The organism is Mesorhizobium sp. WSM3224 (assembly GCF_000427725.1).
GTDB lineage: Bacteria > Pseudomonadota > Alphaproteobacteria > Rhizobiales > Rhizobiaceae > Mesorhizobium.
The window spans coordinates 1-113490 of sequence record NZ_ATYO01000012.1 but is presented as its reverse complement, the minus strand read 5'-3'; the positions used below and the strand labels follow the sequence as shown (position 1 = coordinate 113490).

Annotated in this window: 106 protein-coding genes and 1 tRNA gene (1 of these 107 only partly in view); 61 read left to right on the top strand and 46 right to left on the bottom strand. The window is 64.2% G+C overall.

Annotated elements, in window-relative coordinates:
- The 7 genes from hutH to YU3_RS0120610 form a co-directional block, all read left to right on the top strand.
- On the top strand, positions 1 to 1417 hold the 3' portion of the coding sequence (hutH, locus tag YU3_RS0120640) for a histidine ammonia-lyase (protein ID WP_027168031.1). Its footprint begins 125 nt before the window's first position; the window shows 1417 of its 1542 coding nt (coding positions 126-1542); its start codon lies beyond the left edge, outside the window; the stop codon is at positions 1415 to 1417.
- Entirely contained in the window at positions 1417 to 2235 is an 819-nt protein-coding gene (gene hutG / locus YU3_RS0120635) for an N-formylglutamate deformylase (RefSeq protein WP_036259080.1), read from the top strand. The genes hutH and hutG overlap by 1 nt, the downstream gene beginning before the upstream one ends.
- 25 nt (positions 2236 to 2260) lie before the next feature.
- Positions 2261 to 3934, top strand: coding sequence for a urocanate hydratase (gene hutU / locus YU3_RS0120630; protein ID WP_198021690.1), 1674 nt, complete (start codon positions 2261 to 2263; stop codon positions 3932 to 3934).
- A gap of 4 nt (positions 3935 to 3938) precedes the next feature.
- Positions 3939 to 4526 (top strand): HutD family protein, encoded by a 588-nt coding sequence (locus YU3_RS0120625; protein WP_027168028.1) that lies wholly within the window; start codon positions 3939 to 3941, stop codon positions 4524 to 4526.
- A gap of 270 nt (positions 4527 to 4796) precedes the next feature.
- Positions 4797 to 13379: a glucoamylase family protein gene (locus YU3_RS0120620; protein WP_027168027.1), complete on the top strand. Its 8583-nt coding sequence runs from the start codon at positions 4797 to 4799 to the stop codon at positions 13377 to 13379.
- A 375-nt stretch (positions 13380 to 13754) separates the two neighbouring features.
- Positions 13755 to 15524, top strand: a complete 1770-nt coding sequence (locus tag YU3_RS0120615) for a glucan ABC transporter ATP-binding protein/ permease (protein WP_027168026.1) — start codon at positions 13755 to 13757, stop codon at positions 15522 to 15524.
- A gap of 208 nt (positions 15525 to 15732) precedes the next feature.
- Entirely contained in the window at positions 15733 to 16491 is a 759-nt protein-coding gene (locus YU3_RS0120610; protein ID WP_027168025.1) for a heme ABC transporter permease, read from the top strand.
- A gap of 3 nt (positions 16492 to 16494) precedes the next feature.
- Here YU3_RS0120610 and YU3_RS0120605 read toward each other — a convergent pair whose 3' ends face one another.
- A complete protein-coding gene (locus YU3_RS0120605; RefSeq protein WP_027168024.1) occupies positions 16495 to 17553 on the bottom strand; it encodes a D-TA family PLP-dependent enzyme in 1059 nt (352 codons plus the stop codon).
- A gap of 155 nt (positions 17554 to 17708) precedes the next feature.
- Between YU3_RS0120605 and YU3_RS0120600 the strand changes: the two genes are divergently transcribed.
- A complete protein-coding gene (locus YU3_RS0120600) occupies positions 17709 to 18395 on the top strand; it encodes a D-lyxose/D-mannose family sugar isomerase (protein ID WP_027168023.1) in 687 nt (228 codons plus the stop codon).
- A gap of 9 nt (positions 18396 to 18404) precedes the next feature.
- On the opposite strand, the gene YU3_RS0120595 is transcribed toward YU3_RS0120600, so the two are convergent.
- From YU3_RS0120595 to YU3_RS0120565, 7 genes are read right to left on the bottom strand one after another with little or no spacing between them, the layout of a single operon-like run.
- Positions 18405 to 18758, bottom strand: a complete 354-nt coding sequence (locus YU3_RS0120595; RefSeq protein ID WP_027168022.1) for a hypothetical protein — start codon at positions 18756 to 18758, stop codon at positions 18405 to 18407.
- 15 nt (positions 18759 to 18773) lie between these two features.
- Complete coding sequence (locus YU3_RS0120590; RefSeq protein WP_027168021.1) at positions 18774 to 19655, bottom strand: RDD family protein; 882 nt, start codon at positions 19653 to 19655, stop codon at positions 18774 to 18776.
- A complete protein-coding gene (locus tag YU3_RS0120585) occupies positions 19642 to 20658 on the bottom strand; it encodes a stage II sporulation protein M (RefSeq protein ID WP_027168020.1) in 1017 nt (338 codons plus the stop codon). Before YU3_RS0120585 ends, YU3_RS0120590 begins: the two co-directional genes overlap by 14 nt.
- Entirely contained in the window at positions 20655 to 21959 is a 1305-nt protein-coding gene (locus tag YU3_RS0120580) for a DUF58 domain-containing protein (RefSeq protein WP_027168019.1), read from the bottom strand. Before YU3_RS0120580 ends, YU3_RS0120585 begins: the two co-directional genes overlap by 4 nt.
- Positions 21956 to 22912: a MoxR family ATPase gene (locus YU3_RS0120575; RefSeq protein ID WP_027168018.1), complete on the bottom strand. Its 957-nt coding sequence runs from the start codon at positions 22910 to 22912 to the stop codon at positions 21956 to 21958. The genes YU3_RS0120580 and YU3_RS0120575 overlap by 4 nt, the downstream gene beginning before the upstream one ends.
- Positions 22899 to 24113: a hypothetical protein gene (locus YU3_RS0120570; RefSeq protein WP_027168017.1), complete on the bottom strand. Its 1215-nt coding sequence runs from the start codon at positions 24111 to 24113 to the stop codon at positions 22899 to 22901. The genes YU3_RS0120575 and YU3_RS0120570 overlap by 14 nt, the downstream gene beginning before the upstream one ends.
- Positions 24110 to 24736 carry a DUF4129 domain-containing protein gene (locus YU3_RS0120565; RefSeq protein ID WP_027168016.1) on the bottom strand — a complete coding sequence of 209 codons (627 nt, stop codon included), beginning with the start codon at positions 24734 to 24736 and terminating at the stop codon, positions 24110 to 24112. The genes YU3_RS0120570 and YU3_RS0120565 overlap by 4 nt, the downstream gene beginning before the upstream one ends.
- 104 nt (positions 24737 to 24840) lie before the next feature.
- On the opposite strand from YU3_RS0120565, the gene YU3_RS0120560 reads away from it, so the two are divergent.
- Together YU3_RS0120560 and YU3_RS0120555 are read left to right on the top strand one after the other, a co-directional pair.
- On the top strand, positions 24841 to 25668 hold the full coding sequence (locus tag YU3_RS0120560) for a hypothetical protein (protein ID WP_245273575.1): 828 nt from the start codon (positions 24841 to 24843) through the stop codon (positions 25666 to 25668).
- Positions 25669 to 25691: 23 nt separating this feature from the next.
- Entirely contained in the window at positions 25692 to 26549 is an 858-nt protein-coding gene (locus tag YU3_RS0120555; RefSeq protein ID WP_156913540.1) for a hypothetical protein, read from the top strand.
- A 35-nt stretch (positions 26550 to 26584) separates the two neighbouring features.
- On the opposite strand, the gene YU3_RS0120550 is transcribed toward YU3_RS0120555, so the two are convergent.
- From YU3_RS0120550 to YU3_RS0120520, 7 genes are all read right to left on the bottom strand, one after another.
- The gene (locus YU3_RS0120550) at positions 26585 to 28270 is read right to left on the bottom strand and encodes a tetratricopeptide repeat protein (RefSeq protein ID WP_027168013.1); all 1686 of its coding nucleotides are present in this window, start codon (positions 28268 to 28270) and stop codon (positions 26585 to 26587) included.
- A 138-nt stretch (positions 28271 to 28408) separates the two neighbouring features.
- Entirely contained in the window at positions 28409 to 30049 is a 1641-nt protein-coding gene (locus YU3_RS0120545) for an ABC transporter substrate-binding protein (protein ID WP_027168012.1), read from the bottom strand.
- Between the two features lie 263 nt (positions 30050 to 30312).
- A complete protein-coding gene (locus YU3_RS36930) occupies positions 30313 to 31356 on the bottom strand; it encodes an alpha/beta hydrolase (RefSeq protein ID WP_084508172.1) in 1044 nt (347 codons plus the stop codon).
- A gap of 5 nt (positions 31357 to 31361) precedes the next feature.
- A complete protein-coding gene (locus YU3_RS0120535) occupies positions 31362 to 32039 on the bottom strand; it encodes an isochorismatase family protein (RefSeq protein ID WP_027168011.1) in 678 nt (225 codons plus the stop codon).
- A 269-nt stretch (positions 32040 to 32308) separates the two neighbouring features.
- Positions 32309 to 33613 (bottom strand): Xaa-Pro peptidase family protein, encoded by a 1305-nt coding sequence (locus YU3_RS0120530; protein ID WP_027168010.1) that lies wholly within the window; start codon positions 33611 to 33613, stop codon positions 32309 to 32311.
- 308 nt (positions 33614 to 33921) lie between these two features.
- Positions 33922 to 34896 (bottom strand): GlxA family transcriptional regulator, encoded by a 975-nt coding sequence (locus YU3_RS0120525; protein ID WP_027168009.1) that lies wholly within the window; start codon positions 34894 to 34896, stop codon positions 33922 to 33924.
- Positions 34893 to 35336 carry an NUDIX domain-containing protein gene (locus YU3_RS0120520; protein WP_245273574.1) on the bottom strand — a complete coding sequence of 148 codons (444 nt, stop codon included), beginning with the start codon at positions 35334 to 35336 and terminating at the stop codon, positions 34893 to 34895. The genes YU3_RS0120525 and YU3_RS0120520 overlap by 4 nt, the downstream gene beginning before the upstream one ends.
- A 90-nt stretch (positions 35337 to 35426) precedes the next feature.
- On the opposite strand from YU3_RS0120520, the gene YU3_RS0120515 reads away from it, so the two are divergent.
- A complete protein-coding gene (locus YU3_RS0120515; RefSeq protein ID WP_027168007.1) occupies positions 35427 to 35936 on the top strand; it encodes a GAF domain-containing protein in 510 nt (169 codons plus the stop codon).
- A gap of 40 nt (positions 35937 to 35976) precedes the next feature.
- On the opposite strand, the gene YU3_RS0120510 is transcribed toward YU3_RS0120515, so the two are convergent.
- Positions 35977 to 36939, bottom strand: a complete 963-nt coding sequence (locus YU3_RS0120510) for a YeiH family protein (RefSeq protein ID WP_027168006.1) — start codon at positions 36937 to 36939, stop codon at positions 35977 to 35979.
- Between the two features lie 320 nt (positions 36940 to 37259).
- Between YU3_RS0120510 and YU3_RS0120505 the strand changes: the two genes are divergently transcribed.
- Positions 37260 to 38693, top strand: a complete 1434-nt coding sequence (locus YU3_RS0120505) for an aldehyde dehydrogenase family protein (RefSeq protein ID WP_027168005.1) — start codon at positions 37260 to 37262, stop codon at positions 38691 to 38693.
- Positions 38694 to 39376: 683 nt separating this feature from the next.
- Here the strand turns inward: YU3_RS0120505 and YU3_RS40715 are convergent.
- From YU3_RS40715 to YU3_RS0120485, 5 genes are all read right to left on the bottom strand, one after another.
- Entirely contained in the window at positions 39377 to 39538 is a 162-nt protein-coding gene (locus YU3_RS40715) for a hypothetical protein (protein ID WP_156913539.1), read from the bottom strand.
- Positions 39507 to 40055 (bottom strand): hypothetical protein, encoded by a 549-nt coding sequence (locus YU3_RS0120500; protein WP_245273573.1) that lies wholly within the window; start codon positions 40053 to 40055, stop codon positions 39507 to 39509. The genes YU3_RS40715 and YU3_RS0120500 overlap by 32 nt, the downstream gene beginning before the upstream one ends.
- A 172-nt stretch (positions 40056 to 40227) precedes the next feature.
- A complete protein-coding gene (locus YU3_RS0120495) occupies positions 40228 to 40461 on the bottom strand; it encodes a hypothetical protein (protein ID WP_027168003.1) in 234 nt (77 codons plus the stop codon).
- A 197-nt stretch (positions 40462 to 40658) separates the two neighbouring features.
- Positions 40659 to 40732 (bottom strand) — tRNA-Gln (locus YU3_RS0120490).
- A gap of 201 nt (positions 40733 to 40933) precedes the next feature.
- Complete coding sequence (locus YU3_RS0120485; RefSeq protein ID WP_027168002.1) at positions 40934 to 41866, bottom strand: YbhN family protein; 933 nt, start codon at positions 41864 to 41866, stop codon at positions 40934 to 40936.
- Positions 41867 to 42132: 266 nt separating this feature from the next.
- Here YU3_RS0120485 and YU3_RS0120480 point away from each other — a divergent pair, with 266 nt between their 5' ends.
- Together YU3_RS0120480 and YU3_RS0120475 are read left to right on the top strand one after the other, a co-directional pair.
- Positions 42133 to 43452, top strand: a complete 1320-nt coding sequence (locus YU3_RS0120480) for a Ppx/GppA phosphatase family protein (protein WP_027168001.1) — start codon at positions 42133 to 42135, stop codon at positions 43450 to 43452.
- Positions 43449 to 44144, top strand: a complete 696-nt coding sequence (locus tag YU3_RS0120475) for an RlmE family RNA methyltransferase (protein ID WP_027168000.1) — start codon at positions 43449 to 43451, stop codon at positions 44142 to 44144. The genes YU3_RS0120480 and YU3_RS0120475 overlap by 4 nt, the downstream gene beginning before the upstream one ends.
- A gap of 196 nt (positions 44145 to 44340) precedes the next feature.
- Here the strand turns inward: YU3_RS0120475 and YU3_RS0120470 are convergent, their stop codons facing one another.
- Positions 44341 to 45759, bottom strand: a complete 1419-nt coding sequence (locus YU3_RS0120470) for an MFS transporter (protein ID WP_027167999.1) — start codon at positions 45757 to 45759, stop codon at positions 44341 to 44343.
- Between the two features lie 297 nt (positions 45760 to 46056).
- Between YU3_RS0120470 and guaB the strand changes: the two genes are divergently transcribed.
- From guaB to YU3_RS0120455, 3 genes are read left to right on the top strand one after another with little or no spacing between them, the layout of a single operon-like run.
- Entirely contained in the window at positions 46057 to 47559 is a 1503-nt protein-coding gene (gene guaB, locus YU3_RS0120465) for an IMP dehydrogenase (RefSeq protein WP_027167998.1), read from the top strand.
- Positions 47510 to 48151 (top strand): hypothetical protein, encoded by a 642-nt coding sequence (locus YU3_RS0120460; protein ID WP_245273572.1) that lies wholly within the window; start codon positions 47510 to 47512, stop codon positions 48149 to 48151. The genes guaB and YU3_RS0120460 overlap by 50 nt, the downstream gene beginning before the upstream one ends.
- A gap of 7 nt (positions 48152 to 48158) precedes the next feature.
- Positions 48159 to 48578 (top strand): MAPEG family protein, encoded by a 420-nt coding sequence (locus tag YU3_RS0120455; protein WP_027167996.1) that lies wholly within the window; start codon positions 48159 to 48161, stop codon positions 48576 to 48578.
- 60 nt (positions 48579 to 48638) lie between these two features.
- Here the strand turns inward: YU3_RS0120455 and rnd are convergent, their stop codons facing one another.
- Both rnd and YU3_RS36920 read right to left on the bottom strand, forming a co-directional pair.
- Positions 48639 to 49790, bottom strand: coding sequence for a ribonuclease D (gene rnd, locus YU3_RS0120450; protein ID WP_027167995.1), 1152 nt, complete (start codon positions 49788 to 49790; stop codon positions 48639 to 48641).
- Between the two features lie 128 nt (positions 49791 to 49918).
- Positions 49919 to 51130: an MFS transporter gene (locus YU3_RS36920; protein ID WP_245273571.1), complete on the bottom strand. Its 1212-nt coding sequence runs from the start codon at positions 51128 to 51130 to the stop codon at positions 49919 to 49921.
- Positions 51131 to 51244: 114 nt separating this feature from the next.
- Here YU3_RS36920 and YU3_RS0120440 point away from each other — a divergent pair, with 114 nt between their 5' ends.
- Positions 51245 to 52003 carry a DeoR/GlpR family DNA-binding transcription regulator gene (locus YU3_RS0120440; RefSeq protein ID WP_027167994.1) on the top strand — a complete coding sequence of 253 codons (759 nt, stop codon included), beginning with the start codon at positions 51245 to 51247 and terminating at the stop codon, positions 52001 to 52003.
- A 114-nt stretch (positions 52004 to 52117) separates the two neighbouring features.
- Positions 52118 to 53911, top strand: a complete 1794-nt coding sequence (aspS, locus tag YU3_RS0120435) for an aspartate--tRNA ligase (RefSeq protein ID WP_027167993.1) — start codon at positions 52118 to 52120, stop codon at positions 53909 to 53911.
- A 234-nt stretch (positions 53912 to 54145) separates the two neighbouring features.
- Here the strand turns inward: aspS and YU3_RS0120430 are convergent, their stop codons facing one another.
- Entirely contained in the window at positions 54146 to 55336 is a 1191-nt protein-coding gene (locus tag YU3_RS0120430) for a hypothetical protein (protein WP_027167992.1), read from the bottom strand.
- A gap of 119 nt (positions 55337 to 55455) precedes the next feature.
- Here YU3_RS0120430 and YU3_RS40710 point away from each other — a divergent pair, with 119 nt between their 5' ends.
- The 3 genes from YU3_RS40710 to YU3_RS0120415 all read left to right on the top strand — a co-directional run bounded on the left by YU3_RS40710 (position 55456) and on the right by YU3_RS0120415 (position 59441).
- Entirely contained in the window at positions 55456 to 55815 is a 360-nt protein-coding gene (locus tag YU3_RS40710; RefSeq protein ID WP_156913538.1) for a hypothetical protein, read from the top strand.
- Positions 55749 to 58004 (top strand): DNA topoisomerase IV subunit A, encoded by a 2256-nt coding sequence (gene parC, locus YU3_RS0120420; RefSeq protein ID WP_027167990.1) that lies wholly within the window; start codon positions 55749 to 55751, stop codon positions 58002 to 58004. Before YU3_RS40710 ends, parC begins: the two co-directional genes overlap by 67 nt.
- Positions 58005 to 58241: 237 nt before the next feature.
- Entirely contained in the window at positions 58242 to 59441 is a 1200-nt protein-coding gene (locus YU3_RS0120415; protein ID WP_027167989.1) for an AI-2E family transporter, read from the top strand.
- Here the strand turns inward: YU3_RS0120415 and YU3_RS0120410 are convergent.
- The 3 genes from YU3_RS0120410 to YU3_RS0120400 form a co-directional block, all read right to left on the bottom strand.
- Positions 59429 to 60325 carry a DMT family transporter gene (locus YU3_RS0120410; RefSeq protein ID WP_027167988.1) on the bottom strand — a complete coding sequence of 299 codons (897 nt, stop codon included), beginning with the start codon at positions 60323 to 60325 and terminating at the stop codon, positions 59429 to 59431. The genes YU3_RS0120415 and YU3_RS0120410 overlap by 13 nt on opposite strands.
- Positions 60326 to 60446: 121 nt before the next feature.
- On the bottom strand, positions 60447 to 61211 hold the full coding sequence (locus YU3_RS0120405; RefSeq protein ID WP_027167987.1) for an arginyltransferase: 765 nt from the start codon (positions 61209 to 61211) through the stop codon (positions 60447 to 60449).
- Positions 61212 to 61359: 148 nt separating this feature from the next.
- Positions 61360 to 61830, bottom strand: a complete 471-nt coding sequence (locus YU3_RS0120400; protein WP_027167986.1) for an RDD family protein — start codon at positions 61828 to 61830, stop codon at positions 61360 to 61362.
- Between the two features lie 304 nt (positions 61831 to 62134).
- Between YU3_RS0120400 and sthA the strand changes: the two genes are divergently transcribed.
- Complete coding sequence (gene sthA / locus YU3_RS0120390) at positions 62135 to 63523, top strand: Si-specific NAD(P)(+) transhydrogenase (protein ID WP_027167985.1); 1389 nt, start codon at positions 62135 to 62137, stop codon at positions 63521 to 63523.
- A gap of 139 nt (positions 63524 to 63662) precedes the next feature.
- Here the strand turns inward: sthA and YU3_RS0120385 are convergent, their stop codons facing one another.
- From YU3_RS0120385 to YU3_RS0120365, 5 genes are all read right to left on the bottom strand, one after another.
- On the bottom strand, positions 63663 to 64769 hold the full coding sequence (locus YU3_RS0120385; protein ID WP_027167984.1) for a hypothetical protein: 1107 nt from the start codon (positions 64767 to 64769) through the stop codon (positions 63663 to 63665).
- Entirely contained in the window at positions 64769 to 65386 is a 618-nt protein-coding gene (locus tag YU3_RS0120380; RefSeq protein WP_027167983.1) for a 5-bromo-4-chloroindolyl phosphate hydrolysis family protein, read from the bottom strand. The genes YU3_RS0120385 and YU3_RS0120380 overlap by 1 nt, the downstream gene beginning before the upstream one ends.
- A 7-nt stretch (positions 65387 to 65393) precedes the next feature.
- The gene (locus YU3_RS0120375; protein WP_027167982.1) at positions 65394 to 66965 is read right to left on the bottom strand and encodes a substrate-binding domain-containing protein; all 1572 of its coding nucleotides are present in this window, start codon (positions 66963 to 66965) and stop codon (positions 65394 to 65396) included.
- Between the two features lie 10 nt (positions 66966 to 66975).
- A complete protein-coding gene (locus tag YU3_RS0120370; RefSeq protein ID WP_027167981.1) occupies positions 66976 to 68055 on the bottom strand; it encodes a toxic anion resistance protein in 1080 nt (359 codons plus the stop codon).
- 213 nt (positions 68056 to 68268) lie between these two features.
- Positions 68269 to 68928: an alpha/beta hydrolase gene (locus YU3_RS0120365; RefSeq protein WP_027167980.1), complete on the bottom strand. Its 660-nt coding sequence runs from the start codon at positions 68926 to 68928 to the stop codon at positions 68269 to 68271.
- Between the two features lie 204 nt (positions 68929 to 69132).
- On the opposite strand from YU3_RS0120365, the gene opgC reads away from it, so the two are divergent.
- Positions 69133 to 70308, top strand: a complete 1176-nt coding sequence (gene opgC / locus YU3_RS36915; protein WP_084508169.1) for an OpgC domain-containing protein — start codon at positions 69133 to 69135, stop codon at positions 70306 to 70308.
- Between the two features lie 58 nt (positions 70309 to 70366).
- Here opgC and YU3_RS0120355 read toward each other — a convergent pair whose 3' ends face one another.
- Positions 70367 to 71446: a substrate-binding domain-containing protein gene (locus tag YU3_RS0120355; protein ID WP_027167979.1), complete on the bottom strand. Its 1080-nt coding sequence runs from the start codon at positions 71444 to 71446 to the stop codon at positions 70367 to 70369.
- A gap of 175 nt (positions 71447 to 71621) precedes the next feature.
- On the opposite strand from YU3_RS0120355, the gene YU3_RS41320 reads away from it, so the two are divergent.
- Both YU3_RS41320 and YU3_RS41315 read left to right on the top strand, forming a co-directional pair.
- Positions 71622 to 71765: a hypothetical protein gene (locus tag YU3_RS41320; protein WP_198021689.1), complete on the top strand. Its 144-nt coding sequence runs from the start codon at positions 71622 to 71624 to the stop codon at positions 71763 to 71765.
- 57 nt (positions 71766 to 71822) lie between these two features.
- Complete coding sequence (locus YU3_RS41315) at positions 71823 to 71960, top strand: hypothetical protein (RefSeq protein WP_198021688.1); 138 nt, start codon at positions 71823 to 71825, stop codon at positions 71958 to 71960.
- Position 71961: 1 nt separating this feature from the next.
- Here YU3_RS41315 and YU3_RS0120340 read toward each other — a convergent pair whose 3' ends face one another.
- Together YU3_RS0120340 and YU3_RS0120335 are read right to left on the bottom strand one after the other, a co-directional pair.
- Positions 71962 to 72336: a DUF423 domain-containing protein gene (locus YU3_RS0120340; RefSeq protein WP_027167978.1), complete on the bottom strand. Its 375-nt coding sequence runs from the start codon at positions 72334 to 72336 to the stop codon at positions 71962 to 71964.
- Positions 72337 to 72372: 36 nt separating this feature from the next.
- A complete protein-coding gene (locus YU3_RS0120335; protein WP_027167977.1) occupies positions 72373 to 73620 on the bottom strand; it encodes an MFS transporter in 1248 nt (415 codons plus the stop codon).
- 116 nt (positions 73621 to 73736) lie between these two features.
- On the opposite strand from YU3_RS0120335, the gene YU3_RS0120330 reads away from it, so the two are divergent.
- Entirely contained in the window at positions 73737 to 74402 is a 666-nt protein-coding gene (locus YU3_RS0120330) for a GntR family transcriptional regulator (RefSeq protein WP_027167976.1), read from the top strand.
- Positions 74403 to 74517: 115 nt separating this feature from the next.
- The gene (locus YU3_RS0120325; RefSeq protein ID WP_027167975.1) at positions 74518 to 75489 is read left to right on the top strand and encodes a glycosyl transferase family 90; all 972 of its coding nucleotides are present in this window, start codon (positions 74518 to 74520) and stop codon (positions 75487 to 75489) included.
- Here the strand turns inward: YU3_RS0120325 and YU3_RS0120320 are convergent.
- Entirely contained in the window at positions 75486 to 76529 is a 1044-nt protein-coding gene (locus YU3_RS0120320) for an aldo/keto reductase (RefSeq protein ID WP_027167974.1), read from the bottom strand. The genes YU3_RS0120325 and YU3_RS0120320 overlap by 4 nt on opposite strands.
- A 262-nt stretch (positions 76530 to 76791) precedes the next feature.
- Between YU3_RS0120320 and ppk2 the strand changes: the two genes are divergently transcribed.
- Positions 76792 to 77712 (top strand): polyphosphate kinase 2, encoded by a 921-nt coding sequence (gene ppk2 / locus YU3_RS0120315; protein WP_027167973.1) that lies wholly within the window; start codon positions 76792 to 76794, stop codon positions 77710 to 77712.
- A 168-nt stretch (positions 77713 to 77880) separates the two neighbouring features.
- Here ppk2 and YU3_RS0120310 read toward each other — a convergent pair whose 3' ends face one another.
- The 3 genes from YU3_RS0120310 to YU3_RS0120295 all read right to left on the bottom strand — a co-directional run bounded on the left by YU3_RS0120310 (position 77881) and on the right by YU3_RS0120295 (position 80854).
- Entirely contained in the window at positions 77881 to 78528 is a 648-nt protein-coding gene (locus YU3_RS0120310) for a dihydrofolate reductase family protein (protein WP_027167972.1), read from the bottom strand.
- A 352-nt stretch (positions 78529 to 78880) separates the two neighbouring features.
- The gene (hemB, locus tag YU3_RS0120300; RefSeq protein ID WP_027167971.1) at positions 78881 to 79912 is read right to left on the bottom strand and encodes a porphobilinogen synthase; all 1032 of its coding nucleotides are present in this window, start codon (positions 79910 to 79912) and stop codon (positions 78881 to 78883) included.
- 126 nt (positions 79913 to 80038) lie between these two features.
- Complete coding sequence (locus tag YU3_RS0120295; protein ID WP_027167970.1) at positions 80039 to 80854, bottom strand: DUF2066 domain-containing protein; 816 nt, start codon at positions 80852 to 80854, stop codon at positions 80039 to 80041.
- Positions 80855 to 81022: 168 nt separating this feature from the next.
- On the opposite strand from YU3_RS0120295, the gene YU3_RS0120290 reads away from it, so the two are divergent.
- From YU3_RS0120290 to YU3_RS0120205, 18 genes are all read left to right on the top strand, one after another.
- Positions 81023 to 82066: an enoyl-CoA hydratase/isomerase family protein gene (locus YU3_RS0120290; RefSeq protein ID WP_027167969.1), complete on the top strand. Its 1044-nt coding sequence runs from the start codon at positions 81023 to 81025 to the stop codon at positions 82064 to 82066.
- On the top strand, positions 82063 to 82485 hold the full coding sequence (locus YU3_RS0120285) for a DUF6163 family protein (RefSeq protein WP_027167968.1): 423 nt from the start codon (positions 82063 to 82065) through the stop codon (positions 82483 to 82485). The genes YU3_RS0120290 and YU3_RS0120285 overlap by 4 nt, the downstream gene beginning before the upstream one ends.
- Positions 82486 to 82723: 238 nt before the next feature.
- Complete coding sequence (locus YU3_RS0120280; RefSeq protein WP_013896002.1) at positions 82724 to 83239, top strand: winged helix DNA-binding protein; 516 nt, start codon at positions 82724 to 82726, stop codon at positions 83237 to 83239.
- A gap of 453 nt (positions 83240 to 83692) precedes the next feature.
- Complete coding sequence (locus YU3_RS0120275; protein ID WP_027167967.1) at positions 83693 to 84946, top strand: L,D-transpeptidase family protein; 1254 nt, start codon at positions 83693 to 83695, stop codon at positions 84944 to 84946.
- Positions 84947 to 85323: 377 nt separating this feature from the next.
- On the top strand, positions 85324 to 86637 hold the full coding sequence (glyA, locus tag YU3_RS0120270) for a serine hydroxymethyltransferase (RefSeq protein ID WP_027167966.1): 1314 nt from the start codon (positions 85324 to 85326) through the stop codon (positions 86635 to 86637).
- Between the two features lie 106 nt (positions 86638 to 86743).
- A complete protein-coding gene (locus YU3_RS0120265) occupies positions 86744 to 87337 on the top strand; it encodes a hypothetical protein (RefSeq protein ID WP_156913537.1) in 594 nt (197 codons plus the stop codon).
- A 136-nt stretch (positions 87338 to 87473) separates the two neighbouring features.
- Complete coding sequence (gene nrdR / locus YU3_RS0120260; protein WP_027167964.1) at positions 87474 to 87953, top strand: transcriptional regulator NrdR; 480 nt, start codon at positions 87474 to 87476, stop codon at positions 87951 to 87953.
- Positions 87954 to 87955: 2 nt separating this feature from the next.
- On the top strand, positions 87956 to 89089 hold the full coding sequence (gene ribD, locus YU3_RS0120255; RefSeq protein ID WP_027167963.1) for a bifunctional diaminohydroxyphosphoribosylaminopyrimidine deaminase/5-amino-6-(5-phosphoribosylamino)uracil reductase RibD: 1134 nt from the start codon (positions 87956 to 87958) through the stop codon (positions 89087 to 89089).
- Positions 89089 to 89706: a riboflavin synthase gene (locus YU3_RS0120250; RefSeq protein ID WP_027167962.1), complete on the top strand. Its 618-nt coding sequence runs from the start codon at positions 89089 to 89091 to the stop codon at positions 89704 to 89706. The genes ribD and YU3_RS0120250 overlap by 1 nt, the downstream gene beginning before the upstream one ends.
- Positions 89707 to 89776: 70 nt before the next feature.
- Positions 89777 to 90037: a ribbon-helix-helix domain-containing protein gene (locus YU3_RS39465; RefSeq protein WP_084508167.1), complete on the top strand. Its 261-nt coding sequence runs from the start codon at positions 89777 to 89779 to the stop codon at positions 90035 to 90037.
- Positions 90037 to 90312 carry a type II toxin-antitoxin system RelE/ParE family toxin gene (locus tag YU3_RS0120240; protein WP_027167960.1) on the top strand — a complete coding sequence of 92 codons (276 nt, stop codon included), beginning with the start codon at positions 90037 to 90039 and terminating at the stop codon, positions 90310 to 90312. Before YU3_RS39465 ends, YU3_RS0120240 begins: the two co-directional genes overlap by 1 nt.
- 79 nt (positions 90313 to 90391) lie before the next feature.
- Positions 90392 to 90886, top strand: a complete 495-nt coding sequence (gene ribH, locus YU3_RS0120235; protein ID WP_027167959.1) for a 6,7-dimethyl-8-ribityllumazine synthase — start codon at positions 90392 to 90394, stop codon at positions 90884 to 90886.
- Entirely contained in the window at positions 90883 to 91377 is a 495-nt protein-coding gene (gene nusB / locus YU3_RS0120230) for a transcription antitermination factor NusB (RefSeq protein ID WP_027167958.1), read from the top strand. Before ribH ends, nusB begins: the two co-directional genes overlap by 4 nt.
- On the top strand, positions 91374 to 92597 hold the full coding sequence (locus YU3_RS0120225; RefSeq protein ID WP_027167957.1) for an MFS transporter: 1224 nt from the start codon (positions 91374 to 91376) through the stop codon (positions 92595 to 92597). The genes nusB and YU3_RS0120225 overlap by 4 nt, the downstream gene beginning before the upstream one ends.
- 159 nt (positions 92598 to 92756) lie before the next feature.
- Entirely contained in the window at positions 92757 to 93668 is a 912-nt protein-coding gene (locus tag YU3_RS0120220) for an ABC transporter substrate-binding protein (protein ID WP_036259030.1), read from the top strand.
- 311 nt (positions 93669 to 93979) lie between these two features.
- Entirely contained in the window at positions 93980 to 95143 is a 1164-nt protein-coding gene (locus YU3_RS0120215; protein ID WP_027167955.1) for an ABC transporter permease, read from the top strand.
- On the top strand, positions 95140 to 96078 hold the full coding sequence (locus YU3_RS0120210) for an ABC transporter ATP-binding protein (protein WP_027167954.1): 939 nt from the start codon (positions 95140 to 95142) through the stop codon (positions 96076 to 96078). The genes YU3_RS0120215 and YU3_RS0120210 overlap by 4 nt, the downstream gene beginning before the upstream one ends.
- Positions 96075 to 96824 (top strand): ABC transporter permease, encoded by a 750-nt coding sequence (locus YU3_RS0120205; protein ID WP_027167953.1) that lies wholly within the window; start codon positions 96075 to 96077, stop codon positions 96822 to 96824. The genes YU3_RS0120210 and YU3_RS0120205 overlap by 4 nt, the downstream gene beginning before the upstream one ends.
- Before the next feature lie 36 nt (positions 96825 to 96860).
- Here the strand turns inward: YU3_RS0120205 and YU3_RS40705 are convergent, their stop codons facing one another.
- Positions 96861 to 97019 carry a hypothetical protein gene (locus YU3_RS40705; RefSeq protein WP_156913536.1) on the bottom strand — a complete coding sequence of 53 codons (159 nt, stop codon included), beginning with the start codon at positions 97017 to 97019 and terminating at the stop codon, positions 96861 to 96863.
- Between the two features lie 60 nt (positions 97020 to 97079).
- On the opposite strand from YU3_RS40705, the gene YU3_RS0120200 reads away from it, so the two are divergent.
- Positions 97080 to 99221 carry a sodium-translocating pyrophosphatase gene (locus YU3_RS0120200; protein WP_027167952.1) on the top strand — a complete coding sequence of 714 codons (2142 nt, stop codon included), beginning with the start codon at positions 97080 to 97082 and terminating at the stop codon, positions 99219 to 99221.
- 95 nt (positions 99222 to 99316) lie between these two features.
- Here YU3_RS0120200 and YU3_RS0120195 read toward each other — a convergent pair whose 3' ends face one another.
- The 3 genes from YU3_RS0120195 to YU3_RS0120185 form a co-directional block, all read right to left on the bottom strand.
- Complete coding sequence (locus YU3_RS0120195) at positions 99317 to 100306, bottom strand: glycosyltransferase family 2 protein (RefSeq protein ID WP_027167951.1); 990 nt, start codon at positions 100304 to 100306, stop codon at positions 99317 to 99319.
- A 1-nt stretch (position 100307) separates the two neighbouring features.
- Entirely contained in the window at positions 100308 to 100901 is a 594-nt protein-coding gene (locus tag YU3_RS0120190) for a dTDP-4-dehydrorhamnose 3,5-epimerase family protein (RefSeq protein ID WP_245273569.1), read from the bottom strand.
- Between the two features lie 88 nt (positions 100902 to 100989).
- Positions 100990 to 101511, bottom strand: a complete 522-nt coding sequence (locus YU3_RS0120185) for an outer membrane protein assembly factor BamE (RefSeq protein ID WP_027167949.1) — start codon at positions 101509 to 101511, stop codon at positions 100990 to 100992.
- 117 nt (positions 101512 to 101628) lie between these two features.
- Between YU3_RS0120185 and YU3_RS0120180 the strand changes: the two genes are divergently transcribed.
- The 7 genes from YU3_RS0120180 to YU3_RS0120150 all read left to right on the top strand — a co-directional run bounded on the left by YU3_RS0120180 (position 101629) and on the right by YU3_RS0120150 (position 106409).
- The gene (locus tag YU3_RS0120180) at positions 101629 to 102171 is read left to right on the top strand and encodes a ubiquinol-cytochrome C chaperone family protein (RefSeq protein ID WP_027167948.1); all 543 of its coding nucleotides are present in this window, start codon (positions 101629 to 101631) and stop codon (positions 102169 to 102171) included.
- Positions 102172 to 102182: 11 nt separating this feature from the next.
- Complete coding sequence (locus YU3_RS0120175) at positions 102183 to 102731, top strand: DUF177 domain-containing protein (protein WP_027167947.1); 549 nt, start codon at positions 102183 to 102185, stop codon at positions 102729 to 102731.
- A gap of 130 nt (positions 102732 to 102861) precedes the next feature.
- A complete protein-coding gene (gene plsX / locus YU3_RS0120170; RefSeq protein WP_027167946.1) occupies positions 102862 to 103932 on the top strand; it encodes a phosphate acyltransferase PlsX in 1071 nt (356 codons plus the stop codon).
- 9 nt (positions 103933 to 103941) lie between these two features.
- Positions 103942 to 104913 carry a beta-ketoacyl-ACP synthase III gene (locus YU3_RS0120165; RefSeq protein ID WP_027167945.1) on the top strand — a complete coding sequence of 324 codons (972 nt, stop codon included), beginning with the start codon at positions 103942 to 103944 and terminating at the stop codon, positions 104911 to 104913.
- A gap of 107 nt (positions 104914 to 105020) precedes the next feature.
- Positions 105021 to 105344 carry an integration host factor subunit alpha gene (locus tag YU3_RS0120160; protein WP_023815657.1) on the top strand — a complete coding sequence of 108 codons (324 nt, stop codon included), beginning with the start codon at positions 105021 to 105023 and terminating at the stop codon, positions 105342 to 105344.
- Positions 105345 to 105476: 132 nt separating this feature from the next.
- Positions 105477 to 106016 carry a MerR family transcriptional regulator gene (locus YU3_RS0120155; RefSeq protein ID WP_027167944.1) on the top strand — a complete coding sequence of 180 codons (540 nt, stop codon included), beginning with the start codon at positions 105477 to 105479 and terminating at the stop codon, positions 106014 to 106016.
- A gap of 90 nt (positions 106017 to 106106) precedes the next feature.
- Positions 106107 to 106409, top strand: a complete 303-nt coding sequence (locus YU3_RS0120150) for a DUF883 family protein (protein ID WP_027167943.1) — start codon at positions 106107 to 106109, stop codon at positions 106407 to 106409.
- A 327-nt stretch (positions 106410 to 106736) separates the two neighbouring features.
- On the opposite strand, the gene YU3_RS39460 is transcribed toward YU3_RS0120150, so the two are convergent.
- Both YU3_RS39460 and YU3_RS0120140 read right to left on the bottom strand, forming a co-directional pair.
- Entirely contained in the window at positions 106737 to 106925 is a 189-nt protein-coding gene (locus tag YU3_RS39460; RefSeq protein ID WP_084508165.1) for a hypothetical protein, read from the bottom strand.
- Positions 106926 to 107152: 227 nt separating this feature from the next.
- Complete coding sequence (locus tag YU3_RS0120140; RefSeq protein ID WP_027167941.1) at positions 107153 to 107761, bottom strand: hypothetical protein; 609 nt, start codon at positions 107759 to 107761, stop codon at positions 107153 to 107155.
- Positions 107762 to 108044: 283 nt separating this feature from the next.
- On the opposite strand from YU3_RS0120140, the gene YU3_RS0120130 reads away from it, so the two are divergent.
- The 6 genes from YU3_RS0120130 to YU3_RS0120105 all read left to right on the top strand — a co-directional run.
- The gene (locus YU3_RS0120130) at positions 108045 to 108311 is read left to right on the top strand and encodes a helix-turn-helix transcriptional regulator (RefSeq protein WP_027167940.1); all 267 of its coding nucleotides are present in this window, start codon (positions 108045 to 108047) and stop codon (positions 108309 to 108311) included.
- A gap of 151 nt (positions 108312 to 108462) precedes the next feature.
- Positions 108463 to 108921, top strand: coding sequence for a YbaK/EbsC family protein (locus YU3_RS0120125; protein WP_027167939.1), 459 nt, complete (start codon positions 108463 to 108465; stop codon positions 108919 to 108921).
- A 258-nt stretch (positions 108922 to 109179) separates the two neighbouring features.
- On the top strand, positions 109180 to 110508 hold the full coding sequence (locus YU3_RS0120120; protein WP_027167938.1) for an NAD(P)H-dependent oxidoreductase: 1329 nt from the start codon (positions 109180 to 109182) through the stop codon (positions 110506 to 110508).
- A 2-nt stretch (positions 110509 to 110510) separates the two neighbouring features.
- Positions 110511 to 111539 carry a thiamine pyrophosphate-dependent dehydrogenase E1 component subunit alpha gene (locus YU3_RS0120115; RefSeq protein ID WP_027167937.1) on the top strand — a complete coding sequence of 343 codons (1029 nt, stop codon included), beginning with the start codon at positions 110511 to 110513 and terminating at the stop codon, positions 111537 to 111539.
- Positions 111539 to 112537, top strand: a complete 999-nt coding sequence (locus tag YU3_RS0120110) for an alpha-ketoacid dehydrogenase subunit beta (protein WP_027167936.1) — start codon at positions 111539 to 111541, stop codon at positions 112535 to 112537. Before YU3_RS0120115 ends, YU3_RS0120110 begins: the two co-directional genes overlap by 1 nt.
- A gap of 3 nt (positions 112538 to 112540) precedes the next feature.
- On the top strand, positions 112541 to 113490 hold a 950-nt coding region (locus YU3_RS0120105; protein WP_027167935.1), incomplete at its 3' end, for a 2-oxo acid dehydrogenase subunit E2.

The following is a 113490-nucleotide window of genomic DNA, read 5'->3' as shown; positions in this document are numbered from 1 at the left end:
CGCCCGCATCGTCGCCAAGGGCGAGCCGGTCTATGGCATCAACACCGGCTTCGGTAAGCTGGCCAGCGTCCGTATCCCGGCTGACGATCTCGAAACGCTCCAGCGCAACATCGTGCTCTCGCATGCCGCCGGCGTTGGCGAGCCGATGCCGGTCGCGGTGGTGCGGCTGATGATGGCGTTGAAGCTCGCCAGCCTCGCCCAGGGCGCGTCCGGCGTGCGGTCTCAGACCATCGAATTGCTGGAAGCCATGCTCGCCAACGACGTCATCCCCGTCGTGCCGGCGCAAGGCTCGGTAGGCGCTTCCGGCGACCTCGCGCCGCTTTCGCATATGACGGCCGTCATGATCGGCGTCGGCGAGTGTTTCACGCCGCATGGCCGTTTCCCGGCCAAGGTGGCCTTCGTCTCGCACGGGCTTGAGCCGGTGACGCTCGGCGCCAAGGAAGGCTTGGCGCTGCTCAACGGCACGCAGTTCTCGACCGCATTCGCGCTCGCCGGCCTGTTCGAGGCCGAGGTTCTCTACCAGTCGGCGCTGGTCGCCGGCGCGCTGTCGACCGACGCCGCCAAGGGTTCCGACGCGCCCTTCGATCCGCGCATCCATCTCCTCAGAAAGCATCGCGGCCAGATCGAGACGGCGGACGCGCTGCGCAATCTGATGGCCGGCAGCGCCATCCGCGAATCGCACCGCGTCGGCGACGAGCGCGTGCAGGATCCCTATTGCCTGCGCTGCCAGCCGCAGGTGATGGGCGCGGCGCTCGACGTGCTGCGCAAGGCCGCCGATACGCTCGAGACCGAGGCCAACGGCGTCACCGACAATCCGCTGATCTTCGCCGAGGACGACTCAGCACTTTCGGGCGGCAATTTTCACGCCGAGCCGGTGGCCTTCGCCGCCGACATGATCGCGCTTGCCGTCTGCGAGATCGGCTCGCTGTCGGAGCGCCGCATCGCGATGCTGGTCGATCCGGCGCTGTCCGGCATGCCTGCCTTCCTGACGCCGAAGCCCGGCCTGAATTCCGGCTTCATGATCCCGCAGGTGACGGCGGCGGCGCTGGTTTCGGAAAACAAGCAGAAGGCCTATCCGGCGAGCGTCGATTCGATCCCGACCTCGGCCAACCAGGAAGACCATGTCTCGATGGCAGCCCACGGCGCGCGCCGGCTGCTCGGCATGATCGAGAATGCGACCGCCGTCATCGGCATCGAGTTGCTGGCCGCCGCGCAAGGCTGCGATTTCCACCAGCCGCTTGCGTCCAGCCAAGCGCTGGAAGCGGTGCGCAAGCTGGTTCGGGCCGAGGTGCCGCATCTCGACAATGACCGGTATTTCCATCCCGACATGGAAAAGGCGATCGCTATGGTGCGCAGCGGCGCCGCTGTGAAGGCGGCGAGTGTCGTCGCACTGCCGTCGATTGCGGGAGCGGCATGATGGTCAGGCCATCCTGGCTCACCGTCACTCGCGGCACCGCCCCCTTGCTGGTCTCGATCCCGCACACCGGCATCGACCTTGCCGGCCTCGACTCCCGGTTGGTCTCGACCTGGCTGGGGCGCCGCGACTGCGACTGGTGGATCGACAAGCTTTATGATTTCGCCGCCGGGCTCGGCGCGACCGTCGTGCACACCGCCATCTCGCGCACCGTTATCGACGTCAACCGCGATCCGTCCGGCGTCTCGCTTTATCCCGGTCAAACCACGACCGGTCTCTGCCCCACCGAGACCTTCGACGGCGATCCGCTCTACCGCATGGGCGAGGAGCCGGCGCCGTCCGAGATCGACCAGCGCCGCGAAACCTATTTCGTGCCCTACCATGCCGCCCTGCAGGCCGAGATCGACCGGCTGCGCGGCATGCACCAGAAGATCGTGCTCTATGACTGCCATTCGATCCGCTCTGTCCTGCCGCGCCTGTTCGAAGGCACGCTGCCGGTCTTCAACCTCGGCACCAATGACGGCAACAGCACCGATCCGGTGCTGCAGGAGAAGGTAGCCGCCATCCTCGGTGCGACCGGCGAGAGCTGGGTGGTCAACGGCCGCTTCAAGGGCGGCTGGATCACCCGCAGCTTCGGCCAGCCGCAAAACGGCGTCCATGCGCTGCAGATGGAGCTCTCCAACCGTGGCTACATGCGGGAGCCGGCTGGGAAGGGTACGCCCGAGAACTGGCCGGTGCCCTACGACGAGACCTATGCCGCGCCGATCCGCGCCACGCTCAAAACCATCCTCGAAACCGCCATTGAATGGGCCGGGCGCTGACGCGCCGCCTTATTCGAAAGGGACAATGATGAACGATCCCCGCTACAACATCCGCGAAGTGCGCAGCCCCCGCGGCGACAAGCTCAACGCCCGCTATTGGACGACCGAGGCGCCGCTGCGCATGCTGATGAACAACCTCGATCCCGAGGTCGCCGAGAACCCGAACGAGCTGGTCGTCTATGGCGGCATCGGCAGGGCGGCGCGCACCTGGAACGATTTCGACCGCATCGTCGCTTCGCTGAAGACGCTCGGCGAGGACGAAACGCTTCTGGTGCAGTCGGGCAAGCCGGTCGGCGTTTTCAAGACCCATTCCAACGCCCCGCGCGTGCTGATCGCCAACTCCAACATCGTGCCGCACTGGGCGACCTGGGAGAAGTTCAACGAGCTCGATCGGAAGGGCCTGATGATGTACGGCCAGATGACGGCCGGCTCCTGGATCTATATCGGCACCCAAGGCATCGTTCAGGGCACCTACGAGACGTTTGTGGAGGCCGGCCGCCAGCACTACAACGGTAACCTCAAAGGCAAGTGGATCCTGACCGCCGGCCTCGGCGGCATGGGCGGCGCCCAGCCTTTGGCCGCCGTCATGGCCGGCGCTTGCTGCCTCGCCATCGAATGCAACCCGGATTCGATAGATTTCCGCCTGCGCACCCGCTATCTCGACGAGAAGGCCGAGACGCTCGACGAGGCGATGGAAATGATCGAGCGCTGGACCAAGGCCGGCGAGGCGAAGTCGGTCGGCCTGCTCGGCAACGCGGCCGAGATCGTGCCTGAGATGTTCAGGCGCGGCATCCGCCCGGATATGGTCACCGACCAGACCTCGGCGCACGACCCCGTCAATGGCTATCTGCCCAAGGGCTGGACCATGGCCGAGTGGCGCGAGAAGCGCACCTCGGATCCGAAGGCCGTCGAAAAGGCTGCCCGCGCGTCGATGCGCGAGCACGTCGAGGCGATGGTGGCGTTCTGGAACGCCGGCGTGCCGACGCTCGACTACGGCAACAACATCCGCCAGGTCGCCAAGGACGAAGGCTTCGAGAACGCCTTTGCCTTTCCGGGTTTCGTGCCGGCCTATATCCGGCCGTTGTTCTGCCGCGGCATCGGCCCGTTCCGCTGGGCCGCTCTCTCGGGCGATCCGGAAGACATCTACAAGACCGACGCCAAGGTGCGCGAGCTCACCCCCGGCAACACCCATCTGCACAACTGGCTCGACATGGCGCGCGAGCGCATCTCGTTCCAGGGCCTGCCGGCGCGCATCTGCTGGGTCGGCCTCGGCGACCGCCATCGCCTGGGCCTCGCCTTCAACGAAATGGTGGCCAAGGGCGAGCTCAAGGCGCCGGTCGTCATCGGCCGCGACCATCTCGATTCCGGCTCGGTGGCCTCGCCGAACCGCGAGACAGAGGCGATGAAGGACGGTTCCGACGCCGTTTCCGACTGGCCGCTGCTCAACGCGCTGCTCAACACCGCGTCCGGCGCCACCTGGGTGTCGCTGCACCATGGCGGCGGCGTCGGCATGGGCTTCTCGCAGCATGCCGGCATGGTCATCGTCGCCGACGGCACGGCTGACGCGGCAAAGCGCCTGGAGCGCGTCTTGTGGAACGATCCGGCGACCGGCGTCATGCGCCATGCCGACGCCGGCTACGACATCGCGATTGACTGCGCGAAAGAGCACCAGCTCGACCTGCCGGGCATTCTGGGCTAAAACGATGCGCATCCTTCGTGCCGCCGGCTACCGCGTCATGCCGTGGAAGAATGGCGGCGGCACGACCACCGAGATCGCCGTCTCGCCCGACGGCGCCGGGCTCGACGATTTCGACTGGCGCGTCTCGATGGCCCGCGTCGAAACCAGCGGGCCGTTTTCCAGCTTCGCCGGCATCGACCGCACGCTGTCGGTGCTGGAAGGCGAGGGGATTGTCCTCGACATCGCCGGCCGGCCGCCGGCGCGGCTGACCGCGGCCTCAGTGCCGCTCGCCTTTCCGGGTGACGTGCCGACCGGTGCGGCGCTGATCGGCGGTCCGATCACCGATCTCAACGTCATGACCCGCCGTGGCCGCATGGCCCATAAGGTCGAGCGCAGGGTGTTCTCCGGCGAGTTTCGCCTTACGCCGCAGGCCGAGATCACGCTCGTTCTTGCCGTCGACGGCGATGTCACGCTGTCCACGGACGATGCGCCGAGCCTCGGACCGCTCGATACGCTGATCCTCGATCGGGGCGGCCAGGAATTGCGGCTTCAACCCAAGGGGCAGGGCCTGCTTTTCGTGATCGAGCTGCACCGCCTCGCCGCTAACCATTAACGGCTGTTGCCAAACATGATCGCTGCTCGGGCGAATTATCGCCCGGCCCCTTGCATGTATCACGAAAAAGCCCGAATCCTTGCCCTGATCCAACCGGGGGCGGAGAGCGAGGGGCGTTCGCCCACAAGCTGTCGAAAGGGCACGCCCCTGTCGTGGTGCGCAAGACAAACTTTCGGCCAACCAGTCATGCAACCAATTGCAATTGAGCCGGTTTTAGGGGCATTGCCGTGGCGGTGACGCCGCATTGCGCCCCGCCTTACGGAATTTTCAATGAACATTCAGACGAATCCCAACAAGATCGAACAGACGAGCGCCGGCTTCCCGATGGCGACGGACGCCCCGATACGCTCCAATTTCCTGCCTGAAGACCGCTTGCGCGCCTTGGGCGTCGCGTTGGCCAAGGGCGAGGTCAAGGAACTGTTCGGCCTCGCCCCGTTCGAGTTCCAGGCCCGCATCCGCGACAGCGCCAAGAAGATCCTCGAAGTCTATCGCTCGACCAATGCCGCCCAGGCCAAGGGCGAGACCATCACGCCGGCCGCGCAATGGCTGCTCGACAACAATTACCTGGTCGAGGAGACCATCTTCCAGGTCAAGCGCGACCTGCCGCGCCGATTCTATCGGCAGTTGCCGACGCTCACGCTCGGCGACGGCACGGTGCTGCCACGCGCCTTCGTCGTTGCCTGGAGCTATGTCGAGCATTCCGACAGCTCGGTCTCGGCCAACATGTTCAAGGCCATCGTCGAGGGCTTCCAGTCGATCGAGCCGATGAAGATCGGCGAGCTCTGGGCGCTGCCGTCGCTGCTGCGTTTCGTGCTGATCGAGAACCTGCGCCGCATCGCCGTACGCGTCGATCGCACCAGGCAGATGCGACACATCGCCAACGAGATCGCCGACCGCGTTCTGGCGACCGACGACAATGCCGACCGGACAAGAATCCTGTCGACCTACAGCGCGCATGCGCAGGACACCACTTTCGCCACCCAACTGCTCTACCGCCTGCGCGACGGGTCCCAGAATGCCGGCCGTGCGCTGGAATGGCTGGAAGGCGAGCTGGAAAAGACCGGCTCCGATGCCGAGGAGATCATCATCTCCGAGCATCAGACGCTTTCCAGTGGCAACGTCACAACCGGCAACATCATCCGCGGCCTGCGCCTCATCAACGACGTCGACTGGACGGTCTGGTTCGAAGGCGTCAGCCGCATCGACACGCTGCTGCGCGAGCGCACCGATTTCGCCGACCTCGATTTCTTCTCGCGCGACCAGTACCGCACGGCGATCGAGCAGCTGGCGCGCCGCTCCGACCTGTCCGAATACCGGGTGGCCGAGAAAGCCATCGAGCTTGCCGGCCACACGCCCGGCCTCACCGACGCGTCCGGCGTGCCCGAAACCGCCGACCCCGCCGTGCACACCGATGTCGGCTTCTTCCTGGTCGGTCCACGTCGGCAGGAACTGGAAAAGGCGATCGGCTACCGGCCGCCTTTCTATGTGACCTTCAAGCGGGGCTTCGCCAGCGCCGGCTGGCTGGGCATCGTCGTGCCGGTCTTCCTGTTGACGGCGCTGCTGCTGGTTCTGTCGGGAAGAGCGCTCGCCAATCTCGGCCTGTCGGTGGAATCGATCACGCTGATGCTGGCGCTGTTCGCGGTGCCGGCCAGCGAAGGCGCGCTGGCCTTCTTCAACACCGTGGTCGCGCTGTTCCTGAGACCGACCAGGCTTGTCGGCTACGACTACAACAAGCACGGCATTCCGGCCGAGGCGCGCACGCTGGTCGTGGTGCCCTCGCTGATCGGCTCGCGCGACGATGTCGAGGAAAATATCCGCAACATCGAGGTGCATCACCTCGCCAACACGGCGGCAGAGATCCGTTTCGCTCTATTGTCCGACTGGCCGGATTCAAAGACGGAGATCGACGCCGCCGACATCGAGATCCTGCAATATGCCCGCGACGAGATCGCCAGGCTCAATGCCCGCTATCCGTCGGAAGGCTCGCCACGCTTCTATCTGCTGCACCGGCGCCGGCTATACAACCAGGCGCAGGGCTGCTGGATGGGCTGGGAGCGCAAGCGCGGCAAGCTGCATGAGCTGAACCTTCTGCTCCGCGGCGACAGCGACACCACCTTCCTGCCTTTAGACGTGCCGCTGCCGGAAACGGTCGTCTACGTGATGACGCTCGACGCCGACACGCGCACCACGCGCGACGCTGTTTCGAGCCTTGTCGGCAAGCTCGCCCATCCGCTGAACCGTCCGCATTTCGATCCGGTCAAGCGCGTCGTCAGCGCCGGCTACACAATCCTGCAGCCGCGCATCACCGCTTCGCTCACCAGCGGCGACGATGCCTCCTTCTTCCAGCGCGTCTTCTCCGCCAATCGCGGCCTCGACCCGTATGTTTTCGCCGTCTCCGACGTCTATCAGGACGTCTTTGGCGACGGTTCCTTCACCGGCAAGGGCCTCTATCATGTCGATGCCTTCGAGGCGGCGCTGAAGGACCGCATCGACGAGAACACCATCCTCAGCCACGATCTGCTCGAAGGCGCGCTGGCGCGCGCGGCACTGGTCACCGATGTCGAGCTGGTCGAGGACTATCCGACCCGCTACTCGGTCGACGCCTCGCGCCACCACCGCTGGGCGCGCGGCGACTGGCAGTTGCTCGGCTATATCTTCGATCCGCGCTCCGGCGTTCCGGCGATGTCGCGCTGGAAGATGGTCGACAACCTGCGCCGCTCTGTCACCCCGATCTTCTGGGTCATGGCCTGCGTCGCTGGCTGGACGCTGCTGCCCTTTACCCAGGCCGCGCAATGGCAGGCGCTTTTGATCCTCAGCCTGTTCATGGCGCCGACCTTCGACATCGTGAACGGCATCCTGCCGAAGAGCGGCGACCAGACGCCGCGCGGCCATTTCTCCGCTTTGGCCCGCGACACCGTGTTCGGTACCGCCCTGGTGGCGCTCAAGGTGCTCCTGATGGCGCATCTCGCCTGGATGATGGGCGATGCCATCGTCCGCACCATCTACCGGCTCTTCGTCAGCCGGCAGAACATGCTCGAATGGCGAACCGCCTCGCAGGCACACAAGAGCGGCGGCAGCGATATCAGCGCCTACTACAGCATGATGTATGGCGCGGTGATCATCGGCGTCGTCGGCCTCGCAATTCCTGTGCTGGCCGATTCCACCGGCGCCTTCGTCGCCTTCTTCTTCGCCATCTTCTGGATCGCTTCGCCTGCCGTCGCCTGCTGGATCAGCCGCTCGGCCGAGACCGAGGACAGGCTGCGCATCTCGGCGGCCGACATCCATGCTCTGCGCACCTTCGCGCGCCGCACCTGGCATTATTTCGAGACCTTCGTCACGCCCGAGCACCATCATCTGCCGCCGGACAATTTCCAGGAAAGCCCGGCGCCGGTTGTGGCGCCGCGCACCTCGCCGACCAATATCGGCGTCTATCTGCTCTCGGTGGTGTCGGCGCGCGATTTCGGCTGGATCAGCCTATCGGACGCCATCACCCGCATCGACGCAACGATGACGACCATCGAGAACATGCCGCGCGACCGCGGCCATCTCTACAACTGGTACGACACGACGACGCTGAAGCCGCTTTACCCGCTCTATATCTCGGCGGTCGACAGCGGCAATCTCGCCGGCCATCTGGTCGCGGTGGCGGCGTCCTGCGCCGAATGGGCCGAAGCGCCGTCGGTCCATCTGCAGGGCGATTTCGAAGGCATCATCGACACCGTCAGCATTCTCGACGAGAGCCTGGACGAATTGCCTGACGACCGCAGGCAGCTGCGGCCGCTGCGCCAGCGCCTCGCCGATCGTCTCGACGGCATGCGCCGCGCGGTCGCGACCATCAAGGCACAGCCCGAGATGGCCTCGATCCGCACCATCAACCTTGCCGTGCTGGCGGGTGAGATCCGCAAGCTCGCCACCGCCATCCACACCGAGGCGGCCTCGCCGAAGAGCGATGTCATCGCCGACTGGGCGGAGCGGCTGGAAGCGACCTGCGAGGCGCATGTGCATGACTCGCATAATGACGAGAGCGCGGTCGCCGCATTGCGCGCCAAGCTGCTCGCTTTGCGCGAGCGCTGCCGCCGTTATGCCTTCGAGATGGATTTCTCCTTCATGATGCGGCAGGAGCGCAAGCTGCTGTCGATCGGCTTCCGGGTCGAGGACCGCCAGCTCGACGAGAGCTGCTACGACCTGCTCGCTTCCGAGGCGCGGCTCACCAGCCTGTTCGCCATCGCCAAGGGCGACCTGCCGACCGAGCACTGGTTCCGTCTCGGCCGGCCGATCGTCGAGATCGGCTTCCAGGGCGCGCTGATGTCCTGGTCGGGCTCGATGTTCGAGTACCTGATGCCGCCGCTGGTGATGAAGGAGCCCCAGGGCTCGATCCTCAACCAGACCAGCAAGCTCATCATCAAGCGCCAGATCCAGTATGCGCGTTCCAAGAACGTGCCCTGGGGCATTTCGGAAGCGGCTTACAACGCCCGCGACCGCGAGCTCACCTATCAGTATACCAATTTCGGCGTGCCCGGCCTCGGCTTGAAGCGCGGCCTTGGCCAGAACACCGTGATCGCGCCCTATGCGACGATCCTGGCGGCGCAGTTCAGCCCGCGCGAAGCGGTGCAGAACCTGCAGCGGCTGCGCTCGATCGGGGCGCTTGGCCGCCACGGCTTCTACGATGCGGTCGATTTCACGCCGCAGCGCGTGCCCGAAGGCACCGACCACGCAGTGGTGCAGAACTACATGGCGCACCATTCCGGCATGTCGATCGCCGCTGTCGCCGACGCCATTTTCGAGGGCCGGCTGCGCGAGCGTTTCCACAGCGACCCGGTGATCGAATCGGCCGAGCTTCTGTTGCAGGAGAAGGCACCGCGCGACATTCCGACCGCAACCGTCAGGACGGAAGCCGACGAGCGCTCCAAGGACGAGACCGAGACCGAGAGCCCCGACAGCCGCGTCGTCCTCGACCCGATCAAGGCGCTGCGGGCGACCAATGTCATGTCCAACGGCCGCTATTCGGTCATGGTCACCGCCACCGGCTCCGGCTACAGCCGCTTCGGCGAGCTTGCCGTCACCCGCTGGCAGCCGGATCCGAGCGAGGATCGCCTCGGCTCCTACATCTTCCTGCGCGACATCACGACGGGCGACTGGTGGTCGGCCACCGCCGAGCCGAAGCGCGCCGAGGGCGAACGCGTCCAGACGCTGTTTGCCGACGACAAGGCAAGCTTCACCAAGACGGTGGGCTCGCTGCGTTCCGAAGTCGAATGCATTGTGATCTCCGAAGGCAATGGCGAGGGCCGTCGCATCACGCTCTACAATGACGGCGCAACCGACCGGCATATCGAGGTGACTTCCTTCGCCGAGCTTGTGCTCGGCAACGAAGCCTCGGACAACGCGCATCCGGCGTTCTCCAAGATGTTCATCGAGACCGAGATCGCCCCGAACAACGGCGCGATCTTCGCCACAAGGCGCAAGCGCGACAACAACGATCCCGATCTCACCATGGTGCATTTCGTCACCGACCCCGCGGGTCCGTCGCGCGACGCCGAGGCCGAAACCGACCGGCGCGCCTTCATCGGCCGTGGCCGAACCATCGCCGATGCCGTCGCCTTCGACCCCGGCGTCAGGCTTTCCGGCAGCCAGGGCTTCACGCTCGATCCGGTGGCGGCGCTGCGCCGCCAGGTGCGCGTGCCGGCCAACAAGAAGATCTCGCTGACCTTCTGGACGGCCGTCGGCGCCAATCGCGGCGATCTCGACGAGGCGATCGCCCGCCTCGACCACCAGGAGAGCTTCGCTCGCCAGGCCATGCTTGCCTGGACGCGCAGCCAGGTGCAGACGCGTCATCTGGGCCTGAGCCTCACCGACGCCGCCAATGTGCAAAAGCTGGCGCGCTATCTGATCTATCCCGATCCGTTCCTGCGCCTGCCGGCGGAATCGATCGCCTCCGGCCTTGGCCGTCAGTCGAGCCTGTGGCCGACCAGCATCTCCGGCGATTACCCGATCTTCCTCGTGCGCATCGGCGACGTCGCCGATCTCGAGATCGTCGCCCAGGCGCTCCGCTTCCAGGAATATATGCGCGCCCGCGGCATGATGATCGACTTCGTCGTCGTCAACGAGCAGGCCTCGTCCTATGTTCAGGACCTGCAGCGCGCGGTGGAGACGCTGTGCGAGAACAGCCGCCTGCGCGGTCGCGAGCTAGGCCCCCGCCAGCACATCTTCGCGGTACGCCGCGACCTGATGGACGAGCCGACCTACAAGACCTTGCTGTCGGTGGCGCGCGTCGTGCTGCATACGCGCAATGGCACGATCTTCGACCAGCTCGAACGCGCCGAGACCGCGGCCCTCCAGGCCCGCGATGCGTTGCTTCAGGCGGAAGGCGGCACGCCGCGCGACCCCATTGCGCCGTTGCCCTTGCCGGTGCCTGCAAGCAAGGGCGGAGCCGACATCGCCGCCGACGGCAGTGGGCTGGGCCTGTGGAACGGTTTTGGCGGCTTTGACGGCGACGGCCGCCACTATGTGACGCGGCTGACCGGAAGGCGTTCGACGCCGCAGCCCTGGATCAACGTGATCTCCAACCCCTCCTTCGGCTTCCACGTCTCGGCGGAAGGTGCCGGTTTCACCTGGAGCCGCAACAGCCGCGACTACCAGCTGACGCCATGGTCGAACGACCCGGTGTCGAACCGGCCGGGCGAGGGCTTCTATGTCTTCGACCACGCCAGCGGCAAGGCGTTCTCGCCGATGGCTGCGACGGTTCGCGATCCGTCGATGACCTATGAGACCTGGCACGGCCAGGGCTTCTCGACCTTCCGCTCAAGGCGAGGTCCGCTGTCGATGGACCTGACGCAGGTGGTCGACCCCGCCGATCCGGTGAAGATCACCCGGTTGCGCATCCAGAACTCCGGCTCCATGCCGGCGCGGCTGCGCGTCTATGCCTATGCCGAATGGGTGCTGGGCGGCCACCGCTCGCGCACCGCGGCGACCATCGTGCCCACGCGGGATGAAGCGACAGGCGCGCTCTTGGCGCAGAACCCCTATGGCCTCGACTTCGGCGAACGAGTTGCTTTCCTGGCGGCCGCCCACACCGTCCATTCGGTGACGGCAGACCGCAGCGAGTTCATCGGCAGGCATGGCACGACCGAGTATCCGCAGGCCGTGCTTGGCGGGCTTGCGCTCTCCGGCCGCATCGAGGCGGGCGACGATCCCTGCGCGGTCGTCGCCAGCGACATCGACATTCCGGCCGGCGGCGACGTCACGCTGCTCTGGCTGCTCGGCGACGCGTCCACGCCCGCCGAGGCAAGCGCGCTGGTGCAGGCCCATCGCGGCAAGGATTTCGATCGGCGGCTGGCCGATAACGAAAAGGCCTGGCGCGGCTTCCTCGACACCATCCAGGTCGAGACGCCCGACGTGGCGATGAACGCCATGGTCAACCACTGGCTGCCTTACCAGAGCCTGGCCTGCCGCATCCGCGCCCGCTCTGCCTTCTATCAGGCGAGCGGCGCTTTCGGCTTCCGCGACCAGCTGCAGGACACACTCGCCCTTCTGGCGCATGACCCGAAGCTGGCGCGCGACCAGATCCTCAACGCCGCGCGACGGCAGTTCCCGGAAGGCGACGTGCAGCACTGGTGGCTGCCGCGCACCGATGCCGGGGTGCGCACCATGATCTCGGACGACGTTGTCTGGCTGGCGCATGCGACGGCCCGCTATATCGAGGTGACCGGCGACGCCGCGATCCTCAAGGAGCCATTGCCGTTCATCGACGGGCAGCAGCTCGGTGAGGGCGAGCATGACGCCTTCTTCACGCCGGAGATCACCAAGAACACCGCACCGCTCTATGACCATTGCGCGCGGGCGCTCGATCTCGCGATCAAGCGCAGCAGCCCTGCCGGCCTGCCGCTCATCCTCGGCGGCGACTGGAACGACGGCATGAACCGTGTCGGCGAGGGCGGCAAGGGCGAGAGCGTTTGGCTGGGATGGTTCCTGTTGAAGACGCTCACGGACTTCGCGCCTGTCGCCAAGGGACAAGGCGACACCAAGCGGGCACAGGCCTGGGTGAAGCATGCCGATGCGCTGAAGCGGGCGCTGGAAAGCACCGCCTGGGACGGCCAGTGGTACCGGCGCGGCAGCTTCGACGACGGCACGCCGCTCGGCTCCCACGATTCCGACGAGTGCAAGATCGATTCCATCGCCCAGTCCTGGAGCGTGCTGTCGGGCGAGGGCGATCCCGCGCGCTCGACGACGGCCATGCAGCAGGCGACCAAGATGCTGGTCGATGACGAGCTCAAGATCGTCAAGCTGTTCACGCCGCCCTTCTCCAAGAGCGAGAAGGACCCCGGCTACATAAGGAGCTACCCGCCGGGTGTGCGCGAGAATGGCGGCCAGTATACCCACGCCGCTACCTGGTTCGTGATCGCGCTGGCCGAAATGGGCCGCACCGACGAGGCGTATCGCTGCTTCTCGATGCTGAACCCGGTCAATCACGCTTCGGACGAAGCGGCGGCAGAGCACTACCGTGTCGAGCCTTATGTCGTTGCCGCCGATATCTATGCCGGCGAGGGCAAGGGCGGCCGCGGCGGCTGGACCTGGTACACGGGCTCGGCGGGCTGGCTTTACCGTGCCGCAGTCGAAGGCATCCTCGGCATCGAGCGGCGCGGCAAGGAGATCACGTTTAGGCCGAAGCTGCCCGGGCATTGGGACGGCTATGCAGCGACGCTCAAGATGTTCGACGGCGAGATCAAGGTTCGCGTCATCCGCGACAAAAAGACCAAGTCGATCTCGCTTGAAGTCGATGGTTCGAAGAAAAAATCGACCTCCTTTGAGCCGAAAGCGGGTGGCAAGACCGAGGTCGTCGTCAAGATACCTGCGTAAGATCAAGGACTTGGCTTGTTGGCTGCACACCCTTCTGGGTGCGCGGCCAAGCTTGGCCTTTTACTTGGCGCGGATGCCGCGCCAGGTCCCGTCCGCTCTTTAGGGCCCGCTAAGCAAGCAGCTTGTGATTAAAAATGTGGCAGCGCGGGACAGCTGCCATTATTTTGCCGCAAGGCTGACATTTCACCTTTTATCTCAAACCGTTAGGTGATCACGCCAGATTTCGCACCGTCGTCATCTTTTGTTCGCTAAATGGGAACGGAAGGGATAGACGGCGCATTGTTTCGCGACACATTAACCGATACGTGTCAGAAAATGGTGCGGTGCACAATGTCGGCATCGAGCACGGAACAAGAGTTTGGCGGAGTAGCTGAAGTGTCCCTTCTGCAGATCTACTTTAGAGCGCTGGGTTATCTGGCGTCGGACAAGAAGCGCGTCGCGCTGATCTGCGCCGCCAACATCGTGCTGGCGGCGATCGCAATCCTCGAGCCGATCCTGTTGGGTCGGGTGATCGGAGCCATTTCCGAAAAGGGCCCGGTGTTTTCGACGCTCGCTGTCTGGGCTGCCCTCGGTGCCTTCAACGTCATCGCCTTCGTCCTGGTGGCGCGCGGCGCCGATCGCTTTGCCCATGCCCGCCGCTCTGAAGTGCTGTGCCAGTCCTTCGAGCGCGTCATCACAATGCCGCTTGCCTGGCACCACCAGCGCGGCGCCTCCAATTCGCTGCACACGCTGCTGCGTGCTGTCGAGACCCTCTTCAGCCTGTGGCTCGAATTCATGCGTGTGCATCTCTCGACGGCCATCGCGCTGGTGCTGCTGGTGCCGACCGCGCTTGCCATGGACATCCGCATGTCCATTGTGCTGCTTGGCCTCGGCATCCTTTACGTTGGCATCGGCCGTATCGTCATGCGCCGGACCAAGTCAGGGCAGACCGCCGTGGAACGCCACTACCACACCGTGTTTGCCCATGTGACCGACAGCGTCAGCAATGTCGCCGTGCTGCAGAGCTACAACCGCATCGGCCATGAGACCGCGACGTTGAAGCGTTACGTCAAGGACCTGCTCGACGCGCAGAACCCGGTGCTCGACTGGTGGGCGATCGCCAATGCGCTGAACCGCCTGTCCTCGACCATCTCGATGATGATCGTGCTCTCGATCGGCGCCTATCTCGTCACCCGGGGTGAGCTGCGCGTCGGTGATGTCGTCGCCTTCATCGGCTTTGCAGGGATGTTGATCGCTCGCCTGGACCAGATGTCGGCCTTCACCACTCAGATTTCCGAGGCCCGCGCCAAGCTCGAGGACTTCTACCGCCTCGAGGACTCGGCTGCCGAAACCGCCGAGCCGGACGGCCTGCGCGAACTGACCAACGTCACCGGCCATGTCCGCTTCGAGAACGTCGGCTTCGAGTTCGCCAATTCCGGCCACGGCATCGAGGACGTTTCGTTCGAGGTCCAGGCCGGCCAGACGGTCGCCATCGTCGGCCCGACCGGCGCCGGCAAGACGACGCTCATCAATCTGTTGCAGCGCGTCTTCACGCCGTCCAGCGGCCGTATCCTGATCGATGGCGTCGACACCAAGACGGTGACCCGCAAGTCGCTGCGCCATTCGATCGCCACCGTCTTCCAGGACGCCGGCCTGCTCAACCGCTCGATCGAGGACAATATCCGCGTCGGCCGCGCCGATGCGAGCAATGACGAGATCCACGCCGCCGCCAATGCCGCTGCCGCGCAGGACTTCATCCTGGCCAAGAGCTCCGGCTACGACACGGTCGTCGGCGAGCGTGGCGGCCAGCTCTCGGGTGGCGAGCGCCAGCGTATCGCCATTGCCCGCGCCGTGCTGAAGGACGCGCCGATCCTGGTGCTCGACGAGGCGACCAGCGCGCTCGACGTCGAAACCGAGGACCGCGTCAAGGAAGCGATCGACGAGCTGCGCCGCGACCGCACGACCTTCATCATCGCCCACCGCCTGACCACGGTCCGCGACGCCGACCTCGTCGTCTTCATGGACAAGGGCAAGGTGGTCGAGATGGGCGGCTTCACTGAGCTGTCGCTGCGCAACGGCCGCTTCGCCAGCCTGCTGCGCGCCGGCGGCCTGCTCAACGACGAAGAAGTCCGCCGCCTCAGCCGTCCGGTCAACGAAGCGGCATAAGTTCTTCCCTTCTCCCCTTGTGGGAGAAGGTGTCGCCGAAGGCGACGGATGAGGGGTGTTCCAGGGAACACCAGCGTCTCACTCAGCTGGAACACCCCTCATCCGTCTCGGCGCTACGCGCCGATCCACCTTCTCCCACAAGGGGAGAAGGCAAAGTGCGACATCCGTCCGATTGCCCCTGACCGCTTGCCGGTCTATTTAGGTCGTCATGAGCGACACCACCTCACGCCTCGCCGGCTGGACCGATCTCGCCAACCCGACGCGCTTCGTCGGGCTGGCCGACAAGGTCGTTCCCTGGCTGGCGACGGTTGCGGCGATCCTGCTCGCCGTGGGACTGTATATGAGCTTCACCGCGCCGGGGGATTTCCAGCAGGGCATCACGGTGCGCATCATGTATATCCACGTGCCTTTCGCCTGGCTCGCCATGATGTGCTACACAATCATGGCGATCTCGGCGCTCGGTACGCTGGTCTGGCGCCATCCGCTGGCCGATGTCGCGCTGAAATCGGCGGCTCCGATCGGCGCTACCTTCACCGCGCTGGCGCTGATCACCGGCTCCATCTGGGGCAAGCCGATGTGGGGCACCTGGTGGGTGTGGGACGCCCGGCTGACCTCGGTCTTCGTGCTCTTCCTGATGTATCTCGGCATCATCGCGCTGACCCGCGCGCTGGACGACGCCGGCCGTGCCGCCTGGGCCGCCGCCATCATCACGCTGGTCGGCTTCATCAACATCCCGATCATCAAATTCTCGGTCGATTGGTGGAACACGCTGCACCAGCCCGCCTCGGTCTTCCGGCTCGGCGGCCCGACCATCGATCCCTCGATGCTGTGGCCGCTCGCCGTCATGGCGCTCGGCTTCACGGTGCTGTTTTTCGCCCTGCATTTTATGGCGATGCGCACGGAAATATTCCGCCGCCGCGTGACTGCGATGCGCAGAGTTGCCGCCCGGCAGGCCGAGGGGCAGTAGGCGTCAACCCATCCTGCCGCGCGCTGCCACCGGCAGCGTTTCCAGCACCTTGTCGCCGTCGATCAGATGCACCTGGTCGAACAGGTTCGTCACCACGCAGCAATGGTCGGGCACGACGCGCACACGCTCGCCGATGCGAAGCTTGGCGCCCTGCGCAAGCGTGACGTTGCCATGCTCTTCGCTCAAGCCCGTGACGCGAGCGCCGGGCATGCCGAGCAGCTCGCCGAATTCGGGCAGCCCCAGCGTATCGGAAGACAGCGCCTTGCTGCCGCTGTCGAGGATGGCGCGCGTCGCCGTCGGATGGCTGACGACGGTGGCAAGCACCGTCAGCGCGCAGTCGTCCAGCGTGCCGACGCCTTTGGCGACCTGGTAGCGGTCGAGATAGATGTAGGTGCCGGGCCGGTATTCGGTGACGACGCTGTCCTCGCCCGAACGCCACATGTCCGGCGTGCCGCCGCTGGAGATGCGTTCGCATTCGAGCCCCGCCGCGGCGAGCGCCTCGCGCGCGTTCTTCAGCCAGGCATCCGCCTCGGCGGCGCGGCCGGCGGCCGGATAGGTCATCAGCCCGCCGAAGGCGAGGCCCTTGGCCTGGTCGATCACCTTCGCCAGCGCCAGCGCATCGTCGCCACCCTGCACACCGCAGCGGCCCATGCCGGTGTCGCACTCGACCAGCACGGACAGCGGATGGCCGGCATCGGTGAAGGTGGCGGCAAGCCCCTCCAGCGTCTCATGGCTGTCCGCCGTCACAGAGAGCGTGACGCGGCCATGCAGCGCCTTCAGCCGCTCCAATTTGGCGCGCCCAAGGATGTTGTACGGCAGAAAAATATCGGTCAGCCCGGCATCGGCCATCACCTCGGCCTCGCCGATCTTCTGGCAGGTGATGCCGACCGCCCCCGCTGCGACCTGTTTCTTCGCCCAGTAGGGCAGCTTGTGCGTCTTGACATGCGGTCGAAGTCTCAGCCCGTGGGCGTCCGCATGCGCCTGCGCACGTCTGATGTTGGCTTCGGCGCGGGCTGCATCGATCAAGATCGCCGGTGTGTCGAGGTCGTCTATGCTTGGCATGAAAAATCACCATCTCAAATCTGGCTGGCGTTATGAGCCCGATCCGGCTGGATGTCACGGGGCCAGGGCCGCCAGTTTGCGTCGACAGCGGACCGGCATTGGGCTATTCGGATGGGCAGATTTCAGCAGGACAGCGGCCCGGGAGGAACACGACCATGAAGCGCTCAAAAATCAACGACATCATCCGCGAAGCCGATGCTTTCATCCGCTCCTTCGGCTACATCATGCCGCCCTTCGCCTATTGGTCGCCGGAAGAGATGAAGGCCCATAGGGCCGACTCCTCGGCCATCTTCACCTCGCGCCTCGGCTGGGACATCACCGACTACGGCCAGGAGAAGTTCGACGAACTTGGCCTGTTCCTGTTCACCGTTCGCAACGGCCGCTACGAGGACATGAAGCTCGGCATGGGCATGCTCTATGCCGAGAAGATCATGATCTCGCGCAAGGGCCAGCTCTCGCCGATGCACCGCCACAATATCAAGGCCGAGGACATCATCAACCGCGGCGGCGGCAAGCTGGTGCTGGAACTGTTCATGCATGACCGCGACGGCGGCATCGACCCGAAGGCCGAAGTGTCGGTGCCGGTCGACGGCACCATCCACAGATTGCCGGCGGGCGGGCTCCTGAAGCTCGATCCCGGCCAGAGCGTGACGCTGCTGCCCGGCGTCTGGCACGCCTTCTGGGCCGAGGGCAAGGACGTGCTGATCGGCGAGGTCTCGACCGTCAATGACGACCTCACCGACAATGTCTTCCGCGACCCCATCGGCCGCTTCTCCAACATCGAAGAGGATGTGGCGCCGGTGCACCTGCTGGTGTCGGACTACGAGAAGTGGGTGGGGTAGCGCGAGGGCCTAGTCGTCCCAGTTCAGCTGCTGAAAGAATGTCCAGATGCTGATGGTGCTGTCATCCTGATCGCTTGTGCTATGCAGCGTCAAGACTATATCCACGGTGGGCGGCGCTTTGATCATTACTGTAATCACGCGCGTCCCATCTTCAGGCACGATACCTATGCCCGAGGTCATTTCCCAATTTCCGCCGGCCTGCTGAAGTCGGGGAGAGGAATCTTCGAACTGCTCCTTCATCGATGCATCGTTTGGAAACGGTTCGTCGGTGAGTTTCGCAAATTCCTTCCACGACCCCGAGACTGCTGCCTGAATTGCGCCTTCTATTCTGGCGCTCTCGGCTTGGCTGATCGTGGTGGACATAATGAGACCTCCAACCTACCGCGCATACTTATCCGCCTTCCTATTGCCAAGCAGCAACTTGCGTTCCAGATGCGCGCGAAGCTCACCGTAATAGGCAGTGAGGAAAGCTTTTGAATCGATCGACTCGACCCTTGCGCCGATCTTGCGGCTGATCGTTTCCGCGACCGCCTTCAGCGCGGAATAATCGTCGCGGCGCAGCACCTCCTCCAGTTTCTGCAGTTCGGCGATGCCATAGGCGTCGAGTTGCGCGGCGCTGAACTGGAAACGTGCCGCGATCGGGTCCTTGCGCAGCGAAAGATCCTCGACCAGCGCTACTTTCGGCGCCTCGACCACCCAGGTGCCGGCGAGCAGGTCGCCGATCCTCAACCGGTCGCGGTTGAAGAGCGGGAACAGCGAAAACAGCAGCGCCCACACCAGTCCGAAGATGGTCGTCAGCGTGTCGGCAACATCGGCGCTGGCGCGCGCGGCAAGGATCGACAGCGGCAGGAACACCTCGATCTCGCGCATCAGATTGCGCGCGATGACCTGGTCGAGGGTGAGGCCGGCGCCGCTGCGCGAAGCGACCCTGACGCCAACCATGCGCTTGCCCGGTGTCGCGGCCCGCCGGCCTGCCTCGAAGGCGATGAAATAGACGTTGCGCAGGAAGAAGATGAAGATGACCCAGACGATGAACAGCGGCTGGGCATCCTGGAAGCCGAGGCCGGCAAGGCCGAAGATCGTCACCAGGGAGATGACCACGGCCGCGATGATGATGATCGCCACGTCGAGCAGGAACCCGGAAGCGCGGGTGCCGGCATCCGCCAGCTTGACCCGCAGGTCCACGCCCTCCGGCGTGACCAAGGGCCGGATCAGCGCGGCCGGGTTCTTGGTCTTCGCCACGGTCCTAGCGGTCGCCATGGCGCACCATACGGAACAGGTAGAAATAACAGAGCCAGAAGGCCAGCATGCCGCCGCCGATCGAATAGCGGGCGAGATCGCTGGTGATTGTCTGCCGGCCGATGCCTTCCAGCAGCCCGGCAAAAAGCAGCATCACCGTGACGCCGACCATGGCGGTTGCCGCCACGCGCCCGGCCCGTGCCGCGGCCGCCATGCGGGTCAGCTCGCCGGGAAAGGCGATGCTGGTGCCGATACGCATGCCGGCAGCGCCCGCGATGGCGATGGCGAACAGTTCCGTCGTGCCGTGGATCGAAAGCCAGCCGCCGAGCTCGAAGCCGAGGCCCTTGGCGGCGTAGATCTGGAAAATTGCGCCGAGCATGCAGCCATTCATCAGGATGATCAGCACGCTGGGCACGGCGAAAGCGAAGCCCAGCGCGAAGGCCAGGATCGAGACCTGTGTGTTGTGGGTGAAGAGATAGGCGGCGAAGCCCGATAAAAAATGATCGCCGCCGCCGTAGAGCACGCTGCGCAATGTTTCGGCCGACGAGTCAGGGTTGCGCCCGCCCGCCAGGCTCGGCGCGATGATGGCGTCGTACCAGCGCCTGTCGGAGGCGACCAGCCAATAGCCGGCTATCGCGCCGATCACCGTCAGCCCGACGGATGTCCATACCTCGCGCCAAAGGTCGCGGATCGCCGCCGGCCAGTCGTGCAGGAAGAAGTCGCCGATGCGCGTTCTCAAGCTCCGCCGCGCGCCATAGAGATAGAAATAGCCGCGCAGGCACAGCGCCTCGAGATAGGCGATCAGCGCGCTGTCGAGCGAGGTCGCGCGAGCCACCGAAAGCGAGGACAGCGCCGAGCGGTAGAGGAGGGGCAGCGACAGGAGTTCACCTTCCGACAGCGCCCGCGGCGCGCGCTTCTCGACGCGTGCCAGCAGCGCCTCGAACGCTTTCCAGTCGGCCTCGCGCTCCTGGCGAAAGCTTGCCAGCGACTGGCGCACCGTGTCTGTGCCGGCGGACAGCGTCATAAGAGGTTCTCCTCCTTGAGCTGGATATAGCGCTCGACCAAAGCAGGGCCGAGCCGCTGATGGTCGGCCTCGATGACATGCGCGCCGAGCAGCCTGAGCCGCCCGATCACCACTTGCCGCTGCTTCAGCAGATCGCCGGCGGTGACGGAGCGGGCGACATCCTCGGGGCTTGCCGGCGCCATGTCGGCCAGCGTTTCGAGTTCGACGTCCCGCATCAGCATGAACAGCACCAGATGCCGTTCGGTCAGCCGCCCGACGGTGCGCAGCATCAATTCGGCGCTGATAGGATCGACGAAATCGGTGAAGACGATGACCAGCGAGCGCCTGTCGAGCTTTGCCGAAAGCGTCGTCAGCGCCAGGGTGAAGTTGGTCTCCTCGGTCGAATAGTCGATCTCGGCGGCGCGCTTCTGGATCATGGTGAAGCTCGGCGAGCCGCGCACGGCGCCGCTGGAGACGCGCGGCCTGGCATCGAAGGAAAACAGGCTGACGAGATCGCCGCTCTTGAGCGCGATGAACGCCGACAGAAGCGCCGCCGTCACCGCACGGTCGACTTTCGGCACGCCGTCGACCGGCTCGCACATCAGCCGGCCGCTATCGATGGCTAAAACGATGTTGTTGTTTTCCTCGATGCGGAATTCGCGCGCCAAAAGCTTGCCGTGGCGGGCACTGCGCTTCCAGTCGATCATGCGCCGGCCCATGCCGGGCTGGTAATCCTTCAGGGACTCGAACTCGCGGCCCTGGCCGGCGCGCTTCTGCGCATGGCCGTCGGCAAGGGCCGAACGCTGTAGGAGCGTGATCGCCTCGTCGCGCGCGCTGTTGACATTTGGCAGCACCACGACCTTGCGGTCGACCGGCAATATGACCTGGTTCCATACCAGTCCGAACGGGCCCTGCCAGCGCAGCCAGAGGCGGTCGAAGCTGGCGATGCCGCGCCGGATGGCCTCGAATTCGAGGTCGAGCGTGCCGCCACTGGCCGGCAACGCTCCGCCGGTGCCTGCGATCGGTTCAACCCGCTGGTCATGCCCGACACGCGCCTGCAGGCGGCGTAGCTTCACGCCGAGGCCGGCCGCGATGTGCAGCGTGAAACGCCCGCCGACGCCAACCTGTGGCGGCGCCGTCAGCGTCGCGTCCAACGAGGCGCGGCCTCGTCCGGCGGCTGCGTCCACCGCCAGGAATGCCAGCAGCAGGCAGATCCACAACAGGCCGAGATACCAGACATGCGGCAGCGCAAGCGCGATCAGGAAGGCGGGGATCGCCCCCGCCGCCGCTGCCCAGACTGCTCGGCCGCTCGGATAGATCAACGCGGCGCTTCCGTATGGTCGACGAGGTCGGAGACGATCTGCTCGACCAGTCGCCCGTCGATCTGCGCCGCCGGCGAGAGAACGACGCGGTGACGCAGCGCCGGCACGGCCAGCGCCTTGACGTCGTCCGGGATGACGTAGTTGCGGCCGTCGAGCGCCGCCCTGGCGCGCGCGGCTCTCGCCAGCATGGCGCCCGCGCGCGGGCTGGCCCCGACCTCGAGGTCGGGGCTTTCGCGCGTGCCGCGCACCAGCGCCGCGATATAGCCGACGACATCGTCGACCAGCGTGACGTCGCCGACCGTGGCAAGTGCCGCTTCGAGCGCCTTGCGGTCGGTCCGCGCCTTGATGCCGTATTGCTCGATATCGTGCGAGGCCGAGCCGCCACCGTGATGGACGATGATGGCGCGCTCTTCCCTGAGGTCCGGATAGCTCACCCTGTGCTTGAACAGGAAACGGTCGAGCTGCGCTTCGGGCAGCGGATAGACGCCCTGATGCTCGATCGGGTTTTGCGTCGCCACCACCATGAAATTCCTGCCGAGCGGATGCGTGGTTCCGTCGAAGGTGACGGCGTGCTCCTGCATGGCTTCGAGCAGGGCTGCCTGCGTCTTCGGCGGCGTCCGGTTGATTTCGTCGGCGAGCAGCAGGTCGCAGAAGATCGGGCCGTGCGTCAGCGTGAACTGCCCGGTCTGAAAATTGTAGATGTTGGAGCCGACGATATCGCCGGGCATCAGGTCGGGCGTGAACTGGATGCGGCCATAGGCGACGCCGAGCGCCTGCGCGAAGCAGCGCGCCGTCATGGTCTTGGCGGTGCCGGGCGGTCCCTCGAGCAGGATGTGCCCGCCGGCGAACAGCGCCGTCAGCATCAGGTCGACCGTGTCGCGCTGGCCGGTGATCGCTTTCGCCACTTCTTCCCTGATCGCGTTCGCCAGGACCTTCACTTCATCGACGTTCACCGAGCCTCCTTGCCGTCCAGTCATGCAGCTGTTCGGCTGCTTCATGCATTGCGGCCAAATTGTTGGATTCGTTCGCGGCCTTGAAGCGCTGGCTAAAGCCGTGCGCCTCGCCCTTGTCGCGGGAATCGAGCCAGCGGTCGAGCGCTTCGCCCTGAAGCCCATGCGGCGCGCCAAGCAAGGCGCCGGCGCGCTGCCGCACCAGCGTCGCATAGCGGTCGCCAAGCCCTCCGAGCCGCCCGGCGCGTTTCAACAGCATCGCCGTGGTGTCGACCAGCGCCCGCTTGCCGAAGGCGATGGCGCGTCCTTCCGCACGCGGCGGGCCGAAGCGGCCGAGCCCGTGCAGGAAGGCAAGCGCGGCCGCCACCAGCACCGACAGCGTCAAAGCCAGGAAGGGCGGTTCGACCAGCAGCTTCGCAAGATCATAGTTGCCGCCGATGCCGTGCAGGCTCAGATCGAACATCACAGCGCCCTTGGCGGGCTCCAGCATGGCGATCATGTCGAGAGCAGCGGCCGCCGTCTGCTGGTCCTTCAGCGCGAAATTGTTGATGAGATCGGGATCGGTGAGGATGTAGAAGGGTTCGTTGTCGAGCTCGGTGAGGATGGCCCTGCCATCGCCCGCCGCGATCAGCGGATGATCGTCCGCCACCCATTGCAACTCGTCCGGCGCGGCCACAATGCGGCCGGCGATATTGATCTGCGACACCGTGCTCTTTGCCTCGCCGAGCTTCGCCTTGGCGAGGCGGCCGAGCCAGTCGTTGACGACCGTGTTCGGTAACCGCTCGATCTTCGTTTCCCAGCCTTCATGGCCGAGCAATGGCATGGTCTGCCATTTGGGCAGGACGAAAAGCGTGTCCTTGCCCGAGCGCGACTTGATGATGCGATCGAGCGCGGCCGGGTCGCTGCCCGGCGCTATGGTGACGACGAGCAGGAAAGTCGATGCCAGCGGGGACGCAAGGTCCTTCTCGCCACGTTCCATCGGCGGCGCCTGTCCGTTGGTGAGTTTCAGCCATTCGACAAGCCCGGCATAGCCGGTGCCGCCTTTCGAAAGCGGCGTGGCGCCGCCTTCGGGCTCGCGGAAATCGGGCGCGTAGGTGGACAGCAGGAAGAAGCCGGCCGCTGCTAGCAGGCTGGCGAAAATGCCCCAGAACAGCGTCCTGCGGCTGAACGGTGCATCGGCTGTCTCGGCTGGCTGTGCGCTCATGCCCAGGCATCCCGGAAGGCGAAACGCTCATAGGCGCCACGCGCCTGCTGCCAGCCCGCGGCTCCGACCGGACGCCGCGCGAACAGCGCCGCCTCGACGATGCGCGCGATCTCGCTGAACGCGGCGCGGGGCCGGGTGGGGATCGAGCCTGCCGCCGCGATGTCGCGCGCCGTCAGCGACGGGCGCAGGAAATCGGGCAACCGGGTGGCGATGTCGGAGACGCTGCGGCGCAACAGAAGATGGACCGCCTCGTCATATTCGCCGCGCGCGGCCAACGCATCGGCCTCGGAGAGCAGCACCTGGGCCGCACCGGCATCCGGGCGCCATTCCTCTTTCGCCTCGGCCTCCGGGCGTTGCCGCCGCCAGGGCAGGCGCCAGGCGACCCCCTTCGCTTCAAGGAGCAGAAGCAGCGCGATGATCGCGACGCCGATGATCACCGCGCCCCAGAACATATAGATCATGTAGGGACCGAGCTTTGCCAGATACTGCAGAAGCGGCTTCAGCCACTCCGGCGGCTCGGGTTGCACATAGGTGGGAAGGGCAAACTGGATCGAATCGTCCGCCAGCAGCTGCTTATGCAACTGCGCCAGCCGTCCGGCGTCTTCCGTCCCTGCGGCTGTCACCCGCTCGTTCCCCCTGCAACCTGCGGTTCGCGGCCGACACTGGCAATACACCGTGACAATTGCAAGCGCACTGGACGTAGCCCTTCAATCTTGGCAAATTTACTTTGAAGTCGCCGATTGGACACGGCGGTGACTCGGGGGAAATTATCATGACCACCGCAACATTGGGACGACCAGGCCGATTCGAGATCGGCAGGGTATTCAGCAACACCTTCGGCGTGATTGGCCGCAACATCGGGCTTTGCGTGGGACTGGCGGCTTTGTTTGCAGGCCTGCCGGCGTTCATTATCCGGCTGCTGACTCAGCCGCAAATCGAAGCAATGCGGCATCAAGATCCGGCCGCCATGGCAGACCCAGGCGCCATGTTCCGCAATTCCTACATCACCATCATCGCCGGGCTGATCTCGTTTGCCTGCACGCTGCTGCTGCAGTCGGCGCTGGTGCGTGCGACGATCGAGGACCTCAACGGCAAGCGGCCGTCCTTCGGCGACTGCATTCAGATCGCGATCCGCTTTCTGCTGCCGACGCTGGCCATTAGCCTTCTCGTCGGTCTCGGCGCGGGTCTGGGCCTGATGCTGTTGATCGTACCTGGCATCATTCTCTGGCTCGGTTGGTCCATGGCGGTGCCGGTCCTGATCCAGGAGCGGCGCGGCGTGTTCGGCTCGATGTCGCGCAGCCGCGCTTTGACCAAGGGCAGCCGCTGGTCGCTTTTCGGCCTGTTCCTCATTCTCATCATCATCGGGATGATCATCCAGTGGGGGTTACTGCTCGTTCTCGTGCTGTTGGGCGGCATCATTGCCGAGATCGGAGCCGCGCTGGTGCAGACCGTGCTGTCGATGGTGCTGGCGATCGCCGTAGCGGTGAGCTTCGTCGAACTGCGCCAGGCGAAGGAAGGTGCAAGCATCGACGAACTGGCGGAGATCTTCTCGTAGACGATAAGGATCGACTTCAAGGCATGAGCAATCCTGGCGCTGCGGGAAAATTCCGACTGGGCCGGGTGGTGGGCGATACGGCCTCGTTCATTGGACGGAACCTGGTTCTCACGCTAGTGGTCGCCGCGCTCTTCTTCGCCCTGCCGTCGATTTTGATCGGCCTGTTGACCTTCGCCTACCGGGAGAGGGCGGTATATCTGGTCGGCGCCGGCGACGTCGAACCTTTCGCCGTCGCGGTCTATGTTGGGTTTTCCCTGCTTGCCGGGCTTCTGGGTGCCCTGCCGGGGTTCCTGGGTCATGCGGTGCTGTCGGCGGCCGTCCTGGACGACATAAAGGTCGGTCGCCCGTCGATCGCAGGCTGTATTGGAGCAGCCTTCCACCGAGCCATTCCCGTGCTCGGCATTGGGTTCACGATCTATCTGGTGGGGTTTTTCGCGCAGCAGGCGATGATCGGCGCCGAATTGCTGTTTCCGTCTTTCGGTGGCGGTGTGGCGTTCGTGCTGATGGTCGTGCCATGTATCGTGTGGGTGCTGGCCGCCCTGGCGGCCGTTCCCGTCGCGATGCGCGAAGGCCTTGGAGCGTTGGCTTCGATGACACGCAGCCGCGCCCTGACCAAGGGATATCGCTGGCCGATACTCGGCCTGTTTCTGATTGTCTTCGTGCTGGCGCTGGCCTTGCGAGTGGCGCTTTTTCTTGGGTTCAGCCTTGCAGTGCCTGTGGTCGCTCCGGCTTCTATATCGATCGTCGGCGCAACCGCGAGCGCCGTCGTCACGGCGATCATATGGACGATGGCGTCGATCGCCGCGACGTCCACATACGTTGACCTGCGGCGCGCAAAGGAAGGCGGAGGCGTCGACGAATTGGTGGATGTCTTTTCCTAGCAATCAACGGTGTCGAGGAAGGCGGCAGCTCGGCGTCAATGACAGCAGCAATGCTTCGGTTGCACACTCGTCCGGCACAGGCAGGACGAGGTGATCGGCACGTCCGTCTTGGCCAAGGCTGCAGCCAACTTCGCCTGCAACCCCGGCAGTTCCTCGCTCTCGCCGCGTCGCTTCAGGCATTCGACCAGCCCGTGCAGCGCCCAGACGTTGTCTGGATGCTGGGCGCAGCGTTGCACCGCGCCGCTCAAGCCCAGATCGTTGCGATAGACCTGCTCGGCCTCCGCGGCGTGTCCCTGGTCGAGCAGAAGCGCCGCCAGCGCGTGGCGTGGCGGATGCATCCAGGCCCACGGCTCGGTGTAGGATAGATTGTCGTCGAGCTCGACCGCACGGCGCAGATGCTCGTAGGCCTCGTCGTGCCGGCCCTGGTGGTAGGCGAGCTCGCCGTCGAGCAGCGCGGCGCCCACCGCGAGCGAAGCTCTCGTCGGGTTGCTGAGGAAGCGGCGCTCCGGTGCAATGCCATCGATTTGCCGGCTGAATAGATCGCGTTCACGCTCGGCTGCCGCGAATTCGCGCAGCGTCGCATGCGCCACGCCCTTGGCGTAGTGCTGCAGCGCAGTGGTCACCACATAGAGCCCGGGCTCGCCATTCATCGGCTCGTCGATGATCTCGCGCCAGCGCCCGAAGCGCACCTGCACATGCGACTTCATCGCGTGATAGCCCTCGACCGTCTGCGTCAGCTTCGGCCGTTCGGGAATATTGACGACGTCGCGCGTCACCAGGCTGCGCACCTTGTCCGCCGCCCACAGCGCCGGGCGCTGCTGGCCGAGAAGCATGCAGGTGAACATCATCAAATGCAGGTCGTGGCAGCATCCAAGCAGGTAATAGGTCGGCTCGCCGGCATAGGCGAGGTAGAGGTCGTTGGCGCGCACCGCCTTCTCGCTGGCGATCTTCGCCTTCTCATATTCGCCGCAGAGTACGTAGATGTGCCCGGGCATGTGGTTCATATGGCCGGCATCCGGGCACATCGTGCCCAGCCGCTCCGCCGAGCGCATGCCGCGCTCGGGCTGCGTCGACATTTCGAGCAGATGGATATGGAGATGCAGCGCCGCCGGATGCGGCGCAGCACCCACCTCATCCGAGAGCCGGATCGAGCGCTCGCAGATCTCCAGCGCTTCGAGCACATCGGAATTCGGCGCCGGCACGCCGGTCTTGAGGTTCCACAGCCGCCGCACCGTGCGCATCATCAGCGCCTCGACGGTCAGCACCATCACGTCATGGTCGTCGGGGAACGCGCGAAAAACCTGCCGCATCGCGGCGGCATAGGCGTCGTCCCATTTTTCGAATTCCGCGGCACTCACGCCGTGAGGCTGCTGGAAGCGCGCGACCAGCGCTTCGATCAGTCGCTGCTCGACCGCACTGGCCTTTGCCGATTTTGAGCGAGCGAGTTGCACATGCTCGAAGCACCGCTTGGCGACATGGTCGGCCTCGGCCTTGCCATGTTCCTTCCAGGTGAGGTTGTAGAAAGGCCCGGCGGCGTAGGCGATGCCCCAATGCACGAACGCGCAATCAGGATCGGTCTCAAGCGCCTTCTCGAAGCATTTGATCCCTTCCTCGTGGTTGAAGCCGTAGCACCAGTTCAGCCCGATATCGAACCAGCGCTGCGTCTCGGCCGAGGATGTGGAGATGGGACGGCGATAGGTGCCGAGGTCGAAGTGGTCCATGCCTGACTGCTTCTCGAGTGTCGCGCCGCCGGGAGAGGCCGGTCGGGCTCAATCTGAGCGGAAAGGCAATCGCTTGGCAAATGACAAACGGCCGACGCGACTGGAAGATCGCGCCGGCCCGCCTTAGTCCTGGGAGGATCAGGACTCCAGCCAGACTTTCTCGAAATGCTGCTCGAGCGCCTGATGCTGTTCGCAGCCCTGCACGCCCTTGCGGTAGGTGCGGTAGACCGAACGCCAGTAGGGCTGGACGATGATGCCGGAGTCGCGCAAATTCGTCTCGATCTTGGCCATGATCTCCTTGCGCGCCGCTGCGTCGGGTGTGGCAAGCGCCTTGTCGAGAAGGTCGTCGAACTCCTTGTTCGAATAGGCGCTTTCGTTCCAGGCGCCGCCCGACTTGTAGGCCAACGCCAGCACCTGCACGCCGAGCGGCCGGCCGAGCCATTCGGTGCAGGAATAGGGGAACTTGGCCCAGTCGTTCCAGAAGGTCGCGGCCGGCAGCACCGTCCGCTTGATCTTGAGGCCCGCCTCGCGGATCTGGGCCGCGATCGCGTCGGCGGTGCTCTTCTGCCATTCGATGTCGACCGAGATCAGCTCATATTCGTGATCGGCCTTGCCGGCTTCCGCGATCAGCTTCTTGGATGCTTCGACATCGCGCTTGGCCGGACCGATATCGGCAAACTCGGGGTGCATCGGGCCGACATGGTGGTTGTCGGCGGATTTTCCGCGACCGTCGATACCGAGCTTCAGCACGGCCGAATTGTCGACGGCAAGCTGGGCGGCGCGGCGCACCTTGACGTCGTCATAGGGCGCGTTGCCGACATTGAAGCGCGCGACGATGGTCGAGCCGGTGGCGATCTCGGAATTCTGCAGGCCCATCTGCTCGGTCTGCGACACGGCGTCGGAAACGGTCTCGTGGTCGGTGTCGATCTCGCCGGATTCGAAGGCCGACAGCATGGCGTTGGGATCGGAGCCGTAGTCGACCCATTTGATGCCGTCGAGATAGAACTCGCCCTTCCACCACGGCTTGTCCTTGCGCTTCACCTCCGCGCCTGTCTCGGCGTCCCAGCTCACCAGCTCGCACGGGCCGGTGGTGATGGCCAGTGCCTTCTTCGGGTCGGCGTCGCCCTCATAGGAGCGGTGCATGATCAGCGCCGGATAGTCGGCCATGCCGGCGATCAGCGAGATGTCGGGCTTCGGCAGGTTGAGCTTGACGGTGTAGTCGTCGACCTTCTGGATGCCGCCGTCCACCGGTTTCTTGGTGTCGGCGTTGACCAGCGCGCCCATGCGCGCGGCGACCGAATTGCCGGCGACCGAGCCATCGCACCAGCGGTTGAGGTTGTGGATCACGTCGTCGGCGTTGAAAATGTCGCCGTTCGACCAGGTGATGCCCTTGCGCACGTGAAGCGTGACCGTCTTGGCGTCGTCGCTGGTTTCCCAGCTTTCCAGCAGCCACGGCTCGAAGCTGAAGTCGGTATTCCAGCGCACAAGATATTCGTTGCACTGGCGCGCGACATTCGACATCTCGACGCCGTCGAAGGTGCGCGGGTCCTTAAAACCTTTGACGTTCATCGCCACGCGAAGTGTGCCGCCGCGCCTCGGTTCTGCGGCGCGGGCAGGCGAGGGAGCGATCCCGCCCAGCGCCAGCGCGCCGGCGGCGCTGACGCCGAGACCGGCCATTAGCGCCAGATATTCGCGCCGGCTGATCGCGCCTGTCTTGAAATCCCCGGCGGTCGGCTTGGCCCGCGGGTGCAGTTTCCTGTCGGTCAGCATGAATTTCATCGTCGTTCCCTCTGTTGTTGGGCGCCCCCTGACGATCGCGTCGCGGGGGGCGGATGCGACCGCCGGGCGCCGTTGCCTGCCTACGGGATGATAGGGCTGCTTTCCGCAGCGAAATGTTTAGTTTTCCGCAGTTCTTGTGCGCTGTTCCGCAGGGAGAATAGCCAATCTCCCCCTTGTGGGGGAGATGCCCGGCAGGGCAGAGAGGGGCGCTGTCCCGCCGACGTCTCAGCGGTCAGCGCTAAGTTCTCAAGTCGTTCAGATGATCAAAAGTCCGAGGGGCCGCGTTCCTTCGCGCCCCCCTCTGGCCTGCCGGCCATCTCTCCCACTTGGGGGGAGATTAGCGCTCCATCGCCGGCGCCAAGTTTTGCGATGTCCCAGATGATCCGCCCAAACGCCTCCGCCGCTCGGCGCACGGTCATGCGGGCACGCAAAAAACTGTGCACCAGCCGCGGCTCCTCGCGCCACACAGCCTGGCCGCCGGCGGCCAGAATCCGGTCGCGATAGATCTTACCGTCCGACGACAGCGGATCGCATTCGGCGGTGACGATCACTGTCGGCGGCAGGCCTGCAAAGTCACGATCCTTGAGCGGCGAGAACGTCGGGTCGTCCAAAGCCTGCCCGGGCGCCGAGCGTATGCGCCGGTAGAACTCGATATCGGCAAGCGTCAGCAGCGGCGCCTCGGCATGCTCGACATAAGAGCGCCCGGTCTCGGCGCTGCCTAGGCCGGGATAGATCAGCATCTGGCTGATCGCATGTCGGGGATGGCGCCGCGTCGCCTGCGCCACGGCGGCGGCGAGATTGCCGCCGGCGCTTTCGCCGCAAAGCACGATCGGCAGCGCGCTCGTCGCCGCGGCCCATTCGAACACGGCAAGCGCATCGTCGAAGGAAGCGGGGTGCGGATGCTCCGGCGCCAGGCGGTAGTCGGCCGAGATCACCTCGAAGCCGGTGCCGGCACAGATTTCGGCGCAGATGTCGTCGTGGCTGTTAAGGTCGCCGAGGACAAAGCCGCCGCCGTGGAAGTAGACCACAACGGCCGCCGCGACCCTGTTCGCCATGCGATAGCGGCGGACCGGGATCGCATGCGTCTTGGTGGCGACGAGGCCGTCGCTGGTAGTCACGCCTTCCGGACGGCCCTGGTCGAACGCCACGCACATTTGATTGTACACCGCGCGCTGTTCGGCGATCGGCGAGGCCACGATCTCCGGCGGGTACCAGCCGTTGACCTTGTCGATATAGTCCCACAGTTCCCGATCGAGCCTGTCGGCGTATTTGCCGCGGCTCGCCGGATCGGTTGGGTCGCTGGCCACGATAGTCAGAGCTCTGCGTAAAGCCGCGCCGCGTTCTCGAAGGTGAAGCGCAGCGGCACCGAACCCTCGACCTGCCAAACGTTGACCGTATCGCCGGCCATCAGCCGGCAGGCGTCGAGCGTGTTGGTGACGGCGCCGCCATAGAGGCGGTTGGCGAGGTTGAGGATGCCGGTCTGGTGCATGGCGGCACTCGCGCTGCCGCAGGCATCCTTAACCAGCAGCACGCGAAAACCGCGCGCCACCGCGTCCTTCACCGTGGCGTCGATGCAGGCCTCGGTCCACACGCCGGCAACGACGAGCCATTCGATGCCGGCTGCCTTGAGCTTGTCGGCAAAGTCGTTCCTGCCGAAGGCGCTCGCTTCCTGCTTGACCAGCATGGCTTCGCCGTCTTTTGGGCCGACTTCATGGCAGATCGCTGTCAGCGGATCGTCCTTGTCGGAGAAAGCCGACTTGCCGCTTTCATCCAACGGATGGAACGGCCGCGCCTCGGCGAGGTCGACGATGTAGGCCCAGTGGTAGAGCGGCACGAAATTGCGCCGCGCCGCCTCCTGCAGGCGCTGGACGTTGGCGAGGATGTCGCCAAAACCCTCGACCAGATAGCGTTTGTCCTTGCGATGCTCCTCCTGGAGATCGATGAACACCGCGGCCACCGTGCCGCGCCGGATGGAAATTGGATTCTTCATGCACATTCTCAGGCTTCGTCATTCCAGGGCGTAGCAGCCGCGAAGCGGCGTCGCGAAGACCCTGGAATCCATGCCGTTACGTTTCATCGAAGAGTGCGGCCTAACAGAATTCCGCAGCGTTGCAACGCTTCGACGTAACGGAATGGATTCCAGGGTCTGCGCCGCGTCGCTCCGCTCCTTGTTTCGCCCTGGAATGACGACGGCACGGGTGTTGCGGCCAATCGCCAAGGCTTGCGACGCCGGACCGGCGCTCATCGTGCTTACGGACATCAAACCTGCGGCTCCAGGAATTCATCCTCATAAGGAAACCGCGAGAGCAGCTCGGTGCCGGTCTCGGTGATCAGGATCTCGTCCTCCAGCTTGACGCCCTCGCGGCCGCCTTTCTCGCCGATATAGCTTTCGACGCTGACCACCATGCCCGGCACGATGACGCCGTCGCGGCCATAGGTCTCGTAATCCATCGCATGCGCGATGAAAGGCGTCTCGCCATGCATGCCGACGCCGTGCATGACCGAGGTGTAGCGCTGGTCGACGAAGCGGTCGGGGATCTTCCAGGCCTTCTCGGCGATCTCGCGAAAGGCCATGCCGGGCTTCACGATGCCGATATTGTGCTGCACCTGGTCATGCGCCATGCGATAGAGCGATTTCTGGTAGGGCGTCGGCTTGCCCGGGCCGCAGCGGAAGGTGCGCGAGAAGTCGGAATAATAGCCGTAGCAGCCGATCGTGTCGGTATCGAGCGCCAGCAATTCTCCCGGCCGGATCTTGCGGCCGCTGGCCTCGTTGAACCATGGATTGGTGCGCTGGCCGGAGGTCAAGAGCCGTGTCTCGATGAACTCGCCGCCCTGGCGGATCACCTCGCCATACATGATGGCAAAAAGCTCGTTCTCAGAGACGCCGGGCTTGATCGCCTCGCGCACGGCGGCCACCGCGGCTTCAGCGCCCGCCATCGACACCTGCAGGCACTTCACTTCCTCCGGCGTCTTCACCGCCCGCACGGCGAGGATCTCGCCCTGGCAGTCCTTGACCTCGCAGCCGCGCTTTTCCAGCGCGAGTGCCTGCAGATGGCTGCAGCGGTCGAGGCCGAGCTTCATCGAGCCGCCGCCATGCTTCTTCAGAAGCTCGGTGATCTCGTCGGCGAAGGGCCCGGCGGTCTCGTCGTCGCGGCCGGAGACCGATGACCAGACCAGCTTGGAGGGCCGCGCCTCGTCGATCGTGTCGAGCACCATCGAGACATGGTAGCTCTGCGGATATTCGAACAGCACGATCGGCCCTTCGGTCGGGATGAAGAAGTAGCGCGTCGAGTTGCGCAGGAAATAGCCGAACATGTTGCGCGAGCCGGTGGCGTAGCGCTGGTTGTAGGGATCGAACAGCACGACGCCGCCATAGCCCGCCTCGCGCATCCAGGCACGCAGCTTGGCCAGCCGCCCCTTGCGCAGCGCGTCGGCATCGATGAAGGACGGCTCGGTGTCGGAGAGCCACATGCCGCCGGCGGGATCGGCCGCGGCCGGATGGCGCATGCGGTCCTTGAAGTCCACGTCCTCGGTGCTGTCGGGATCGAAAACGACGATGCTCATGGGTGCCTCCTGTTCGTGCGAACATAGCCGGGCAGGATGCAGCGCTTGTGCGACATTCCGCGATTGTTGTGCCGGATGCCGCGCGCAACGAGCAGCGTGGCGATCGTTCGCGCCCCCCTCTGTCCTGCCGGACATCTCCCCCTCAAGGGGGGAGATCAACCGTCGCGGCCGCTTTCGCCAATCTCCAACGTTGAATAAGGAGAGCCGGCGACGGAACTGCCAATCTCCCCCCAAGAGGGGGAGATGTCCGGCAGGACAGAGGGGGGCGCTGTCCCGCCAGCGTCTCATCGCGCTAGCGCGCACTCCACCTAATGCCTTCGCATCGCCTTCGGCGCATGCCCGTGCTCTTCCCGAAACGCCCGGGCAAAGCTCGACATCGAGGCGAACCCACACGCCAGCGCCACGTCGCGCACCATCAGCGTCGAGTGTGCCAGCAGATCCGCTGCGCGCTTAAGCCTGAGCCGCCGGTAATAGCCATTGGGCGAGATATCCAGCTCGGCGCGGAAATTGCGCTCGAGCTTGTCGGGCGAGACGCCCAGTCGCTCCGCCAGCTCCGCCATGCCGAGCCGCTCCTCGACGGCATCTTCCATGATGGCGATGGCCGACAGCACCAGCTCGTTCTGCACCCCGGTGCGCAGGCGCAGCGGCATCAGCTTGCGGTCGACGCTCGACCGCAGCGGGCTGTGCACGAACCATTCGGCGACGCCGGCCGCGATCTCGGCGCCATAGTCCTGCGTGATGATCTCCAGCATCATGTCGAGGCTGCCGACGCCGCCGGCCGACGTGAAACGCTTGCGGTCGATGACGAAGAGATCGCGCCGAAGCTCGATGTCCGGGAACGCCTCGGTGAACGCGGCCTGGCTGGTCCAGTGCAAGGTGCAGGCATGTCCGTCGAGCAGGCCGGCGCGGGCGAGGAAGAAGGCAGCGTCCGCCACCGCGCCGATATGCGCGCCGCCGCGCAGGCTTTTGCGGATCCAGCTCATCGCCTCGTCGGCAACGACATGGTCGGCATCGCCGCCGGAGCACACCACGATGCGGTCGACCTTCGGCGCGTCGGAGGCGCAAAAGCCCGGCTGGATGACGACCCCGTTCGAAGCCTCGACGGTGCCCTGGTCGGCGCCCACGATCACCCAGCGGTAGCAGTCGCGCCTGGCAAGCACATTGGCGGCGCGCAGCGGCTCGATGACGGAAGAAAACGCCATCATCGGAAAGCCGGGAAAGACCAGCACCGCGAAGGTGAGGGGCGCTTCGTTCGTTTGCTTTGCCTGGCTCCGCCCGCTCATGACCGGCCGCCGTAGCGCGGCAGCACGATGTCGGCGGTGAGCGGCGCGAGTTCCATTCCGCTTGCCAGGTCCGGGCTCAGCCAGATCATCTCATCGATCTCTGCCGCCGGGATCGGCTCGCCGGTGATGGAGAGTTCGAACAGCTCGGCTTCGAGGCGCGCATCCGGCTCATTGGCGGCGAGGGCCGAGAAGGAGCCCAGGTGGAACGCCGCGGCCGGATCGACGACGATGCCCAACTCCTCGCGCAGTTCGCGGGCAAGGGCGGCGGCGGGCAACTCACCCGGTTCGATCTTGCCGCCGGCCTGCATGAATGTGCTGGTGCCGCGCTTGCGCACCAGAAGCAGCCTGCCGCCGTCGTCGCGGATTACCGCGGCGGCGATACGGATCGTCCTGGCCCGCACAGCCGTTGCCGGCATTGTCCTGGAATAGCTGGAGGTCACGATAGGCTGTTTCCCGGCGGCGGTTTTGGTGGCACAGAGAGGTGAACTCTAGCTGGCGGTGCGGCCGGCTTGCAACGGAGAGATCACGCGATGTTTGCGGCAACGGCAATCGACACAAGCGACAAGCCGGCCTTCTACAAGGAGTTGGCCACGCAATTGAAAGCGCTGCTGGAAGGCGAGAGCGATTCCATCGCCAACGCCGCCAACACGGCTGCGCTGATCTACCAGATGGTGCCCGACCTCAACTGGGCCGGCTTCTATTTCCTGGCATCCGACGACGAGCTGGTGCTCGGCCCCTTCCAGGGCAAGCCGGCCTGCGTGCGCATCGCAGTCGGCACGGGCGTCTGCGGCAAGGCCATCGAGCTCGACATGTCGATGCTGGTCAAGGACGTACACGATTTTCCGGGCCACATCGCCTGTGATGCCGATTCGCGCTCGGAACTCGTCGTGCTCTTGCGCGACGCCGATGGCGCCTTCGGTGTGCTCGACCTCGACAGCTCGCTGCCCGGCCGCTTCGACAGGCAAGACCAGGCCGGCATCGAAAAACTCGCCGCGATCTATGTCGCGGCGACTTCGTTCGAGGACGATGACGAAGATTAAGTCCTATCGGGGCTCGGGCGAGGCGGGCCTCGCCTGAACCTCAGGCGAACCTCACCAGCATCAGGCTGAAAGCGGCGATGAAGATGAAGGCCGAGAAGGCCAGCATCAGGGGCCGCAGGCCGCGCGATCGCAACTGGGAAATGTCGGCCTGAAGACCCATGGCGGCGAGCCCCATGGTCAGCATCACCTGCGCGGCCAGGGCGACTGCGGCATGGACCTGGGCGGGGAGCGCGACGAGGCTGTTCAGCGCCACGACCGCGACGAAGGCAGCGACGAACCAGGGCATCGGCGGCTTGGCGCCGGAAGCGCCGGCGCTGCGGCGGCGCGCCATCAGGCCGAGCGCGATGACCATCGGCGCCAGCATCGCGACACGTGTCAGCTTGGCGACGGTCGCGGTCTCGCCGGCGAGCGTGCCGTTCTGGAAGCCGGCGCCGATCACCTGCGCAACCTCATGGATCGAAGCGCCCGCCCAGAGGCCGAAAGCATGCTGGTCGAGCCCGAGAGCCGGCGCAAGCAGCGGAAAGCCGAGCATGGCGACGGTGCCGAACAGCGTGATCGCGGCAACCGCATAGGTGACGTCCTCGTCGCGCGCGTCGGTGACGATGTTGGTGGCGACGATCGCCGAGGCGCCGCAGATCGAGGTGCCGGCCGCGATCAACTGCGCCAGCTTATGGTCTACGCCGATCAGCCGGCCGAGCGTGACCGTGAAGAGGAAGGTGGCGCCCAGCGTGGCCGCGACGATGCCGACGCCGCCGAGGCCGATGCCCGCCACCTGGCCGAGCGTGAGCTGGAAGCCGAGCAGCACGATGGCGAAGCGCAGCAGGCGCTTTTGCGAAAACGCGATGCCGGCCTTGGCGTGGGCGGGAAGGCCAAGCACGTTTGAATAGACCATGCCGGCGACGACCGCCAGGATCATCGGGCTGAACAAAGTGAGGCCGGAGAGGTTGCGGGCCGAATAGGCCACGGTCGTGATCATCGCCACCAGGACGATTCCCGGCACGATGCCGGACCAGGCCGGCGCGAGGGCGGGGCCGTTGCCGGCCGGATCGAGGCCGTTTGGAAGATCGTTCGCGGTGACGGGCAGGAAAGACAATTGAATTCTCCAGGAGCTTCCGTCGTCGAAATGCCATTCCAGAACCAATCTTTCCAACGAATTATTCGAGTTATAATGATCGACTTTTCAGAACGATCGCGCCGCCGGACAGCTGGCTCAATGGCCTACGCTTGCGTTTGACAGGGCACATGCCGCATCGTTATCTCTGACGATATACGACGATCACCTCATCACAATCGAGCAATGCCGGCCCGCAGGGAGCGAAAACCATGTCCCACAATCTGCAGTTCTACATCGACGGCGCCTGGGTCGATCCGGCGGTGCCGAACACGCTCGATGTCATCGATCCATCAAACGAGGACGCGTTCGCGCAGATTTCGCTGGGCTCCAAGGCCGATGTCGACGAGGCGGTGGCAGCAGCCAAGCGCGCCTTCGCCAGTTTCGGCTTCACCTCGGTCGAGGAACGGCTCGATATCCTCAACCGCGTCATCGAAATCTACAAGAAGCGCAGCAAGGACCTGGCGCTCGCCGTCTCGCGCGAGATGGGCGCGCCGCGCCAGATGGCGCTGGACAGCCAGGTCGGGGTCGGCCAGGCACACCTGGAAAAGATGGCCGAAGTGCTGAAGGCTTTCCAGTTCCGTCACGTCAAAGGCTCCTCGCTCATCGTCAAGGAGCCGATCGGCGTCGTCGGCCTGATCACGCCGTGGAACTGGCCGCTTAACCAGATCACCTGCAAGGTCGGCCCCGCCCTTGCCGCCGGCTGCACCATGGTGCTGAAGCCGTCGGAGATCGCACCGCTCGACGCCGTTATCTTCGCCGAGATCATCGACGAGGCCGGCGTGCCGAAGGGCGTCTTCAACCTCGTCAACGGCGATGGCCCAACCGTCGGCCAGGCTCTGGCCAGCCATCCGGATGTCGACATGATGTCGTTTACGGGTTCGACACGCGCCGGCATCCTGGTCGCCAAGGCCGCCGCCGATACGGTCAAGCGCGTGCATCAGGAACTCGGCGGCAAGTCGGCCAACATCCTGTTCCCCGATGTCGATCTGGAGAGAGCCGTGACCAAGGGCGTCGCCGGCTGCTTCAGCAACAGCGGCCAGTCCTGCAACGCGCCGACCCGCATGTTCGTGCCGCGCGACCGTCACGACGAGGCGGCAAGCTACGCCAAGAGGGCGGCGGAGAAATTCACCGTCGGCCCGGCCGACGCGCCGGGTTCCAAGCTCGGCCCGGTGGTCAGCCAGCTGCAGTTCGACAAGATCCAGGACCTGATCCAGAGCGGCATCGACGAGGGCGCCACGCTTGTGACCGGCGGCCCAGGCCGTCCGGCGGAGCTGAACCGCGGCTATTACGTCCGCCCGACCGTGTTCGCCAATGTCACGCACGACATGCGCATCGCCACCGAAGAGATTTTCGGGCCGGTGCTGTCGATCATGCCTTACGACACGGTCGAGCAAGCGGTCGAGCAGGCTAACGACACCGTCTTCGGCCTTGCCTCCTACATCCAGGCCAAGGATATCGAGAAGGCGCGCCAGGTTGCCGCCCGCATGCGCTCCGGCAATGTCTACATCAACTACCCGAGCTGGGACGCGGGCCTGCCCTTCGGCGGCTACAAGCAGTCCGGCAACGGCCGCGAATACGCCGAATATGGCCTTGAGGATTTCCTCGAGATCAAGGGCATCGCGGGGTATGAGGCGGCGGAGTAGGTTTCGCGAGTTCGAAGTCGGAGAGCCAAGGTTCTGAAGCTGTCTAATGCATGTCGCCCAGAAGTGTGCAGCGGTTCTGGGACAACGACATGCATCAAAACAAAGACTTAAAGCGCGTCGCCTGAATCCATTTCAGCGCGACGCGCTTTAGGGCGCGGTTTCGTCCGCGCCCTTTCTTTTTCGCCCTGCCGACCTTTGGTTCTGGCGCGCTACCTGACAGCGCGATTTGGCCTTCTCGGTCCTGGCAAGCTTTCACAAGGATTTGCGGCCAATCTGGCCGATCGCCAATCTCTCAGCCACCGGGCTTTCTTTTCGCTTGCCAGCATCCCTTTGCCATCGTCATCGGCGGTCGCTCGGCCTTGCATTGCGGCAATCGCGTAGTCGGCTCTGTTGGTTCGATAGTCTTCTTTTTGCACAGACATCATTTCCTCCCAGTCCGCAGGCGTTGCCCTCCGTTTTGGCCTGGTGGAGGCACTAAGCCGCCGATGTTTCGTGGGTGTCCACCAATTGGGGATTGAGTAAATCGATACACTCCGCCGCGCGCCGGCGGCGGGGCTGTCATGGCTGAGCGACGAATTGCGTTGCAACTTCAATAGGCAGGCGTTTTCGCACGTTGATCATTGCCGGAAAGTTATAAAATACATAATGATTTCAGATATTTAGATCTTACAAACGGGCGGCATCTAGATGGCCTGGTCGGCCAAAGCTTCGGCAGCAATCTGTGCAATGACATCAACTTGCCGCTGAACGATTCCAGTAGCGATCCGATGCCATGACGCCCGTGCGGCGGCGCCGATCCGTGCCTGCGCCGCTTCAGCAAGCTGTTCGCCGCGCGAAATGTTCATAGGTCACGCGCCAAGGATCGCTGTCGGCGGCTCTCTCTTCGCCGATCCAATGAAAGCTGTCGGCTGTGATCTCGGTGAAGCGCCATCGCGCTTGCAGGCCGCGCGAGTCCTCGCCGATCTGGACGATGTCCTTGCCTTCCGCACGTCCGATCTGGCGCGAGTAATCCTGGTTGAGCGGATCGCTCCAGATGATGTGCCAGCCTCCGATCCCGGGATCGAAGATGCGCAAGGTCGTGCCGTACATGGTGGGCGGGGCAGGGCGCCTGGGCCTGATCCAGATGTCCTGAATGGCGCGGCCTTCGAGCACCCAGCCGAAATGGCATTCGCCATCCCAGTTCTGGATTGTGCCATCGTCGAGGTGGTGGACCGTGTCCATTTCCCAGCTGCCGATCAGCCACCCATACAGGGCCATGTCTTCAGCTCGGTCGGCTGGAGGGCCTTCGGACCCGAGAGCGCTGAGAAACGCGGAAATTGTGGTCGTCATGATTTTCTCCAATTGACGGTTGCGCAGCGACAAGACGCTGGAACATTGGCCGCCATGACCGTTGCAGCGTCGCGCGTCGCGGGTTCCGGGTCTTGGGAGAAATTGCTGTAATGCCGGTATGGATGAGCACTTGCGAGGCTGCCAGTGGGCAGTCTCCGACCCTGCCTTCCGCTGAAGCAGCGAACAGCTGTCCAGGACTAACGGTCTACCTGCGCCCCGCCTCGATGATACCAACCATCGCCCGGGTAAATTCGACCATGCTGTTTGCCGTCATAGCCGCATTGTCTGGGGATTGGCCGATATGCTCGGCCGCTCCGCAACATGATCGGCGGAAGCTGTCGTAGTACGGATCTCTCTCATCGTCCGGCAGTTCCGCCAAATTCAGGGCGCGACTATGGATCACGCGCAATAGCTGCGCCAATGCTGTTTCGACACTCATGCGTTTTGCTCCGCATCGGTCGAACGTCTCGGCACACCGAGTGCCGGATCGTCGATCGGGTATATTCCCGATTCGAGCAGGTTGCATTGGAGCCGTTAATATATTGTTGATTGCTAATATGAACGATAGATCAACGGGAATCGGCCGTGCCGGCGATGAACTCACGGTTTAGGTTTGGAAAATGCGCGGAAACCTTTTGGCTGGGGAACCTGGATTCGAACCAGGACTAACGGAGTCAGAGTCCGTGGGTCTACCGTTAACCTATTCCCCAGCAGGCGCGTCTGGTAACGCGCGAAGCGGGCGGCTCATGCACCGCAAGCGCTGCCTTGTAGCCGCCATCCGAAAATAGTCAAGCCCGCAACTGCGTTCAACCGCAGCCTTTTTAAGCCTTCCGATGCATGTCGTCCTCCCAAAACCGCTCCGCACTTTTGGGCGACATGCATTGGCTCTCCCGCGGGTCGGGCGGAAGGCTTCAACTCTCTCCGCGGCTGTATTGTGAGTGCTCGAAATAGAGCACCAGGCCCAGCCCGATCACCAGCGGAATGATGAGATAGAACAGGCGGAACACCAGAAGCGCTGCGAGCACGCCCACCGGATCCATGTCGGAAAGGCCGGTGAGGAAGACGACCTCGAACACGCCAAGCGCGCCCGGCGCATGCGACAGGAGCCCGATCGAGAACGACACCATGAACACGCCGAGCACGACGAAATAGCCGGGATTGCCGGCTTCCGGCAGGGCGAAATAGATGATCGCGGCGGCGGCCAGCAGTTCGACAGGGCCGACCAGCAACTGCCGCGCCACGATCGGCAGCGCCGGGTAGTGCAGTTGGAAGCTGCCGATCTTCAGCGGCCTGAGCCGCAGCCAGCTGCCAAAGGCATAGGCGCCGGCAAGGATGAGCATGGCGAGCCCCGCGGCGAATGCCGCGCCGTGATGCGGTGTGCCCGTGAAACGATCGATGATCTGAGGTTCCAGCAGAAGCACGAGGCCGCCCACGAAAACGCTGGACAGCATGAAGGTAAACCAGCAGATCGCCACCAGCACGCCGACCTCCTGGCCGGTCAGCCCCCTCGTGGCGTAGGCGCGGTAACGGATCACCGCGCCGGAGAACACCGAGCCGCCGATATTGTGCGACACCGCATAGGTGGTGAAGGAGCATAGCGTGACGAACAGCCACGAGACCTTCTTGCCGATATGCAGCAGCGCGATGTGGTCGTAGCCGGCGAGCGAGGCGTAGGCAACGACCGCGCTCAGCGCCGCCAGAACCCAGTCCCGCGTCGGGATGGCGGCGATGCCGATCCAGACATCGTTGAGCGAAATGCCGCGCAGTTCGTGGATGAGCAGCCACAGCGAGAACGCCACGGCCGCAATGCCTATGACCGGCCAGAAATAGCGCCTCCAATTCATGGCGTCGTCATCATGCGTTGCAGCTCATTGGCTTGATGTTGCCCGGACCCTTCCAAACCCTCATTCGAGACATGCCTGATTGAAGCCGGCTATTCAACCTGCAAGACATTGCCCCGACGTGACGCTGGCAAAATAGGACGTTGGCGAAATTAGGCCGTGCGCTCTTGGTGATTGCGAGCGGCGCTGCTAGTCTGTTGCCAACTTGAAACAAATCGAGGTGCCTGCTGCGTCCGTTCCCGGTTCGCGCGGCGCCGGAAGGAACTGAAGTGGAAGACCACGACACCGGCGCGGGCGCGTCGGCAGTGGGCATGTCTGGGGCATCGCCGACGGAATCGGTGGGCCCGCCCGCGGGGCGGTTCAGCCGCCACTCCGGCGCACATGCCAGAGCCGACCACCATAGCGAACAGCCGAACGGCAAGACGCGCAAGCGCCGAAAACGCCGGCGCGGCCGCAAGGTTTTTGCGCGCGACGAGAACGGCGCCGTGCCGCTTGTCGCGCCTGCCGCCAGCCCCGCAAGCCAGCCTCAGGGCGCACAGCCGCGGATTGAGCCAAGGCCGCTGCTCCCGGCCCCGCCGCGTCCGCCGCAGCAGGAATTGCCGGTTTTCGCCGCGCTCGATCTCGGCACCAACAATTGCCGTCTGCTGGTCGCGGTGCCTGGCCGTCACGGCCAGTTCCGCGTCATCGACGCTTTCTCGCGCATCGTCAGGCTGGGCGAGGGGCTGACGGCCAGCGGCCGGCTCAGCCAGGCCGCGATGGACCGCGCGGTCGAGGCGCTGAAGATTTGCGGCGAGAAGCTGCGCAACCGCAAGATCAGGAAAGCCAGGCTGATCGCCACCGAAGCCTGCCGTTCGGCCGCCAACGGTGTCGAATTCCTCGATCGCGTCGAGCGCGAGGCCGGGCTGAAGCTCGAGATCATCGACCGCCAGACCGAGGCCCGCCTTGCCGTTTCCGGCTGCGGCTCGCTGGTCGAGCGCGACACGCAAGGCGTGGTGCTGTTCGACATCGGCGGCGGCTCGTCCGAAATCGCGCTGATCGACCTGACCGGGCGGCGTTCGCCACGGCTGGCCAACCACATCGTGTCGTGGACCTCGCTGCCCGTCGGCGTGGTGTCGCTCGCCGAACGCTTCGGCGGCCGCACGGTGACGCGCGAGACCTTTGCCGCGATGGTCGACGACGTGGCCGCGCGGTTGAAGGTCTTCGATGGCCGCGACCGGCTCGCGCATGTGCTGGCCAGCCCCAACTTCCATCTGCTCGGCACTTCCGGCACGGTGACGACGCTTGCCGGCGTGCATCTCGATCTCGAGCGCTACGACCGCCGCCGCGTCGACGGGCTGTGGATGGACCGCGACAGCGTCGACGGCATGATCGAGCGGCTGATCGGCTGGGATTTCCAGCAGCGTTGCGCCAATCCCTGCATCGGCGCCGACCGCGCCGACCTCGTGCTTGCCGGCTGCGCCATCCTGGAAGCGATCCGCGGTGTTTGGCCGTCGGAGCGGCTGCGCGTCGCCGACCGCGGCCTGCGCGAGGGAATCTTGAGCGAGCTGATGGCCGATGCCGGCGTCTGGCGTGGCGGCGGCCGACCATGACCAAGAAACCGGAAAAACCAGGTTCTGCCAGCATTCGCGTCCTCAAGACCCGGATCAAGAAGAAGAGCGGCCTGAAGGAGTCTTCGCGCCGCTGGCTCGAGCGTCACATGAACGATCCCTATGTGCAGCGCTCCAAGGCCGACGGCTACCGCTCCCGCGCCGCCTACAAGCTGATCGAGATCGACGACAAGCACCATCTTCTGAAGCCCGGCATGAAGGTGATCGACCTCGGTGCGGCCCCCGGCGGCTGGTGCCAGGTGGCGGCCGCGCGGACCAAGTCGACCGCCGAAAACCCGCACGTCGTCGGCATCGACTATCTCGAAATGGACGCGGTGCCGGGAGCGCCGGTGCTGCTCATGGATTTCCTCGATCCCGACGCGCCGCAGAAGCTTGCCGAGGCGCTCGGCGGCCGGCCGGACGTGGTGCTGTCCGATATGGCTGCACCGACCACCGGCCACCGCCGCACCGATCATCTGCGCACCATGTATCTGTGCGAAGTCGCGGCCGATTTCGCCCTGCACGTCCTGAAGCCCGGCGGGCATTTCCTGGCCAAGACATTCCAGGGCGGCGCCGAGAACGAGCTGCTCTCCATGCTCAAGAAGAATTTCCGCTCAGTCCACCATGTCAAGCCGCCGGCTTCGCGGGATGAATCGGTGGAGCTCTATTTGTTGGCGAAGGAGTTCAAGGGGTAGCGCCTTTTGCCTTCTCCCCTTGTGGGAGAAGGTGGCCGCGAAGCGGCCGGATGAGGGGTGTTCCAGGGAACGCTAGCGTCTCACTCCGCTGGACACCCCTCATCCGTCTCGGCGCTCCGCGCCGATCCACCGCCCGGGGGCGAGCCACGGGTCTCGCCCCGTCCTTCGGACCCCACAGGGGGAGAAGGAAAGGCAGCTACTTCCCCGCGCCCACCGTTTCCAGCGTTTTCGGCGCCGTTAACCGGCCATGTCCGGACACCGCATTGCCGGCGTCCGGCGCCAGCCGCATGAAGGTGATCGACGCCACCGCCGAGACCGCTGCCACGATGAAGAAGGCGATGTGGAAGTCGCTCAAGGTCAGCGGACCGCCATGGATAGAGGTCGACACTTCGAGGATGCCGCCGGCCAGCGCCACGCCGAGCGCGATCGACAATTGCTGGAAGACCGCCGTGATCGGCGTCGCCTTGCTGGTGTCGGCGGGCGTGATCTCGGCATAGGAGAGCGCGTTGACGCCGGTGAAGAACATCGAGCGGATAAAGCCGCCGACCAAAAGTATCGCCAGCATCAGCGCGTATGGCGTCTGTGGCGTGAACAGGCCGTAGATGGCGATCGACGCGGCCGCGACCAGCGAGCCCCAGATCAGCACGCGCCGGAAGCCGGCAAGGCGGAAGAGCAGCGCGGTGACGAACTTCATGCCGATGGCGCCGATCGCCGAAACGAAGGTGATCATGCCGGATTGGAACGGCGTCAGCCCGAAACCGATCTGGAACATCAGCGGCAGAAGAAACGGCACCGCGCCGATGCCGACGCGAAACAGCGAGCCGCCGAGCACGGAGGATCGGAAGACCTGGTTGCGGAAAAGCTCCAGCGCCAGCAGCGGGTTCTTGGCGCGGCGGGCATGGAGGAGATAGAGCGCGCCCGCGACCACGCCGACGGCAACGGTGATGAAGCCGGCCATTGGCGGCAGCGCCGGCAGGCTGACGACGGAAAGGCCGAAGACGACGCCGGAAGCGGCGAGCCCGGAGAGCACGAATCCCGGGAAATCAAGCGGCGGCGTCTCGGCCGGCTCGGTTTCCGGCAAGTAACGCGTGGCGAGCCACATCCCGATGAGGCCGATCGGCACGTTGATCAGAAATATCCAGTGCCAGGTGAAATAGGTGGTGATGAAGCCGCCGATCGGCGGACCGACCAGGGGGCCGACCAGCGCCGGCACGGTCAGCCAGGACATTGCTGCGACCAGATCGCTCTTCGGCGTGGCGCGCACCAGCACCAGGCGCCCGACCGGCGTCATCATCGCACCGCCCATGCCTTGCAGGAAACGCGACACCACGAAGGCCGGCAGCGAATTGGCGAAGGTGCAGGCGACCGAGCCGGCGATGAAGACGCCGATCGCGGCGCGAAACACGTTCTTGGCCCCGAACCGGTCCGCCATCCAGCCGCTGATCGGAATGAAGATCGCCAGCGACACCAGATAGGACGTCAGCGCCAGCTTCAGCGCGATCGGGCTGGTGTGGATGTCGACGGCGATCGCCGGCAGCGACGTCGCGATCACGGTCGAATCCATGTTCTCCATGAAAAGTGCGACCGCCAGGATAAGCGGGATGATGCGGTTCAAGGGAAACGCCCTGATTTGTCTTCGCGATTCTAGGCCCGGCTTGGGGGCGAACCGGTGCGACCGGGCGGTTATCACGCCTCGGCCCGGATGTCGCATTAAATTGCTGTCACTTTTGTGCGACCGCAACCCTTGGTGGCTTCAGAATGGCCCAACGCAACACTTTGTGACTGGGTGCAACGATCGACTTTTCAACCGCAACAGGACGTGTTACCAGCCAGCGCCAATCCTGAAAGGGAAGATGAGAGTCGGCGCTGGCCAATCGGCCCAGCGCCTTTTCCGCATTCAAAAGGACTGGCCATGTCAAAAATCATCGAAACGTCCACCGGCGCGCTGGCGCTGACCTTCGACGACGTGCTCTTGCAGCCCGGCCATTCCGAAGTGATGCCGGGCGAGACCGACATCCGCACCCGCATCGCCGGCGATATCGATCTCAACGTGCCGATCCTGTCGGCTGCCATGGACACCGTCACCGAGGCGCGGCTGGCGATCGCCATGGCGCAGGCCGGCGGCATCGGCGTCATCCATCGCAATTTCTCGCCGGCCGAGCAGGCCGAGCAGGTCAGGCAGGTGAAGAAATTCGAATCCGGCATGGTGGTGAACCCGGTCACCATCGGCCCGGACGCAACGCTCGCCGACGCGCTGGCGCTGATGCGTGGCAACAGCATCTCCGGCATTCCGGTGGTCGAGAATGGCGGCATCGGCGGCCACACGGTCGGCCGGCTCGTCGGCATCCTCACCAACCGCGACGTGCGCTTTGCCTCCGATCCGGCGCAGAAGGTCTACGAACTGATGACCCGTGAGAACCTGATCACGGTCAAGGAGAACGTCGATCAGGACGAGGCCAAGCGTCTGCTCCACAAGCACCGAATCGAGAAGCTGGTGGTGGTCGACGGACAAGGCAATTGCGTCGGCCTGATCACCGTCAAGGACATCGAGAAATCGCAGCTCAACCCGCACGCCACCAAGGACGCCCAAGGGCGGCTGCGCGCCGCCGCCGCCACAAGTGTGGGCGATGACGGTTTCGAGCGCGCCGAACGCCTGATCGATGCCGGCGTCGACCTTTTGGTCATCGACACCGCGCACGGCCATTCGCAGCGCGTGCTGGATGCGGTAACCCGGGCGAAGAAGCTGTCCAACTCGGTGCGCATCCTGGCCGGCAATGTCGCCACGGCCGACGGCACGCGGGCGCTCATCGACGCCGGCGCCGACGCCGTCAAGGTCGGCATCGGCCCGGGTTCGATCTGCACGACCAGGATCGTCGCCGGCGTCGGCGTCCCGCAATTGTCGGCGATCATGTCGGCGGTCGAGGCCGCCAGCAAGGCCGGCGTGAGCGTCATTGCCGATGGCGGCATCAAATATTCGGGCGATCTCGCCAAGGCGCTCGCCGCGGGCGCAAGCGCTGCCATGATCGGCTCGCTGCTTGCCGGTACCGACGAGAGCCCGGGTGAGGTCTATCTGCACCAGGGCCGTTCCTTCAAGGCTTACCGCGGCATGGGTTCGGTCGGCGCCATGGCGCGCGGCTCGGCCGATCGCTACTTCCAGGCCGAGGTCCGCGACACGCTGAAACTGGTTCCGGAGGGCATTGAAGGGCAGGTTCCCTACAAAGGACCTGTGGCTGGCGTGCTGCACCAGCTTGCGGGCGGCCTGAAAGCCGCTATGGGTTATGTGGGTGGACGTGATCTTGCAGATTTCCGCGAGCGCGCCACTTTTGTGCGCATATCCAACGCCGGACTTCGTGAAAGCCACGCCCATGACGTCACGATCACCCGCGAAAGCCCCAATTACCCAGGCGGACTTTGATCGGCAGGCCGATCGGCCCGACCGCAAGGGGCTGTGGCGTGGCTTGAGCGTGGCGGTGCTGCGGCTGTCGCGGCACGCGGCGGCGCTCTCCGTCGCCTCCATTGCGCTTTTCCTCGTCATGACGGCGCTGGAGTTCCTCTATTTCCAGCGCTTGAGCGGCGGGCTCTTCTCGCTCGACATGCGCGTCGCCGGCTTCACGCCCGATGAAGGCATGGCGTGGCTGACCGCGCTCGGCCGGCGCGGCGGCGAGATCATCATCGTCTGGCACTACCTGACCTTCGACCTCTTGTTCCCGGCGCTGCTGTCGCTGACGCTGGTCAGCCTCATCGTTGCTTTCGGGCGGCGGCTCAGCACGTTCCGAGCCATGCCGGCGCAGTTGCAGGCATTGTTCTCTCTGGTGCTGGTGCTTCCCTATACGGTCGCCGACTACGCCCAGAATTTTGCCCTGGCGCGGCTGCTCTCGGATTTCCAGCTGGCCAATCCCGATTCGCTGGCTTTCGCCTCTTCGCTGACAGTCACCAAATTCGCGTTGCTGGCGATCCCGGTCTTCGTCATCGCGGTCTTTGCGCTGGCCGTGCAGCGGCAGCGCTGAGCAGTAAATGCGCCAGACCGCCATCTTCTGGCCGATGCTGGCGCATGTGCTCCTGGTCTATATCGTCTATCTGGTGATGCTGAAGCGGCGTTATGGGGCCGTGAAGTCGGGCGAGGCCAAGGTCGGCCAGTACAGGGTCCGCTCGACCGAGCCGGCTTCGAGCGTCACGGTCGCCAACAATCTGATCAACCAGTTCGAGCTGCCGGTTCTCTTCCACGTGCTCTGCCTGGCGCTGTTCGTCACCAATGGCGTGAACTACCTGACGCTGGCGTTGATGTGGCTCTTCATAGTCACACGCTATGTCCACGCCTGGGTGCATCTCGACAGAAACTATATGCTACACCGCAGCCTCGCCTTCTTCCTCGGCGCGGGCATACTTCTCATCGCCTGGATCTGGTTCGCGCTGCACCTGCTCGGGGCGGTGTAACGGCGCCCTTTCCCTTCCCCCTGCGGGAGAAGGTGGCCGCGAAGCGGCCGGATGAGGGCGCTAAAGATCGAACACCGCGATCCTGCGTTTGTCGAATTTGATGCCGATCTCGCCGCGCACCAGCTTTAGCGCCTGCTCGCCGAAAACGGCGCGCCGCCAGCCTTGCAGCGCCGGCACGTCGGCTTCGTCGCCCTCGGCCGCTATGCGGTCGATATCGTCGCTGGAGGCTAGCACCTTGGCGGCGACGCCTTCCTTCTCGGCGACGATTCTGAGCAGCACCTTGAGCAGCTCGGCCGCCGCGCTCGATCCCTCGGGCGGCTGCACGCTTTTCGGCAGTTTCGGCATGGCGTCCTTGGGCAAGGCAAGCGCGGCGTTGACCGCGCCAAGCAGCGCGGTTGCCGTCGCGGAGCGTTCCCAGCCTTTCGGCGTCGTGCGCAGCTTGCCGAGGCCGGCTATGTCGCGCGGCGCCTGCTGCGCGATCTCGTAGATCGCGTCGTCCTTGAGCACGCGGCCGCGCGGCACGTCGCGTTCGCGTGCCTCGCGCTCGCGCCAGGCGGCCACCGCCTGCACGATCGCCAGCTCCTGCGGCTTGCGCAGTCGCATCTTCAGCCGCTTCCAGGCGTCCTCGGGATGCGGATCGTAGGTCTCGCGCGAGGTCAGCACCTCCATCTCCTCGTTCAGCCAATGGGCGCGGTCCTCGCGCTTCAGTTCGGCGCTGAGATGCTGGTAGACCTGGATCAGGTGGGTGACGTCGGCGAGCGCATATTCGAGCTGCTTGTCGGAAAGCGGCCGGTGCCGCCAGTCGGTGAAGCGCGAGGATTTGTCTAGCCGGGCTCCGGTGACCTTCTGGACGAGCTGGTCATAGGAAACGCTGTCGCCAAAGCCGCAGACCATCGCCGCCACCTGTGTGTCGAACACCGGATGCGGCACCAGGTCGCCGAGATGGACGACGATTTCGATGTCCTGGCGCGCCGCGTGGAAGACCTTCAGCACCGCTTCATTGGCCATGAGCCGAAAAAACGGTTTCAGGTCGATGCCGGGCGACAACGGATCGATAAGCGCCTCAATCCCAGGCGCGGCGATCTGGATCAGGCAGAGGATAGGCCAGAAGGTCGTCTCGCGGATGAATTCGGTATCGACGGTAACGAATTCCGACTTTTCGAACGCCGCGACGACGCTCTCGAGTTCTTCTTGTGTGGTAATGACCTGCATCAAATCGCTTTTGGCACAATATTAGGCCTCTTTCAATTTCAGCCGCGCGCGCCTTCGTCAAGCGCCGCAACGTCTTCACGCACCGCTACTTTCGCGCGATGGCGATATCCGAGGGCCTGACAGGATGTTCAGGCCTCGCCGACCGGCGTCTCCACCCGTCGCCTTGCGAGATCCGCGACTTCGGCTGATGGCCGCCGGCCGAGCGCACCGGCGGTGGCCAGGCCGAGCAGGATGAACGGTATGCCGATGCCATAGGCCGAGCGGATACCCCAATGATCCGACACGAAGCCGAGCAGCGGCGGGCCGAGCAGGAAGGCGACGAAGGAGATTTGCGACAAAGCCGCGACATTGATCGCCGCAGGACGGTCGGTGCGTTGCGCCGCCGCCGAGATCGCCAGCGGGAAGATGGCGCTGCTGCCGATGCCCAGAAGCGCGAAGCCCAGCATCGACATGAAGGGCAGGGGCGAGAAGAAGACGACGACCACGCCGACAACCATTGTCGCCAACAGCACGCGCGCCACGCCGCTCGGTGAGTGGCGGTCGACAAAGGAATCGGCGAAGAAGCGTGTCGTCGCCTGCGAGAAGGCGAACAGCGCCACTGTTATCCCGGCAACGAACGGGCCCGATTCGAATACCGTGCGCATGTAGATCGCCGACCAGTCCATGCTGGCGCCTTCCATCAGCATTGCCGACAGCGTCACCGCGACGAGGACGAGGATCGGCAGCGTCGGCCGGGCAAACATCGGCGGTTTGTCGCCGGTCGCGGCGAAACGGGCGGGCGCCGGTTCGAAGCGGCCGAGGAACAGCGCCATCGCAACCGCAACCATCGGCACGACCAGCGCCAGATGCAATTGCGGCGACAGGCCGAGATGCGCCAGCGCGCCGCCGAACAGGCCGGCGCCGAAGAAGCCGATGCTCCAGAACGAATGCGCCCGGTTCATGATGCGGCGCTGGAGCAGGAACTCGGTTCTGTCGGCCTCGACATTCAAGATGATTTCAATGCTGCCGATCATCAGTCCGACCGGGAGCAGCATCAAGAATAAGGCGGCCGGGCCGGGCGCGTGCACCGCGACGGCATAGACGAGAGCAAGCAGCGGCACCAGTGAGAGCAGCGCGCGGCGAAAGCCGACACGTTCCAGGATCGGCGTCGCCAGCGTCAGCGCGATCAGGGTGCCGATCGGCGTCCCGATCAGGGCTAGGCCGAGCGTGCCGTCCTCGATCTCCATGGCGCGCTTGATGTCAGGCAGGCGCGGGAAGATGTTGCCCATGGCAAAGGAATAGATCGCGAAGCCGGCATAGACGCGGTGCTGGGGGGCGAGTTTCAGGCCAAGGGTCATCATAGGCAATCCAACAGGGAGATTTCGGCGAGCAGCCCTCTCGGGTCCGCTCATACTCTGTTTCTTGCATGAACAGGCAAAACATGCAAGAATGTGCACAAATAAATAGGATCGTGCATGCTCACCGAAGAACGGCACCAGCTCATTCGCAACCAGCTTGCGGCGGACGGAAAGGTGCTGGCCGGCGAGCTCGCCAGCCGTTTCGGTGTCTCGGAAGACACGGTGCGCCGAGATTTGCGGGAACTGGCGAAGGCCGGGCAGTTGCGCAGGGTCTATGGCGGCGCGGTCGCATCGGCGCCCTTTGCCGCGGCGACGCTAAGCCAGCGCAGCGGTCATGCGGTCGAGGAAAAAACGCGCCTGGCAAAGGCGGCAGTGGGGCTGCTCGTGGCCGGGCAGTCGCTGTTCATCGACGGCGGCACGACCAACGAGGCGATCGCCAGGGCGATCCCGCGTGACATCGAACTGACCGTCGCCACCAATTCGCTGGGCGTCGCCTCGGCTCTCACGGATCGTCCCCTGGTCAAGCTGATCGTGCTCGGCGGCCGCTATGTGCCCGATCTCGGCACCTGCGTCGGCGCCGATACGCTCGCCGCCGTGGCTCAGCTCGGCGCCGATCTGTTCTTTCTGGGATCCTGCGGGCTGGATGTTGCGCGCGGCGTCACCGCTTTCGATTCGGCCGAAGCCGAAGTGAAACGCGCCATGGCGAAAAACAGCGGGGGCATCGTGATTGCCGTCACCAACGACAAACTTGCCACCGCGGCGCCGTATCGCGTGGCGGGGGCGGAGGCGATCCGCCATCTTGTGGTGGAAAAGACCGCGCCTCCTGCCACGCTCGCCGACTTCCAAAGCCAGGGTGCGCAAATCCATTTTGCCTGATCGGCCGAAGCGGCGCGTCTGTGTGACCGCTTGCCTTGACAAAGCCAGCCTCTCATGCGCTTTTCGCGCCAATTTTCGAGCCGGGCTGATGCCCGCAATTTCCGGACTTTACCCATGACCACGCATCGTTACCGCAGCCACACCTGTGCCCAGTTGAGAAAGAGCGACGTCGGCAATTCCGTCCGCCTGTCGGGCTGGGTGCATCGCGTGCGCGACCATGGTGGGCTGCTCTTCATCGACCTGCGCGACCACTACGGCCTGACCCAGATCGTCGCCGATCCGGATTCGCCGGCCTTCAAGGTCGCCGAGACCGTGCGCGGCGAATGGGTGATCCGCGTCGATGGCGAGGTCAAGGCGCGGCTGGCGGAAACCGCCAATCCGAACCTGCCGACTGGCGAGATCGAGATTTTCGCGCGCGAGATCGAGGTGCTGTCGGCGGCCAAGGAACTGCCGCTGCCGGTGTTCGGCGAGCCGGATTATCCGGAAGATATCCGCCTGAAATACCGTTTCCTCGACCTGCGCCGCGAGACGCTGCACAAGAATATCGTGGCGCGCACGAAGATCATCGCCGAGATGCGCAAGCGCATGGACGAGGTCGGTTTCACCGAATTCTCGACGCCGATCCTGACGGCATCCTCGCCGGAAGGCGCGCGCGACTTCCTTGTGCCCTCACGCATCCATCCCGGCACCTTCTACGCGCTGCCGCAAGCACCGCAGCAGTACAAGCAGCTGATCATGGTCTCCGGTTTCGACCGCTATTTCCAGATCGCGCCCTGCTTCCGCGACGAGGATCCGCGCGCCGACCGCCTGCCGGGTGAATTCTATCAGCTCGACCTCGAGATGAGCTTCGTCGAGCAGGACGATGTGCTCTCCACCATGGAGCCGGTGCTTCGCGGCGTCTTCGAGACCTTTGCCGCCGGCAAGCCGGTGACCCAGAAGTTCCGCCGCATTCCCTATGACGAGGCAATGCGCACCTACGGCACCGACAAGCCGGACCTGCGCAACCCGATCGAGATGCAGGCGGTCTCGGATCATTTCCGCGACTCCGGCTTCAAGGTGTTCGCCAACATCCTGGCCAACGATCCGAAGGCCGAGGTCTGGGCCATTCCGGCCAAGACCGGCGGCAGCCGCGCCTTCTGCGACCGCATGAACTCCTGGGCGCAAAGCGAGGGCCAGCCGGGACTGGGCTACATCTTTTGGCGCAAGGAGGGCGACAAGCTCGAAGGCGCCGGCCCGCTAGCCAAGAACATCGGCGAGGAGCGCACCGAAGCGGTCCGCCAGCAGCTCGGCCTTGCCGATGGCGATGCCGCCTTCTTCGTCGCCGGCGACCCGAAGAAGTTCGTCTCCTTCGCGGGCGCCGCTCGTACGCGTGCAGGTGAGGAGCTGAACCTCGTCGACCGCGAGCGGTTCGAACTCTGCTGGATCGTCGACTTCCCGTTCTTCGAATGGAACGAGGACGAGAAGAAGATCGACTTTGCCCACAATCCGTTCTCGATGCCGCAGGGCGGCATCGACGCGCTGAACGGCCAGGAACCGCTCGGCATCAAGGCCTTCCAATACGACATGGTCTGCAACGGCTTCGAGATTGCGTCCGGCGGCATCCGCAACCATCTACCGGAGACCATGGTCAAGGCCTTCGAGATGGTCGGCCTGGACCGCGCGACGGTAGAAGAGCGCTTCGGCGGCCTCTATCGCGCCTTCCAGTATGGCGCGCCGCCACATGGCGGCATGGCGGCAGGCATCGACCGCGTCGTCATGCTGCTCGTCGGCGCCAAGAACCTGCGCGAGGTCACCATGTTCCCGATGAATCAGCAGGCCTACGACCTGCTGATGAGCGCGCCTTCGGAAGCGACCCCGCAGCAGCTGCGCGAGCTGTCGCTGCGTGTTGCGGTGACGAAGAAGGACTGACAGCAGCGCTGCAACTGCCATTTCTCCCCGTCGCTATACGGGGAGAAATGTCCGGTAGGACAATGAGGGGCAGCGCGGGTGCTGGCGATTTGCGAGCGGGCGTAGCAACTGAGGCCTTCTGACAGGCAATCGGTTCAGCATCGAATTTCATATTCGCAAGCGTCGGCGCTGCCCCTCATCCGCCTGCCGGCACCTTCTCCCCGTATAGCGACGGGGAGAAGGCAGCTAATTCGATCAGTCCTGGTTCGCCTTGACCTTGACGCCGAGCGTCTTGGGCAGGTCGAGCGGGTTGGACATCGCGCCGGCCATGATCAGCGCGAACGGCACCGACGACGGCGGCTCGGCCGAGATTTCCAGGCTCTTCGGATCGTCGAGGAAGCTGTTGACCGCCGTCGAGACTTCCGCCGTCAGCTCGGGATTGTTGAGCTGCGCCATGCCGAACGGCACGATCGCCTTGGCCTGGTTGGCGACGTCCTTGCCCGACATGCCCTGCTGCTTGCCGACATAGTCGAGCACCTTGCCGGTCAGCGAATCGTCCTCGAAGCGCACCGACGCGCCGTTGAAGGAAAGCTGCTGCATCAGGCCGAGCATGGCCATGCCCTGCGCCGATTTGTCGGCACCTTCCGGCTGGGCGGCGAGCTTCTTCTGCATCTCCTGCATCGACTTGATGAAGTCGATCGTGTAGCCGCCGAGGTTGAAGGTCATGCCAAGCGTGCCGGCATTCTCGACCGAGATGTCATATTTCGACAGCTCCATCTTGCCGTCGCTCGGCTGCCAGCTGCCTGCCATGTCGATATTGCCCGAGATGTTCTGGTAGCCGAGTGCCTCGATCGCTTCCTTCGACTTGGGGTCGTCGACCAGCGACAGGTCGGCGGTGAATTTTTCGGTGTTGGCGGTGAAGTCCATCGCCTTGCCGTCGGCCGGCGGGGTGATCTGGACGGCAAGCCCGTCCATCGCGAACGCCGTCTTGTCGCCGACCTTGACCGTCATGTTGGACAGCTCGGCCGACTTGTACATCATCAGCGAGCCGAGCGGGTCGGTGCCGCCTTCGGCCGGAACCTTCATGTCATGGATGACGACGGGGCTGAGGTTGAGCGTCACGCCGTCCTTGCTGTGTTCGAAAGGCGAGGTCGAGATGGTGGCGATCTCGTAGCCGCCATTGGCCTCGGTGACCCCTTCCAGCTTAACGTCGCCGATCGCCAGCGCTTCCTTCTCTGCCGCCGGCTTGATGGAAACACCCTGCAGCACGGCGTTGGAATCGTCGCCGGAGGCTCCGGTCCAGGAAATGTCGACGCCCTGGGCTGCGAGGGTTGCCTTGATACGCTCGGCCACCGCCGGGTCGGCGGCAAATGCCGTATTGAGCGGCAGCGTCAGCAGAAAGGTCGAAAAGGCCAGTTTCTTGAGCATCGAGCGTTGGATTGTCATGGCGAGTTCCCTGTCCTGATTTGGCTATGATGAAATTGTTTTGAAACCTGATCCATCACCATTCCGTGACGAACGGGACCGGAAGAAGGCATTTCCCGGCACATTTGTCGAAAATGGCGATGAAAAGCAAACGCCGGTCGGCAGCCATCGCCCGATGCGGTGAATTTGTCATGAAGACCGCGGCCCTCCGCCAGCGCGTTGCATGCCAGATAGAAGCCGCGTGTAACAGGTTGATGTTGTCCGGCGTCATGGTGCCGCCCCGCCTGTTGCAGACCGGCGGCAAATTGCAGCCGCCGCCGCGCCGCTTCCGTGAAATCCTTCACATCGCCGATCGCGCCTTTGCTGCCGCGACGAATGCGCCGACGTTCACGCGGCGCTTGCCGCGAATCATCCGCTCGGCTAGTCCAAATCCATGGGAAAAAGGCTTTTGCCGCCTGATGACAATGGCGGCGGCGACAAAATCGAACCGGTCGATCTGAAAGAAGCGCTCGAGCGGCGCTATCTTGCTTACGCGCTGTCGACCATCATGCACCGGGCACTGCCGGATGTGCGCGACGGGCTGAAGCCGGTCCATCGCCGCATCATGCACGCCATGCGGCTGCTGCGGCTCAACCCCGACCAGGGCTTCGCCAAATGCGCCCGCATCGTCGGCGACGTGATGGGTAAGTTCCATCCGCATGGCGACCAGTCGATCTACGACGCCCTGGTGCGCCTGGCGCAGGAATTCTCGATGCGCTACCCGCTGGTCGACGGGCAGGGCAATTTCGGCAACATCGACGGCGATAACGCTGCCGCCATGCGCTACACCGAAGCGCGCATGACCGAGGTGGCGACCGAGCTGCTTGCCGGCATCACCGAGGACGCCGTCGATTTTCGCCCGACCTACAATGAAGAGGACGAGGAGCCGTCCGTTCTCCCGGGCGCCTTCCCGAACCTGCTCGCCAACGGTTCCTCCGGCATTGCGGTCGGCATGGCGACCTCCATCCCGCCGCACAACGCCGCCGAGCTTTGTGATGCTGCGCTGCATCTGATCGACCATCGGGAAGCGCCGGTGGCAAAGCTGATGGATTTCGTCCAAGGACCGGATTTCCCGACCGGCGGCATCATCGTCGACAGCCGCGCCTCGATCCTCGAGGCCTATGAGACGGGCCGCGGCGGCTTTCGCGTGCGCTCCAAATGGGGCCAGGAAGACCAGGGCAGGGGCACCTGGAGCATCGTCGTCACCGAGATCCCTTACGGCGTGCAGAAGGCCAGGCTGATCGAGAAGATCGCGGAGCTTTTGATGGCGCGCAAGCTGCCGCTGCTCGAAGACATCCGCGACGAGAGCGCGGAGGACATCCGCGTCGTGCTGGTGCCGAAGAGCCGTACCGTCGATCCCGGCCTGCTGATGGAATCGCTGTTCAAGCTCACCGAGCTCGAAAGCCGCTTCCCGCTCAACATGAACGTGCTGTCGCGCGGCAAGGTGCCGAACGTGCTGTCGCTGAAAGGCGTGCTGAAGGAGTGGCTCGACCACCGCCGCGAGGTTTTGATCCGCCGCTCGAAATACCGGCTCGGCGAGATCGAGAAGCGGCTGGAAATCCTCGCCGGCTACCTGATCGCCTATCTCAACATCGACGAGGTCATCAGGATCATCCGCGAGGAGGATGAACCCAAGCAGGTGATGATGGCCCGCTGGTCGCTCACCGACAACCAGGCCGAAGCCATCCTCAACATGCGCCTGCGTGCTTTGCGCAAGCTCGAGGAGTTCGAGATCCGCAAGGAATTCGATGGCCTCACCGAGGAGAAGAAGCAGATCGAGGCTCTGCTGGCTTCCGATGCCAAGCAATGGACGACGATCCGTTGGGAAGTCACCAAGGTCCGCGACAAATTCGGCCCCGAGACCGAGCTCGGCAAGCGCCGCACCCAGTTCGCCGATGCGCCGGAGCATGACCTGACCGACATCGCGCACGCCATGATCGAGCGCGAGCCGGTCACCGTCGTGGTGTCGGAAAAGGGCTGGCTGCGCGCCATGAAGGGCCACCTGACCGATTACGCGCAGCTCACCTTCAAGGAAGGCGACAGCCTGAAGCTTGCCTTCCATGCCCAGACCACGGACAAGATCCTGGTCTTCACCACCGGCGGCAAGTTCTACACCATCGGCGCCGACCGGCTGCCGGGCGGGCGCGGCCATGGCGAGCCGATCCGCATCATCGTCGACATGGAGAACGATCAGGACATCGTCACCGCCTTTGTCCACGATCCCAAGCGCAAGCTGCTGCTCGTCTCCTACGACGCCAACGGCTTTGTCGTTTCGGAGGAAGAGGTCGTCGCCAACACCCGCAAGGGCAAGCAGGTGATGAACGTCAAGGCGCCGGACGAGGCCAAGCGCTGCATCCCGGTCTCGGGCGACCATCTCGCCATCGTCGGCGAGAACCGCAAGATGCTGGTCTTCCCGTTGGCCGAAATCCCGGAAATGGCGCGCGGCAAGGGCGTGCGCCTGCAGAAATACAAGGACGGCGGCGTGCTGGACCTGAAGACTTTCACGATTGCCGCCGGGCTCTCCTGGCAGGATTCGGCCGACCGCACCTTCGTCAAGTCGCGCGAGGAACTGGCCGAGTGGCTCGGGGCGCGCGCCGCCGCCGGCCGCATGGTGCCGAAGGGATTCCCGCGGACGGGCAAGTTCGGGTAGCGCGGCGTTCCCTTCTCCCCTTGTGGGAGAAGGTGTCGCCGGAGGCGCGGGGTGTTCCAGGGAACGCCGACGTCTCACTCCGCTGGAGCACCCCTCATCCGTCTCGACGCTGCGCGCCGATCCACCTTCTCCCGCAAGGGGAGAAGGAAAAGGCGCTATTTGGACTATCGTCACGATTGCTGCACTATCATCGTGCATAGCATCCATTGAACCATCGGGCAGGGGAGAAACGCCGGGTTGAAGCGGGCTGAGATCCAGAAGCCGGGGCAGCGCCTGTTCGGTCTTTCGACACCGCTTCGGGCAGCCGTCATTCCGCCAATTTCCGCGGCGCGCTGGCTTCTGGTGCTGATCGCCGCCGCCGGCGTCTATTTCTTCCATGGCTTCCTGTTCCCGGTTCTGGCAGCGCTGGTCATCGCCTTCGCCAGCTGGCCGCTCTACCGCAGGCTGCTCGTTGTCGTCGGCGGCAACCGCACCGTCGGTGCGACCTTGGCCATATTGTTCATCCTGACGTTCCTGGTGGTGCCGATCGCGCTTGCCGGCACCTACGCCATCAACGAGCTGCGCGAGTGGGTGACCTGGGCGATCGAGACCAACCGGCACGGCGCGCTGACGCCGCGATGGATCGCCACCATGCCTGTCGTCGGCGAGTGGCTGAACGAGCAGTGGACTGGCTATCTCGGCCACCCCGGCGGCATTGGCGAATTGATCCAGCTGATCAGCGGCTCCAACATCGGCAGCATCTATCGCGGCGCTTTGGCCGCCGGCGGCAGCGCCTTCGGCCTGTTGCTGACGCTCCTGTTCATGATGATCGCGCTGTTCTTCGCCTACCGCGACGGTGAAGCCTTTGCCGCGCAGGTCGACCGTCTCGGCGAGCGTATCCTGCCGACGCGCTGGGAGCGCATCTCGCGTGTCGTGCCGGCGACCATCTCGTCGACCGTGACCGGCATGACCGTCATCGCCATCGGCGAGGGCCTCGTGCTCGGCATCGCCTACTGGCTGGCCGGCGTGCCGTCGCCGGTGACGCTCGGCGCGCTCACCGGCATCATGGCGCTGATCCCCGGCGGCGCGCCGCTCTCCTTCACCCTGGTGTCGATCTATCTCGCCGCCAGCGGCTCGCCGATGGCAGGGATGGCGCTGTTCATCTGGGGCGCGGTCGAGCTGTTCATCGTCGACAAGACGCTGCGTCCGAAACTGGTCGGCGGGCCGATCAAGCTGCCGTTCCTGCCGACCTTTTTCGGCCTGATCGGCGGCGTCAAGACGATGGGATTCCTTGGCCTGTTCATCGGCCCGGTGCTGATGGCGCTGCTTGTCGCAATCTGGCGCGAATGGCTGCGCGAGGTCGAGATCATCGACGAGCCTCCGGCCGCCGCTGATGATGGCAGCGGGCGGCCGCAGATCGAGGTGGCGGCAGACACCAGGAAGATTCAAGCCGGGTGATGCACCACAAGGTCGGCGCGGCGCTTGCGACCCTCCTGCAATTGCCACAGCGAATGGGCAACCAGCGCCACGATCAGGATCGTGCCGCCGATCAGGCTGTTGCGTGACGGTGTCTCGGCGAAGATCAGCCAGACCCAGACCGGCGCCAGCACCGTTTCCAATAGGTAGAACATCGCCACCTCGGGGCCGGAAATGTATTTCGGCCCATTGGCGAGGCAGAAGAACGAGATCGGCATGATGATGGCGCCGTTGAAGATGATCCACCAGGGCGCCGTGACGTGCAGCCCTTCGCCTGAAACCATGAAGGCCGCGAGCGCCAGCGGCAGGACGACGCCCACCAGCGCGGTAAAGCCCATGTCCTTGCGGCTGGCGCGGGAAATGGTGATGGCCAAGGCCACGAAGAAGGCCGAGCACAGCGCCATGAAATCGCCGAACAGATGCCCGGTGCCGACCGAGCCCCCAACGATGATCAATACGCCGGCGATCATAACCAGCATGGCGACGATCGTGACCAGCCGCGGCCGCTCCCGCAGGAACAGCCACGACAGCAGCGCCGCGAACACCGTGTTGAAGGCCAGGATGAAGACCAGATCGGCCGTCGAGGTGTGATAGACGGCGGTGACGAAGGTTACTCCTGTCAGGCCGTAGCATAGGGCCACCACCAGCCCCGACCATCCTGGAATGAGTTGCGGCGCGTTTCGGCTCGATGCCCGCCAGACGGCCCAGATCACCAGGGCGGCGATCAGCGTGGTGCCGGTGCGCAGCAACATGATGGTCCATGGGCTGCCGTCCGCCAGTCGGATCAGCGGAATGTCGACGGTCAGCGTCAGCCCGCCTAGGGCGGTGAGCAGGAGCCCCTTCGTGTGAGCGTTATGGGAGGACATGCGGTAAATTTCTCAAGATGAAGCGGAGTGAAGCCGATTCGCGCGGTTGCACCGCACGACGGCGGAAAGACCAGCGTCTTCTCCGTGGAAACAGTTCAAGGCCGGGTTCTGGAAAAACTATTCAGCGACTGACCGCTTCGTGGTCGTAGCGTTCCCAGCCTTTCGGACCGAGATGCTCCTGCGGCATGAAGCGCATCTTATAGCTCATCTTGCGCGAGCCGTTGACCCAGTAGCCGAGATAGACGTGGGGCAGGCCCATCGCCTTGGCGCGGGCGATGTGGTCGAGGATCATGAAAGTGCCGAGCGAGCGGTCCTCGAAGTCGGGATTGAAGTAGGAATAGACCATCGACAGGCCGTCGGCCATCTTGTCGGTCAGCGCCACGGCGATCAGTTCGCCCTGGCCTTTGCCGGTGATGAAAGTGTCGGGGCCGCGACGCCGGTATTCGATGATCTTGGTGTCGACATGCGTGTCTTCCACCATCATCGCATAGTCGAGCACGGTCATGTCCGACATGCCGCCACGGCGATGGCGGGCGTCGAGATAGCTGCGGAAGAGCGAGTATTGCTCGGTCGAGGGCTGCGCGTCATGCATGGCGCCGACGAGATCGGCATTGTGCTGGAGGACGCGGCGCATGTTGCGGCTGGGCTCGAATTCCTGCGCCAGGATGCGCACCGAAACGCAGGCGCGGCAGGACTCGCAAGCCGGGCGGTAGGCGATGTTCTGCGAACGCCGGAAGCCGCCTTGCGTCAGCAGGTCGTTCATCTCCGGCGCCTTGTCGCCGACAAGGTGCGTGAACACCTTGCGCTCGAACTGTCCCTCCAGATAGGGGCACGGTGAAGGCGCTGTCAGGAAGAACTGCGGCGACTGGGTCGGATGCTGCGTCATCTAATCTTGGAAACGCTCCTGCGAATCGCCCTACCTTTGGCCCGGTCGGCGAAAAATTCAACAGGATTATGCTGCCGCGGCGGCCTTGACCTGTTCATAATTAGGCGTAGGCGGCGCAGTGGCTTGATGTACGCGGCCGTGGACACCGTCAGATATCTGTGCGGGTGACCACGGTGCCGAGCAGCAGGTCGTGCAGCGTGCGCTTGCGGTCGGAGAACAGCGTGACCAGCAGCACCAGCGGCGTCAGGATGACGTTGCCGGCCCAGAACAGCACGGAGTGCACCACCGCCGTCATGCCGTCGATGCGGCTGCCGTCGAGTTTCTCCAGGCGGATGCCCATGATCTTCATGCCGATCGTTGCCTGGTCGCGGCTGCCAAGCGTGTTCCAGATGTAGAGGATGGCGACCATCGGCACCAGCACGGAAAACAGCGCCCAGCCGAGGCCGAAGGTCAAAAGCCCGAGAATGGCGACCAGGATGGCGAAAGGGATGGTCAGAAGCGCGACGAAGAAATAGTCGAGGAGAAAGGCAAAGATCCGCCTTGTCCGCACCCCGCGATAAGCGCGGGTATCCTCGAACCTGGTCGCGATGATCTCGCCGTCCAATACGCGTGTGTTCATGTCCGTTCCTCGATCCCGGCATCCGCATGAGGATGCCTGACGCCCTGTCAAATGGTGAAGGCGGCCTGGAATTCAAGGAAGGTGTTGGCCGGCGGACCGGCGCGACATCAGCAAATGCCGGGGAAAAGCCTGTAGCGAACCCGCCCGAGATAATCGCGATATTCCTGCGTCAGCGCCAGGATGCGCTCCTCGCGCGCTTTTGGTCGCATTGGCGGGTTCGTTTACCGCTGGAATGGCGCGTTGCCAGTTGAACATGACATTCTTCCCGGTCTAGCTTGCTGCGGCGCACAAAGGGGATGGGGACATGGACTACGACATGCTGGTCATCGGCAGCGGCCCTTCGGGACGCCGCGCCGCGGTGCAATCGGCCAAGCTCGGCAAGTCGGTGCTGGTGGTCGACAGGGGCAGGCGCCTGGGCGGCGTCTCCGTGCATACCGGCACCATCCCGTCGAAGACCCTGCGCGAGACGGTGCTCAACCTCTCGGGCTGGCGTGAGCGCGGTTTCTACGGGCGCGGCTACCGGGTCAAGCAGGACATTTCGATCTCAGATCTGGTCGACCGGCTGCACAAGACCCTCGACCATGAGGTCGAGGTGCTGCAGCACCAGTTCATGCGCAACACGGTGAGGAGCGCGCGCGCCGCGGTGAAGTTCCTCACACCGAACAAGGTAAGCCTGACCGCGGATAATGGCGATTACAGCGAGGTTGGCTTTGCCAACGCGCTGATTGCCGTCGGCACCCGGCCACACCGGCCGACCGACGTGCCCTTCGACAGGAAGCGCGTCTTCGACAGCGACGAGATGCTGGAGCTCCACCATCTGCCGCGCACGCTGACGGTGATCGGCGCCGGCGTCATCGGCGTGGAATATGCCACTATCTTTTCGGCGCTCGACGTACCGGTGACCCTGGTCGAGCCGCGTAACACCATTCTGGATTTCATCGATCGCGAGATCGTCGACGATTTCATCCATCAGATGCGCGACCGCGGCATGACCATCCGCCTCGGCAGCACGGTCAAGGAGATCGCTTCGAAACCCGACCATGCCGAGGTGACGCTGGCCGACGGCCGCACCATCCGCTCCGAGATGGTGCTTTACGCCGCCGGCCGCACCGGCAACGTCGCCAGCCTCGGCCTCGATACGGTCGGCATCGAGGCCGACGCCCGAGGCCGCATCAAAGTCGATCCGCATACCTTCCAGACCAGCGTGCCGAACATCTACGCTTCCGGCGATGTCATCGGCTTCCCGAGCCTTGCCTCGACGTCGATGGAGCAGGGCCGGGTGGCGGCATGCCATGCCTTCGGCGTCCACCTGCCGCCGCCGCCTGAGAGCTTTCCCTACGGCATCTACGCGGTGCCGGAGATATCGACCGTCGGCCAGTCCGAGGAGCAGGTGCGCGAGAGCGGCGCGGCCTATGAGGTCGGCCTGGCGCGTTTTCGCGAGACCTCGCGCGGCCACATCATGGGCGTCAGCAGCGGCTTCCTGAAACTGTTGTTCTCGGTCGAGAGCCGTCGCCTGCTCGGCGCCCACATCGTCGGCGAAGGCGCGACCGAACTCATCCATATCGGCCAGGCGGTGATCAATCTCGGCGGCACGGTCGACTTCTTCGTCAACAACACCTTCAACTACCCGACACTGGCGGAAGCCTACAAGATTGCCGGGTTGGATGCCTGGAACCGCATGGGGCAGGGCTAAAGCAATTCCAGGAAAAATGTGTAACGGTTTTCCGTCCGGAATTGCGTAAAAACAAATGCTTAGAGCGGTTCTGTGATTCCGTGAAACGCTGAACCGCTCTAAGCGGATCGGCGCTGCGGAATCTGGCCACGCTGGCCGGTCAGGCTTCCAACTGCGACAGCAGCGAAAGCATGACCTCGGCCGACGGCATTGGCAGCACCGCCTCGATCTCGGCCGGCCGCACGCCGGCGACAGCGTCGGCGTCGCCCGCAACCGTACCGAGCGGACCGCGGAACCCATGCTTCGACCAGGCAAGTTGCTGCAGCTTCGGGCTGCTCAGCGCTTCGAGCAACTGGTCGACCGCCGGATCGACAACGATCAGCGGATGCGCCGAATAGACCGTCGGGCGTGGGTAGAGGATTTCCGGCTTGGCGCCGGCGCCGGCCTGCACGCGCTGCCAGCGCGCTGGATCTACGAGCGCCCATTCCACCAGTTGGTTCTCGTAGCCTATCACCATCGGCTCGGCGCCGAGGCCACCGGCGATATACTGGTCGAACAGCTTGCCGGAAGAGGACGATTTCAACCCCATGCTGCGGAAGATCGCCTTCGCCTGGTCGCCGTGCTGGGCCAGCAATTCCTGCGTCGCCACGTCGCCGCTCATCAGGCTGAGGACGAGGCCGGCGAACATGAAGCCTGAATTGGAACGGTTGGGATCGGTGGAGACGATGCGGGCGCGGCCGTAGAGCTCGGAAATGCCCAGGTCCGACCAGTTCTTGCCGGCCAGAATGGCGTCGAGCAGCGCCTTGAGGTCGAGCTGGTTGTAGCCGCCCTTGGCGGCGACCGTGACCAGCCCGCTCTTCTTCAGCCCTTCGACCACCGGCCCCCAAGTGTAGACGACGATCGGCGAGTTGAGCACGACCTGGTCGTTGCGGATCGAAACGCCGCTCTTGCGCGCCAGGTCGACCATGATCGACGAGGACGGCCACAGGAATTGCGGCTTCTGGGTCAGCAGTGCCGGCTCGCGCACCATCTCGACCGAGCCGGCGACGCGCGCATCGAGCTCGAGCCCGTAGCCGCCCAGCGCGCTCACCACATCGGGGTCGGCGAGGAAGGCCTGCTTCTCGCCGCCGATAAAGCCGAACAGGTGCGCGCGGTTGCCGAGATAGCCGCGGAACTCCGGCCGGTCCTTGAGCGTCAGATAGCCGCCCGTCCCGGCCGCGGCGGCGGCAAGCAGTCCCAGTCCGAAAGCGCGGCGAGAAAGGGCCATCAGCGACCGATATCCTCTTTCAGCGACTCCTGAATGAGTCGAAGGTCAACGTCGAGGGTGCCAAGCTCGGAGTCCGCCTGGCTGTCGGCGTAGTGCACGAAAGCGTCCTGCAGCCTGGTGATCACCGCGCCTACATTGGCAAGCCGCTGCTGGCTTGGCGCGCGACGATCGGCAAGCGCCGCATAGCCTTCCGCGACTTCCGCCGCCTGCGGCACGTAATAGGTCAGGAAGCGCCGAACGGAAGCGGCACTTGCAGGCTTCGCCTCGACTTTCGAGATGACGTCGGAGGCGATGTCGGACAGGTTCTTCACCTTGGCCTTCATGTCCTTGTCGGCGATCGAGCTTGCCGCTGCCGCCAGCCGGTCGGCGGCCGGCTGCGCCTGCGCCAGCAATTCGCGCGCGAACGCCACCTGGCCGCCGCCGATGGAGCCGAGATCGAGCCCTTCGAAAAGCTGGCGCGGCGCAAGCACGAAGATCAGCCCTGCAAAAACCAGAACGGAGACCACCGCCGAGACCAGGAAGGGGAAGTGGGTGAGCGTGCTGAGACCAATTAGCAGCGCGGCCGACACCAGCCCTGCCACGATCCAGTTCCAGTCATTGCCAAACAAGCCGCGCATTGTCCGCCTAGTTGTAGCCGCGCGCGGCGCGGAAGGCACCGGCAAGGTCGCCGCCGCCGTCGAAAACGCGCGCCGAGGTCGCCTTGGCAAGGCTGTCGAGCTGGCTTTTGTCGGCGTCGCCGAAGGTGATGCCGAACACCGGCACCCGCACCGGCGCCTGGCGCCATGCAGCCAGGAACGGCTCGGCGCTACCATCGGTGCGGCCGTCCGTCATGATGACGATGGCCGGCAGGTATTTCGGCAGGTCGGGAGTGGCCAGGATCTTCTGCAGCGCCTCCGACGCGCAGGCGTACATGTCGGTGCCGCCGCCGGCGCGCTGCTGCGCCACGTCGCCAAGCAGCTGGTTCTGGCCCGCCGGATCGCCGGTCGCGTCGAAAATGTCGCGCACGGTGCCGTCGAAAGGCAGTACGAAGATGTGGTCGGACGGCGTCCACTGCACCAGCACCTCGCTGGCTTTTTCCGGCGTGAACAGGAACTGCGCGGCCTGCTGCAACTGTGTCTCGCCCTCGTTCTCCATGGAACCGGAGAAGTCGAAGCAGAGCGCAGTGAGTGACGGTTTGCGCAGGGCCTCCTGGTAGAGGTTCAGCGCGGTCTTGATTACCGCCGGCTCCGGCATGCGGATCGACGTCACCAGCTTGCCGGGATCGAAATTCCAGTCGGGATCGGCCGTCGCCTGGATAGCGGCGCCGCCGAGCGGCAACCGCCGGCCGGTATCGGCGACGCGCTTGCGCACCGCGTCCGATTGCAGATAGGCGAGCAGGTCGGTGAAGAATTTCTCGACGTCGGCACCGCGCCCGTGATCGATGAAGCCGAGTGGGGAATCGCCGACGGCAACGCCGTCGGCCGGATAGATCGCATAGAGCGGCTCGTCGCCCATCTGCTTGAGCTTGTCGTTGGTTTCCTTCAGCGTTGCTTCGTAATTCCACATCGCGTCATAGAGCGTGCCCTTGCGCGCGGAATCGACGTAGAGGTCGGCCAGCCAGCCGGAAGATCCGGAAGAGCGCTCGACGCCTTGCAGCAACGCGCTGACCGTGTCGTGCACGGCGGGACTGTCGAGGTCGCCGGGCTCGATCACTTCCTTGCCTCCAAGCGCGCTGGAAAGCATCGCCAGATAGGCGCTGGCGCCGGAATTGGACTGCGTGGCAGACGTCATCAGGAATTTGAGCTTGCCGTCCTTCACCGCGGCAAGGATGTCCTTCATGAACACTTGCCTGCCGATCCAGCCGAGCTCGGCGGCCTTGGATTTGCGCACGCCGAGGATGACCGGCATCTGCGCGATCGAGGTGAGGTTGCGCACCTTGCGGCCGGAATCGAACAGGTCGACCCAGACGCTGGATGCGGGCCACACCGCATCCTGGTCGAGCCCGCCGGATTTCTGCAGGCCGAGGCCGATGTCGAGCGATCCCTGGTAGGAAATGGTGCAGGTCGCGCCTTGCCTGGCGCAGAATTCCTGCACGATCGGCTCCAGCACCGTGTTTTCGGATCCGGAGACGATCGAGAACTTGAAACTGCTCGAATTGCAGGCGGCCAGCAGCAGCGACGCCGCCAGCACGACAACGGACGAAAGCTTCATTCGCATCGAAGCTCCGTCAGCCCTGGGTGAGCGCTTTCTTGAGGTCGGCGGTCATCTGGTCCATTTGCTTTTCGGCCTCGGCCCGTTTCTGCCGGCCTTGCTCCTGGACCTTGAGCACGCCTTGCACGGTGTCGATGAGGTCTCGGTTGGCCTGCGCCAGCGTCTCGACATCGACGATGCCGCGCTGCGCCTGCTCCTCGATCGAGATCGCCTGGTCCTTCATCATCTTCGATGTCTGGCGGATCATCTCGTTGGTGGCGTCGGTCACCGTCTTTTGCAGTTCCAGCGCCGACTTCTGGTTGGTGAGGCCGAGCAGGATGACCATCTTCTGCTTCCAGGCCGGCACGGTCAGCGCCGATGTCGCCTGCAGGTTCTCAATCAGCGTCTCGTCGCCGCCCTGCACGATGCGGATCTGCGGCAGTTGCTGGATGCCGAGCTGGCGCGCTTGCACAAGGTAGAAGATGCGCTTCTCCAGCCGGTCGAGCGCCTGCACGGCGTCCTGATAGGTCTGCGCCTCCAGCGTGCCGGCAGAATCGCTTGCCTTGGCGTCGGCCGCGGCCCTCAGCTTCGGCAGTTCGTTGGCGCGGTAGTCGTCGACGAATTTCTTGCCGGCCTGCACATAGGCGTCGAGGTTGAGGATCGACTCCTTCGTCTGCTCGTGCAGGTCGTCGAGCACGGCGATGTCGCGCCGCAGCGTATCCTTGTGTCGGTCGAGCTCGAGGCCGATGCGGTCGATCTGCCCGGCGACGTCCTCGTATTTCTCCTTGAAGCGTTCGAGCCTGGCCTTGAACGAGGAGAACAGGTTGCTGAGGAAGCCTTCATCCTTCAACGAGGCCGGATCGAGGTTCTTGGCCTTCATGATGATGTCGGTTAGCAAGGTGCCGGTGTCGCCGAGATCGCGGTTGCGGACCTGCGCCAGGATCTTGTCGGCATAATCGCTGACCGCTTGCTGGGCGCGGTCGCCGAAGACCGAAATCGCCGCACGGTCGCGAATATCGATGCCGCCTCCGATCCTGGCGACCTCGCCCTGGCTAGCGGCAATGACAGGCAATTTCGACGTGTCGTCGAGCAGAGTGATGCTGTTCTCGTCGGCCATTCAGACCTCCCCCTGAGTGAACATCATCTCGATAGACAGTGTGTGACAGACATATGACAATGAAGCAGCATGCCGCTTTGGGCTGTGAAATGCGTCACTCTTTTGTGCCTGGCCAGGCTCTGGCTCTGTCGCTGCGGAAGGTCCACGAGGCACCTTTTGAAAACGGTCTCGACCTGTTGATCGCTGGCGCCGAAGTCCGCAAGGCTGACGCGGTCAGGCCACCGGCGCAGGGCCCGCCAGCCACTGCCGCACGATCGCGGCGTCCGCATCGCCGAATTCATGGCCCGCGGCAATGATGCGCGCGTCGATCTCGGCGCCGCGCTGGCTGAACAGCGTCACCAGGGCAGGCGCGAACGGGCCGTAGGTCTGGTCGGCGGCGCCGGCGACGATCAGCACGCGTGTTCCGCCGAGGTCGGTCATCGGTGAAGTGTCGAGCACCGGCATCGCCCGCAAGAGCGCCGCCTGCCGGGCCACGCCGGGATGGAGCAGCATCAGGCTGGAGACGACATTGGCCCCGTTCGAATAGCCAAGGAAGGTCGCACGCTGCAGGTCGAGCCCGTGTTGCTGTGCGGCTTCCGCCGCGAACTGGGCATAGGCGGCCGTCTCGGCATGAATGCTGGCCTGTTCAAAACTGGTCGGCGTGATCCGTTCGAACCAGCGAAACCCGTCCTCTTGGCGGATGCGGCCGCGCGCCGCGACGATCACCGCGCGCGGCGCGATCTGCATTGCCAAGGGCAGCATTGTCGTCTCGTCGACGCCTGAGCCGTGCAGCACGAACAGGCATTCGCCGCTGGCGTTTGCAGGCTTCAACAGGCGGTAGGCGAAAGCGAGATCGCGGCGAAGAATGCTGTTTTCGCCGCTATATTCGGACATGCTCATATCCATTTGATTCCATGAGATATTCATTGATTTGCCGGCTTCAAAACGGAATATTTTCGCGCTCCGCGAAAGTTGATTGAACCAGGCGCATTTCAGTCCGTTTCTGCGCCGATACACTCCCCTTGGGAGGAATCGAAGCGGTGCGCCCCGGGGGTCGCATTGCTGGCTATGAACAACCAGCTTTGAGGCCTTTTGTCGATGACTACCCCAATACCCTCAGAGCGCGATACGCGCATCGACGTGCTGCGTGCGCTCGCGCTGCTCACTATTTTCGTCGACCATGTGCCGGGCACGGTCTTCGAGAATTGGACCTACAAGAATTTCGGCTTTTCCGACGCGGCCGAAGCCTTCGTGCTGATTTCCGGCATCTCGGTGGCGCTGGCTTACGGCACGAAGTTCAAGCCGGGCGGCCGACTGCTCGCGACCCTGAAGATGTGGCGGCGCGCCGGCGTGCTCTACATCTGCCACATCGTCATCACGATGGTGGTGATCGCACTGTTTTGCGCTGCCGCGGTGTTCGCGCACCGGCCCGAGATGCTGACGATGATCAACATCGAACCCTTGATGCGCAACACGCCGCAGGTGCTGCTCGGTATCGTCACGCTCGGCCACCAGCTCGGCTACAACAACATCCTGCCGGTCTATGCGGCGCTGCTTCTGGCGGCGCCCGCTTTCGTGCTGTTCGTCAGCTATCGGCCGGTGCCGGCGCTGATCGTGTCGGGCCTGCTCTGGCTCGTTGCCGGCATCTGGCAGATCGCGCCGCCGAACTATCCCGAGCCTGGCCTCTGGTTCCTTAATCCGCTGTCCTGGCAGTTCCTGTTCAACATCGGCCTTGCCGCCATGCTGCATGTGAAGCGGGGCGGGCGGATCCCGGTCAATCCGTGGCTGCTGGGTGCCGCCAGTATCTATGTGGCTGGCGCGGCGATCTGGGTGCACAGCCCGTTCTGGGGCCAGATCACCTGGTTCAATCTGCCGGTGGTGATCGGCGGCTTCGACAAGACCTTCCTGTCGCTGCCGCGGCTGCTGCACATCCTCGCCATCAGCTATCTGATCGTCGCGCTGCCGGCGGTCTCGAACCTCTTCCGCGTGCGGCCCGACAATCCGCTGGCGATCATGGGCAAGCGCTCACTGCCGGTGTTCGTCGCCGGCACGCTGCTTGCCATGGCGGCGCAGGTGCTGAAGCTGATCAACCCGGGGGGCCTGGCCTATGATACGCTGCTGATCGCGGCCGGCATCGCCATGCAGCTCGCGCTTGCGCTCTATCTCGAATGGCTTGCAAGCCTCGGCCCGTCCCGCGCCAAGCCGGTGTGTGGGGCGCCCGCACGGGGGTCTTTCAGCACGCGGCCGGTCCCGGCAAGGGCAGGCAGCTACTGACGCAATGCAAGGAAACCGCCTGGCGGCTTCCTTCCAAGGAAAAGCGCTCTGAGCTTGCTCAGGCTTTCGGGGCCGGGCCGGTCGAGGCTCTGACGATCAGCTCGACGCCCATCGTCTCGCGCCGCACCGCGCCGTCATGGTCGAGGATCATGCGCGCGGCGCGGCGGCCGATCTCGGTGATCGGCTGGGCGATCGTGGTCAGTGGCGGATCGCAGAGCGCGCCGTCCGGCACGCCGTCGAAGCCGACGACCGAAACGTCCTGCGGCACTTTCAGACCGCGCGTGGTCAGCCAGTCGATGGCGATCATGGCCATTCTGTCCGACATCGCCAGGATGGCGCTCGGCGGCTTGCCGCCGGCGAAGATCGCCTCCAGGCCGGCCCTGGTGCTCTTTTCCTCGTTCTCGGTTTCGAAGATCGGGATCCTCGTCGTGTCGATACCGAAGCTGGACAGTTCCTCGAAATAGCCGGCGAGACGATCGCGCGTTCCCGTGTAGACCGCCGAGCGGACCATTTCCGGCGTAACGAAACCGGTGCGGTCCTCGCCGAGGGTCAGCGACAGCACGGCGAAACGGCGATGTCCGAGTTCGGCCAGATGACGCGCGGCGAGCCGTCCGCCGGCGATGTTGTCGACACCGATCGCCGAGATGGTCTCATCGTGGAAGCCGAGCTCCAGCGCCACGAAAGGCAGCCTGCGCTCGCGTGTCAGTTCGACCAGGCGCGAGCCGCCTTCGATACAGAACAGCACAAAACCGTCGACAAGCGCGCTCTGGATGTTCCAGGCGAGCTTCTCCTGGTTGGCGGCTGACACAAGCGCGATTCCCGCCCCCGTAGCGTCGCAGGCCTCCGAGATGCCGGCCATCATGACGCGGGCAAAGGGATCCTCGAAGAAATAGGAGAGGGGCTCGGTCGTGCCGACGCCGATGGCGTTGACCTTGCCGGCGCGCAACAGCCGGCCTTTCGGATCGGGGCCGGCATAGCCCATTTGCTCCGCCACCGCCTTGACCCGCTCGCGCACTTCGGCGCGCACGATCTCGGGGCGGCTGAAGACGTTCGAGGCCGTACCATGCGACACGCCGGCGGCCTTGGCGATGTCGGCCAGCCGAATCGGTCTTGCCTGGCCTTCGAGGAGTGATGCCATGTCGTTCCTCCGAATCCGGTCACGGGACGAACATGACCGCTGAATTGTTGCCGGTCATCTAACATTTTTGTTGGATCGATTCAAATTTCGCTTGACACGAGGCGGAGAAGATCTAGGATTTGAATCGATCCAAGTCATCCGCTTCATTGTGGAGCGGGCTTAATAGGAGGGTGCCATGCATCCGGTGGGCTATCTGTTCGAGGACATCTACCGCAACGACTGGGGCATCGCCTCGGTGGCCGCCAGCGAGAAGCGCCGGGGCCGATTGGGTCCCTGGAGGCGCGCGCCACGCTTCCTCGTGGAGCGCAAGCGCGGCTGAGCCGCGGCCATTCTTTGCGTCGCCGTGTTGGATCGATTCAATTAAGGAGAGGCAGTCATGCATCCGATTGGTCATCTGTTTCAGGACATCTACCGCAACTATTGGGGCATCACGCCCGGAACCGAGCAGCCGGAGCGGCGCCGCGTCGGCGAGCAGCCCGCGCGCAAGCGCAAGCGGCGTGCGGACCGAAAATAGTCTACGGACCACGGCGCCACAGCGCCGAGACGCCGATCGCCACCCAGCCGGCGATCAGCAGGGTGCCGCCGATCGGCGCCGACATCGGAAACAGCCGCGAGCCGAGAAAGTCGCGGGCGAGCAGATCGCCGCAGAACAGGAGCAGGCCCGCAAGCAGCACGAGGCTGGCGATCCTGAGGCAGCGGTTGGCGCCGGCAAGGCCGACGGCCAGGAATACCGGCGCATGCATCAGGAGGAAGTTGGCCGCCGTGCCGGTAAAGGCGCCGCCGCGATGCGCGGCCGCCGCCGATAGCGCCACGCCGGCTGCACCGGCAAGCCCGCCCGCCAGCACAAAAAGACGGTTGCTGTTCGCAGGCTTCTCGGAAGGGTTCGTCATGGTGCACTCCGTCCTGGTTAGCCGGGAAGCGACCCGTCAGGACTCGCCGGTTTCCAGCAGCATATGCCGTGCCCGGCGTGACTGGACAATCCAGTTGTAGACGGCGCCGAGCGCCATCAGCACCGACGTGCCCAAAAACACCGAGCGCATGCCGAAATGCCCGCCGACGAAGCCGCCGGACAACGGCCCCGCGACCTGGCCGACATATTGCGCCGAGATCGCCAGTCCAAGCACGTTGCCGCCGATCCCGTCAGGGATGTTATGGCGGATGACGCTGGTGATGCAGGGCAACAGGCCGCCCAGCGCCAGCCCCATCAGGAAGCGAAGGCCGATCAGCTGCCAGCCGTTGGTGACGAAAGCCTGCGGGATTAGCAGCAGCGCCGAGACCGCGAGCGCGCCGACCACGACGTTCCAATGGCCGACGCGGTCGGCGAGTTTTCCCAGCCAGGATGACGACAGGATGGTGCCGAGCGCCGCCGCCGACATGACCACGCCGGCGACCATGGTCACCTTGCTCTGGTCCTCGATAAGCTGCTGCACATAGACGGTGATGATCGGCTCGATCGACATGGTGGCGAAGGCGAGCAGCATGCCGGTGGCCAGCATGGCGACGATCGGCCGCTTGTCGGGGATCTGCGACCAGCCGCTTTTTGGTTTCGCCATCGAGGCGGGCTTGGGCGCCGGCGGATTTTCCTTGATCAGGAAAGTCGTCGCCAGGAACGCCAGGAAGATGACGGCGCCCGAAAGCAGGAAGGTCGCGCGGATGCCGATCAGCGGCGGCAGCAGGCCGCCGAGCAGCGGTCCGACCAGCGAACCCGCCGTGATGCCAGCCGCCAGCACGCCCAGCGCCCAGCCCGAGCGCTCCTTCGGCGTCTGCATCGCCACCAGGATCGTGGAACCCGACGAATAGCCGCCGGCAAAGCCGATCAGCAGCCGAAGCAGCACCAGCTGCCAGACGCTCTGAACCATGCCGGTCAGCGACATGCAGATCGCCATGCCGAACGAAGCGCGCACCAGCATCAGCTTGCGGCCGTAGCGGTCGCCCAGCCGACCCCACAAGGGCGCGACCAGCGCGGCCGCGAAGAAGGTCGCGCCATAGGCGACGCCCGACCACTGCACGATCGCCGCGTGGCCGACGGCGCCGAGCTGCTCGACATAGAGAGGCAGGAACGGCAGCAGCAGCGTCATGGCGACAAGCGTGCTGAATGAGCCGGCGAAGCAGACGGCAAGGTTGCGCCGCCAATGGATGTTGAAGCCGCTCTGTTCGGATCCGTTGGGCGTCATGTCACGCGTGCCAATGCTGGGGTTGTTGCGGATACCAAATTGGGATACCAAGTCGGTATCCGTCATGAACCTGGCACGTGCCGCTTGTCAATGCGGCTTTGGAAAGCGGGACGACAATGTCGCAGATGCAGAACGTCGAAAGGCAGCTTCGCGAGATGATCCTCGGGCTGGAGATCGGCCCGGGCGAACGGTTGACCGAGCGCTGGATCGAGAGCCGTTTCGGCGCCTCGCGCACACCGGTGCGGGCGGCGCTGCTGCGCCTGGAGACGGAAGGGCTGATCGGCCGCGATGGCCGCGGCTGGACGGTGGCGCCGATCAACCTTGCGGAACTCGGGCAGATCGCCGTCTACCGCGAGGCGGTCGAGGTCGCGGCGGTCCGCTTGACGGCGGCGCTCGAAGACCGCGGCGGGATCGACGTGATCGCCGCGATGCTTGATTCCTGCGATGCCGAGACACCGCGCGAGGAGTGGCACCGCGTCGGCATGGATTTCCACATCGAACTGGCAAGGCTTTCGGGCAACGAGTTTCTGCTCAGGGGGGTTCGCGACGCGATGACCAGGCTGTCGCGGGCACGCTGGCTGGAGGTGCGCGACGAAAAGGCGCTCGACCGCGCCTGGGCCGAACATCACGCCATCCTCGCCGCCGTAGGGGCCGGTCATGCCGACGCAGCGGCGCGGCTGCTTTCCGATCACATCGCCGGCAGTCGCGATCGGCTGGTCACCTCGCTGCATGACGACCGGCGCGGCTTGCGCGCCAGGGGATTCGCCGTCGTCGCAGCGTAGGTATCGCGCGGCCATTCGCATTAGCGGGCTTGCAACATGACCGGGAGAATGCTGTAGGAGACGAGGGGGGATGAAGGCTGACTACCGTTGACCATCTTGCTGAACTCGCGGACGCATGGCCACAATCTCACGAACCGCCGCAAAGCTGTTCTATTACGCGCGCAATTTCGCGCGCGACCGCGCACCGCAGTCCCTGTTCCGTGATCGCCTGGCCAGCAGGCTTGAGCAGGCCAGGCTTTCGGGCAAGACGGTTCGCGAGCGACTGAACTACTACAACAAGCTGGAGCACCCGTTCGTGCCCAGTCCGGACGCCATAGCCGTCGGCAAGCTGCCGTCCTCTTCCAGCATGTATTATTACGACCTCAAGGAATTCGCCCGCTACTTTGATCCCGGCCTGCTGATCGATTTCGAATTCGGCGACGTCGTCGGCATTCCGGAGTTTCCGAGGATCGTCAAGGACCGCCCCATCGGCGACGACAACGTGAACGGCGTGCTGATGAAGCTCAACAAGTTCCGCCACTTCTACATGCCGCCCGACAGCCTGCCTTTCGCGGCCAAGCGTCCGATGGTGGTCTGGCGCGGTCATCTCAACAACCCGATTCGCACCCGCTTCGTGGAACTGGCCGCCGACCTGCCGATCTGCGATGCGGGCTCCCACAGGGCCGATGCTCCGGACGGATACCGCAAGCCGTTTCTGAACATCGAGGAACAACGGCGTTATCGCTATATCGTCTCGCTCGAAGGCAATGATGTCGCGACCAACCTGAAATGGATCATGAGCTCCAATTCGCTCTGCCTGATGCCGGAACCGACTTACGAAACCTGGTTCGCCGAAGCCCAGGTCGAGCCCAATGTCCACTACGTGCCGCTGGAGCAGGATTTCTCCGACCTGGCCGACAAGGTGGCTTATTTCGAAAAACGTCCCGACGAGGCCGGACGGATCACCGCCGCTGCCAACGCCTATTGCCGCAAATTCGGCAACGAGCCGGACGAGCAGGCGATCTCGCTGCTCGTCCTCTATAAATATTTCGTGCTGAGCGGGCAGATAAAGCCCGACGCGGAAGTTTGGCGCTTTATCGCCGGTTAAGCTTGAGAGCGGTCGAGCACCCGATCGGCCGGTCCGAAACGGTCCCTTGCCGTGTACTGCTGGTGCCAGTAGGGATAAAGCACCGGTGGCCGGCTGACGGCATCGAGGCGCTGGCGCTCTTCTTCGGTGAGCGAAAGGCTGGCCGCGGCGAGATTGTCCTTGAGCTGCGCCTCATTGCGGGCGCCGATCACCAGCGAGCTTACGGCAGGACGGCCGAGCAGCCAGGCAAGCGCCACCTGCGCGCCTGAGACGCCGCGTGCCTTGCCGATATCGACCAGCACATCGACGATGCGCCACAGGCGATCCTCGTCGCGGATCGGCGGTTCCTTCCAGCCGCCAAGCTGGCGCGCGGTCGGGCTGTCGCTGTTGTATTTGCCGGAGAGCAGACCGCCCGCCAGCGGGCTCCAGACCAGCACGCCGAGGCCCTGGTCGACCGAGATCGGCAGCAATTCGTATTCGGCCTCGCGCGCTTCCAGCGTATAGTGGATCTGCTGGGTGACGAAACGGGCCTGATGGCGGCTGTCGCTGACGGCCAGCGCCTTCATCACCTGCCAGCCCGAGTAATTGGAACAGCCGATATAACGGACCTTGCCCTGGTTGACCAAGGTGTCGAGCGCCGCGATCGTCTCCTCCAGCGGCGTCAGCCCGTCCCACTGGTGGACGAAATAGATGTCTATGACGTCCGTCTTGAGCCGCTTCAGGCTCCTTTCGCATTCGCGGATCATATGGTGGCGCGACAGGCCCTCGTCGTTGGGGGCGCTGCCGATGCGCATGCGCGCCTTCGAGGCGATCAGCACATCGTTCTTGCGCTTGCCGCCAAGCGCCTCGCCGATGATCTCTTCCGAGAGGCCGTTGGAATAGACATTCGCGGTGTCGATGAGGTTGATGCCGGCATCGATGCAGGTGTCGATGATGCGCCTGGCTTCCGCCAGATCGGAATTGCCAACGGCGGCGAATGGGCCCGAGCCGCCGAAGGTCATGGTGCCAAGCGTCAATGTCGAGACTTTCAAGCCGGAACGGCCCAGCGTGCGGTATTCCATGTCAGTCCTCGCAATTGTTGAAGAAGCGCCGTGGCGAGCGCCGGGAAGAGGCGAGGGGATTTGTAGGACAATTCAGGCGGCTTGTCGCCCCGCTGCCGATACGGGCCGATCACATATCGGCTATTTTGATGCTGCTGTCCTGCGCTTGCAATAAAACCGTCATTGCGCCTCTGTATCTCAGTCGGCTTACGGAGTGTCGTGTTCGGCCGGAGCCGCAGCGCATTCCGAAGCGATATGGCTGACAGACAGACGGAGCTGCGCGATGAATGAAGTGAAGCCGAATTCCGGGGCGAAGGACTGGCTCGAAGCCGAACTCGAGGACACGCTCGATGAGGACTATGAGCTTGAGATTTCCGAGCCGGCGCTCTCGCTCGAGATCGCCAAGATCTACAAGAAGTCGCATCCGCCTTCCATGGAGCGCATGACCTATTTCCGCGAGCTGCTCAGGCTGCAGTCCGAACTGATCAAGCTGCAGTCATGGGTCGCCTACCACAAGAAGAAGCTGGTGGTGATCTTCGAGGGCCGTGACTCCGCCGGCAAGGGTGGCGTCATCAAGCGCATCACGCAGCGCCTCAACCCGCGCATCGCCCGTGTCGTGGCATTGCCGGCGCCGACCGAGCGCGAAAAGTCGCAATGGTATTTCCAACGCTACGTGCCGCATCTGCCGGCCGGCGGCGAGATCGTGCTGTTCGACCGCTCCTGGTACAACCGCTCCGGCGTCGAGCGGGTGATGGGCTTCGCCAATGGGGACCAGGTCGAGGAGTTCTTCCGCGACGTGCCGGAATTCGAGCGCATGCTGGTCCGTTCCGGCATCACCCTGGTGAAATACTGGTTCTCGATCACTGACGAGGAACAGCAGATGCGCTTCCTGATGCGCATCCACGATCCCATGAAGCAGTGGAAACTGTCGCCCATGGACCTGCAGTCGCGCGTGCGCTGGGAGCAGTACACCAAGGCCAAGGAAGAGACCTTCGCCCGCACCAACATCAAGGAAGCGCCCTGGTTCATCGTCGAGGGCAACGACAAGAAGCGTGCGCGGCTGAACTGCATCGACCACCTGCTGCAGCAATTGCCGTATGAGGAGGTTCCGCACGAGGAAATCACACTGCCGGACCGCGTCTTCAACCCGCAATACGAGCGCCAGGTCCTGCCGCGCGACCTCTACGTGCCGGAGAAGTATTGAGAGCGCAGTCCTCTCCTTCTCCCCTTGTGGGAGAAGGTGGATCGGCGCGCAGCGCCGAGACGGATGAGGGGTGTTCCAGCGGAGTGAGACGTCAGCGTTCCCTGGAACACCCCTCATCCGTCGCCTTCGGCGACACCTTCTCCCGCAAGGGGAGAAGGGGAACCTGGCTTACACCCGCCCGATCATCACATGCGTCGCATCGGCCGTCGCCACCTGTTCGGTGCAGCGGTAGCCGAGCTTCAGCATGTCGAGCCCGGCGAAGAGGTGCTCGCCGGAGCCGAGCAGCACCGGTGAAATCGCCAGATGCATTTCGTCGATCAGCCGCTCCTCGAGATATTGCCTGATGGTCGAGACGCCGCCGCCGACCCGAACGTCCTTGTCGCCGGCCGCTGCCTTTGCCTGTTCGAGCGCCGAATGGATGCCGTCGGTCACGAAGTAAAAGGTCGTGCCGCCTTCCATGGTGATCGGCGCTCGCTTGTAATGCGTCAGCACGAAGACCGGGACGTGATAGGGCGGGTTGTCGCCCCACCAGCCTTTCCACGTCTCGTCCGGCCAGTCGCCGCGGACCGGCCCGAACATGTTGCGGCCGAGGATCCACGCGCCGAGATTCTCGAAGCTGCGCACGGCGAAGCCGTCATCGATGTCGGTGGTGCCGCCGTCCTTGCCGATCACCATCTGGCGGAAGGTGCGGGTGCCGATCATCCATTTGTGCAGATTTTCGCCGCCGACACCGAGCGGATTGGCGAGATCCTGATCAGGCCCGGCGCCAAAACCGTCGAGCGACAGGGTGAAAGCATTGACACGCAGCTTGGACATGACTGCCTCCTAGCCAGTTGTTTTTTGCAAGCGGTAATGACGTAGCTTAACTGATTGCATATTGCAAGCGGTTTTTCCGAAGCGGAGGCGGGCCCCGGATCATCGTTGGAAAGGCGGCCGGACTAGTTCGGCAACTCTTGGTCAGCGGCAACAGGGATGCGCTCAATGAGGATCGGCTTGATCCGACGGGGCGCCATCAGAATACGCGCACGGCCGATCGTTCGATATCCGCCTTCAACAAGGGATGAAGGCTGTCGCGTATAGTGATGTCGATTTCGGTCGACATCACTTCATTTCTGCTCGTGAACCCATTTTAGCGGATCGCGCCGGAATTCCAAAATCGCGAGGAGGCTCAACCCCTCAGCATCTCCGCCACCGTTGGCGCGAAATAGGTGAGGATGCCGTCGCAGCCGGCGCGCTTCAGCGCAAGCAGCGATTCCAGCATCGCCTTTTCGCCGTCGATCCAGCCATTGGCGGCGGCTGCCTTGATCATCGAATATTCGCCTGACACCTGATAGGCGAAGGTCGGCATCTGTAGCTCGTCCTTCAGCCGGCGGATGATGTCGAGATAAGGCAGCCCCGGCTTCACCATCAGCATGTCGGCGCCTTCCGCCAGGTCCTGCTCGGCCTCGCGCACCGCCTCGTCCGAATTGGCGTGGTCGATGTAATAGGTCTTCTTGTCGCCCTTGAGCAGGCCGGCGGTGCCGACGGCCTCGCGGTACGGGCCATAGAAGGCCGAAGCGAACTTCGTCGCGTAGGACATGATTGCCACGTCCTGGAAACCGTTGGCGTCGAGCGCGTCGCGGATGGCGCCGATGCGGCCGTCCATCATGTCGGACGGCGCGATGATGTCGGCGCCGGCCGCCGCCTGGATGACGGCCGCGGCGGTGACCTGCTCCACCGTCTCGTCATTGACGATGATGCCGTCGCGCAGGATGCCGTCATGGCCGTGGCTGGTGAACGGGTCGAGCGCGGCGTCGGTGATGATGCCGATCTCCGGCACCGCGTCCTTGATGGCGCGCGTCGCGCGGTTGATGACATTGTCCGGGTCGAGGATGTGCGAGCCGGTCTGGTCGCGCAGCGCAAGCTCGACATTGGGGAACGTGGCAATCGCCGGAATGCCGAGCTTGGCCGCGCGCTCGGCTTCCTTGACCGCAAGATCGATGGTCAGGCGATAGACGTCCGGCATGGCGGCGATCGGCTCGCGCGTGTTCTTGCCGTCGATGACGAAGATCGGCCAGATCAGATCGTTCACCGAAAGCTGGTTTTCCTGCACCAGCCGGCGCGACCAGTCGGCCTTGCGCATGCGCCGCAGCCGCCGGCTGCCGGTGATCTCATCGACGCTGCGCGCGCCGGCAGGCTTTGCGGGGGTGAATCTGTTCATCGCCGAAACTCTCTTTTGGGCCGGCTTTTACCACGCGTCTCCGCCGCTGACCAATGCGACACGATTGTGCCAGCCTGCCTTCTCACCGTTCAGTGCCCGAAGGCGGATGAGGGGCGGCGCCGACCTTCAAGGCCGTCCACTCCCCGACAAAATCTGCGCCGCGCCCTTTATCGCCACGCGGAAAGCCTCGTCGAAGCTTACACCGCGCGCTTGCCAGCGATAAGTCCTGCCGCGATCGGCCAGACGCCAGTCGGCGATCCAGCCGAGATCCTTGTCGCTCCATACGATGCTGCCGGCGAGCGCCCGAGCCGCTCCAACTTTCTTCGCGAGTTTGTCGAGCCTTGCCATATCGGCCCCGGAGAGCGCTTTCTCATCGAGGCCGCCAAGCTGCCCGGCTCTTGGAAAGGTGACGCGCATCAGCAACGGACCGGTGGCATTGGCGAAGGATTCGCGCATCGTATCACCGCGATCCTCGTCTTGTGTCAGCACGAAATGCCGCGCGCCTTGTTCGACGGCCATGAAGACGGCGATCGTCGGCCGCTCGCCGTGCCAGGGTTTGCTGCCGAGCTGCGCCAGGAGCTTGTCGACGACCGCCGGCTTGTACAGACAGGTCAGATCATGCGGCCGGTCATGCGTGCCTTGCTCGTCATGGATCGGAATGCCTTCCAGCCGGTCGCGGTAGCGGAAGGACTGGACGAAGTCGGCGGCCTTGTCGCGCAGCGCCAGCATCTCCGGCTTCTGCGTCAGCCGCTGATCGCCGGAAACCTTGACCAGCACCTTGTCCAGGCAGTCCTTGAAGCCGATCTCGCGGTTCGGCTCGCCGGTGCCGGTGACGATCGTCTGCGCCTGGTAGAGTTCCAAACCTACCGCGGCGACAGCCGGCGGAACTCCCAGGCAAAGGAGACCTGCCAATCCAGCCACGAAACGAGAAAATCCGGCCATGTCGATTTGCTCGAGATCTGTCGGGCCGCGCGGGCGCGACACTTTGCCGGTTACCTAACACCGGAACGCGGCTGGCCGCCAGCGCGGCAAAGCCGCCATTGACGCATCCCTATGCCGCCTTTAGCACTTCAATCCCCTTGGAAGGGCCGAGAGAAGGATTCTCTGGTGATGGATTTTGGCGGAGCCGACGAGATCCGCTTCGAGCGGCTGGGCAAGGCGGGCGTGGTCACGTTGACCCGGCCGAAGGCGCTCAACGCTGTCACGCACAATATGGTCAAGGCGCTCGGCAAGGCGCTCGATGCATGGGAGCAGGACGCTGGGGTCGGTGTCGTCGTCGTCAAGGCCGAGGGCAGGGCGTTTTCCGCCGGCGGCGACATCCTGCACATCTATGAGGCCGGCCGCGCCGGCAAGCCGCCTGTCGACTTCTTCGCCGACGAGTACCGGCTCAATGCCCGCATCGCCCGCTTCAAGAAACCCTATATCGCGCTGATCGACGGCATCGTGATGGGCGGCGGCGTCGGCATCTCCTTCCACGGCTCGCATCGGGTGCTGACCGAGAACGCGCAGTTCGCCATGCCCGAGGTCGGCATCGGCTTCTTCCCCGATGTCGGCGCCAGCCACTTGCTGCCGGATCTGGGCGGGTGCTTCGGCATGTATCTCGGGCTGACCGGAAATCGCATCCGCTATGGCGACGCGCTGTGGTCGGGGCTCGCCACCCACACCATCAAGGCCGAGGATCAGGCCGGCCTGCTCGACGAACTGGCGACAAGCGGCGACGCCAACGCGGAATTGCGCGATTTCTTCGTGCCTGCGAAACGCGAGACCGAGCGCCAGGACGTGGAGGCGATCGCGCGCCATTTTTCGAAGCACTCGCTCGCCGGCATCATCGACAGTCTGGAGCGGGCAGGGGCCGGAGATGCTTTTTCCGCAAAGACGCTGGCGGCGTTGAAAACCCGCTCGCCGACCAGCCTCAACGTCGCCTGGCGCCAGATCAGCGCCGGGCAGACGCTGTCGATGGACGAATGCATGAAGATGGAGTTCCGCATCCTGAACCGCATGCTTGCCGGCCATGATTTCTACGAAGGCATCCGCGCCGCTATCATCGACAAGGGTTCGACGCCGCATTGGCGACCGGCAAGCCTCGATGACGTCAGCGTGGCCGACATCGACGCCTATTTCGCGCCGCTCGGGGATAAGGAGCTCGCCCTGTGAGCGAGGTCACCTCCAGGCGCGTGGTGCTGCAGCCCTCGACCACCGAGGTCATCTTCGCCTGGTTCCAGCGCGTCATCGCCGGCTACTGCCTTTTGTTCGGCATACTCTACTGGATCCGCTTGATCGGCATCTACCCGGGCGAGCTGTGGCGCTTCGACTTGATGCCGGTGCACTGGCAGGTGGCGGCGGCCATGCTCGCCGTCTTCTTCCCCTTCGCCGCCGCCGGCCTCTGGATGCTGGCGTCCTGGGGGCCGGTGATCTGGTTCATCTGCGCGGCGACCGAGACGGTGATGTATGCCGGCTTCCCCGACCTCTTCGGCCATCGGCTGCTGATCGTCGTCTCGCATGCCTGCGTGGCCTTGCTCTACATCATCTTTCGCGTCATCATCTGGCTGCAGAAACGCCAGCTCCGCCAATAGGCCCAGGGCTGTTCCAGGGCCGATTTTGCGGCTCCATTCTGCTCCAAAATCCATTGGCTAAATCTTTAGGTTAATTGTTCTTGCTCGGGTGACCGAACGTTAAGCCTCTTTCGAAACCTCTTACCGGTAAGCTCTTGTTAGCCCTGGCGTTTAAGTCGAATTTTATGAGTATTCGATAGTGTCGCGATCAAGGTGAAAAACAAAAAATCACCAAGGCGACAAACGAGAGGCAAAGACAATGATCAATTCGCGTCCGGCGGCGAAGACCGCTAACGTATCCGACGATCGCCGCGAGGCTATCCGTTCGCTGTACATGGAATCGCTGCAGCTGGTGGAGCGTCTGCACCGCCGCCTGCTTGACGTGATCAAGGACGAGTTCGACCGCAACGGCCGCTCCGACATCAACGCCATCCAGGCGCTGCTGCTCTTCAACATCGGCAATTCGGAGCTGACCGCCGGCGAATTGCGTTCGCGTGGCTACTATCTCGGCTCGAACGTGTCCTACAATCTGAAGAAGCTGGTCGACCTCGGCTTCATCAACCACCAGCGCTCTCGCATCGACCGCCGTTCGGTCCGCGTCTCCCTGACGCCGAAGGGCAACGAGGTGGCCGACGTCGTCGCCGGTCTCTACGAGCGCCATGTCGGCTCGATCGAGCAGGTCGGCGGCATCAACACCGACGAGTTCAAGCAGATGAACCGCGCGCTGCAGCGCCTGGATCGCTTCTGGAACGACACCATCGCTTACCGGATGTGAGCGCTTCGGAATTGGGACGGGAAGCCGCGCCGAAGAAGCGTGGCCTCGGGGGAAAGAACATGGGGCTGGTGCCGAAGCGCGCCGGTCCTTTTCTTTTGCGAAGCGAGCTTGACCGCCAAGCAGCGCGCGTGGAGCTCTCCGGCCAAAGGGAGGGCTCCACGCGCTATGTCCTTGCGATGCAAAAAAGCATCGCTGCCTTTCGTTTCAGCTCACCACCGCAAGCAAATCGCGAGCCAAGGCCACGTTGCCGCCATATTCGCGGTGGATGCGGATTGTGGGTGATGCTGCGGGCCTGTGCCTCGCGCTCCTTGGAACCTTCGTGGCGGCAGCGCATTTCTGGCGGCCGGCGATGCGGGTCATGGTTGGCGAATTGTTAAGTTCGCCGCCCCTAGAGTGCGGACAAGCCGCCCGGCAAGCGAATTGAACGAGAGCGATCAGCTAAGAATGTCTGCCATGAGAACCAGCCGCCGTTTCTTCCTCACCGGTGCCTCCGCGCTCGCCGCCGCTTTTGCCGCCGGCCATGCCAGCGCGCAGGACGTGGTCGGGGACATCCTGAAATCCTCGACGCGCGGCAATTGGGACGACCAGTTCGACGCCCGCCGCACAGACACCAACAAGGTCGCATCGACGCTGCCGATCTTCAGCCAGCAGACGGTCGCCTTCACCGAACAGGCGGTGGCGCAATACCAGAACATCGTCTCCCAGGGCGGCTGGGAACAGGTTCCGGCGACCAAGAAATTGCAGCTCGGCGTCGACGATCCGGATGTCGTTCCGCTGCGCAAGCGCCTGATGGTCTCGGGTGACCTGCCGCAGAGCGCCGGTATTTCGACGGCCTTCGATTCCTATGTCGACTCGGCGGTCAAGCGCTTCCAGCTCCGCCATGGCCTGCCGGCCGACGGCGCCATGGGCAAGTACACCTATACGGCAATGAACGTCTCGGCGCAGATCCGGCTCGGCCAGCTGCAGACCAATCTGCAGCGCCTGAAGGAAAAGGCCGGCACGCTCGGCAGCCGTTACGTGCTGGTCGACATTCCCGGCGCCCAGGTCGAAGCGGTCGAGAACGACCGCGTCGTGCTGCGCCACACCGCGATCGTCGGCAAGATCGATCGCCAGACGCCGATCGTGAACTCGAAGATCAACGAGATCATCGTCAATCCGTACTGGAACGCGCCGGTCTCGATCGTGCGCAAGGACATCATTCCGCTGATGCGGAAGGACCCCAACTACCTCAAGGAGAGCCACATCCGGCTGTTCGCGCCGGACGGCAGCGAGGTCGATCCCATGTCGGTCGACTGGTCGACCGACGATGCCGCGAAATACCGTTTCCGCCAGGATCCGGGCAACAACAACGCCATGGCCTCGGTCAAGATCAATTTCCCGAGCCCGGACGGCGTCTACATGCACGATACGCCCCAGCAGAGCCTGTTCGGCAAGCTGATGCGCTTTGATTCCTCCGGCTGCGTGCGCGTCCAGAACGTGCGCGACCTCGTCACCTGGATCCTACGCGACACGCCCGGCTGGGACCGCCAGCATTTCGAGGCGGCGATCAAGACCGGCGAGAACACGCCGATCAATGTGGTCAATCCCGTGCCGGTGCACTTCCTCTATCTGTCGGCCTGGTCGACCGCTCCGGGCGTCGTGCAGTTCCGCGACGACATCTACGGGCTCGACGGCGCCAGCGAGCTGCAGATCAGCTCCGCGCTGTAACCATCCGATCTTGAAAACAAAAAGGCCGCTCTCGCAGCGGCCTTTTTTGTTTGGAGCGGCTTAGCGATTCACTGAATTGCCGAGCCGCCCTAAGTCTATGTTTTGCGCAATTCCGGACGGAAAACCGCTACGCGCTTTTCCTGGAATTGCTCTAGCGGCTTGGTCCGCAGTTGATCCGGCCGCTGATGCCCGGGCCGGCTGGTCGATCCGGAACTCAAGCGATCCTCAAATGCCGCGAGCCGCGCGAATAGCGTTGCGGGGCCTATGTTGCCGCAAAACGGCTAGCAAATTTCGCGCCGCAAACGTGGCGGGCGGAAAACAACTGTGTTAATGGCGCGGCGACCTCGCAGACCTCCGGCCCCAAGGGAAAGCAAGCCATGTCAAATGCAGCGGCAGCCTCCAACAAATTCGAATCCTTCTTCGAGACCACGCTTGCCGACGCCGATCCTGAAATCTTCGGCGCCATCCGCAACGAGCTCGGCCGCCAGCGCCACGAGATCGAGCTGATCGCTTCCGAAAACATCGTGTCGCGCGCCGTGCTCGAGGCGCAAGGCTCGATCATGACAAACAAATATGCCGAGGGCTATCCGGGCAAGCGCTACTATGGCGGCTGCCAGTTCGTCGACGTGGCCGAGGAACTGGCCATCGAGCGCGCGAAAAAGCTGTTCGGCTGCAACTTCGCCAACGTCCAGCCGAATTCGGGCAGCCAGATGAACCAGGCGGTGTTCCTCGCGCTGCTGCAGCCCGGCGACACCTTCATGGGCCTCGACCTGAATTCGGGCGGCCATCTCACCCACGGCTCGCCGGTCAACATGAGCGGTAAGTGGTTCAAGGTCGTCTCCTATGGCGTGCGCAAGGACGACCATCTGCTCGACATGGACGCGATCGAGAAGACCGCGCATGAGACCAGGCCGAAGCTTATCCTGGCAGGCGGCACCGCCTATTCGCGCATCTGGGACTGGAAGCGTTTCCGCGAGATCGCCGACTCGATCGGCGCGTATCTGATGGTCGACATGGCGCATATCGCGGGCCTCGTCGCCGGCGGCATGCATCCGTCGCCGCTGCCGCATGCCCATGTCGTGACCACGACCACGCACAAGTCGCTGCGCGGCCCGCGTGGCGGCATGATCCTGTGCAACGACGAGGAGATCGCCAAGAAGATGAACTCGGCGGTGTTCCCCGGCCTGCAGGGCGGTCCGCTGATGCATGTCATCGCCGCCAAGGCGGTGGCGTTCGGCGAAGCGCTGAAGCCGAGCTTCAAGGCCTATGCCGAAAGCATCGTCGCCAATGCCAAGGCGCTGGCCTCCAGCCTGCAGGAAACCGGCCTCGACATCGTCTCCGGCGGCACCGACAACCATTTGATGCTGGTCGACCTCAGGCCGAAGAACGCCACCGGCAAACGCGCCGAAGCAGCACTTGGCCGTGCCAACATCACCTGCAACAAGAACGGCATCCCATTCGATCCGGAAAAGCCGTTCGTCACCTCGGGCGTGCGTCTCGGCACGCCTGCCGGCACCACGCGCGGCTTCGGCCAGGCGGAATTCCGCGAGATCGGCAAGCTGATCGCCGAGGTTCTGGACGGGCTGAAGGTGGCGAATTCAGACGAGGGCAACGCGGCGGTCGAGGCCGCGGTGAAGGCCAAGGTCACGGCGCTGACCGATCGCTTCCCGCTCTATCCCTATCTCGGTTGACCTCCTGTCTGGGTTGATCCCTGTTTCGATTGACCAGGCGCCGCGCGTCATCTTTTATCCTGCGCTTGCGCCGCTCTTCCAGGCGGCGCGGTTTACTGGAGAATCGATGATGCGCATTTCCCGTCTCGCCGCCGCGGCTTTGCTTTGTTCACTGACCGCTTTCGCCACCTCCGGCGCGGTCGCACAGGACGAAACCAAGCCGAGCGCTGATTTGCCCGCCACCAAAACTTTCGGGCGTTGGACCACCATCATCGACACGCTCGATACCGGCCAGGACGCGCATAAGACCTGCGCCGCCTCGACTGCTTTCCTGGACGGTGCCGGCAATGCGGGCTCCCTGACGCTGTCGATCTCTTCCGGCGACGCGCTGCCGCCGGATGCGTATCCGGCCATCATGTTCATCGTCGACAACAAGACCCTGCCAACCGGCAACAAGATCGCCGCGACCTTCGGTGATCCTGGCGTGAAGGTTGCCGCGACCGTGACCTCCAACGCGGCCGCCGGCGGTCGCCCCAGTTGGATGGTCGACAACCAGCCCAAGACCAGTCTGGCCCTGCTGCGCGCCATGCGCAAAGTCACCTCGCTCGATGTCGTCTTCGGCAAGCAGGCCGTCGCCAGCATTCCGATGGACGGCTTCACCAAGGCCTATCGCAATCTCGGCACGTCCTGTGGCTTTGCGACCAAGGACGTCGCGCCCTGAGGCATTCGGGGCAGGGCGCTGGCAATTGCGCCCGCGCCTCGCTATCTCTGAGGCATGAAAGTCTCCGTGCTTTGCCATCCCGGCAAAAGGCACTAAGCCTTTCCGCCATCTGAGAATCGCGAACCCAAGGGTCCCTATGCGCTGCCCCTATTGCCAGTCTGAAGATACGCAGGTGAAGGATTCTCGTCCCGCCGAGGATGGCGCCGCGATCCGCCGGCGGCGGGTGTGCCCCGATTGCGGCGGCCGTTTCACGACCTTCGAGCGCGTCCAGTTGCGCGACCTCGTCGTCGTCAAGAAGTCCGGCCGCAAAGTGCCTTTTGATCGTGACAAGCTGCTGCGCTCCGTCGAGATCGCCGTGCGCAAGCGCAATGTCGATCCCGAGCGCATCGACCGCGCCGTGACCGGCATCGTGCGCCAACTCGAAAGCTCGGGCGAGACGGAGGTAGCTTCCGGCGAAGTCGGCCGGCTGGTCATGGACGCGCTGAAATCGCTGGATGACGTCGCCTATGTCCGCTTCGCCTCGGTCTATCGCAATTTCCGCGAGGCCAAGGATTTTCACGAGTTGCTGGGTGAACTGAAGGGCGACGAGGAAAAGACCGAAGAGGACGCCGGCTGATCATGGCGGGACCGCTACCGAACGAGGCCGCGCAGGCGGCTCTTGATCGCCGTTTCATGGCAGCGGCCATCAGGTTGTCGCGCCGCAATGCCGGCCGCACGTCGACCAACCCTTCCGTCGGCACCATCATCGTGCGCGACGATGGCATGGGGCGACCGATGATCGTCGGCACCGGCGTCACGGCCGTCGGCGGCCGCCCACATGCCGAGACCGAGGCGCTGGCCGAGGCCGGCGAACTCGCGCGTGGTGCCACGGCTTACGTCACTTTGGAACCTTGCGCCCATCACGGCCGCACGCCGCCTTGCGCCAACGCGCTGGTCAATGCCGGTGTAGCGCGCGTCGTCGGGGCGGCGAGCGATCCCGATCCGCGCGTCTCCGGCAAGGGCTACGCCATCCTGCGCGCCGCCGGCGTGCAGGTGGTCGAGAAGGTGCTTGCCACCGAGGCCGCCGAGCAGATGGCCGGCTATCTGACTCGCTCTCTGAAGAAGCGCCCGGAAGTAACTCTGAAGCTTGCGCTTTCGAGCGACGGCAAGATCGGCCGCAAGGGCGCGGGCCAGGTCGCGATCACCGGCGAGATCGCACGGCGCGATGTCTATCTGATGCGCGCCGAGGCCGACGCCATCCTGGTCGGCATCGGTACCGCGCTTGAGGACGACCCGGCGCTGACCGTGCGCCTGCCGGGGCTGGAGAACCGCTCGCCGGCGCGCATCATCCTCGATCGGCAGATCCGGCTGCCGGAGACGTCCAAGCTGGTGTCCGGCGTCGACCGCGTGCCGCTCTATATCGCCTCTTGCCTTGAAGCCGATCCGCAGCGGCGAGCGACGCTCGAACGCGCCGGCGTGCGCTTCATCGGCACCGAAACATATTCAGGCGAAGTGGCCCTGCCGGAATTGCTCGAGGACCTTGCCGCGCTTGGCATGGCAAGCGTCTTGGTCGAAGGCGGCGCCAAGGTAGCCGAGGCCTTCCTGGAGGAAGACCTGGTTGACCGCATCGTCCTGTACCAGGGACCGGAAGCGATCGGCGAGGACGGCATCGCATCGCCCGTCGACGCCGACCATATCCCGGCGGGGTTCCGCAAATTGCGCGAGATGCGGTTTGGTGAAGACGTTTATGCTGAATGGGTAAGAGATCTCTGATGTTTACTGGCATTGTCACGGATGTGGGCACCGTCGCCGCTGTAAAGCCTCTCAGCGAAGGCGTTGGCCTGCGCATCGACACGGCTTACGATCCCGAGACCATCGCCATCGGCGCCTCGATTTCATGCGGCGGCGTCTGCCTCACCGTCACCGCCTTGCCCGAACATGGCTCGAACGCACGCTGGTTCGAGGTCGAAGCCTGGGAGGAAGCGCTCAGGCTGACCACCGCTTCAAGCTGGAAATCCGGCACCAGGATCAATCTCGAACGCGCCCTGAAGATCGGCGACGAGCTCGGCGGCCACATCGTCTCCGGCCATGTCGACGGCACGGCCGAAATCGTCGAGCGCAAGGACGAGGGCGATGCGGTGCGCTTCACTCTGGAAGCGCCGCGCCATCTGGCGAAGTTCATCGCACCGAAAGGCTCGGTAGCGCTCGATGGCACCTCGCTCACCGTCAACAAGGTCGAAGGCACCCGCTTCGACGTTCTTTTGATCCATCACTCGCTGAGCGTCACCACCTGGGGCGAGCGCCAGGCCGGCGACCGCGTGAACATCGAGATCGACACCATGGCGCGCTACGCCGCACGCCTGGCGGAGGCGGCGAAGGAAGGGTTGTGAGGCAAGGCTCAAAGCTTTCCTCGACTTAATCAGCTTTAATCGTTATGATTAAACCTGATTGCGAGGTTGTATGGACACCAAAGTCATCACCGCTCACGTTCCTTTGCCACTTGCTGAGAAAGTGGACCAACTTGCCGCGCGTCTGGAGCGTCCGCGCGGCTGGATTGTCAAACAGGCCCTTTCTGCCTGGGTCGATCTGGAGGAAGAGCGCCACAAGCTCACTCTTGAGGCACTGGCTGACGTGGATGCTGGTCGGGTTATAGAGCACCAAGCGGTCCAAGCCTGGGCTGACAGCCTTGGAACCGAAAAGCCATTGCCGGTGCCGCGTTGATGGAATTGAAGTGGACCAGCAAGGCATTGTCCGATCTGGTCAGGCTTCATGATTTTCTCGCACCAGCAAATAGCCAGGCCGCTGCACGGGTGGTGCAGTCACTCGCTGCCGCACCGAAAAGGCTAATCGAATATCCGCGCATCGGTGAGAAACTGGAGGAGTACGAACCGCGCGAAGTGCGTCGAATCTTGGTAGGCAACTACGAAATTCGGTACGAAATCCAGAACACCACAATTTCGGTGCTGCGTCTGTGGCATGCCAGAGAGGATCGATAGGACGGCCGCCTCGGCCAATCTTCCGCTTGCGATCAATCCGGCTTCGGCCTAAGTCACCGGCAACCCCCCGGAGACTTTTATGGCAGGCATATCCCAACACGGCAAAGCGTTCATTCGTCCGAAGGCGAAGGCGCATCTGCTCATTGTAGAAGCGCGTTTTCACGACGATCTCGCCGACGCTCTGCTTGAAGGCGCGACTGGCGCGCTCGACGAGGCCGGCGCCACCTATGACGTCGTCACGGTTCCCGGTTCGCTGGAAATCCCGGCCGTGATATGCTTCGCGCTCGACGGCGCCGCTGAAGGCGGCACGCATTATGACGGTTTTGTCGCGCTCGGCGCCATCATCCGCGGCGATACCTATCATTTCGACATCGTCGCCAATGAATCGAGCCGCGCTCTGATGGACCTTTCGGTGCAGGAGGCGATCGCGATCGGCAACGGTATCCTGACGACCGAGAACGACGCGCAGGCATGGACGCGCGCGCGGAAAACGGAAGGCGACAAGGGCGGCTTCGCGGCGCGCGCGGCGCTGACGATGATCGCGCTCAAAGAAAAACTCGGAGCCCAATCGTGACCGAGCCTGCCCCGACCGGAGCGGTGCGCCACGCCAACAAGCGCGGTGCCGCCCGTCTTGCCGCCGTCCAGGCGCTCTACCAGATGGATGTGGCCGGCAGCGGCGTCTTCGAGATCACGGCCGAATACGAGACCTTCCGCCTCGGCAAGGAAGTCGATGGCGCGCTCTATCGCGAGGCCGACGCGCAATGGTTCCGCGCCATCCTGACCGGCGTCGTCGAAAACCAGAAGACCATCGACCCCGTCATCCGTCAGGCGCTGACCGAGGATTGGCCGCTGTCGCGGCTGGACTCGACGTTGCGCGCCATCCTGCGCGCCGGCGTCTATGAATTGATGAAGCGCGAGGATGTGCCGGTGGCCGTGATCGTCTCCGAATATGTCGACATCGCAAAGGCCTTCTACGAGGAAGACGAGCCGAAGCTGGTGAACGCCGTTCTCGATCGTATCTCGCGTAGGGTTCGCGGCGAGGGGCGTGGCAAGGACGCTTCGTGACGACTGCGACAGCCACGCTCGCCGAGACCGGCAGGGAGGGGCGCCGCACGGCGGTGCTGCTCGCCGCCGCGCAGGCGATCGTCGGTTCGGCCGCTCCGATCGCCATTTCGCTCGGTGCGCTTGCCGGTCAATACCTGCTCGGTCCGGACAAGTCGCTGGCGACCGCGCCGGTCACCGGTTTTAATCTCGGGGTGGCGCTCGGCGCCTTGCCGGCCGCCGCCCTCATCCGCCGGCTCGGCCATCGCGGCGGCTTCATGACCGGCACGATCGTCACCGCGCTCGGCGGCCTGATCGCCACGCTTGCGCTCTATCAGGCGAGCTTCTGGCTGTTCGCCTTCGGCCTCTGCGTCATCGGCGCCGGCGGCGCTTTCGTCCAGCAGTTCCGCTTCGCGGCCGCCGACAACGCGCCGCCCGAGTTCAAGGCACGCGCTATCTCCTTCGTGCTGGCCGGCGGCATCGTCACCGCCATCCTCGGGCCGCAGATCGTCATCTATACGCGCGAATTGCTGGCCCCGGTGATGTTTGCCGGGTCCTTCGCCTCGATCCTGCCGCTGGCGGTGGCTGGCGCGCTCATCCTGTCGTTCCTGCGAGTGCCTTCGAGGGCGAACGCCGTCACGGAAACCGCTGCAAGCGATGCCCGCCCGCTGATTGAAATCGTCACCCAGCCGCGCTTCGTCGCAGCACTTTTCTGTACCGTCGGCAGCTATGCGCTGATGAGCTTCGTCATGACCGGCGCGCCGCTCGCCATGGTCGGCTGCGGCCTGTCGGAAGACAATGCGACGCTTGGCATCTCCTGGCATGTCATGGCCATGTTCGGCCCTAGCTTCTTCACCGGTTCGCTGATCCATCGCTTCGGCGCCGAACGCATCGTCGCCACCGGCCTCGTCCTGCTTATCGGCTGCGCCGCCGTGGCGCTTTCCGGTCTGGCGCTATGGCAGTTCTGGACGGCGCTGATCCTGCTTGGCCTCGGCTGGAATTTCAGTTTCATCGGCGCCACCGCCATGGTTGCGGCCAGCTACCGGCCTTCCGAGAAGAGCAAGGTCCAGGGCTTCCACGACTTCGCGCTGTTCGGCTCTGTCGCCTTCGCCTCGCTGATGTCCGGCGCGATCTACAATGCCTGGGGCTGGACCATGCTGAACTGGATCGTGTTTCCGGTCGTCGTGCTCTGCTTCCTGGCGCTTGGCGCCCTGAAGCTGCCGGGCTTGCGCGCCGCCAACTGACATTACGCTGTCGGGACCGGGCTCGGCACGTGCCTCGCCCAGGGAACAAAAATATTGCGCTGATCCCCCTAGTTATGAAACCGTGTACCCCGACTGGCCGTTATAGCCGTGCTCATATACACCCACCACATTCTCGGTTCATAGCAAGGGATTTTCACGATGTTTTCAATCAGAAAGCTCGCTTTGACGGCGATCGTGCTCGGCATCACCGCCGCCTCGGCCAGCGCCCAGGTGGTCGTCTCCTCGAAGATCGACACCGAGGGCGGCGTGCTGGGCAACATCATCCAGCTCGTGCTCAACGCCAACAACATCAAGACGACGGACCGCATCCAGCTTGGCGCGACGCCCGTCGTGCGCAAGGCGATCACCGCCGGCGAGATCGACATCTATCCCGAATACACCGGCAATGCCGCCTTCTTCTTCCAGAAGGCCGACGATCCGGTCTGGAAGGATGCCGCAAAGGCCTACGAAACCGCCAAGAAGCTCGACTACGACGCCAACAAGATCGTCTGGCTGTCGCCGTCGCCGGCCAACAACACCTGGGCGATCGCGCTGCGCAAGGAAGTGGCCGACGAGAACAAGCTCGTCACCCTCACCGACTTCGGCAAGTATGTCGCGGGCGGCGGCAAGGTGGTGCTCGCGGCTTCCGCCGAGTTCGTCAATTCGGCGGCAGCGCTTCCGGCCTTCCAGACGACCTATGGCTTCACGCTGAAGCCTGACCAGTTGATCACGCTTTCCGGCGGCGATACCGCGGCGACCATCGCCGCCGCGGCCAACCAGACCAACGGCGCCAATGCCGCCATGGTCTATGGCACCGATGGCGGCATCCAGCCCTCCGGCCTCGTCGTGCTCCAGGACGACAAGGGCGTGCAGCCGGTCTATCAGCCCGCGCCGATCATCCGCGAAGAGGTCCTGAAGCAGCATCCCGAAATCGAGGCGCTGCTAAAGCCGGTCTTCGCCAAGCTCGACCTCGTCACCCTGCAGCAGCTCAACGGCCGCGTCCAGCTGGGCGGCGAGCCCGCGAAGGGCGTGGCAGAGGATTTCCTAAAGAAGAACGGGTTTTTGAAGTAACGATCAGAAATCGTGCGAGTGGGACAGATGCGGTCGGCGGAGCTGCCAATCTCCCCCCTTGCGGGGGAGATGTCCGGCAGGACAGAGGGGGGTGCTGTCCCGCCGACTTGTCAACCAATCAAAGGCAGGTCCTTCAGAAGGCTTGCTTTTGAATGGGCTCAACTTCAGACGCTGGCGTTCCTTCACACCCCCCTCTGTCCTGCCGGACATCTCCCCCGCAAGGGGGGAGATTGGATGTCGCGTAGGCTTTCGCCAACCTCCAAAGTCGCAACGGCCGCGAGGCCTTCCCCTCGCTATGAGGCGGGGATTCGATGACCCTGCGCTTCGACAAGCTCGGCGTCGTGATCGCCGCCATCGTCGCCTATGCGGCGTTCCTGGCCCCCTTTGCCACGTTCCGCGCCAACCGCATCGTGCCCGGACAGGCGCGTCCGATCCTCGAGGCCTTGCCACCGACGCTTGGCATGCTGCTGCTGGCGATTGTGATCGCGGGTGGCATCGTCGCCCTGCTCAAGACCCCGCTCACCCTCAGGCTGGCCGCCAGCGTAATCGCGCTCACTGCACTTGCCATCCTGGTCGGCACGGCCGGCGGCTTCCTGACCCCCGCCGGCAACACCTTCGCCCGCGTCGCGCCGGCCTCCGGTTTTTGGTTGCTGATCTTCGCCTTTACGCTGCTTTTGGCCGATGTGCTGACCCGGCTGAACCTCTCGCCATCGGCACGCGTCGGCGCTCTCGTCGTCGCCGTGCTCGCCATCGCCGCGCTGCTCATCTCCGGGAGCTGGGATAGTCTCTCCATCCTCAAGGAATACGCCAGCCGGGCCGACAGTTTCTGGGCCGAGGGTTCCAAGCACATCACGCTGGCGCTGGGCTCGCTGGCGGCTGCGGTGATGGTCGGCCTGCCGCTCGGCATCCTTTGTCATCGCGTCGAGCCGTTGCGGGCAGGGGTGCTGAACGTGCTCAACATCATCCAGACCGTTCCGTCGATCGCGCTTTTCGGGCTGCTGATCGCGCCGCTCGGCTGGGTGGCCGTCCACGTGCCGGGTGCCGCCGCGATCGGCATCAGGGGCATCGGCACCGCGCCGGCCTTTGTCGCGCTCTTCCTCTATTCGCTGCTGCCGGTGGTGGCCAACACCGTGGTCGGCCTTGCCGGCGTGCCACGCGCCGCCAACGACGCCGCGCGCGGCATGGGCATGACGGATCGCCAACGCCTGTTCGATGTCGAGTTCCCGCTCGCCTTTCCGGTGATCCTGACCGGCATCCGTATCGTGCTGGTGCAGAATATCGGCCTTGCCACCATTGCCGCGCTGATCGGCGGCGGCGGCTTCGGCGTGTTTGTTTTCCAGGGCGTTGGCCAGACGGCGATGGATCTCGTGCTGCTCGGCGCGCTGCCCACCGTGGCGCTCGCTTTTACGGCGGCGATCATCCTCGACGCGGTCATCGAGATGACCGCCAGCAAGCGCAGGGTTGAAACGGCATGATCGAGATCGAAGGCATCACCAAGCGCTACGATGAGACGACGGTGGTCGACAATGTTTCGATGCTTATCGAACCGCGGACCATCGCCACCATCGTCGGCACATCTGGATCCGGCAAGACGACGCTGCTCAGGATGATCAATCGGTTGGTCGAGCCGAGTTCCGGCGTCATCAAGCTCGACGGCGCCGACAACCGTTCGGTGCCCGGCTACCAGCTGCGCCGCAGCATCGGCTACGCCATCCAGGGCCACGGCCTGTTTCCGCATCGCACGGTGGCGCAAAACATCGCCACCGTGCCGTTGCTGCTCGGCTGGGGCAGGGATCGCATCAAGGCGCGTGTCGACGAGTTGATGACGCTCTACCAGCTCGACCCCCAGGCCTACGGCCCGCGCTATCCGCATGAGCTTTCCGGCGGCCAGCAGCAGCGCGTCGGCGTTGCCCGCGCTTTAGCCGCCGAGCCCAACGTGCTTTTGATGGATGAGCCCTTCGGCGCTCTCGACCCGATCATCCGCACCAAGGCGCAGGAGGATCTGCTGGCGATCCAGAAGCGTTTCGGCACCACCATCATTCTCGTCACCCACGACATGGAAGAGGCTGTCCATCTGGGCGACAAGATCGCCGTCATGGATGCCGGCAAGCTGGTGCAATATGCAAAGCCGGCGGAGATTCTGGCCAGACCGGCAAGCGGCTTCGTCGAGACATTGGTCGGCGCCAGCGAAAGGCCGTTCCGGCTGCTGTCGCTTGGCCACGTGCGCGATGCCGTGGAGCCGGGCGGCGCGGAAGGCGAGGCGATCCCAGGCGACGCCACGCAGCGCGACGCGCTGGCCGAGCTCTTGTGGTCGGGCCGCCCCGCGCTGCCGGTGAATGACGCCGACGGCAAGCTGCTTGGCCGCGTCACCGTCGAAGGCTTGGTGAAGCGCGCCGCGAGGCCGCAATGAAAGCCTGGTTGCCCGCGCTGCTGAGGCTGGCCGTCCTGGTGCTGCTGGTGGTCTTCATCACCAGCCCCAACTGGTTCGAGCCGCTGCTGAAACCCCTGACCGAGAATGGCGCGCCGGCAATCTACAACCAGGGCAGCCTGCTAACGCTGACCTTGCAGCATCTGCGGATAGTTCTGATCGCAACGGTCGCGGCGACGATCGTCGCCGTGGCGCTGGCCATACTGGTCACCAGGCCGGCCGGCGCCGAGTTCCTGCCTTTGTCGCGCAGCCTGGTCAATATCGGCCAGACCTTCCCGCCGGTCGCGGTGCTGGCGCTTGCAGTGCCAGCTGTCGGTTTCGGCGAGAAGCCGACGCTGATCGCGCTCTTCCTCTATGGCCTGCTGCCGATCTTCGAAAATGCGCTGACCGCGCTTACCACGCTGCCGGGCAACGTGATGGAGGCGGCGCGCGGAGCCGGCATGACCGGCTGGCAAAGGTTGATGAAGGTCGAACTGCCCTTGAGCGCCCCGGTGATCCTCGGCGGCATTCGGCTTTCGGTCGTTATCAGCCTCGCCACGGCGACCATCGGCTCGACGGTTGCCGCCAAGACGCTGGGCGAGGTGATCATCGCTGGCCTTATTTCGAGCAACCTTGCCTTTGTTCTGCAGGGCGGCCTGATCGTCGCCGCGCTTGCGGTGCTGATCTATGACGGCCTGTCGGCGATCGAGCGCTTTGCCGCGCGCCGGATGGGGCAGGGGGCGGAATAGCTCCACGTTGGCGGGTTGGCCGGTGATGCCGTCACGTCATTTCAATCGATCTAATTCCGGGCCTGCGCCGGCACAGATATCGCCGTTTTCTTCTTTTGGGCGAAAGCCGGGCAAAAACCGAACAATATCTTGACGTTCCGAGCCTTGTTTCGCATACACCCCAGCCAAGGGGTGGATTCCGCGCGCGGCATTCATCCCCGTTCCAACGGCCCAGGGAGGGGTTCTTTTGGGCCATCAATCGAGGAAAATCCGGCAATGACCATCATTACCGCCGTCATCGCCTGCGGCTTGCTGTCAGTTCTGTACGCCATCTGGGCGACACGTTCGGTCCTTGCGTCCGATCAAGGCAATCAGCGCATGCAGGAAATCTCCGCCGCCATCCGCGAAGGCGCCCAAGCCTACCTGGCGCGCCAGTACACGACAATCGCGGTCGTCGGCATCGTCGTGCTCCTGCTTGCCTGGTGGCTGCTTTCGATCACCGCCGCTATCGGCTTCCTGATCGGCGCCGTGCTCTCGGGCGCCGCCGGCTTCATCGGCATGCATGTTTCAGTGCGCGCCAATGTGCGGACCGCGCAAGCCGCCTCCAACAGCCTTGCCGCCGGCCTCGACATTGCCTTCAAGTCCGGCGCCATCACCGGCATGCTGGTGGCCGGCCTGGCGCTGCTTGGCGTCTCGATCTACTACGCCATATTGACCGGCCCGATGGGCCTGCAGCCGAATGACCGCGTCGTCATCGACTCGCTGGTTTCGCTCGGCTTCGGCGCTTCGCTTATCTCGATCTTCGCCCGTCTCGGCGGCGGCATCTTCACCAAGGGTGCGGACGTCGGCGGCGACCTCGTCGGCAAGGTCGAGGCCGGTATCCCGGAAGACGATCCGCGCAACCCGGCCACCATCGCCGACAATGTCGGCGACAATGTCGGCGACTGCGCCGGCATGGCCGCCGACCTGTTCGAGACCTATGCGGTGACGGTCGTCGCCACCATGGTTCTGGCCGCCATCTTCTTCGGCGGCACGGCAGTGCTTGGTGCTGCGATGCTCTATCCGCTGGCCATCTGCGGCGCCTGCATCCTGACCTCGATCGTCGGCACCTTCTTCGTCAAGCTCGGCTCCAACGGCTCGATCATGGGCGCCCTCTACAAGGGCCTGATCGTCACCGGCCTCTTGTCGATCGTCGGCCTCGCGGTCGCAACCTCGGCCACCGTCGGCTGGGGTGAAGTCGGCACCGTCGCCGGCATCGCCATCACCGGCAAGAACCTGTTCATCTGCGGCCTGGTCGGCTTGGCTGTGACCGGCCTGATCGTGGTGATCACCGAATACTACACTGGCACCGGCAAGCGCCCGGTGAACTCGATCGCCCAGGCGTCGGTGACCGGCCACGGCACCAATGTCATCCAGGGTCTCGCGGTCTCGCTGGAATCGACGGCGCTGCCCGCCATCGTCATCGTCGGCGGCATCATCTCCACCTACCAGCTCGGCGGCCTCTTCGGCACGGCGATCGCCGTCACCACCATGCTCGGCCTTGCCGGCATGATCGTGGCGCTCGACGCCTTCGGCCCGGTCACCGACAATGCCGGCGGCATTGCCGAAATGGCTGGCCTGCCCAAGGAAGTGCGTCACTCCACCGACGCGCTCGACGCAGTCGGCAACACCACCAAGGCGGTCACCAAGGGCTATGCCATCGGCTCCGCCGGCCTCGGCGCGCTGGTGCTCTTCGCGGCCTACTCGAACGACCTCAGGTTCTTTGCCGCCAATGGCGACAAGTACCCCTACTTCCAGGGCATGGGCGAGATCTCCTTCGACCTCTCCAACCCTTACGTCGTCGCCGGCCTGATCTTCGGCGGGCTCATCCCGTATCTGTTCGGCGGCATCGCCATGACGGCCGTCGGCCGTGCTGCGGGCGCCATCGTCCAGGAAGTGCGCAAACAGTTCCGCGAGGATCCCGGCATTATGGCCGGCACCTCGAAACCGAACTACGCGCGCGCCGTCGATCTGCTGACCAAGGCGGCGATCCGCGAGATGATCATCCCCTCGCTGCTGCCGGTGCTGGCGCCGCTCGTCGTCTATTTCGGCGTGCTGCTGATTTCGGGCTCGAAGGCCTCGGCCTTCGCGGCGCTCGGTGCCTCGCTGCTCGGCGTCATCGTCAACGGCCTCTTCGTCGCCATCTCGATGACCTCCGGCGGCGGCGCCTGGGACAACGCCAAGAAGTCGTTCGAGGACGGCTTCACCGATAAGGACGGCGTCAAGCACCTGAAGGGCTCCGAGGCCCACAAGGCCTCGGTGACCGGCGATACCGTCGGCGATCCCTACAAGGACACCGCCGGCCCGGCCGTCAACCCGGCGATCAAGATCACCAACATCGTCGCGCTGTTGCTGCTCGCCGTGCTCGCGCACGGCTGATCGCGGCGCTATTTCAGGACAAGGCCCGCGGGAGCGATCCCGCGGGCCTTCATTTTCGGCATGATATTCGTCACGCATTCCGCCCGGTGGGGCACTCAGCTGGCTTCTGGCTTTTCGCTGCGATGGCGATAGCGGGCCAGCAACTCGTCGGCGTCTGGTTCTCGCTCGGGCATTGGCGATAAGCCGCGTTTCTGGCGCAGCATGGCAATGAACGTGCCGCGGCGATATTGGCGGCGGAAGGAACGCGCCCGCGGATGTATGCCAAGCATGGCCAGAAGCCTGCGTTTGAGGTAGCGGGAGCGCTTGAGGGGAGTAGGTTCCTCGGCGTTGCCAAGAAGGCTGACGCGTAACGCGTCTGGCGCGTTCATCGCGTCCATCAGTTCTTCCTGCTCTCGCGCCATGTCTAGCGCATAGCTGCCTTCGCGCTTGCCCGAATGCAGCATGAGCACGGTCAGATGGGGCATCGTCGCGATCACTGCCCCCTTGCGCCAGGCCCGGAATAGCCAGTCCTGGGAACTCTCGCAGACGCACTGGCTGGCCGGGCGCCATGGCCCAAGCCTTGGCAGTGACGTCCGCCGGATCATTTGTGCGGAGCCGAATCCGACGGTGATGACGGGGTCATAGAAGCCGCCCCGCCCCATCCCGAGGATCATGTGCCTGGAACCGTTGCTCGCGGCCGACTCGATGACCGCACCCCGGGCGATTGCCACATCGGCACCGGTGGCATCCATCCAGCCGCTCATGCATGTCAGATGGTCGGGAAACCAGAGGTCGTCATGGTTCAATATGGCAACGAAACGGCCGCGGGCTCGGGCAAAGCCGATATTGTTCGGCCCCGACTGCTCGCCGAAATTCACGGGAAGATCGATGTAGGAGATGCGGGCGTCGTTGAAAGCGGCGACCGTGGTCGCGGTGTCCGACCGGCACGCGTCGCCGATAACTATGGCTTCCCAGTCCTGCAGGGTCTGACCAACGAGGCTCTTCAGCGCTTGATGCAGCACTGCCGGACGATTGTGCGTCGCTATGACGACCGAGACCAGCGGTTCGATCGATCCAGTTGGCGCGCGCTGGCCAGCCCGTTCCACGCTACACCAGCTTATAAGGGATCTGTTCGGTATCGGGGGGCAATCGCCAGTGATCGGGCGCGTCATAGGCGTAGGCCTTGTCGACGAGGTTCAGGACCAAGGCCGTCTCAGGCCCCAGGGAGGCGACGCCGTGCCAGACGCCGGGCGGAATGACGACGATGGCAGGCCTGACCGCTCCGGCAATCTTGTGCCAGACGGCGCCGAATGTCGGCGAGGCCTTGCGGCCGTCGAACAGTGAAATCCGAACGCTGCCCACCGAGCAAAAAAGCCGGTCGGTGGTGACGCCATGAGCATGCCATCCCGTCACCGCGCCTGAATAAAGAGTGCGTTGAAAGACCTGCCCGACAGGAAGCCCGTCCAGACCCCATTCTTCGCGAAAGACTTCAGTGAGATAACCGGTCGAAGTCGCGACAGGCCGGATTTCCTTGAACGTGACACCGTCGATCGTCGGCGCGTCGACGACAAGCCAGTCAGGTGTCACGGTCTGCCGGTCAGGCGTGCCTGTCGCCATCCAGCCTTGCGGTACTGTACGATCGCTGTTGCTCATGCCCGGCCCCCAAATCCCGAGCAAATTGATAGGGGCGCGCCCGAACATAAGCAAGTATGTGTCCTGACCAGGCGCAAACAAACGACCCGCCGGGCGAGCGGCGGGTCCAGATTGTTTTGCAAGCCGTCTTGGAGACTTAAGGCGTACCGCCGCCGCCGCCCGGAATGCCGGGCGCCAGCTTGCTGGCGCCGCTGATGATCTGGCTGAGGAAGTTCTGGTCCTTGCCGCCGGTCGGCGTCGTCCTCGAGATGAAGTCGAAGACCTTGCCGTCCTTGAGGCCGTAATTGGCGATCTGGGTTACGCGGCCGTCGGCGCCGAAATAGACCGCCAGCACATGCTGGTCGATGATATGAGGGTTGTCGAAGGCGACGTAGCGCTTGCGCGTTTGCGAGATGTAGTAGAAGGCCTCGTTGTCGAACGTCGCCGTCGTCGACGGAGTGCCCAGCGCCAGAAGCACCTGTTCGCGGCTCGATCCGACCGGCACCGAATCGATTGCCTGCTGGTCGATGACGTAGCCTTTCGTCAGCGTCTCGCTTGGATGGAGATCACCGAACATCTTGGACGAATTGCAAGCGGAAAGCGCTGATACCACCAGCAGCAGCGAAGCCACGCCCACCGGGGCGGGCGCAAAGAAAGACTTGAATTTCAGCGCACCCAACAACAATTCTCCATCACATCCCCGCAACTTGCGCTGGGCCGCAAAACCGGTAAACCAGCTTGCATGCCGATGCAACAAGGCCAAATCAAACAACAGGTCCCCGGGAGACCACCCTCAATGTTCCAGCGCCTTTTTGGCCGCGAACGCAATGCCAACCGCGCCATCACTGAGGCGCTCTACGCACAAATCGTGGCGGCGGCGCGGCAAACGGTGTTTTATTCGGACTGGAATGTGCCGGATACGCCGCTCGGCCGCTTCGAGATGTTGTCGCTGCATATGTACCTCATCCAGCACCGGCTGCGTGGCGAGCAAGGCGTGGCGGCCGAGGTCGCGCAGGTGCTGATCGACGAGTTCTTCCTCGATGTCGAGCATTCGCTGCGCGAACTTGGCATCAGCGATGTCGGCGTGCCCAAACGCATGAAGAAGCTGGCAAAGATGTTTTACGGCCGCACGGCCGCTTATGACGACGCCCTCAAGGAATATGATCGGGTGGCGCTCGCAGCGGCGCTCGCCCGCAACGTCAGGCCGGACGACGGCCCTTGGCCCCAGGCACCGCTGCTGGCGGCCTATGTTTGCGGAGCCTCGCAAAAGCTTGTCGCGCAGCCGACCGAATCGATCGTCGCCGGCACGGCCGTGTTCCCGGTCGCCGGGGTCGCGTGAAGGAGGCCAGCATGAAAGACGCCGAATTGCGCAGCCCGGTATCCTTTGCCGCCAATGTCGCGCGGCTGCCGCAAAAGGGCCTGCCGGTCGTGGTCGAGGCCGATGAGCGCCAGCGCGAAGCGCTCGCCGGCAAATATGACCTGCTCTCGATCGAACGCTATCGCGCCGAGCTGCTTGTAGCCGCGTGGAAGCGCAATGGCGTCAAGGTCACCGGCCGCGTCGAGGCCGACATCACGCAGGCCTGCATCGTCACGCTGGAGCCGGTAACCGCGCATATCGACGAGCCGGTCGAGGCGCTGTTCCTGCCCGAGCAGTCGAAGCTTGGGCGCGAGGGCTTCGAGGGCGGCGGCGAGATCGTCCTCGACGCCGACGGACCGGATAGTCCGGAGACATTTTCCGGCGACAGCATCGACGTCGGCGCGCTGGCCGAACAGTTCTTCGGCCTGGCGATCGACCCCTATCCGCGCAAGCCGGGCGCCTCCGTCGACGTTGCCGGCGATGATCCGCCCGAGGAAAGCGAATTCCAGAAAAAGCTGCGTTCGCTGCTTGGAAAATCCTGAGAGTGCTCCGGATTTTGGAAAAGTTGGTTGTGCGGCAGCCCAAAACCGCTATTTTCGCCGAACCTTCGCGAGCCCCCTTACCTTGGCAGGCGCCGTCCGCATGCCAGGCAAACCGTGAGAAAAGCACTACGTGATCAGAATTTCCATCGATGCCATGGGCGGCGATCACGGACCGAGCGTGGTCATCCCGGCGCTGATGACGGTCGCCATCCGCCGCCCTGACATCCGCTTCGTCATCTACGGCCGCGAGGACGTGGTGCGCCCCGAACTCGCCAAGTTCCCGAAACTCGCCGAAGCAAGCGAGTTCGTCCATTGCGAGATCGCCGTGCGCATGGACGACAAGCCGAGCCAGGCGCTGCGCCACGGTCGCTGGAAGTCGTCGATGTGGAAGGCCGTCGAGGCGGTGAAGAACGGCGGCGCGCAGGCCTGCATCTCGGCCGGCAACACCGGCGCGCTGATGGCGATGTCGAAATTCTGCCTCCGCACCATGGCCACCATCGACCGTCCGGCGATCGCGGCGCTCTGGCCGACGACGCGTGGCGAAAGCGTGGTGCTCGATGTCGGCGCCACCATCGGCGCGGATGCGCATCAGCTCATCGATTTCGCCATTCTGGGCACCGGTATGGCGCGCTCGGTGTTCGGCATCGAGCGGCCGAGCGTCGGCTTGCTCAATGTCGGCGTCGAGGAGATCAAGGGTCAGGAAGAGGTCAAGGAAGCCGGCCGCATGCTGCGCGAGGCCAACATGGCCTCGATGAATTATCGCGGCTTCGTCGAAGGCGACGATATCGGCAAGGGCACGGTCGACGTGGTGGTGACAGAGGGCTTTGCCGGCAACATCGCGCTCAAGACCGCCGAGGGCACCGCAAGGCAGATCGCCGGCTATCTGCGCGCCGCCATGAGCCGCACGCTCATGGCCAAGATCGGCTACGTCTTCGCCAAGGGTGCTTTCGACAGGCTACGCGAGAAGATGGATGTCGGTCGCTCCAATGGCGGCGTCTTCCTGGGGTTGAACGGCATCGTGGTGAAGAGCCATGGCGGCGCCGATTCGGACGGCTTCGCGGCAGCCATCGAGCTCGGCTATGACATGGTGCGCAATAATCTGCTTGACCGGATCGAGGCCGACCTCGATCTGTTCCATGCGCGCAACCCGACTGCGCAGGCAAACAGGAAATCCGGCGTCGCCGCCGACGCTGAGGAATAGGAAAGAGCTTTGATCAGATCAGTCGTGCGCGGCAACGGTGCCGCGCTGCCCCGCCGCATCATGAAGAATGCCGACTTCGAAGGCATGGTCGAGACCTCCGACGAGTGGATCGTCCAGCGCACCGGCATTCGCCAGCGCCACGTCGCGGCCGACGACGAGACGACGGCCTCGCTGGGCGAGGCCGCGGCGCGCGCCGCGCTCGACAGCGCCGGTATGACGCCTGCCGACATCGACCTCATCATCCTGGCGACCTCGACACCCAACAACACTTTTCCCGCGACCGCTGTCGATATCCAGAACCGGCTCGGCATGCATCACGGCTTTGCCTTCGACCTGCAGGCCGTGTGCTCGGGCTTCGTCTATGCCGTCGCCACCGCCGACCTTTACATCCGTGGCGGGTTGGCCAGACGCGTGCTGGTGATCGGTTCGGAAACATTCTCGCGCATCCTCGACTGGAACGACCGCTCGACCTGTGTGCTGTTCGGCGACGGCGCCGGCGCGCTGGTTCTCGAAGCCGAAGAGGGGGCCGGCGCGATCACCGATCGCGGCGTGCTGGCGGCGAGCCTGCGCTCCGACGGCGCGCACAAGGACAAGCTCTTCGTCGACGGCGGCCCTTCCACCACGGGAACAGTCGGCCATCTCAGGATGGAAGGCCGTGAAGTGTTCAAGCATGCCGTCGGCATGATCACCGATGTCATCGAGGCGACCTTCGGTGAGGCCGGCATAACGGCTGAGGACCTCGACTGGTTCGTGCCGCATCAGGCCAATAAACGGATTATTGACGCTTCCGCCAAGAAGCTCGGGATTGCCGAGCAGAAAGTGGTGGTCACCGTCGATTTACACGGTAACACCTCGGCTGCCTCGGTGCCGCTGGCTCTCTCGGTGGCCGTCGCCGACGGCCGCATCAAGAAGGGCGACCTGGTGCTTCTCGAGGCGATGGGTGGAGGTTTCACCTGGGGCGCGGTGCTGCTCCGCTGGTAAGTGCCGAACGGTCCGGTTTCGGTTCTTGACCTTGCCGGATCAATTACTTACGCTCTGCCTTTACCTGTATCGATTTACGTTTTTTTGCGAGCAGATGGGACGGTCGCATGGGGGGAAAGACACTTACGCGTGCCGACCTTGCTGAAGCCGTTTATCGGAAGGTTGGCTTGTCGCGAACTGAATCGGCGGAGCTCGTCGAGGCTGTCCTGGACGAAATCTGCGAAGCCATCGTTCGCGGTGAGACGGTCAAGCTGTCGTCCTTCGCCACCTTCCATGTCCGCTCCAAGAACGAGCGCATCGGCCGCAATCCGAAGACCGGCGAGGAAGTTCCGATCCTGCCGCGCCGGGTCATGACGTTCAAATCGTCGAATGTGCTCAAGAGCCGGATCCTGCGTTCGCATCAGAACAGCAAGGGCAAGGGCGGCAAGTAGTTTGCTGGCGAATGCGGTTGAAAACCGCCGGCGGTTTTGACGCTGGGCTTGAATATCGTTTCATAAACCGCTGAAATAAGGCGCGATTCGGCATCATGCACCGGATCGCGGTCCAGTGTGGAGGATTAGCCCATGGACAAGAGCCCCGATGCTTTCCGCACCATCAGCGAAGTCGCGGAAGACCTAGATCTGCCGCAGCACGTGCTGCGTTTCTGGGAGACGCGCTTTACCCAGATCAAGCCGATGAAACGCGGTGGCGGCCGTCGCTACTACCGGCCGCAGGACGTCGAACTGATCAAGGGCATCCGGCATATGCTCTACGATCAGGGCTATACGATCAAAGGCGTGCAGAAGCTGTTGCGCGAGAACGGCAACCATTTCCTGGTCGCCATCGGCAATGGCGACATGGCTGCCGTGGAGGCGATCGCCCAGCGCCGCCAGGCCGAGCAGGTGCCGCTGACGGCGGCCGCGCAGCCGCGCGGCGACGACGATGCGCTCGTCGGCCAGCCGAAGGTGAAGCCCAGCCGCCGCTTCTTTGGTCTCGGCAAAAGCGACGACGAAGGTCCGGTACAACCAGACGCTTCAAAATTGTCGCGTGACAATCGTGCCTTGCTGCAGGAGGCGCTGTTCGACCTCTTGGAATGCAAGCGCCTGCTCGATCAGGTTCGTTGAACGGTCATCACTGCCGGCGCTCCGTCAGCCCGCCGGAACTGGCGCTGCGTCCACGCGTTAGGCCTTCTCTCGAAGAGGAGGACAACAGGCATGGCATCGTTTTCGACCCTCTCCGATCTTGACCTCGACAAGCAGGTCGCGGCGCTCTCGCGACAATTGAACGACCTCAAGAAGGTTTTGGCCAAGCGCGGGGATGCCTATTACGAGGATGGCCGCGAGGCGGCGTCCGACTACTATTCGCAGCTTGCCGATCGCCTGCACGACGCGCTGCCGGCGATAAGGCGCAGGGGCAGGGCGATCGAGCGGACCGCGCGCGATCATCCGGCAACGGCCGCCGCCGTCGGGCTGGTCGTGGTCGGGCTGCTTGCCGGCCTTCTCATCAGCCGGCGCTGATCTTTGCGGACATGGAAATGGCGGCCACGTGTTGCGGCCGCCATTTCCATGTCGGCGGCTGCGGTCAGCGAGCGAGCTTGATCTTGCTCTTCGGATCCGCCACGGCATCATTTCGTTATAGAGCGTCGGGGCGGCGGGATTCGGTAGATAGCCGAGCTTCAGGGCGATGCGAGCGGCCATCAGCACCAGGCGGGTGTCTGGCCGGCGGGTCGGCGCTGGTTCCCATCAGATAGAGTCTGGAATGCGGCTTAAGCAGAAAAACTCCGATGGGAAGGCCAGTCCGCTTTAGCGGCGAAGGCCTGCCTTCCCATCGGCAAGAGGGAAGGATCAGGCCTTCTTCGGAGCCATCTTGTGGTGGTGGTGATGACGATGGTGGTGGTGATGATGCCTGTGATGATGACGATGATGATGATGCTTCTTCATCGGAGCCGCATCAGCGCTGGTGGCGCCGAGGATCGGCATGGTGAACGCCAGGGCCAGAGCCAGCCCGAGCGCAGAGAGGAGGGACTTCTTCATGACTTCGTTTCCTTTTTACGCGGGCGTTCCGAGTTTCACCGGACCAAATCGGCGACCCAAGCCCCGCGATAGGGGACTATCCTCCTGGTTTTTTTCGACAATTTTTCCCAAATGTAGATTTTTGTTTCTGGATTGTTTCTGACAAGCCATCGGCCGCAGCGTGCCCGCCCGAACACGCCAAAGTTGCGTCAGTCTCTGAAAAATCTGAGAGCGTGAGCAGGCCAGACTCACATCGGCGGCGCGATGCGGTGATTCCCGACCACGACCCGATTGGCGACGAGCTTGCCGTCGCTGCCGCGCACGGCGTTGACGAAGACCGCGACGCCCGGCGCGAGATCCGCCGGCTTGGCGGTGGCGAATGTCACGATCGGCGTGGTCTGCGGGATGGCGATCTGCTTCTTCTGGCCGTTGTCATAGGTGAGCGTGACCGTGCGGCCCTGGATCTCGGTCACGTCGGCGACGGTGCCGTTGGTCATGCGGCTGTTGGGCTGCAAATCCCAGTCGCGGTCGCCTTCTCCCGTGCCTTTCAGCGCGGCCGGGAAGATCACGACTTCCAGCGCGCCGCTGCCGCCATCGGCCTTGGACACCGAGGCGATGCCGAGGAAATCGCCTTGCTTGATGTCGGCTGCCGATGCTTTGGCGACGCCCGAGATCTTCCAACCGGCGGCGAGGGTGATCGCATCGGTTTTGCCGTCGCGGTCCTTCACCGTCAGTGTCGGCCCGGCAACGCTGACGACCGTGCCTCGAACACGTACGGCATCCGCTGCCTGCACGTCCGTCGCGCCGATCGCGCCTGAAACTGTGCCCAGCACAATTGCGAATGATTTCAAATTCATGGCTTCGATCCTTCCGAGAAATGCCCGGCGCCCGTCTGTCGACAGCAAGCTAACGAATCGAGGCGTCGAAAATGCCGGCGAATCCGGTCGCCGGCCTTCAAAAGAACTTGATTGAGCGCCGCGCGACCTTACATGTGGAAGGCCTGCGATACCCGGCCAAATGCCGCTTCACGATGGCGTGACGGCCGAAGCTCTTGGCAAATCATTTGTTAACGAGCATTCTCCCGCCAATCTCAGGCAACGCCACATTTCATCAGACCCTGTTTCATCCAAAGGAGTTGCCATGCCCAACACCGCACGAAACGCTGTTTCCAACGACATCATTGCCGCGTCCGGCCTCAACCCGTTGAAAGCCGCTCGCGAAACGAGGGGATACACGATCGAGGAACTCTCTTTGACCTGCGGCTTGGCCGTTGGCGAGATCATCGACATCGAGGACGGCAAGGATGCCGATCCCGCCAAGCTCCGGCGCATTGCTACGGCATTGCAGATGCCGGAAGAGGAATTGATCACTGTGCCGGCGGCAGAGAACAGGCCCGTACAGCAGTAGAGGCGCGAGAAAGCGTCGTTCGAAAGCCCGCCGGCGCCTGCCAGGCGGGCTTTTTAATGCGCGCGAAGCCAAACCCACGGCCTTGCCAATGATCGCCCCGTCATGCCATTCGCCGCCAGCCGTTGTTCGACACGTTTGACGAGAGGTCGCCATGAGCCTGGAATCGGTCCGAGCCTTTTTTGCCGAGCATGCGCCGGACGTAGCGGTCATCGTCACCGAGGCGAGCTCGGCCACCGTCGCACTGGCGGCCGAGGCCCATGGCGTCACGCCGGCGCAGATCGCCAAGACGATCTGCCTGCGCGTCGGCGACGAGACCATGCTGGTGGTGACCAGTGGCATCGCTAGGCTCGACAACCGCAAGTTCAAGGACAGGATGGGCGGCAAGCCGCGCATGCTTGGCGGCGAGGAGGTGCTTGCGGCCACCAGCCATCCGCCGGGCGGTGTCTGCCCGTTCGGTCTGCCGTCGCCGCTGCCCATCTATTGCGATCTGTCGCTCAAGGCTTTCGACGAAGTCGTTCCCGCCGCGGGCGCGACCAACGCCGCGGTGCGTATCGCGCCGCAGCGCATGGCCGATCTGATCGGCGCCGTATGGGTCGACGTTTGCCAGTAACAATTGCCGCCTAGATATCTCTTTATGGTCTGCGAGAGGTCGTCGCGCGGCATTGACCGGCATTCGGCCGCGGGCGGCCGGCTTCCATTTGGTTTGGCCACAGGCACCGTGCTGTACGTGCCTTCCGCCATTGAGCCTCGACCAATTCGAAAAGCACCGATCAATGGCCAAATTTTGGACATTAGTCTTGACAGAAATACAGATGTTCAATACCCGTCAATCGACCACACAGCATGCGATATGGGAGGAATAAGCGGCATGGCTTCCAATATTTCGTTGACGGGCCTTGCCCGTGACCTCGAAGAACGCGCCAAGTCCGGCAAACCTATCCGCATCGGCCTGATCGGCTCAGGCGAAATGGGAACCGACATCGTCACTCGCGTCGCCCATATGTCCGGCATCGAGATCGGCGCCATTTCGGAACTGAACCTGCCGGCGGCCAGCAAGGCCGTCGACATCGCTTTCCAGGAGACCGGCCACGCGCGCGAGGTTTCGAACGCCTCGGCGATGACGTCGGCGATGGAGGCGGGCAAGATCGCCGTCACCAATGATTCCAGTCTCGTCATCGGCAACGACCTCATCGACGTCGTCATCGACGCGACCGGGGTTCCCGCCGTCGGCGCCGAGATCGGTTTGCGCGCCATGGAGCACGGCAAGCATCTGGTGATGATGAATGTCGAGGCCGACGTCACCATAGGCGCCTATCTCAAGAGCGAGGCCGACCGCCTCGGCGTCACCTATTCGCTGGGCGCCGGCGACGAACCGTCTTCCTGCATGGAGCTGATCGAGTTCGTCTCCGCCATGGGCCATCCGATCGTTGCCGCCGGCAAAGGCAAGAACAATCCGCTCAACATCGATGCCACGCCTCCGGACTACGAGGAGGAGGCGAAGCGCCGGCACATGAATGTGCGCATGCTTGTCGAATTCGTCGACGGTTCGAAGACCATGGTCGAGATGGCGGCGATCGCCAACGCGACCGGGCTCGTTCCCGATAAGCCGGGTATGCACGGCCCGTCGGCGACACTTGGCGAATTGTCGAAGGTGCTTGTGCCTGAGAAGGACGGCGGCGTGCTGTCGAAGGTCGGCGTCGTCGACTATTCGATCGGCAAGGGCGTGGCGCCCGGCGTCTTCGTCGTCGCCGACATGTCGCATCCGCGCATTTCCGAACGCATGGAGGACCTGAAGATGGGCAAGGGCCCCTACTTCACCTTCCATCGCCCCTATCACCTGACCTCGCTCGAAGTGCCGCTCACCTGCGCCCGCGTCGTGCTCTACGGCAAAGCCGACATGGTGCCGCTGGCCAAGCCGGTGGCCGAGGTCTGCGCTGTCGCCAAGAAGGATATGAAACCGGGCGACAAGCTCGATGCCATCGGCGAGTATTGCTATCGCGCCTGGATCGTGACAGCGCCGGAAGCTCATGCGGCGCGGGCCATTCCCTGCGGCCTGCTGCAGGGCGGTTCGGTCACCCAGCCGATCAGGAAGGGCGAGCTCATCACCTATGCCAATGCGGCGCCAGCGCCAGGCTCGAAGATCGCCGAGCTGCGCGCCCGCCAGGACAAGCTCGTCTACGGCACCGTGGAGGCGTGATCATGGCCGGAGCCAGCAAAGCCGTCGTGGACAGCCGAGCCAACCTGCCTTTCGTCTATCGCCAGTACAGCCCGGAGCAGCTCAGAGGGGTGCTTCACAAGATGTACCTCATCCGCCGCTTCGAAGAGGGCGCGGAAGAGTGCTACACGCGCGGCCTCATCCACGGCACCATGCACCTGTCGATCGGCCAGGAAGCGAGCGCCATGGGCGTCTGCATGCCGCTGGCCGAAGACGACCAGATTACCTCGACGCATCGCGGCCATGGCCACTGCATCGCCAAGGGCGCCGAGGTCAGCCGCATGTTTGCGGAGTTCTTCGGCAAGACCACCGGCTACTGCAAGGGCCGCGGCGGCTCCATGCATATCGCCGATGTCGCCAAGGGCAATCTCGGCGCCAACGGCATCGTTGCCGGCGGCATCCCGATCGCGGTCGGCGCTGCACTTTCCTCAAAGAGAATGAAGACCGGCAAGGTCGTGGTCTCCTTCTTCGGCGACGGTGCCAACAATGAAGGCGCCTTCCACGAGGCGCTGAACATGGCGGCGGTCTGGAAGCTGCCGGTGATCTTCGTGTGCGAGAACAACGGCTACGGCATGTCGACCTCGACGGCGCGCTCGACCGCGGTGAAGAACATCGCCGACCGCGCGGCCGCTTATGCGATGCCCGGCGTCATCGTCAACGGCAATATCTTCTCCGAGGTGGCCGAGGCGTCCTTCAAGGCGGTCGAGCGGGCGCGCGCAGGCGAGGGGCCGACGCTGATCGAATCGAAGACCTACCGCCATCGCGGCCATTCCAAGAGCGACCGCAACCGCTACCGCACCAAGGAAGAGATCGAGGACTGGATGGCGAACCGCGATCCGATCGCGCTCTTCGAGACCGAGTTGCGCGATTTCGGCTTCATCGACGGCCAGGGCATCCAGGCGATCCGCGACGCGGTTGCCCGCGAGATCGCCGACGGCATCGAATTCGCCAAGGCGAGCCCTGCGCCCGAGATCACCACCCTTCAGGACTATGTCTACACGGAGCATGCGTGATGGACGCCGCGGTGCGTGAACTGAGCTACGCCCAGGCGATCCAGGAAGCCATGGCGATCGCCATGGACATGGACGAGCGCGTCTTCCTGATGGGCGAGGATATCGGCGTCTATGGCGGCGCGTTCCAAGTGACCGGCGACCTGGTCGAGCGCTACGGCACCGACCGGGTGATCGACACGCCGATCTCCGAACTGGGCGGCGCGGGCGTCGCTGTGGGCGCGGCCGTCACCGGCATGCGGCCGATCTTCGAATTCCAGTTTTCGGATTTCGCCACGCTCGGCATGGAGCAGATCGTCAACCAGGCGGCCAAGATGCGCTTCATGCTTGGCGGCGAGGTCTCGGTGCCGCTGGTGATGCGTTTCCCGGCCGGCTCCGGCACGGGCGCGGCCGCCCAGCACAGCCAGAGCCTCGAAGCCTGGCTCGGCCATGTGCCTGGCCTCAAGGTCATCCAGCCGGCCACGCCGCACGATGCCAAGGGTATGCTGCTTGCCGCGGTCGCCGATCCGGACCCGGTCATGATTTTCGAGCACAAGCTGCTCTACAAGATGAGGGGCCCTGTCCCGGAAGGCCATTACACAGTGCCGATCGGCAAGGCCGACATCCGCCGCGAAGGCCGCGACCTCACCATCGTCGCGACCTCGATCATGGTCCAGAGGGCGCTCGATGCCGCGGCCACGCTGGAAGGCGAAGGCATCGACATCGAGGTGGTCGATCTCAGAACGATCCGGCCGCTCGACAGGCAAACCGTCATCGACAGTGTGAAGAAGACCTCGCGCCTGCTTTGCGTCTACGAAGCGGTGAAGACGCTGGGCATCGGCGCGGAAGTGAGCGCGCTGGTCGCCGAGAGCGAGGCGTTCGATTATCTCGATGCGCCGATCGTGCGCCTCGGTGGCGCCGAGACGCCGATCCCCTACAATCCGGATCTGGAAAAGGCGACGGTGCCGCAGGTTCCCGACATCATTGCCGCCGCCCGCGACCTCGTGAAAGGGATCCGCTGAGCGATGCCGACCGAAGTCATTCTTCCCAAGGTCGACATGGACATGGCGACCGGCCAGATCTCGCGCTGGTTCGCCGAGGAGGGCGCCAAGGTCAAGAAGGGCGATGTGCTGTTCGAGATCGAGACCGACAAGGCGGCGATGGAGATCGATGCGCCCGCCAGCGGCACGTTGCGCGACGTCACCGGCAAGGAGGGTGTCGATATTCCCGTCGGCGCACCTGTCGCGTGGATCTATGCCGATGGCGAAGCTTACGGAGCTGATGCTCCGGCGAAGCGGGATGAGGCGCCAATCTCCTCCCTGGCGGGGAAGATGTCGGCGAAGCCGACAGAGGAGGGCGCTGTCCCTCCAGCGCCTCATTCCTTCGCGCCCCCCTCTGGCCTGCCGGCCATCTCCCCCACAGGGGGGGAGAGCAGCCAATCGCCGACCGCCGGACGCGCGACGCCACTGGCGCGCCGCTTGGCCCGTGAGGCCGGTCTCAAGATTGCCGAGGTCAAAGGCAGCGGTCCACGCGGTCGTGTTGTGCGTGCCGATATAGAAGCTGCAATTGCTGCGAAAACCGCTGTCGCGCCTGTACAGGCCGAAACGCAAACGTCAGTCGAGCCCCCGGCCCCTGCTTCGAAGCCGATGTCGGACGACCAGGTGCTGAAACTGTTCGCCGAAGGCTCCTATGAACTCGTCCCGCATGACAACATGCGCAAGACCATCGCGCGCCGCCTGGTCGAGGCCAAGTCCACCATCCCGCATTTCTATCTGACGCTGGATTGCGAGCTCGATGCGCTCTTGGCGCTGCGCATGCAGCTCAATGCGGCAGCCCCGATGAAGAAGACGGAGAAGGGCGAGGTTCCCGCCTACAAGCTCTCGGTCAACGACATGGTGATCAAGGCGATGGCCATGGCGCTGATGGCGGTGCCGGATGCCAACGCCTCGTGGACCGACAGCGCCATGGTCAAGCA

Excerpts from the sequence above, each read along its gene's own strand:
- hutG (WP_036259080.1), top strand. The coding sequence starts at position 1,417 with ATGGTCAGGCCATCCTGGCTCACCGTCACTCGCGGCACCGCCCCCTTG.
- hutU (WP_198021690.1), top strand. The coding sequence starts at position 2,261 with ATGATGAACGATCCCCGCTACAACATCCGCGAAGTGCGCAGCCCCCGC.
- YU3_RS0120625 (WP_027168028.1), top strand. The coding sequence starts at position 3,939 with ATGCGCATCCTTCGTGCCGCCGGCTACCGCGTCATGCCGTGGAAGAAT.
- YU3_RS0120620 (WP_027168027.1), top strand. The coding sequence starts at position 4,797 with ATGAACATTCAGACGAATCCCAACAAGATCGAACAGACGAGCGCCGGC.
- YU3_RS0120610 (WP_027168025.1), top strand. The coding sequence starts at position 15,733 with ATGAGCGACACCACCTCACGCCTCGCCGGCTGGACCGATCTCGCCAAC.
- YU3_RS0120605 (WP_027168024.1), bottom strand. The coding sequence starts at position 17,553 with ATGCCAAGCATAGACGACCTCGACACACCGGCGATCTTGATCGATGCA.
- YU3_RS0120600 (WP_027168023.1), top strand. The coding sequence starts at position 17,709 with ATGAAGCGCTCAAAAATCAACGACATCATCCGCGAAGCCGATGCTTTC.
- YU3_RS0120595 (WP_027168022.1), bottom strand. The coding sequence starts at position 18,758 with ATGTCCACCACGATCAGCCAAGCCGAGAGCGCCAGAATAGAAGGCGCA.
- YU3_RS0120590 (WP_027168021.1), bottom strand. The coding sequence starts at position 19,655 with ATGGCGACCGCTAGGACCGTGGCGAAGACCAAGAACCCGGCCGCGCTG.
- YU3_RS0120585 (WP_027168020.1), bottom strand. The coding sequence starts at position 20,658 with ATGACGCTGTCCGCCGGCACAGACACGGTGCGCCAGTCGCTGGCAAGC.
- YU3_RS0120570 (WP_027168017.1), bottom strand. The coding sequence starts at position 24,113 with ATGAGCGCACAGCCAGCCGAGACAGCCGATGCACCGTTCAGCCGCAGG.
- YU3_RS0120555 (WP_156913540.1), top strand. The coding sequence starts at position 25,692 with ATGAGCAATCCTGGCGCTGCGGGAAAATTCCGACTGGGCCGGGTGGTG.
- YU3_RS0120550 (WP_027168013.1), bottom strand. The coding sequence starts at position 28,270 with ATGGACCACTTCGACCTCGGCACCTATCGCCGTCCCATCTCCACATCC.
- YU3_RS0120545 (WP_027168012.1), bottom strand. The coding sequence starts at position 30,049 with ATGAAATTCATGCTGACCGACAGGAAACTGCACCCGCGGGCCAAGCCG.
- YU3_RS0120535 (WP_027168011.1), bottom strand. The coding sequence starts at position 32,039 with ATGAAGAATCCAATTTCCATCCGGCGCGGCACGGTGGCCGCGGTGTTC.
- YU3_RS0120530 (WP_027168010.1), bottom strand. The coding sequence starts at position 33,613 with ATGAGCATCGTCGTTTTCGATCCCGACAGCACCGAGGACGTGGACTTC.
- YU3_RS0120525 (WP_027168009.1), bottom strand. The coding sequence starts at position 34,896 with ATGAGCGGGCGGAGCCAGGCAAAGCAAACGAACGAAGCGCCCCTCACC.
- YU3_RS0120515 (WP_027168007.1), top strand. The coding sequence starts at position 35,427 with ATGTTTGCGGCAACGGCAATCGACACAAGCGACAAGCCGGCCTTCTAC.
- YU3_RS0120505 (WP_027168005.1), top strand. The coding sequence starts at position 37,260 with ATGTCCCACAATCTGCAGTTCTACATCGACGGCGCCTGGGTCGATCCG.
- YU3_RS40715 (WP_156913539.1), bottom strand. The coding sequence starts at position 39,538 with ATGAACATTTCGCGCGGCGAACAGCTTGCTGAAGCGGCGCAGGCACGG.
- YU3_RS0120495 (WP_027168003.1), bottom strand. The coding sequence starts at position 40,461 with ATGAGTGTCGAAACAGCATTGGCGCAGCTATTGCGCGTGATCCATAGT.
- YU3_RS0120485 (WP_027168002.1), bottom strand. The coding sequence starts at position 41,866 with ATGAATTGGAGGCGCTATTTCTGGCCGGTCATAGGCATTGCGGCCGTG.
- YU3_RS0120475 (WP_027168000.1), top strand. The coding sequence starts at position 43,449 with ATGACCAAGAAACCGGAAAAACCAGGTTCTGCCAGCATTCGCGTCCTC.
- guaB (WP_027167998.1), top strand. The coding sequence starts at position 46,057 with ATGTCAAAAATCATCGAAACGTCCACCGGCGCGCTGGCGCTGACCTTC.
- YU3_RS0120460 (WP_245273572.1), top strand. The coding sequence starts at position 47,510 with ATGACGTCACGATCACCCGCGAAAGCCCCAATTACCCAGGCGGACTTT.
- YU3_RS0120455 (WP_027167996.1), top strand. The coding sequence starts at position 48,159 with ATGCGCCAGACCGCCATCTTCTGGCCGATGCTGGCGCATGTGCTCCTG.
- rnd (WP_027167995.1), bottom strand. The coding sequence starts at position 49,790 with ATGCAGGTCATTACCACACAAGAAGAACTCGAGAGCGTCGTCGCGGCG.
- YU3_RS36920 (WP_245273571.1), bottom strand. The coding sequence starts at position 51,130 with ATGATGACCCTTGGCCTGAAACTCGCCCCCCAGCACCGCGTCTATGCC.
- YU3_RS0120440 (WP_027167994.1), top strand. The coding sequence starts at position 51,245 with ATGCTCACCGAAGAACGGCACCAGCTCATTCGCAACCAGCTTGCGGCG.
- aspS (WP_027167993.1), top strand. The coding sequence starts at position 52,118 with ATGACCACGCATCGTTACCGCAGCCACACCTGTGCCCAGTTGAGAAAG.
- YU3_RS0120430 (WP_027167992.1), bottom strand. The coding sequence starts at position 55,336 with ATGACAATCCAACGCTCGATGCTCAAGAAACTGGCCTTTTCGACCTTT.
- YU3_RS40710 (WP_156913538.1), top strand. The coding sequence starts at position 55,456 with ATGAAAAGCAAACGCCGGTCGGCAGCCATCGCCCGATGCGGTGAATTT.
- parC (WP_027167990.1), top strand. The coding sequence starts at position 55,749 with ATGGGAAAAAGGCTTTTGCCGCCTGATGACAATGGCGGCGGCGACAAA.
- YU3_RS0120410 (WP_027167988.1), bottom strand. The coding sequence starts at position 60,325 with ATGTCCTCCCATAACGCTCACACGAAGGGGCTCCTGCTCACCGCCCTA.
- YU3_RS0120405 (WP_027167987.1), bottom strand. The coding sequence starts at position 61,211 with ATGACGCAGCATCCGACCCAGTCGCCGCAGTTCTTCCTGACAGCGCCT.
- YU3_RS0120400 (WP_027167986.1), bottom strand. The coding sequence starts at position 61,830 with ATGAACACACGCGTATTGGACGGCGAGATCATCGCGACCAGGTTCGAG.
- sthA (WP_027167985.1), top strand. The coding sequence starts at position 62,135 with ATGGACTACGACATGCTGGTCATCGGCAGCGGCCCTTCGGGACGCCGC.
- YU3_RS0120385 (WP_027167984.1), bottom strand. The coding sequence starts at position 64,769 with ATGGCCCTTTCTCGCCGCGCTTTCGGACTGGGACTGCTTGCCGCCGCC.
- YU3_RS0120380 (WP_027167983.1), bottom strand. The coding sequence starts at position 65,386 with ATGCGCGGCTTGTTTGGCAATGACTGGAACTGGATCGTGGCAGGGCTG.
- YU3_RS0120375 (WP_027167982.1), bottom strand. The coding sequence starts at position 66,965 with ATGCGAATGAAGCTTTCGTCCGTTGTCGTGCTGGCGGCGTCGCTGCTG.
- YU3_RS0120370 (WP_027167981.1), bottom strand. The coding sequence starts at position 68,055 with ATGGCCGACGAGAACAGCATCACTCTGCTCGACGACACGTCGAAATTG.
- YU3_RS0120365 (WP_027167980.1), bottom strand. The coding sequence starts at position 68,928 with ATGTCCGAATATAGCGGCGAAAACAGCATTCTTCGCCGCGATCTCGCT.
- opgC (WP_084508169.1), top strand. The coding sequence starts at position 69,133 with ATGACTACCCCAATACCCTCAGAGCGCGATACGCGCATCGACGTGCTG.
- YU3_RS0120355 (WP_027167979.1), bottom strand. The coding sequence starts at position 71,446 with ATGGCATCACTCCTCGAAGGCCAGGCAAGACCGATTCGGCTGGCCGAC.
- YU3_RS41320 (WP_198021689.1), top strand. The coding sequence starts at position 71,622 with ATGCATCCGGTGGGCTATCTGTTCGAGGACATCTACCGCAACGACTGG.
- YU3_RS41315 (WP_198021688.1), top strand. The coding sequence starts at position 71,823 with ATGCATCCGATTGGTCATCTGTTTCAGGACATCTACCGCAACTATTGG.
- YU3_RS0120340 (WP_027167978.1), bottom strand. The coding sequence starts at position 72,336 with ATGACGAACCCTTCCGAGAAGCCTGCGAACAGCAACCGTCTTTTTGTG.
- YU3_RS0120335 (WP_027167977.1), bottom strand. The coding sequence starts at position 73,620 with ATGACGCCCAACGGATCCGAACAGAGCGGCTTCAACATCCATTGGCGG.
- YU3_RS0120330 (WP_027167976.1), top strand. The coding sequence starts at position 73,737 with ATGTCGCAGATGCAGAACGTCGAAAGGCAGCTTCGCGAGATGATCCTC.
- YU3_RS0120325 (WP_027167975.1), top strand. The coding sequence starts at position 74,518 with ATGGCCACAATCTCACGAACCGCCGCAAAGCTGTTCTATTACGCGCGC.
- YU3_RS0120320 (WP_027167974.1), bottom strand. The coding sequence starts at position 76,529 with ATGGAATACCGCACGCTGGGCCGTTCCGGCTTGAAAGTCTCGACATTG.
- ppk2 (WP_027167973.1), top strand. The coding sequence starts at position 76,792 with ATGAATGAAGTGAAGCCGAATTCCGGGGCGAAGGACTGGCTCGAAGCC.
- YU3_RS0120310 (WP_027167972.1), bottom strand. The coding sequence starts at position 78,528 with ATGTCCAAGCTGCGTGTCAATGCTTTCACCCTGTCGCTCGACGGTTTT.
- hemB (WP_027167971.1), bottom strand. The coding sequence starts at position 79,912 with ATGAACAGATTCACCCCCGCAAAGCCTGCCGGCGCGCGCAGCGTCGAT.
- YU3_RS0120295 (WP_027167970.1), bottom strand. The coding sequence starts at position 80,854 with ATGGCCGGATTTTCTCGTTTCGTGGCTGGATTGGCAGGTCTCCTTTGC.
- YU3_RS0120290 (WP_027167969.1), top strand. The coding sequence starts at position 81,023 with ATGGATTTTGGCGGAGCCGACGAGATCCGCTTCGAGCGGCTGGGCAAG.
- YU3_RS0120280 (WP_013896002.1), top strand. The coding sequence starts at position 82,724 with ATGATCAATTCGCGTCCGGCGGCGAAGACCGCTAACGTATCCGACGAT.
- YU3_RS0120275 (WP_027167967.1), top strand. The coding sequence starts at position 83,693 with ATGAGAACCAGCCGCCGTTTCTTCCTCACCGGTGCCTCCGCGCTCGCC.
- glyA (WP_027167966.1), top strand. The coding sequence starts at position 85,324 with ATGTCAAATGCAGCGGCAGCCTCCAACAAATTCGAATCCTTCTTCGAG.
- YU3_RS0120265 (WP_156913537.1), top strand. The coding sequence starts at position 86,744 with ATGATGCGCATTTCCCGTCTCGCCGCCGCGGCTTTGCTTTGTTCACTG.
- nrdR (WP_027167964.1), top strand. The coding sequence starts at position 87,474 with ATGCGCTGCCCCTATTGCCAGTCTGAAGATACGCAGGTGAAGGATTCT.
- ribD (WP_027167963.1), top strand. The coding sequence starts at position 87,956 with ATGGCGGGACCGCTACCGAACGAGGCCGCGCAGGCGGCTCTTGATCGC.
- YU3_RS0120250 (WP_027167962.1), top strand. The coding sequence starts at position 89,089 with ATGTTTACTGGCATTGTCACGGATGTGGGCACCGTCGCCGCTGTAAAG.
- YU3_RS39465 (WP_084508167.1), top strand. The coding sequence starts at position 89,777 with ATGGACACCAAAGTCATCACCGCTCACGTTCCTTTGCCACTTGCTGAG.
- YU3_RS0120240 (WP_027167960.1), top strand. The coding sequence starts at position 90,037 with ATGGAATTGAAGTGGACCAGCAAGGCATTGTCCGATCTGGTCAGGCTT.
- ribH (WP_027167959.1), top strand. The coding sequence starts at position 90,392 with ATGGCAGGCATATCCCAACACGGCAAAGCGTTCATTCGTCCGAAGGCG.
- YU3_RS0120220 (WP_036259030.1), top strand. The coding sequence starts at position 92,757 with ATGTTTTCAATCAGAAAGCTCGCTTTGACGGCGATCGTGCTCGGCATC.
- YU3_RS0120215 (WP_027167955.1), top strand. The coding sequence starts at position 93,980 with ATGACCCTGCGCTTCGACAAGCTCGGCGTCGTGATCGCCGCCATCGTC.
- YU3_RS0120210 (WP_027167954.1), top strand. The coding sequence starts at position 95,140 with ATGATCGAGATCGAAGGCATCACCAAGCGCTACGATGAGACGACGGTG.
- YU3_RS0120205 (WP_027167953.1), top strand. The coding sequence starts at position 96,075 with ATGAAAGCCTGGTTGCCCGCGCTGCTGAGGCTGGCCGTCCTGGTGCTG.
- YU3_RS40705 (WP_156913536.1), bottom strand. The coding sequence starts at position 97,019 with ATGAATGCCGCGCGCGGAATCCACCCCTTGGCTGGGGTGTATGCGAAA.
- YU3_RS0120200 (WP_027167952.1), top strand. The coding sequence starts at position 97,080 with ATGACCATCATTACCGCCGTCATCGCCTGCGGCTTGCTGTCAGTTCTG.
- YU3_RS0120190 (WP_245273569.1), bottom strand. The coding sequence starts at position 100,901 with ATGTTCGGGCGCGCCCCTATCAATTTGCTCGGGATTTGGGGGCCGGGC.
- YU3_RS0120180 (WP_027167948.1), top strand. The coding sequence starts at position 101,629 with ATGTTCCAGCGCCTTTTTGGCCGCGAACGCAATGCCAACCGCGCCATC.
- YU3_RS0120175 (WP_027167947.1), top strand. The coding sequence starts at position 102,183 with ATGAAAGACGCCGAATTGCGCAGCCCGGTATCCTTTGCCGCCAATGTC.
- YU3_RS0120160 (WP_023815657.1), top strand. The coding sequence starts at position 105,021 with ATGGGGGGAAAGACACTTACGCGTGCCGACCTTGCTGAAGCCGTTTAT.
- YU3_RS0120155 (WP_027167944.1), top strand. The coding sequence starts at position 105,477 with ATGGACAAGAGCCCCGATGCTTTCCGCACCATCAGCGAAGTCGCGGAA.
- YU3_RS0120150 (WP_027167943.1), top strand. The coding sequence starts at position 106,107 with ATGGCATCGTTTTCGACCCTCTCCGATCTTGACCTCGACAAGCAGGTC.
- YU3_RS39460 (WP_084508165.1), bottom strand. The coding sequence starts at position 106,925 with ATGAAGAAGTCCCTCCTCTCTGCGCTCGGGCTGGCTCTGGCCCTGGCG.
- YU3_RS0120140 (WP_027167941.1), bottom strand. The coding sequence starts at position 107,761 with ATGAATTTGAAATCATTCGCAATTGTGCTGGGCACAGTTTCAGGCGCG.
- YU3_RS0120130 (WP_027167940.1), top strand. The coding sequence starts at position 108,045 with ATGCCCAACACCGCACGAAACGCTGTTTCCAACGACATCATTGCCGCG.
- YU3_RS0120125 (WP_027167939.1), top strand. The coding sequence starts at position 108,463 with ATGAGCCTGGAATCGGTCCGAGCCTTTTTTGCCGAGCATGCGCCGGAC.
- YU3_RS0120120 (WP_027167938.1), top strand. The coding sequence starts at position 109,180 with ATGGCTTCCAATATTTCGTTGACGGGCCTTGCCCGTGACCTCGAAGAA.
- YU3_RS0120115 (WP_027167937.1), top strand. The coding sequence starts at position 110,511 with ATGGCCGGAGCCAGCAAAGCCGTCGTGGACAGCCGAGCCAACCTGCCT.
- YU3_RS0120110 (WP_027167936.1), top strand. The coding sequence starts at position 111,539 with ATGGACGCCGCGGTGCGTGAACTGAGCTACGCCCAGGCGATCCAGGAA.